Genomic DNA, 115343 nt, shown 5'->3' with positions numbered 1-115343 from the left:
GCCTCGCCGGATCAATGATGACATTGACTTCCCGCTTTGCCTGGCCTACAAGATCCACCTTGCCCACGCCGGGGATGCTCTCGATCCTTCTCTTGACCTTTTTCTCCGCCAGGATGGTCAATTCCCGGGAAGACAGGTTGGGAGATTGCAGGGCAAGAGACACCACGGGCATCGCGTTGAAATCGTATTTCTGGATGATCGGCTCTTCGATGCCTTTTGGAAACTGGCTGCGGATTTCACTGATTTTCGACCGGGTCTCCTGGGCTACCTCGTTGATCTTTTCCTCAAGGCGGAATTCGACCATCACCGTTGAAACGCCTTCGCGTGAAAACGAATAAACATGCTTGACGCCGGAAATGGTATTCACCGCCTCTTCAATGCGCTTGGAAACCTCCCGCTCGACGCTCTCGGGAGAGGCCCCCGGAAATTTTGTGACAATGGAAAGATATGGAATTTCGACATTCGGATACATTTCCACGGACAGCCACCGGTACGAGAAGATGCCCAAGGTCACCAGGACCAGCATGATCACCGTCGCAAAAACCGGCCGGCGAATGGACAGATCGGACAGGATCATGGCGTCCTCCCGGTCCTGCGGGTGACCGCCAGGCGATCGTTGTCTTTCACATTGAATCCGCCGCGCACGATGTACCATTCACCTGCCTTTAAGCCGCTTTGAATCTCCACGGCATCTCCGGAGCGCCCGCCCACCGTTACGGGCCTCAGCCGTGCGGTTTCTCCTTCCACGACCAATATTCCCAGTTTTCCTCCGGGCGCATCCTTCCTCCCGATCAGGGCGGAGTGCTGGACCTGAAGTACATTTTCGCGGATGCTGGTGATGATGTATCCCTTGACGAACAGGCCGCCTTTCAGGACCTGTGGCTCGTTTTTCACTTCGGCGATGATCTTGACGGAACGGTCCGATTCACTCACCGAGGGATTGATGAATTTGATTTTTCCGGTGAAGGTCCGGCCGGGAAAGGCGTCGGTCGTAAAATGTATTTGCTGTCCCGTCCGGAGACCGGCCATCTCGGTGGAGGGCACCGATGCGGTCAGATTGAGAATGCGGTTGTCCACCACGTGGAACAGAGTCTTGTCTGTTCCCGTTTCGCCGACAAGATCTCCGGGGCTGACTTTTCTTAAGGAAACGACCCCATCAATCGGAGACGTGATGAGGCATTTCGTGAAACGGATTTTTGCCTGCCGCAGATCTTCCCCCGCCGCTCGGGTCTGGGCCTTTGCCGCCTCCACGCGGGATACGGACGCCTCGGCCTCGGTTTCGCTGTCCTCGACCTGCTGCCTGGTGGCCAGCCCCGCTTCTTTAAGTTTCTGCATTCGCTCCATTTCCCGACGGGCGCGGTTGTCCGTGACCCGGGCCTGGAGTTCAGAGGCCCTGGCGGCGGCTGCGGCCGCTTCAGCCTTCCTGAGAACGGACTCCTGCTCGCGGTCGTCGATGCGGGCAAGCGGCGTGCCTTTTCCGACGCGGGTCCATTCGTTCACATAGACCTGACTAACTGCGCCCATGATCTCCGACTTGACCGCCACCTCATATTTCGGCGTCAGATTTCCCGTGACCCTGATTCCTTCCGTCCACCGGCCTGCCGCAGCCTGGAGAGCTTCCACGGCAACCGCGGGCCGCGGGGATGCGGGTTCCTTCTCTTCGGAGCAGGCGGTGATGAGAAGCAAAAGGATGAAGAGCCATCCCGAAAAAAACGGATTCCGGTCATCTTTTCTTTTTTTCATATTTCCTTCCTATCCCCCGGAAAAGAACTTCCAGGATACGCTTCAGTTGATGACGGTCAATGAGGGGCGGACGGTCGCAAATCTGTTCCTCGATCGCGATTTGCGCTGCGGCCATGAGGAGCCAGGCGATATCCTCCTCGCGGCCCGGTGCAAGTTCGCCCGAGCGGATACCCTTTCTGACAATTTTCCGGACATGTTCAAAGGAATGCAGATAATGGGCGTCGAAATCGAAAACAGGAGCACCCTGCGGTGGACCATAGTAAATCGCATGCAGAAGCCTGAGAGCATCCCTGTTTTGCACCGCAATGACAAACATTTTTTCGGCCAGTTGAAAGAGCTGTTCGCGAATGGGCTTATCTGCCGCGGGCGCGTTGTCGAAGATGGAATCCATGCTGGTCAGAAATCGCTGCATCAACTCCCGGTAAATCCCTTCCTTGTTCTCAAAATAGTAATACAGGACCGGCTTGGAGACCCCCGTTTCAGCCACAATCTCCCGAACGGTGGTCGAGGCATATCCCTTTTGGGTAAAGAGACGGAGAGCCGATTGCAGCAGCTTCTCTCTAATGTCCGGCGCAGCATCCACTGACGGTTGTTTTTTTTGTTCAGCCATTTTATCCTCCCGCGGTTCTTTGTATACCTACCGGTAGGTATACCAGGGGGAATTGTTTTGTCAAGAAAAAAATAACGGTTAATGTCTTCTCACATCCATCATCTCTCCGGGAAAGAAGGATGGATGCGTCGGGATTTCACAAAATGAAAGCGGAGCAGGCGCCATCAAAAAACCCGCCTTCTGAGCGGGTTTTTTGATGGCTACGGGATGAGGAGGATCGAATATTTTATTTAACTGATAGTAATAATTTATTATTCGTCTATTCGATTTTTCATGATACCCCCAAATATACCCCCAAAATTAGTATAACGTAGATAACTACCCTATTCTAATGCACACGATAAGTCAGTGCGAAATATGTACAAGCCATACATGTAAAAGGGTTTATGCGGAACTTTCATTAGTCTGATGTTTCAGCCAGTCCGAAACATTCTCTATCAGCGATCTTTTGAACTCCTCTGGTTCAAGTATTATGATATGCGGAATCCAGGATTTAAGGATATCGCGGATGGCCTCGTAATGTCCCACATGGAAAGTGACGACCAATGATCCGTCCGGCCTTTCCTCTTTGATCTCCTGGGTCGGGAACATCTTCCGACGCTTAAAATAATGGCTGACCTTTGAGTCAATCAGGACTTTGACTTCCAGGTTTGCCTTTCCGGAAAACCAGATATTGGCGCTACCCCTAAGGACAGCGTCCAAATTCTCCGGAATTGACTTGAACCCGGATTTTAACAGCTTTAAATCCCTGATCCTATCCAGGGCGTAACGCTTGAGGAGCCCTGTTGAGGGTTCATTGCCGATCAGGTACCAGAACCCGCCGTAATAGACGACCCGGTAAGGCTCCATCTGGACGGCATGTGACCCTTTATTGCCTCCATACTGAAAACCGACCTGCCTTTTCTCCCGAATGGCCTTCACCATCCGGTTAATGAAAGAAGTGTCCATGGGAATGGCGTCGTCGATCTTTACAAACACCGGCATGGTCGTCACACAGTCATAAAGATGGTCAAGAATGTCATCCGCGGCTTTCTGGAAAGGCTGTCCTAATTGTCCAACAATATTCTTCAGGGCCACCATCAGTGCCAGTTCAGTATCATCGAAAACTTCCAGGTTCTTGATCAGGTCCTTGCTTAACTTATACTGGCCTTTCTGGATTTCATGAACCGGAAAACCGGAATTCTTCAAAAGCAGCAAGTCGCGCTGGATCGTCCGGGGAGTCGTTCGGAAATAATCACTCAGCCAGGTGCTGGAAACTTTTTCCTTCTCCATGAAGATCCTGAGGATCTGCCCTAGCCGGATCATTTTCGACTGCAATTTCTTCTCATGGGCCATGGTTGCCTGTCCCTCCTTCGATATTCTATGAACATTTACCAGAGCAAATTGTGAAAAAAAGCCGTTGAGTCAAAATAATGCGACGCACGTCTGTCGTCATGTCATAGAACTATCAGATGAAAGCAACTAAAGTCAATGCCAAAGAGGAGGTATAAAAAATGGAAGAGATCATAAAAGTACACATGGAAGGGCTGAAGTTCGGGGATATTCAAATTCACAAACATGTGGCTCTCATTCCGATCATTAATATCAATGGTTCCGGACCGGACTACTGGACTATGAAAGAGGCGATGGAACGCAATCTTCTGACGGTTTCAGAGGTCAGTGAGGGTGGACACGTTCCCGAGCTGAAAGTTAGTAACATGGGGGACAAGCCCGTTTTGCTGCTGGATGGTGAAGAACTCTCAGGGGTCAAACAGAACCGGGTGCTCAATACCACCATCCTGCTTAGGGAAAAATCGGAAACAACCATCCCGGTGAGCTGTACTGAGCATGGCCGCTGGTCTTACGGTTCATCGCACTTTGAGGAATCAGGCTACATCATGTCGGCCAGGCTCAGAAGTGTCAAAAACGCATCCGTACATGAGAACCTGAAATCAGATCGCACTTTCCGTTCTGATCAGGGGGCCGTCTGGGATGGAATTGCATTTCAGGCAAGAGCCAATAAAGTGAATGCCCCTACCGGGGCCATGAGAGACACCTTGGAAGCGAAACAGGAAGACATGGATGAATTTCTCTCCCACTTTCCGATTATCCCCGGTCAGAATGGCCTTATCGTTATGGTGAACGGAAAAGTCATCGGCATGGATATAGTTTCCAGGACTGAGGCATTCGCAGCACTCCATCCGAAACTCATTCGGAGCTATGTCATGGATGCCCTGACCGAAAAGCCGGCAACGGGTAAGACCGCTTCACGGGAAAAGGCTGATGCTTTTCTCGCTGAAATCAAGCAATGCACTGAAAATAAATTCGATTCTATCGGCTATGGCCGAGACTACCGCTATGAAGGGAAGAAGATCGTCGGTTCCATGCTGCTTCATGACAGCACCGTGATCCACATGGCCTTCTTTCAGATCTCCGCAGCGGAAAAGGCCGGCCACATGTCATCAGTATCCCGGAGACGGGCATACCGGACCAACCAATAACAAGTGAGGGCAGAATAAATTTTAATGGACTTACTTGATCGTTATGAAGCGTTAAAACAAAAAGTCGTGGAGAGGAAGACTTCTTTTAACAGATTCCTCAATATCATGGAGAGTGAGACCACCTGGTTCACCTCTCCGGCGAGCACGAGGTTTCATCTGGCAGAGAAGCAGGGACTCCTGAAACATAGTATCGGCGTCACCGAAAACCTCCTGCGGTTCCGCGAATGTCTTGCCCCGGCAATAACAGAAGAAAGCTGTGTCATCGTTGGCCTGTTTCATGATGCGGGGAAACTGGGGATGCCCGGCAACCCACTATATTTGCCCAACGATAATGAATGGATGGTAAAAAACCGGGGGATACACTATAAGGTCAGTCCTGACGTGGTGGCGATGGGGCTGGCTGTTCGCAGTCTTTACCTTGTGGCACAACACATCCAGCTTACAGACGCTGAAGCGCAGGCCATTGCCTATCATGATGGACAATATATTGATGATAACAAGATCATCGCCCACAAAGAGGAACCTTTAACGGTTCTCCTTCACTGGGCGGACTACTGGACGGCGCATATTTATGAAGAGGGAAGAGATAAGGTATCTCCTCTCGCTACCGACAGTGTTAACTACTAAGCTATTTAATTTCATCGAGGCAACTATGCACACTTTTTCCAATTCGAAACTAAATACGTATGAGCATTGCCCGCTCAAGTACAAGTACCAGTATATCGGCAAAATCAAAGTTGAGGAAGCGAAGGAGGAATGATTATTCTTTATCATACACAATTGGACAGGAAGACTTAAGGTAAGTATAGCCTTACGCTAATAGTTGGGTTTGCTGTTGCATAGCCCGCTGCGCATTCATTAAAATTAAAGATTCTATCTACAACTTAAACAGGGAGAGATCGAGTGAATATATTTAGAACCATTGCATCCGGTAAACATGCGTTCCGTGAAGAATTTGTTTCAGCGTTTCTGGCATACCTTCTTTCTCCCAAGATGGATCATGGCCTGGGATTTACTGTACTGTCCAGATTATTATCTCATGTGGCGGAAAAATATCACGCGAAGCCATTAAATGAATTGGCTGCTAAATTTAAGAGCAGGTTGTGGGAAAACATCTTTGATGATGAGTATTCCCTGCCGGCAGTCGAGCTTGAATTTTCTTATCAGGGGGGATTCATAGACATTCTTATAAGAATTGATAATTGGTTTATTGTGATTGAGAACAAAATCATTCAGTCCTCAAAAAAAGATAATCAGATCAGGGAACAATATAAGGGGCTTCAGGAAGTCCTGGAAAATCGTAAAGATGTTGACGACTACAGGGTGTTGATTATTTACCTGGTGCCGGCAACTCAGTCTGAAGGCGGCTGGTCGGTCTCTCCTGGCTTCTATGATGAAATAGATAAAATTGATTTACGCGAACACGACTTCAAAGCCCTGGTGTCCTGGCAACCGTCAACATACGAGGATGCGGATGCCGTATCGATCGTTTCAATCATACGCGAAATCTTAAGAGATGAAGCAAGTGGCATGATTGCTCCCATAAATATGGAGGTGAGGCATGCCCTTTTGTCACTTGTTGATTTTGCCATCGGTGAATTCCAAGGTTACTACTATGAAAAAGCAACCGCTAAAAAAGATGGAGCCCCAAAACACAAGGTTGCTGATGTATTGAGCATGTCGGGCGATTATTACATAGGCGTGCAATACGGCAGAGGTGGTGTTGTGAGTGGCGGATGGAAAAATCATGATTTTCTGAACACGGAAGTGACTGTGTCAAAAGAAAGCAGGGGGTGGCAGTATTTACCAATCAACGATTTCATTGCGTTAACAAACTGGAGCATTGAACCGTATAATCATTCACTGGAAGAGCTTACCTGGTGTAATAGCCCTTTTGCAACTGAAAACCTTTACAGGGTAGCCAAATACGGAAATCCACAAATGTACATTGGGGTAAAGGGCGGATTAAAAGCGCTTAAAAACATGACATCTGAACAAATACGATCAAGAACAGTATGGCAATTAAGTTCAGAAAAAAAGAGCTCGGAGTGGATTACCTGTGAGGATTTCTGCATAGCTCTTGAAGAAAAAGGGATTTCATACGTGTGAGGTATCTGAATTAATCATCTTGCTGTCCATGGTTGTTATGTTGAATCAGCGAGTAATAGAGGAATATGGTTAAAACGAGTGTTTTGCATCCATTGCGGATTGATGAATTGAAGATCCCCGGGGGATCGGGTGTCATCGGAATGACGCTGTGTCCCGGCAAAAAAATTAACAGTGCATTGTCCGGGGTATGGAATCGTGATCTGGATATGGATCTGCAAGCGATTCAGGTGTGGGGTGCGCGGGCGCTGGTCAACCTGATGGAAGAACACGAATATGATCTGTTACGCATTCCGGATTATCCAAATAAAATCTGTTTTTATCCGATGGAATATTTTCATCTGCCGATAGTTGATGTGCATCCGCCCGATGAAAGGTTTATTACACTATGGGAAAGTGCTGGGCCGAAGTTGCGTCAAATCCTGATGGACGGCGGCAAGATTCTGATACATTGCCGCGGCGGTCTGGGAAGGACAGGCATGGTGGCGGCGCAGCTGCTGGTCGAGATGGGCATGCCTCAACAGGAGGCGATCCATACAGTGCGCAAAGCACGTAAAGGCACGATAGAAACAGTCAATCAGGAAAAGTATGTTTTGCAGTGCAGACCGGTCCATAACCGAATGAGTGTAGCCCATTTCTCGGGTTGTCTGCTGGGAGGCGCTGCAGGCGACGCGCTGGGTGCTGCCGTCGAATTTGATTCCATCCAGACGATCAGGGGGAAATACGGTCAAACCGGCATCAGTAATTTCGTGACCTGTTATGGGCGAAAAGGAGCGATTACGGATGATACCCAGATGACTCTCTTCACAGTGGAAGGATTCCTTCGTGCCCATTGCCGGGAAGTTCAGCACGGCATTTCTGCATCATATGATGATATGGTTCATCGTGCCTATCTGCGATGGCTGGCAACTCAAAACATAAAATCTGCGCATGAAAATTATGATGTGTCCCAAAACGGGTGGCTGTTGACGGTCAAAGAACTTCACGCCCGGCGAGCGCCGGGCAATACTTGTCTTTCTGCTTTGCGAAGCGACAAGATGGGCACAATCAAAGAGCCGATCAATGACAGTAAGGGTTGCGGCGGTGTTATGCGGGCTGCACCGGCGGGGCTGTTTGGTGCGGTGGATAGCCATTTCACCACACCGAAAGATAAGCTTAAAGCCATTTTCAAACTGGGTTGTGAAACTGCTGCGATCACACACGGTCATCCATCGGGATACCTTCCCGCCGGCTGTCTGGCAGGAATTATCGCTAACATCATTTCCCGGCAAAGTATCGAGGAAGCGATAAAACAGATTCTTCCAGTGCTCAGAAAATACAAGGGGCATGAAGAAACACAAAACAACATTCAACTGGCACTGGATTTATGGAAGAAGAAAAAACTCATGCCCTGCCCGGAAACAATTGAAATGATGGGCGGAGGCTGGGTGGGTGAAGAAGCCCTGGCCATTTCTCTTTATTGTGCACTTGCGGCGGAAGGGGATTTCGAAAAAGGTATTTGCCTTGCCGTCAATCATAGCGGGGATTCGGACAGCACCGGCTCGATTACCGGCAATATTCTGGGAGCGGCGCTCGGTCAGAATGCCATTCCATCGCAATGGCTTGAAGAATTGGAGCTGAAAAATGTCATTGAAGAAGTAGCGAGCGACTTGCTTGTGCTTTTTAAAGATAAGGATGAGTGGCGGAACAAGTACCCCGGATTTTAAAAGTTTTCCGTAAATGATAAGTTGGTTGAAAAGCGGGGTGAAAGCGAGGAGAAGATTTGAGCCGGAATCAAACAAAAATTCCGGATGCAATCGCCGCCGATCCGCGCCTTACAATCAATGGCTTGTAGGAAAAAGTTGGCATCGGCACGACAGCCGTGGAAAACAATTTGAAGAAACTAAAAAGCTTAAAGGTGCAATCGCGCGTGCTGGTATCGCGAGCAGCGGCACATGGCTGATTAATAGTCAAGATACATCCTGTCCCTCCTTCGATATTCTATGAACGTTTACCAGTGCAAATTGTGAAAAAAGCTGTTGAGTCAAAATAATGCGACACCCGTCTGTCGTTGTTCCGTTGAATTAACAGATACTGAAGAATACAGTCAAATTAAAACAGGACATAAGGAGGGAAACCATGCCGCGTTTGACAAATTTGGCTGACATCATGTTCCCGGTGGAAGAACATCCGGTTTTCGTCAGCATGTCCACGAAATCGGGCGAGCGCCGGCTGCCCGTCCCGGACAAGAAGGCGCTGGTGAATTCCGTAAGCGGCCGCGTGCTGGGTGTCGTGGGCCGGGGCTACCGGATGGTTCCAAACAGCAAGGCGCTGGACTGGGCATACCAGTGCTGCTGCCTGGCTTTTCCGGAAACCCAACCCGGTGAATGGCAGGTGACTGCCAGCGACGCGCCGCATACCGGCAGCTATTGCAATATTGACCTGATGCACAACACCACCGTGCTTGACTTTTCCCTGGTGTCCCCGCAAAGCCGTCCTGAAGCATTCGGCCCGTTTGTCCGTGTGACAAATAGCTATAACGGATTGCGGGCGCTGACGTTCGACATCGGTTTATATCGCAAGGTCTGCAAAAACGGCATGATCGTTCCCGACGCTATCATCCGTTTCAAGTATGCTCACCTGTTCAGGGACATTGGCAGGGAGATCACTTTTGAGATCGATCATGCGCGCCTTGAAAAGGTCAAAACAGTTTTTAATGACTATATGGATGTTCTGCGTGAATGTGCCTTGCCGCGCGCCTATTTCCTGCCGCTGCTCCAGGGTGTCCTGCATATCAACGAACCCAAGAACATTACGACAGACCGGAAAATCGCGGATGCATGGAAATCACTCTCCAGTTATCTGGAGGCCACGTGTTACCAATACATACAGGAGCTTGGAGAAAACGCCTATTCCGCGTTCAACGCGATCACCGATTTTGCATCACATCCTCCCGAAAACCGCTGCATTTACCGGGACCGCCACAGTTACCAGCAGCTTGCGGGCACATGGCTGAGCCGGTTTCACGATGAATGCGGTCAAAAGGATTTCAGCCTGTCCGATTACCTGGTCAAACTGGCCGGCGATGAGAAAAAAAATTGATATGTACTTGAAAAGAATTGAATTTAATCTGTATTTTTATGGTTTTATCTTGACAATAAAAATAAATTATGAAGAATTACTCAACACACATCTTTTGACCAGTGGGGGAATAGCATGAACGTACAGAAAATATACCATTCGTTAAGCGCGGATGATGACAACTCTGTACTTGGTATCATATGCGGTGAACTGGAAAATCAAGGGTATTCCGTCATCATAGATGGCATGCAAGTGACATTTGAATACTTCTTTAACGGCAAGTATACGGCAATTGAAGAGAAGATTGGACCATATCATATTGCATTGAATAAAAAACGGAGAAGCAGAACAGGCATTTTCCATTGAGTTTACAGACTACAATGAATTCATTATCAAACAATAACAACCAGCAATAAAATGGGAATCAGAACGGAGGATAATCCTGATGACTGATTACATAAAAAGAGCATTGGAATGCGATTACGAAAACTACATAGAGTTCCTGATCAAGACGGTTGATGACGAGATTTACAACAAGAAAATTCCTCTGCGGGAAGCTGCGGAAGCAATTGTCGAAGAAGCCTTTTTCCAGCTGAGGGCGCATAAAGAGGCGCTGGATAAACTGATGCTGGACGCCAATGCGAACCTTGATCCGCCCTGTAAGGATGATACGGAATTGGAAAATCATACATTTGATGCGGTTGTCGATGAGATTCATCGGGATGAGATATACATGTCGGGGAAAACGGGGACATTGCCAAATCAGAATAGGATATAAATTGTAATCGTTGAAATAAGTATGAAAGTTGGTGGCACCGTAAAATTAAAAACCGGTAAACACTGATAAGAAACAGGCCGGTTCATCATTATGGTGGAATTCGTTATGTCGCCTGATCTTTATTATACTAACAATGATGGCAGAGTTGATCAAATAGGTGAATGGGCCGGATGGTTTGACACGGCCGGTGAAGCTATTGGCTCTTCAATAGAGAACAACCGTTTTGTTCTTGGTCTGGCCTTACCGGTGAGACCGTTTGCCGCTCTTTTTCTTGCCCTTGGCATTATCAAGGGGCGAGAATCAAGCACTAATGTACAGAGTCCCGACAATTCAGAATATTTTGAATATCTCGAAAATTTGCCAACTTCAACAAACGTTACATTCTTGATGAAGGATAAAGAAAAATTGCGGCAACGGGTAGGAAACCTTTCGGGTATTTTTGCAGACAGTAGCGGCCGGAAAGCGATTAAAGTACGTTATGCAGATGATAGAAAAAAGAAATTGCAACTTACCAGGTGTTTCTATACTTATAATTGTCATGACATTTCGATACTCAGTCAGGATTCTATTATTGATATAAGTAACTATCGTAAAAAAGGCCAGTCTGTAATCAAAAGTCAGGATTTTCTTTCCGCATTTGTTCCTGACGTAAATGTTTCAATTCTGGCGCTCACCTCCCGCTTTGACTGTCTTTTGGTCAGTACCAAAAAAAGACTTTCCTTTGAGCTTGATTTTAATTTTAGCTTGAAAAAAACTAAAAGCAAAACGTTTTTGCAGGGAACATTAAAAGATATTATCAGACCACGGAATAATACTCTATACAGTGGGTCATACCGGTCATTAATCTGCCCTGTAAACATGAAAAAGCCGCCGGAGCCTGATGGCATACAACCATGGTGTATCATTTTCGATTCTGCGGATGGATATCTTAAATGGCATCAACTTTTTGAAAACTCACATCAGATAGTAATATTGGACCGTGCCGAAAAACGTTTTAAAGAGGCGGCGGCGCATATCAACCAGAGGTACTATAACAGGGCGGATTCACTGCCGGCTTTTATCAGGGGTTTTCTGCCAACTTTAACAGGCATCGAAACAATTTGTTTTAACGAGAATTAATCATGTTAAGAGATATCGACCGGATATATAAATACTGTTCAGCTTACAAAATCAAAGTGCATGAAGTATTTGATCAACAGACGTATCAATTTTCAATTGCTCTTAAGAAGTTTCAGGCAATGTTATATGCTTCCGACCAGATTGAAATATGGAAGAAATTTACGGGCAGCTTAAAACGGTATCGATATTTGATTAGCATATCACCACTGCCGCCTGACAATGCTGTATTTAACCCGTCATCAATATATGAAAATTTAAATAATTTTTTAAATCTACAGCAGTCAGGATCGGTCGACGACAGTCCGATTATTGTTGCCGCACATAATCTTCTTAATCTTTTTCAGAATCTAAGTTCAGAGAGTATTAATAAATTGTATGACAAATTTAGATCACTTACCGATAAAGGTTTATCTTCAGATATCACAATTACACTTCTGGAGCACAGTCTTGTTAAACCGGTAAAAGATTATTTTGACAAAGTACGACCCCATAATTCTTTTGAAGTTATTTCTATTCATGAACTCAAGAGAGTTAAAGCATTTAAAAATATTATTTTATTCGGAGCTCCGGCCTGGCTCGATAATAAGGGGTATTCATTTCTTTTTTCCGCACCGCGTTCTTCCGCACTAGATTTGATAAGCTATTCATGGGTTAATAACACAGTAAACAGGGGGTCGGCTTTTGACTGTGCTGATTCTGACAGGGGCATACTGAATGTAGAAGAGTCAAGAATTGAATTTGAGAGCGATAAACATACTGACAGGCAGGAGATAGAAGATGCCGATCTTTATCTACCGGTTCCTGACATTTCATACCTGAAAAAACATCTTATTCAGTCCACGGGAAGTTCAGGTGACGATGATATTGAAGAAATAGTAAATGCCCGTATTATCATTCTTGCGGGTAACAAGGCTGTATTTGTAGAGTCTGAAAAAGACTCCAAGAGTTTCACCATCAATCTTAATAACGAGGACTACAATACTAATATTAACGGTCAAGACGTCGAAGAGGCTGAAGAAGACGAGGATAACGACGAAAGCGGCAATATGCTCGGCCGGTACCTCAATGAAGATCTTCAGGAGGGCATGTTTCTGCTTTTGAGAACCGGCGGGGGAGGTGATTTAATTGTACCGGTCGCGGACAAAGTATTAGGAAGCCGCAAAACAGCATGCAGGGAAATGCAGAAACACTGGAAGGATCTGATGAAAAGCAAAATGCATAAGCATGGGATAGTAGAAGTTCAAAAAATGATTATCCGCGCCGGCGGTACAAAGGTACATGCGGCAACAATAAAGAACTGGGCCAATGAAAGAAACATACGCCCCGGTACGTCTCAAAACTTTAAAGCCCTTCTGCATATACTTGGACTTGGAAATGAATTTAATAAATACAATGAAAATGCAGAAATAATTCTTACCGCGCATAGGAAGGCGGGAAGATACATACGGCGTCTTCTTCTTGAACAGATAAAAAAGGCGGATATGAAAACTCTTATCGAAGAGGGCGTAATGCGTTTCAATCTCCTGGATATTGATACAAGCGCAAGTATGACTGCTTATCGCATAGAGCGTATTCTTGAAGAGATCCATGAAATACCTTATTACAAGCTTGGTCATCCTGTGGAGATCGGAGTTGAATCATGGCAATAATGTATCCGTCGACAATATCCGCGGGAAGCCCGCCCGGTGAAACGGAAATTTTCAGACGTTTAAAGAATGATCCTGAAACAGCAGACTGGATAGTATTACATTCACTGGATATTGCCAATCATATCAGCCAGGTAAGTGGCGAAGCCGATTTTGTGGTTATAATTCCGGGAAAGGGTGTTCTATGCCTTGAGGTTAAATCCCATTCAAAGATATCCAGGAAAGACGGCAGCTGGTATTACGGAAAAGATTCAACCCCAGAAACACGTGGTCCTTTTAAACAGGCATCCTCGGCAATGCATTCGATCAGGAACTACCTCATTCAGAAAAGACCTGATTTCAGCCGCATCGTTTTCTGGTCGGCAGTGGTTTTTCCTTATGCATCCGGTGTTGCAAATACAGGTGAATGGCACAGCTGGCAGCAGATTGACAAAGCGCGTTTTTGTGCGCAACCTTTAAGCAGGGTTCTGAATTCAGTTATTGATAATGCACGTAACTTTCTTGCTACCAAATGTGCCGGCTGGTTTTGCGGTGAATCAACCGAGCCATATGCAGAGCAATGTAAAATTATTGCTGAAATATTACGCCCTTCCTTTGAATATTTTGAGGCCCCGCGAAGCAGGGTGAAGCGACTGGAGGAGGAGTTAAAGATTTACACAGATGAACAAATAAGAGCCATTGACTATATGGAGCCCAATCCACGTGTTGTCTTCACGGGACCTGCCGGTACAGGGAAAACACTTCTTGCCCTGGAGGCTGCACGACGCGCATATAACGCCGGACGGAAAACTCTTTTCGTCTGTTTTAATAATCTTCTCGGCCGGTGGCTGAAAGAACAGACCTCCGTTTTTACCCCGAAGATTAAAACATCAACTCTTCATAGTATTATGCTCGAAACAGCCGGTCTCAAACATGAAGATTATGTTTCTTCATCTGATCATTTCTGGCATTCAGAACTTCCTGCAAAGGCAATTGATGTCCTATTGGAAAACCCAGGGTACACAGATTGTCAGTTTGAAGAAATTATTATTGACGAAGCGCAGGACATGTTGAAGAACCCCTACCTTGATTTTATGGATCTTCTTCTAAGGGGAGGTCTTGCGGCCGGACGCTGGCGTATTTTTGGTGACTTTGAAAAGCAGAACATCTTTAACTCGGGCCATATAACAATGGAAGCTTTTCTTGAAAAAAGAATACACCTTCCACCTGTGTGTGCTTTAAGAGAGAACTGTAGGAATACGCCGCGGGTTGCCGAATATGCCAAACAACTGGGCGGTCTTGAACCTTTTTACAGTAGAATACTCAGGCCGGATGACCGTATTGATCCTGAATTCCACTATTACAGGAACCTGACGGAGCAGAAGCAGAAAGTTATACAGTTCGTTACATGTCTGCTGCAGGAGGGATTCCAGTTAAAGGATATTATATTGCTTTCAACCAAAAAAGACTCCTGTGCACAATTACTGGCAGAAGATGTTGAATGGAAGCATCGTCTTTCTCCTGCAGATAAATCTGTGGCAGGCTGCGCGGGGTTTTGTACAGTTCACACTTTCAAGGGGCTTGAAGCTCCGGTAATTATATTAACCGATATTGAGCATCTTGATTCTCAAAACCGGCAGGATATTTTTTATATAGGTGTAACGAGGGCTCTGCAGCGTCTTGCAGTATTTGTATCGAATAGCGCAAAAAAGGATATAGACAAGATAATGCTATGAAAACGATAAAAAAGATAAAAAAGATAACCCCACAGATCAATACAGCACAGCCCGACACACCGAAGACTGACCACATTGCAAACCGTAACAGGATGGTGCTTGCTCTCAGACGTGAGATGATGGGACCCGCGCCCTTCGGCCGACCGGTCGACTGCAGCGGAGACAAAATCATCTGTGAAAATATAGAAAGTCTATATAACCCGAACGTACAGACGAAACCGTACAATGAAATATTGAAAGGTGAAAGCCCTCACAGGCGTTACGGGGTAGGTGTCCTTTATCCTGCCGGTAAACTTAATGTCGAGGATGAGGATCCTGATGAATCCGGAACTATGGCGGAGACACCCGGTGAAGAGGGAATAGCGAAAGAATGCCTTAAAAACCTGGAAAAAATTATCGACACAATAGGATCAGGCGGACCTGAAAAAGAAACGGAAGATTTTGATATCTCACTCGCAAATCTTGCAAGACCCTGCAGTATGGGTATCAGTTTCCTTGCCGAATTGAAGGATGATTGTTCTATTACAATAACAGCAAAGGGGGGACGGTACAGGCGCAGGGAAGCTGTGCATACTCGATCAGGTAAAACAGCCCTCTGGTGGTTGCGCAGTAACGTCAAAATCACCGCTTCGTTCAAGTCGGAATCAATCCTGAAAAAAAATGGTATTATACAACCCGATGTTATGCCCGTCGCAGTTAATTGCGATGGTCTCAATATCCGCATAGAACTTTTTTCCAGGCCTGCACCGTCGGATGGCGAGGGGAGTTCACATCTGCGACTGCTGACTGCATGCATTGTCAATAGAACCTGTATGAAACAGGGTGATTCTCTGGATGAAAACTGTCTCTTTCAATCCAGATTTATTGTTAAAGCGCTTGACTGTCATGGCGCCGATGTAATACATCCGTATCCGGAGCCGGAACTGCGTTCCGCCAACGAAGAGGAGCAGTCCCTGAGGCTCCTTTACCGTAAATCCCTGACATTTGCCACCGGACACGGCTGTGCTGCTGACTGGGATTCACAGGAAGGTGCAATACACGCATCCGCTGTCAAAGCCGTGCCGTTCCCCGTTTTTGAAACTGCCAGCATTACACCTCAGATTTTCAGAGAGGACGGATCAGAATTGCTTGTTTCCATGACGCCTCTTGCAGGCCTTGGCGAAAAAGATAACGGCATGTCATCTCTTGAGGAAGTGGTTGAACGTTACGGTTTATGGATTGTTAAAAAGGAAAAAGAGGTTCAGGGACTTCCTGCTGAATATACAAGTGCAGCACGCCTGCATCTTGAACAATGCAGGCGCTGTCACGAACGAATGCTCGACGGACTAAGCTATCTTAAAACAGATAAAGAGGCGGCAAAAGCTTTTCAGCTCGCAAATCATGCCATTTTGCTGCAACAGATCCGTTCATTCCGAGAAAGTCGCACTCCTGAATGGAATGAAGGGCAAAAAAGGATTCTTTTTAAAAATAAATTCATCAGTCCCGACCCGTGTAATCCCGAATACGGTCGGGGGACATGGCGTCCTTTTCAAATCGCTTTTATTCTGATGACGGTCAGGTCATGTAGTGACGATTCATCTCCTGATCCTTTCATTAAAGGATATGACAATAGAAATACGGTTGAGCTTATTTGGTTTCCTACAGGCGGTGGTAAAACAGAAGCCTATCTGGGATTGACAGCTTTTGCACTTTTCATGCGCCGCATGAAAAATAAAGAAGATACCGGCACACATGTTCTGATGCGTTATACCCTGCGTCTTCTTACCGCACAGCAGTTTCAACGTGCCGCAGGCCTGATATGTGCGATGGAAGCATTACGGCGTGACAATGAAGACCTGCTGGGGCCGCATGAATATTCGATCGGCATCTGGCTGGGAGGGGATACAACGCCGAACACCCGGCAGGAGGCAATACAGCAGTATAGAAAGCTCATCCAGGGATGGACAGATGCGGAATATAATTTTGTTCTTCTCCGCTGTCCATGGTGCGGTGCGCAAATAGGTTCTTTTGATATCAGACAGAATACCGGGCGAGGAAGAGGCAGCCGCGGCCGGAATCAGCAAAACACACAGCTGCTCGGGCTCGATCAGAGAAACAATACAATTGTACTGCACTGTGCCGATCCTGACTGCAGTTTCAGCAAAAAACTCCCTGTATATGTTATTGATGAAGATATTTATGAAAAACCTCCATCTCTCGTTATCGGTACTGTCGATAAATTTGCCATGCTTGCATGGAAGCCGGAAGCCTCTGCGTTATTCGGTATCGGGCCTGACGGTAAACGGATGACATCACCGCCCGGACTCATCATTCAGGATGAATTGCATCTTATAACAGGTCCTCTCGGTTCCATGGCCGGACTCTATGAAACAGTAATAGAACAACTCTGTATCGACCGCCGTAACCCCGCGCGGCCGGTCCGGCCGAAGATTATCAGTTCTACAGCAACCACCCGCAGATACAAAGAGCAGATAAAAGGACTTTATGCACGAAAGGATGCCGCGCTTTTCCCGCCGCCCGGACTCGATGCCGGTGATTCATTTTTCGGTACATATGCCAGAAAATCAGACGGCACGTTACATCGTGGAAGGTTATATGCAGGCATAAATGCTCCGGGACTCGGATCGGTGCTTACTACTAATGTCAGAGTATATTCATCGCTGCTTCAGGCCTGTGAACAGTTTGATGATGCCGGTAAAGATCCATGGATGACACTGCTTGTTTTTTTCAACAGTTTAAGAGAGCTGGGATCAAACTTGACGCTTTTTCAAGCCGATGTGCCTGAAAAAATATTCCGACTCAGCAATCAGACTCTAGCCGCGAAAAGGCGTTTTCTAAATAATATTAAAGAATTGACCGGCCGCATTTCAAGCAGCGAAATCCCTGGGGCGCTTCAGGAACTTGAGAAGGTGCCAGGAAAAGATCCGTACCCTGTCGACGTATGCCTTGCGTCAAATATAATAGAGGTAGGTATTGATGTTGACAGACTTTCTCTTATTTGTGTTGCCGGTCAGCCGAAAACGACCGCACAGTACATACAGGTTACGGGCCGCATTGGCAGAAAATGGCGGGAAAGGCCGGGTCTTGTTGTTACAATTTACAGTCCGGGAAAGCCCAGAGACCGGTCGCATTTTGAAAAGTTCCGGAGTTATCACGAACGGTTGTATGCACAGGTGGAGCCTTCCAGTGTCACTCCGTTTACATCACCCGCCTTGAAACGTGCATTACATGCTGTAATGGTAGCTTATGTCCGGCAGGCGGGCGGTATTCAGGAAAAAGAGAAGCCGAGTCCTTATCCCGCCGCATTGATAGAAAAAATTATTGAACTGATGAAGTTCAGAATTAGCATTGTTGACCCGCAGGAAAACATTAATCTTATTAACGCGATTAATGAAAGAATTGCCGAGTGGCAGGCCTGGAATTCAACTGAATGGAGCTCCGGCCCTGCAGCAGAAATGCCGTCTTTACTGAGATACGCCGGCATGTATTATCCCGACATGTGGGAACGTGTGTCATGGCCTACGCCCACGTCTATGCGTTCCGTTGACGCAGAATGTATGCCCGAGATAACCCAGTTGTATCTGGTAGACAATATAAATGAAATTAGGGAAACTCTGACAGATGAAACTTAATCCAATACGTCGCGGCCAGCTTATAACACCTTTCGGACCGGGAGCACTACATGTTTTGAGAAACGGCATTTCCGTTATAACAGCGGGGCTTGACCATTGGTTTGAAACCAATGACGGAACGAAAATACAGGATGTCGATACTGCTGAATTCAGAATTGACGAGTGGCGTCTGAGTCGTGAACTGAATGTTAATCATTTTATGGCACCGCCCGAGTTCAGAATTCCGTCCAAATCAGGGGATTTAAAAAATACGCTGCTGAAAATACCAGTTTTGAGATTTCCCGAATGGTATGTATGTCCTAAATGTGGACTTATGAAAAAAGATGTATTGCATTGCGCAGGTTATGTGAATTGCATGGATTGCAAACGAAGAATGATACAGGTGCGTTTTATCGCCATGTGCGATCAGGGACACGTGCAGGATTTCCCGTGGCTTGAATGGGTCCACAGGTCCGCTGAACCGGCATGTATCGGGCCGCTCAGATATACAGCAACGGGCGGCGGTTCTTTGAACGCAATCAAAATAAGCTGTCGTGCCTGCGGCGAAAAAAGAACACTGGAAAATGTTACCGCTGCGGATCCGACAGGACAGTCAACCTATTTGAGTTCAAATCTTCTTCGTGAGACGGGAAATGTTTATTTTTGTAAAGGAGTCACACCCTGGCTGGGTACTGAAAACGGAGGCGACTGCAACCGGCCTCTCCGGGCGGCTCTGCGCAGTGCTACGAATGTTTACTATTCGGATATCAAAAGCTCGATTTATTTACCCTTTGTATTGTTCTCTGAAAAAAATAATGCTACTGATATTTTGAAGACACCGCAGATAAAAACCTTTCTTAATATAAGAGCGGAAGACGAACCTGATGACCTTCTTAAGCCGCTACGGAAAAAGTATAAAGACCTGCTGCAGGATTTATCCGACGGTGAAATCGCAGAAGCAATTGAAATTATCCGCGGCCTGCGGATCGAGGGGACGGGTAAAAATAAACAGAAAATAATTGAAGGCGAGGACCGGTGGACATCATTCCGGCGGCTGGAATTCAGTGTGCTGTCCGCACCTCATAATGAAGATGATCTTTTAACCGTTCAAGCGGATACAACCGGGTTATCTACGGTACTCAAGAAATATATAGATAAGATTATGCTTGTTGAAAGACTTCGTGAAACAAGAGTACTGGCGGGATTCAGCCGGGTTATCCCTGAAAGCGGCCTGGCTCAGGATCAGAAAAAAGCTCTGCTTCGCAGAAATAAGCCAGAAGAAGGAAAAAACTGGCTTCCCGCCTGTAAGGTTTACGGGGAAGGTATTTTTATAACACTCCGTGAAGATGTTCTCAGACAATGGGAGTTTCTCGAATCTGTAAAAAACAGGTCTGAAATCCTCAACAGGCAGTACTTAAAGGTCTGCGCTGAACGGGGGTTTAACCCCAAAGCAATAACAGCTCGCTTTATCCTCATCCATACACTATCACATCTTTTAATCAACCGGTTAACCTTTGAATGCGGGTACAGTTCCGCATCGCTAAGGGAACGTCTGTATGTTTCGGATAATGCGGATGCGCCTATGGCGGGATTCCTGATTTATACCTCATCGGGAGACGCCGAAGGTACGATGGGCGGACTGGTCAGAATGGGGAAGACGGAAAATTTTGAGCCTCTTTTCAGACGCGCACTCGAAAATGCAACATGGTGTTCTGCAGACCCCGTTTGCGGTGAAACGGGTGATTACGGTGGACAGGGCCCCGACTCATGCAATCTGGCCGCCTGTCATAACTGCTGCCTTGTACCTGAAACCTCCTGCGAGGAATTTAACCGGTTTCTTGATCGCTGTCTTGTCGTACCTAAGGCTGCGGATAATAAGCATGGGTTTTTGATTATTAATTGAATGCAAATACAGGCTGTTTTATTGAACTGAAATATTTTATGGTTGATCATCTTTCCCCGGAAAAACGCTCATGGAATATGAGCAGAGTCAGATCCAAAGACACCGGTCCTGAAATGAAAGTCAGGAGACTGCTTTTTTCAATGGGATTTCGCTACAGGATTAATGTGAAGACCCTTCCGGGCAAACCGGATATTGTATTGAAGAAATGGAATACGGTAATATTTGTCCACGGCTGTTTCTGGCATCGTCACAAAGGATGCAAAGATACGACCACACCCAAAACAAAAACTGAATGGTGGCTGGAAAAATTCAAGAAGAATGTTACAAACGATCAAAAAAAACGCCAAGCCCTTGAAGAATTGGACTGGAAAGTGCTTGTGGTCTGGGAATGCGAAACGAACCAGAATGATGAATTATTAAAAGAAAGGCTCTATAGAAGGATAGTGAAAAATGTTTATTGATATTAACGAGGCGTTTAACACAATAGCACATCTTGATAATATAAAATTGAACCAAAAAACAAAAGAAAATGTATTCAAGAAAGCTGTTATCACACACTGGCTTCATGGTGAAATACCAAATGCCTGGGCTAATAAGGAAACACAGCGTCATTGGTGTGATTGTTTGGGCTTTGATAAAAAACCTATCGTGATTTATAGTGCAGTCCCATTTCCCCCAATTCCCGTAAATGTAACTCCTCAATTCAGGTTTATAGATTTATTTGCAGGGATTGGCGGCTTTAGAATTGCTCTTCAAGAACTTGGCGGCAAATGCGTTTTCAGCAGTGAATGGAATGCGGCAGCACAACAGACTTATTTTAGAAACTTTGGCGAATTCCCATTTGGTGACATAAGGGAATTTACATCCACAGAAGTCTCTGATCAACGGCTAAAAAAGTTGATTCCAGATCATGAAATCTTAGCCGCTGGATTCCCGTGTCAACCATTCAGTCATGCTGGTGTTTCAGCGCGTTCTTCTATCGGTAAAAGTCATGGTTTTGAATGTAAAACACAGGGAACACTTTTTTTTGATATATGCAGAATTGTTAAAGAGAAAGAACCAAAGGTTTTATTTTTAGAAAATGTTAAAAATCTTCAAAGCCATGATTCTGGAAGAACTTTTGATACAATCAAAGAATCAATTGATAAACTGGGATATGATTTTAGTTCTGATGTGATTGATGCTTCATGTGAAGTGCCTCAACATCGCGAACGCTGTTACATGGTTTGCTTTAGAAAGGAATTAAAGATTAAATTTGAATTTCCTAAATTCCCTGACAAGAAAAAAAAGCTGAAAGAGATATTGGAAGATAATGTATCTGAAAAATATACAATTTCCGATCGATTATGGAAAGGCCACATAGATAGATCGGCTAGAAATGTTGCCCGTGGAACTGGCTTCACAGCTTACGCAGTTGATTTAAATAGACCATCTAATACCCTTGTTGCCCGATATGGAAAAGATGGAAAAGAATGCTTAATTCCTCAAGATGGTAAAAACCCCCGCATGCTTACACCGCGCGAATGTGCACGCCTTCAGGGCTTTCACGAAAAGTTTATATTTCCTGACGCAAGAACGCCGGCATATCACCAGTTTGGTAATGCTGTTGTTGTCCCTGTAATAAGAAAAATTGCATATACGATTGTACAACAACTTAACAATAAGAAAGGTGAATGAAATGGGAATTAAAGAAAATGGGAAATTTCTTGACTACATAAAAAACAGTTCAGCGGTTAAGATCAGTGCAAATACTGAGCTTAACAAAGGGGTTTTTGTCACATTCACAAACAATGCAGGTAAAAAGTTTGACGTAAATCTTAAAGAAATAAATGAATTCATAAATGTTTTGAAAGACAAAAACCGTGAGATATCTCAGGCAATAGTCTCTCATCCTTTATACACGCAGACAAGGTCACCATGGAACTATCAAGAGAAACCCTATCGGAGTTTAGCTGACAAATTCTTTCCTTTAGTTAATTTCCCCACTATTAATCCGCTGATAGGGTCACAGACAAGCGGGGTGTATAACGCTATTAATGCCTATATATGTTTCATTCTCAATGAAAATCCCAATAATGATAATTTTAGTTTTGATTTGGAAAATCTTGAAAGTTTTCAAAAAATATTATTAAGCTATGGCACGAAATCATCAGAGATATTGCACGAAAAACAGAATAAACTAATTCTCCTCGGCCCTTTTGAAACAGCAAAATCAGCTGCATTAAGAAGTTTATTTTATTGCTATGAAAACTTTAAGGAGAAATTTGAAAACAACTTAATTATTGATGAATTTAAGGCCAAAATAAATAGCGCCGGTGTTTATTTATGGGCCAGTGAAAGAGGGTTAGAAGAAAAGAAACTGGATTCAAGAGTATTTTTGGATAAACCGTTTGAATTTAAAGGAATAAAATATTTTTTATCAGATCAATGGACCTATGATTCAGCTAACGGCAGATCTATCAAAGACATTAATGTGTTCCTCAAGGAATTTAATCTCGAGATTATCAAAACAGATGAAATTTATCATCTATTCAAGACAAATACTCATAATGCAATAAATGGTTCTCATCTGCCTAAACCCTTCCTTCTGCTGGCTGGAATATCGGGGACAGGCAAAACCCGATTTGTCCGCGAACAGGCAAAAGCATCAGCCGCCATTCATGCTATGGCTGCAGGTAGTAACTATTGTCTTGTACCCGTCCGCCCCGACTGGCATGAACCGTCAGATTTACTCGGTTACATTTCCCGGATCGGCTCTGACGGTCCTCGGTACGTGGCAACCGATCTTCTGAGATTCATTGTCAAGGCCTGGAAACACTCTGCAGCATCGGCAACCGGTGAAAATATTGTCTGCAAAGCTTCCGATGAAATATGCCCCTTCTGGCTATGCTTGGATGAGATGAATCTGGCGCCGGTCGAGCAGTATTTCGCCGATTATCTATCAGTTGTCGAAACACGAGTATGGAAGGCGGGTATCTATAAATGCGATCCTCTTCTCAAAGGAGATGTGATCAGAGAGCTGGAGTCGGCTGCACAGGATGAACTCTGGCGGAAACTTGACATTGGAGGGGACGATGAACAGTCTATCGGACTGAAAAAATATTTTTCGGTTGTAGGCATTCCACTACCTCCAAACCTGATAGTTGCCGGCACGGTAAACATGGATGAAACAACTCATGGATTTTCGCGTAAGGTGATTGACCGCGCCTTGACAATTGATTTTGGTGAATTCTACCCCAACCGTTATAATGAGTTTTTCATTCCCGAAACCTGTTCAAAAACACTGGGCTTCCCCCTTCTGTCGCAGATTGAACGGGACGATCTGATATCGGTGGCTATAGACCCTGACGGACAGAAAACAATTAACTTCCTAGAAACAGTCAACGGGATCCTCAGGGGAACTCCATTTGAACTCGCCTACCGTGCCCTGAACGAGGCTTTGCTCTCGGTGGTATGTTTCAATCCTTCTGATGACAAACTGCTTCAGGCGGTCTGGGACGACTTCCTTATGATGAAGGTGCTGCCAAGAATCGAAGGAGATGCGGAAAAACTTGATTATCAGGACAATTTCAGCCTGCTGACCCGTCTATCGGATATTCTGAAAGACAGTTTAACTGATATCTGTAATGTTGGACGGCCTGACCTTCTGTGTGTTTCAGCAACTGACGGCACGGTTGTACAGGCATCCTGCCGTTCCATAAAAAAACTGGAGTGGATGCAGAAACGTCTGGAAAAAAACGGTTTTACAACTTTCTGGCCATAGCCGGTGATGAGCCATGCCTGAAGTATTAAAGATAGAAACAGACGTCTGGGACCTGTCGGTTTGGACAAAAGACATTAAAAAGCCTTGTATTCTTCTGGCCAAAACTATGCGCTCCAGGGGGAAGCAGCTCCCCTGCAGTGCTGTCTACTTTTGTCCGCCACTGAAAATAAAAGATATTGCGCCAGGGCCGATAGTCGCAATCCCAGAACCGGCAACGGGGTTCACTATTCCTGCTCCTGTCTTTTTTGAAAACCGTCTGTATGAGTTTGATTTCCGGATAAAAGGCGATGTTGCTGCATTGGCCCCAAAAGTCGAACACTGGCGGAACGATGTTCAGGACGTTTTCCATCTAGCCGGTCAAAGTCTGCGCGGGAGTATCAACTTTGGCAATGACATCGGCTGGTTCCGCCTTGGCATCAGCTTCAATAACGGAACAACACGGATTAAACAGAATATGTCTTTTGAGGTTCTGCCGACCAAAATGGATATGGCCGGAGACTTCGATCAAATAAATAGAGATATTGACTCGGCTTATCCTCTCTGGCGCTTTTCATTTGCTGGAAAGACCGAGCAGGAACAGGGGGCATCGCGCAAAGCTTTTGAACATTTCCCCCTGCTCTGGCTTGCCCTCTTCAGAAGCCTGAGAACGGAACTCGAGGATGCGGTAAAACTGATCTGCCGTTCACCTCATGCCAGGTTGCTGCCGCAGGAAAGATATCTGCGTCCCGACTGTCTAAAAGGGCGGCTGACGCCGCGACTTGAAGAACGTGTGCGTGAACAGTGCCGCAACGGTGATCAAAATATTCGTCACAAGGTGGAGAGCCGCCGTCTGTCAGTAGATACGCCGGAAAACCGCTTCGTAAAAATGGTTCTGACCCGCTGTACGCGGAATTTGTCAAACTTTGTCAACAGAGCCCGTCAGCATGACCGCGCACCGGAGCAAAGCAGGTTAAGTCAGACATTTTATGATGAGTTGGACAGTTGGCAGAAGCCTTTAGAACAGCGTCTGTCTGAACCGCTGTTCCATGAATTGGGCAGTTTTGAAGGGATGGCGCAGGAGTCGCTGGTTCTTCATCAACGTACCGGCTATGCCAGGGTATACACTATCTGGCAGCAACTCAAATTATACCTTGAACTGTTCGGCCGTCATTCGTCTGTCTCAATGAAGTCTTTAGCAGACCTCTACGAAGTCTGGTGCCTGCTTGAAATCCGAAAGATGCTGATCGGTATTAAGGATCAAGCAGGAAAAGTGATCTACCCTGGGTTGGGTTTTGAAGAAAAGGAAATCCGCAAGGCGTCATTGAAAATGAAAGGTCTGGAAAAAGATCTGATTGACGGAATGGGTACGGCTTTCCGTTTTGAACGGCGCGATGGACTCAGAATCAGACTGGCCCATGAACCTCCTTTCAGGGTATCTGATAATTTCGATGTCCGTGGAATCTTTTCCTGGACAACACCTCAGAAGCCGGACATTCTGATGGAGGCCACCTTCCGCGGCGGCGAACGCATCCGATGGATTTTTGATGCAAAGTACAGGATATCGGCGGAAGAGAATGGTGACGACCAGATTCCCGATGATGCCATAAACCAGATGCACCGCTACCGCGACGCTTTAATCAACCTTGAAAAGGCAGACGACGGAATCAATGAAAAAAGCCGCCCGATTGTGGGTGCGTTCGTTCTGTATCCGGGATTCTTTAATAGTGAAGAAGGTCATAATCCTTATCAGAAGGGCATCGAAACAGTCGGGATCGGTGGATTTCCTTTGCTGCCTGGTCGCGAGAACCGTTGGCTGAAGGTATTTCTGAAGAATAAATTTGGTGACCTGTCGGATGAAAAGTCAACAGACAGAGCATTGGAACCTGACGAGCATCTTCTACATGATTCGGTGAGAATACCACCGTCCGGATTGTCACTAAGCCGATATGAAGACCTAACATTGGTCGCTTCCCTGGGTAATGTGGCTAAAAGAGATAAACAGTATATTGACAGGTACCTTAGTGGTAATGCCGGCTGGTATCATGTGCCTGTGAGTACAGCTGATAAGAGGATATCCCGTACAGTTATGAGGGAGTTGCGCTACTGTGCGATTGCCGTTCATCACCACGGGGAAACTGAGAGAAAGATCGAATACCTTTATGACGTTATCTCGGTTCATTTACTGCCGCGCTGCAAACTGAGCGTTGAACAGGCCGGCAGTGTAAAACCGGATAATAAAAGTGATTACTGGCTGCTGAAACTGGGTGCCGCGCGGAATTTGCAGACGCCGGTCAAAACAGGTGGAATCCGTAGTTTTCGTATCCGTCTTACCCTGGCCGAAGATCTTTTTGCTGCAAAAAAGTGGGAAGATATCTCGGAGCACTATCAGCACATCATCAGTGAAAAGCAATATTAACTAATCATTGAGAAACAGTGTTGTTTATTAAGGAACGTGTTTTCGCTTCCTGCTGAGATTCATATAGGAAAAATGTTCTGTATTCACTTCAAAGAATTGTTTTTAGCTGACATTCTCTCACTATGCTGATAATTGAAATTGTCATTTTTCCCCAAAGTGCCTATTCCGCTGATTTCGCCATGTGATTCCGAAAGAATCCTCCATACAGTTCCGAGGGATGTTGCCCCCCCTTGGGTCGGAACGAAGCGACGCTGGTTTTTAGTTGTTTTTCATAATTTATCCTTCGATCTCAAGTCGGCATATTTTTTCTGCAGAGATCCTCCTTTCAAATTTTTTTTGTGTGCATTGTGTAGCAAGTGGTCCAGGATAGCATCAGCTACCGTCGGGTCACTGATCTGTTTATACCTATGTTCTATGGGCAGCTGACGGGTAACAATAGTCGAACCATAACCGTGCCGTTCTTCGATAACCTCCAGAAGATCTCGTCATTCCAGATCGGTCACGGGAGCAAGTCCCAAGTCGTCAATCACAAGCATATGGGCCTTGGACAGTTGAGATATCGTTTTTCCGTAGCTACCGTCACCCTGGCCAGCGCCATTTGGTAAGAGAACTTCGGGGTGCAGATGTAAAGAATGCGATAACCTTCGCGACAGGCTTGTTTGCCAGGGTGCTGGAATAAGCGACCACATTATTCTTTCATCAGAAATTGTTGTGTTTGAAAATATGTTTTGACAAAATCTGAAATAGGCGTAAAATAATAATCAAGCGGTGAGTTAAGCGCCAAATTGCTCCGCTCTATAAATGTGCTAAAGCGACGGGCGGTGAGTTAATGGTAACTTGCAGACCGCCTACCAAACTGCTAAAGCGCCGGTTGAAGTAACCCTGCGCTGATCTTAGCACAGGGTTTTTTGTTTTTTAGGCATATAGGAGGATGGTAATCCAGTCGAACAATAAATAAACAAGCGGCGATTTATCCCAGTTACTTGCTCCGCTATAAAAATGTGCTTAAAGACCGGAAAAATGAATAATCCTATTCTTAGCCCGTGCCTCCAAAGCACGGGTTTTTTATATTGCGGGGAGTTTGTTGGAGAAATGGAGACTAGAAATGAAGGACGATTTCTTACAGTCGCACGAGCAGCATATGAACCAACGAATTGGTATTAGCAGTTCCTTTCGCATGGAAAGGAAAGAATTTACGGAAACTTTTATAACAATCGGATATTGGAAAGGAAAATCAAATGAGCAAATTGAAGACAAGGCACATTTACACATCGGAATCAGTTTCGGAAGGCCATCCGGACAAGGTATGCGACCAGATCTCTGACGCAATTCTGGATGCGTGCCTTGAGCAGGATCCGGTGGCGCATGTCGGATGCGAGACAGCTGTCGGTCCCAATCTTGTGGTCAACCTTGGAGAAATCACCTGCAACAAGTGGGACAAGATCAATACGCAGGCGATTGCTCGCAAGGTTGTGGAGGACATCGGTTACGATGATCCCTCCGAAGGATTCAGCCACGATACGTTCAACTACCTTTGTGCCATCCACGGCCAGTCGGAGGATATAAACAGGGGTGTTGACCGTGGGGCCGCTGAGGATCAGGGGGCGGGCGATCAAGGCATGATGTTTGGTTACGCATCAAATGCCACATTGCGGTTCATGCCCGCCCCGATCGTGTTTGCGCACAACCTGCTGGAAGAACTGACCCGTCTCCGCAGGGAGAAAGTTATCGGATACCTCCGACCCGACTCCAAGGCCCAGGTCAGCGTACTGCACGATAACGGGAAACCAGTCGAAATCACGACAGTCGTAATTTCCCATCAGACTCGCGATGTCCCGCCGGACAGGATTGAAAAGGATCTGAATGCGGTTGCGCATGAAGTGCTTGGCAAAACAGGATTGCTGACCAACCGGACTGAATTCTTTATCAACCCGACCGGTAAGTTTGTGATCGGCGGTCCCTCCGGTGATTCGGGTGTCACGGGCCGCAAGATCATCGTGGATTCGTATGGTGGCGTGGGATCGCATGGCGGAGGCGCTTTTTCCGGCAAAGACCCGTCAAAGGTGGATCGTTCCGCCGCTTATTACGCCCGTTATGCCGCCAAGAACATTGTTGCCGCGAAGCTGGCTGACAAATGCGAAATCCAGATCGCCTACGCGATAGGTGTTGCCAAACCTCTTAGCATCAATGTCAGCACCTTTGGCACGGGGATAATTGATGAGGATAAAATCGCCCGGATCCTGGCGTTTGGCAAAATCTTCGACTTCCGCCCGGCAATGATGATCAATGATCTGGGACTGACCGTGCCTAAAGGCTGGAACTACCGCAAGAGCTGCAACTACGGCCACTTCGGGCGTGAAGGCTTCCCCTGGGAAAAGACTGACCGTGTGGCTGCTCTGCGGGAAGCTGCAGGATTGAAGTAAGAAAGGGCAATGAAAACGATGGGACGACGATTCGGACCAAAACCGTATCTGATAATGTGCTGTTAAGGACGATAAACTCAAAAAGAGGTGTAACAATGAGAGCTATTTGCAACTTTAAAGACCAGGGATTTTTGAAACGGCTAGGCGTCTATGGTTTTGAACCACTGGAAAAAATCATCCTCGCCGCGCTCATCACTATGGACCCCCTGCTCCTCATCGGTAAAAGCGGGACAGGAAAAACATTCCTTCTGAACAGCATCAGCGAGGCGCTCGGACTGGTTCACCGCCATTACAATGCCAGCCTGATTTCCTTCGACGATCTGGTCGGGTTCCCGTACCCGGATGAAAACAAAACGTCCATCCGTTACATGGAGACCCCGGCCACCGTCTGGGGGGCGGAATCGGTGCTGGTGGACGAAATCAGCCGGTGCAAACCCGAGCACCAGAACCGGCTGTTCTCATTGGTGTACGAGCGCCGCATCCAGGGCATCCCTCTGGAGATCCTGCGTTACCGCTGGGCGGCGATGAACCCGTGCGGTATGGATGGCGATTCCGACGGCGATTATCTCGGGTCGGAACCCCTGGACCAGGCGCTGGCCGACCGCTTTGGCCTGATCGTCCAGGTGGCGGACTGGCAGGACCTAAACAAAGAAGACCAGCTTCTGGTTGCCAATCCCGCTGGGGACGGGGAACTTTCGGACGATGCCGGTGTCCTGAAGGGATGGCTGGAGTCAACACAGAAGCGATTTTTTCAGCTTGTCGAGGAGTGTCGGCCTGTCATCAAGGCCGCCGTGAAGGGTGAAACTCCCCATAACGGGATACCCATACGCCATCAGTGTATGCTGGAATATGTCATTGCGGCCATGAAGGGCCTTTTGAACGCCGGAATCCGCGTCTCCCCCCGGCGTGCCCGGATGATCAGCCGCAGCCTTATTGCCGGATATATTCTCGACGGCGAGCAGGCGAAGCAGGAGACCTACCGCCAGATTCTGGAATGTAGCATCCCTTTTGCGGCATGGGGGGCATCAGTGGATCAGAACAAAATACATGCGGTTCACCGCCTTGCCTGGGATGCGGCTTTTGACAAGGGTGACAAGGCGTGGATACACAAATTTCATCTGGAGACTGATCCGGCGAAGCAAATTGAAATGCTGTTCCGGAATGCTCCATCAAAGGATGCCGCCAGTATGGCAGTCTGTGAGATGCTGGCTTCGCAGAAACACGGTGATAAACCGGCTATTATGGCGCTTGCCCTTTATCCCGCGGCAGCCATGGGCAAAACGCCCATCGGTTCGGATGCCGTCAATGAACTCGGCAGGATAGCGCAGGAGATTCTGGAAGTGGATGGAACCGTCACCTGGCAGGTTCCCAACACGGCTTCCCCGGCGCATCATCCCGAGTACACCCGCTACGGGAAAGTCATTGCCGATCTGAAAGGTGCCCGCCAGGAACGGGCGCAGCAGTTCTTCTTCTGGTCAATTATCAAGGGGATCGTATACAAAGATCCGGTTAAAGTTGAGCAAGTGTTGAACGAGTGCATAAAAACCGTCAAGCGCGAGGCAAAACTTTGATTACAGAAGATTATCGCAATTGCGGCTTGACGCGGAATCCGGCGATTGTACCCTGGCTGTGCAACATGGGAAGCCCCATGACGCGGCGTGAGAGCGAGAGAATCATCGGGTCCCTTCTGGGAGAACACGGCCGAGGTGGCGGTGCCAAACTGTCCAATGTCATGACGGTCGGCCTTAAGTTTGAAGCCGGTTCTGATCCAGTCACGGCGACATACGAAATACTGCAACGCGCCGGATTATACAGCCCCGAAGATCTGCGGTGTTATACTTCCGTGCCGGAAGGGCCGATGATCTGCGTCCTGTCGGACAAGGTTATTCCGACGGCGCCTGACAAACGGCGGGAAAAAGACTTTCTATTCCTCACATCCGCATTGATACTGGGACTCTGCACGGCGACATTTTATGACCCCGCGCGCCCCGTGATATGGACACAGACGAGCCTCACACGAAAGATACGGCTATTTTCCCCGGGAGGATTCTATGCATCTGCGTGAAGAAAATTTCCGCGCCATTCTTTATGAACTGATTGACGAAAACCCGTTTGCCGTCAGGCCGCTCCTCAAAATTATGGACATCAACTTTACGGAGTCCGTTAAAACACTGGCCGTGACCTGTGAAGCACGCCCTGTTCTCAAGGTCAACCTGTCATTCGTGAATAAGCACTGCCGGACTGATCGCCATGTCAAAGCGCTCATCTGCCACGAATTCCTGCATGTGCTCCTGCACCACACCGAGCACCACAGACTGGTCACGCCGCTGCACAATCTCGCATTCGACGCCGTCATCAACGCCATCATCCACCGCACCATGGGCTGGGACTATAGTTCAATGATGTCCAGATACTATGCCAAGGGGAAATTTCCACTCTGCCTTTTGTGCCCGCCGGAAAAGAATGAGATAATAATAGATAATACACAGAAAAGTCTGTGGGATGGTTTGTACCAGGGCAGCCTCATTGCTGATGACATTCTCGATGTGGTGAAGGATCTTTCTAAAACCACAGAGAAATTTGGCGGCATTACTCTTGATGACATGCTGGGGAACCACTTCGGTTACCCTGTTGAAATTGATGAGATGATTAGTGAGGTGCTCAATGACTGCCTGCGCCAGATGAACGGCCACGGAATCTGGCGCAATCCGGGTTTAAGAGGAGTAGGCATGGAGGCGTACCCGGGCGGCTTAGTCGCTGAGGAGTGCGGGGAACTGCAAAACTGGATGTGCAAGACCATGACCGTGCTACGCACATGTCTGGTTCCCGACAAAAAAAACAGACTGCATGAAGATGTCCCGCTTGATTACCGGCTACCTCTTATGAACGAGCATGACAAACGGGCTTATCTCCGGGGGATGTGGTCCCCCTTTATCCCGGACGCAACCTGGGATACCAGTGTGAAAAAACCAATCGGCGCGGCGAATATTTATCTGGACGTCAGCGGTTCCATGAAATGCGAATTGCCACACCTGATTGCCCTGCTTGTTAGGCTCCGCGCATACATCTGGATGCCGTTCTGGGCATTCAGCGATATTGTTGCCAGGGCATTCATCAATAAGGGGCAACTGGTATCTGAAACAACGGGAGGAACATCCATAAACTGCGTGCTGGAGCACATCATCAGGACCAGGCCAAGGTCGGCGGTGATTGTGACCGACGGTTACATCGAACAGGTTGACATGAAACTGCTGTCCGGAGCCCGAGCCACTAAAATCCACGCCATTGTTTCGAGAAACGGGGATCCTTCAAAACTGTCAAGAGCTGGAATACCATACACTCAACTGGAGGGGCTGCCATTATGATCAGAGTATCGGAAATAGTTTTTCCGGGACACCCGGACAAAGTGTGCGACATTATCACAGACGCCATTGTCGCCGAGGCGTCACTCGTCGATCCAGATGCATATGTACAGGTAGAGGCGGGAATCTGGTGCGACACAATCTGGCTGAGTGGTTCGGTTGCCGCTTCCGTCCCACTTGAGCGGCAGATAGATGACATTGTTCGTGATGCATTGCGCAATATCGGACTGCGCGGTGGTAACACGGTCGCGGCAGATGATTACACCATCAGCTGCAACGTGGGGGTTACCTGCGAAGACCCCCGCGAGTGGACTAGGCACGTGAACGACCAGGCTGTAGTCATCGGCTGGGCAGGATACGACGCAAAGATCAGGTTCCTTCCGCCGGAGCATTTCCTGATCCATGCGCTTCGTGAAGGGATAGTGAAATCATTAAAAGAGGGTGACCTGAAGGGAAAAGGGCCGGACGGCAAATTGCTGGTACGTGTTCGTGAGGAAGGAAACCTCTGGCACCTGGAGCATATAATTGCGACGATGCAGCAGCGGAAATCAACTTCCTTTATAGATTTCTGCGGCACGCTGCATTCCGAAATCGATCGGATTTATATGCGGCTGCAGGAGGATGATCACCGCTGGGTGACACCTGTCGATGATATTGAAGTCATGATTAATCCCAACGGACCATTTATCGAGGGATGCAGCCTTGGGGACAATGGGCAGACCGGCAGGAAACTGGTTATGGATTTTTATGGTCCAAGAGTTCCGATCGGTGGAGGCGCCCTGAGCGGCAAACATCTGTCGCACATTGACCGGGTCGGTGCCTATGTCACCCGTCAGGCAGCTGTTGAGGCGGTGTGCAGCGGCGCAAGGGAGTGTAAAATCACGGCAGTCTATGCCCCCAATGTGGATGCCCCCCTGGAGGTTATCTACGAGATGGATGGACGTGGATCCCGTCTGCCGAATGACTGGTTTCAACATAAAAGCATCATGGCGCGTTTCGATGGCCTTGTAATACCACCGGAAATCGGAGAGGGAACACACTTCTGGAATACAGAGTATGTCTGGAACAGTAGATTATGAATACCGGGGACTACAGTGGTCAACAATATGTCTGCAAACTCCTTTCCGGTGTCGATAAAATTAAAAACAGATGTGTCGCAATGTGGGAAAGGACTGAAGATGAAAACAGGCGATCTGGATAAAATAATAGGAGGAGAAAATGAAAGACGAAGTTACGAAGGCGCGGGATAAATTTATGGTGGACGTGCAGAAGTTGGGCTTTCCTGTCAATATCCGGGGAGGAGGCGACGATACAGAGGCAACAGGATGGGGCTGACTGGCTTTCAACATGCTCTTCTTCCCCCCCCCCCCATCTTTATCCTCCTAGCTAAATCGTTACGTAATATGGAACGATATTATATTATAGTTTCATCAAACAAGAGAAATGCCTTTACACATTTCCCCTGATTAAAAAGGCATTAAATGAATTAATTTTATGCAGATGTTTATTTAATGCACATACAAGGAACTAATTATGACCTGTGAAAATTGTCTTAACCTAAAGGTAAAAATATTTACATACGAAGAATTGAAGAAGAAATGGAATGAAATCTATTCGCCTGATTCTATGACGGAAGGTTATGAAAAAAGACTCACGAGAGAGTCGTTTAAGCAAAATACACCTCTTGAAAAAACGCGGCTCAAATTTATTTATTGCTCCAAAGGTATGCTGAATCGGTTTTACATTATTCGCGGTCACTCAATTATAAAGACGAAACCAGGAATGCATGGTTGTCAATTTTATTTATAATGGAAGAAATATATGAAAAGTCGCAGAGATTTTTTAAAGAATATAGTTTTCACGGCTGGCATTGGTTTGGGAGTACCCAATTTAGCAGTAGCTGGTTACGAAAAGATAAATCCTGATAACGCCGGTAGTCTAAGACGGAATGATATACCGACAATGTCAATCTCAACCATAATTGAGATTCTTCATGTTGATCGATGTTATGATACTGGGGAAATATTCGTTGATTGCCTTGCAATGGATGGTTGTATGGACGTATTTGAATTAACATTTTTAACTGGTTTTACTGAAAAGGCATCTGAATATTTAGAGATTGGGTCACTTTATAAATTCTATGGAAAGTATATATCATTGTCTGCTGACATTGTGATGGTCTATCATGTTGAGCTGGAATCTTTTCAACCGACAGATTTATTCAAAGATGAAGCCGGTGTCAGAAAGCGTTTTGAAGAATACAAATCAAAAAAAGACAATATACTCCCCTTTTGAAGGTTCGATAATATATGAAAGAAATTGATTTCATTTTTAGCGATGATGTTGTGAAGCAGGTTGGCAGAACTATGAACTATGAAGACTGTGAGGTTGTCCGCATTTTCTGGCCTATATATTACCTCTATCGCATGTATCGTCTTCTCAGTTTAATATTGGATAAAAAGCATACTCCGGAGGAATACGACAAGATGGGAATGTTTCATCTCGAAATCGAAGCTGACCTGTCATCCTACCACCTTATCTATGCTATAATGTTCAATAAGATAAAAACGGCTGAGAGAATTCTAAACAAGACAGAAATTGAATTGGATCGTGATCTGTCCAAAACGGCAGTGGCATGGAGATTAGATAAGGGAAACTGGCGGCAAATATACAACTATACTTTCTTGAATGTGGCGGCAATATTAGGCAGAAAGGAAATATTTAAATTACTTATTGCTAAAGGGTGTGATCCGGGCAAGTTAGTCAGATTATCGGGAATGAATTCCGCACCCATTTCACTGTCGGTAAATGAGTGTTTAATTATGAATGAAATGTATCACTGGTATAAGACAGGAATGAAAAATAAACTAAAAGCACAACAAGTTAATGCTCTGATCGATGTCATCGCTCTTGCAAGCCAGAAGAACCCTATTATTGTTTCTGATGAACGACTGGCAGACCCAATAATAAGAGTCGCTCTGTATTGGTATGGTTTAAAGGAGATGGTGGAAGATCGTGAATTACTGAAGCGTCTAATTCCTCTGAACCCATTGGCCATGAAGGAAAATCTCGACATTGCATAAATACTTAATTTTCATATATGTAGAATGCGGCTACCTTCCTGACAGAAACAAATCATCAAGCGTTGCAAAGATGGAAGATTTCGAAAAGTTGATAAAAAAGCAATTTTCACTTTAAATAAACGCGGAGCCGCTATTGCCAGACCAGTGCTTAGTTACTTGACAAGCTCGATGTGGTGTTCTATTTGTAAAAAAGGTTTCACACTTTTACTTCACCTTTTAGATTTTGCGATCGTTGTGCGCGAATTTAAATATGTAAGCCAATTAATAATCAATTGCCGGAGATGGAAATATGAGAATCATTTTTGGTTATGATTTTGATTCAGGGTGTTATCCTGATGCACTTGAAGGCGAAAAGGCATCACTAGGGATTACAGTCGCTGGTCCGCTACAGTTGATCAATATTCTTGAAACTAGGTTGGGTTTAAGAGTAGAGCAAAAACATGGCGCTGTGCGCATTGCGCAGTATCTAAATGTCCTGCATCAGATTGATGACGGCAAATGCTTCTATTCCGCCTCCTTCAAGGCAGATGCCTGGTCAACGGCAAAGCAGCTGCTTGATCTGCGCGATGATCTCGTAATTGGCGGATGGAATGGCTATCCTTTCAAAGTCCCGGGCAAACGGCTTACCGACCTTACAACGGCAGAGGCAATTTTCGGAAAATCAGAACATTGTCGTGGCATTGGTGAACGATTGCAGAAGGTGTTTGATGAGCTTCGGCAAGGTCGGGCATGCGGTATTGCTGAGATCAACCACGCCGAAAATCTTGATGCACTGCCAGAATGGTGTCAGAACCTTTTTTTACAACTTCGGAACCGTGGTGTAGAGTTCAGGCCGATAAATCCGTTGTCTTCGAAGAGTACAACTGATTTATCGCTCTTGCAGCAGACAATGACTGTTGGGAGGCCCACAGATTCGGTATCCTTTAAAGGCGACGGAAGCATCTGCATGATAAAAGCCGCTACTGATTGGGAGTCAGCGGACGCACTTGCCTCATGGCTTGAAATGCAGGAAAAGTTATTTCCGGAAATTCTTCTTGTGGCCGGTGCAACGGGAGCGTTTCTCGATGACCGGCTTCATGAATATGGGCTCCCCGGCCTTGGCAGTCAATCTCGCTCACGTTGGCGGGCAGCTTTGCAGGTTCTTCCTCTTGTGCTTTCAAATTTGTGGTCACCTTTTGATCCAGCGCGGTTGCTTGAGCTTTTGACACTCCCTAAGTCTCCTGTTTCAAGATATTATGGCAATTATTTTATAAACGCATTGTGCGAGCATCCGGGGCTTGACGGTCCTGAATGGAAAAAGGCCTGGGAAAAAGCACGGGAAGTATTTCGCGATAATAAATATGGCACAAATAAAACAGAAGATGAATTTTGTGCGGATCTTCGATTCTGGCTCGGTGAAAAGCGCAGCCGCCCTGAAGAAGGGATGCCTGCACATTTCATACAGCAGGTATGCTCGCGTGTTACTGACTGGGCCATTAGCCGGGGCGGCAATGATGATGATAAGCTTTTGATTGAATCTGCTAGCCTTGCTAACGCCGTTGCGGACGCCATAAGTGTAACAGGCATGGATAAGATTCCGCGGCCGCAGCTTGAACGCATCCTTGATGCCGTGATTGGACAAGGACTGGAGCATCCCGAATCTTACACTCAGGCGGCATCATGGTCGTGCGTAAACATGCCTGGACAAATCTGGGGTGCTGCCGATACAGTTGTGTGGTGGAACTTTACAAACCCAGGTATTGCCTCGAAACATCAGTTCTGGACCAAAGATGAAATAAAATCATTAAATGCATCAGGTATCGTTCTGGAAAGCCCCGGTCGGAATCGTATGCGTGAGGCCTGCGGGTGGCAAAGACCGGTTCTGTTTGCAAGAAAACGACTCATTTTATTATTTAGTGAAACAACCGCTGTAAATAATGGCGGACTGCATCCGCTCTGGGATGAAATAAGGCACCTGCTTCGCATTGAGCAGACCGACGAGCAAAAGCTGATTGTCGATGCATCCTCTTTGTGGCAGGAGAACAAACCGCTTCTTGCAGGCGTGCAAGTAAAGCGGAAGCGGCAGGCGGTTGTCCATCTGCCACCTCCACGACGTGAATGGCCAATCATGAAAAAAGAACTTGTACTTCCCGACAGTCATTCGGTGAGCAGTATGGAAACACTTATTTCTTGCCCGTTGTCATGGGCTTTCTCGCATATCATAAAGCTTTCTGGCGGAAGTATTGCCTCCCTGCCTGATTTGAAACAGATCATCGGCACACTGTGCCATCGGATTGCAGCAAATATTTTTACAGAAAAGAAGAAGTGGGGTCCGGAAGCCGCCGCGCAAAGGTCTCTCATCCTCTTCGACGAATACGTACCGCAAATGGCCGCAATCCTTCTGCACCCTGGTTATGAACTGTATCTTCAACGATATCGAATAACAACGGAAAGAGCAGTTAAGTCTCTGGTAGAAATATTGAATGAGGCCATGCTTTCAGTCATGGAGACGGAAGCCTCCCGTGAAAAGAGGATGCCCGGCGTTGCTCAGCTCAAAGGTAAGCTCGACATGATTCTGCTGGACACTAAAGGCGATGCCCCTTTCATGGACCTTAAGTGGTCGGGCAGCTCAAAATACCGGCGTGGAGAAATGGAGCAGGGCTTATCACTGCAACTTGCTGCGTATTCGTGGCTGCTGTCGGGCGATAAGATCAATTATCCACCGGGTGGCTATTATATGCTTGCCCAGCAGGAACTGCTTTTTACCTCGTGTAAAACGATTCCCCCAGAGCATATTGCCAGTGATGTAAACCTTAAGGATGTATGGGATAATGTTTTCTCCGCTTTTAAGGAGCGGATAGCTCAGCTTCAAAACGGTCATGCTATTGCGGAAGGTATTGCCGAAGTGCCAGCCACAGAACCATCTGATATAAACGGCGCATTAGATTCCGAACAGAAAGAAATCGTTGCAGCAGCATTTCCTCTTGAGCCAAAATGCAACTTTTGTGCATTCGGCAATCTTTGTGGCAACGGGAGGCAATAATGGGAAAAAAAGAGCTGGAACTTATCAGTGCAAGTGCCGGTTCGGGCAAGACTTACACGTTGACCGATAGGCTCGCAGAAGCCATAGAAAATGATGGCGTGCGGCCTGAAGCAGTGCTTGCAACCACTTTCACCAATAAAGCAGCCGCGGAGCTCACGGAACGGGTGCGCCTGAAGTTACTTAATCAGGGGCTGTCCAATGATGCCCAACGAATTCTAGACGGGTATATCGGAACTGTTAACTCCGTGTGCGGAAGCATTCTGCGTGATTTTGCTTTTGAAGCTGGTCTGCCGCCCGTGCAGACCGTGATGCCCGATGGTGAAGATCAGGCAATCTATAACAGGGCATTGGCGGACGTTATCGAGCGCTATGCCCCGGATATTGAACCGGCAGCTCAGCGTCTTACTGTCCCGGAGTGGCAATCGATTGTCAAAAAAATAAGCGATTCAGCCCGCACCAACAATATTGCGCCTGCACAGCTTAGTGGCTTTGCCATCCGCTCCTGGAGGGACTATCAAAAACTTTTGCCTGGACCTGCCCGAAGTGAAAAAGTTCTAAACGAACGTCTGACTGATTCCATCAAAAAAGCCATAAAAACCATTGATCTGATATCAGATACGACGAAAAGGACGGCGGAAGCATTTTCAACGATTAAGCAGCTCATGCAGATAAAGAAATCGGCGAATGATTTTACCTGGCTGGACTGGGCCAGGCTGTCAAAACTCGCTCCCGGCAAAAACAGTCAGGCGCATTTTGAACCGGTTGTAAAAGCAGCAGCGGCAGTACTGGAACACCCCGGTCTTCACAGGGATATTGAATCATTCATCAAAGGTATCTTTGTCTGTGCTGCCGATGGCATGCAGGCATTTGCCGACTTCAAAGCGCGATACGGGCTTATAGACTTTGTAGATCAGGAACGGCTGTGTCTTGATGTGCTCAGCCGTAAAGATGTACAGGAAAACCTCCGGGCGCGTCTTGACCTTGTTCTGGTCGATGAGTTTCAGGACACAAGCCCACTTCAGCTTGCCTTGTTTCTTGAGTTGATGGCGCTCGCAGGCAGGTCCATCTGGGTCGGGGATCAGAAACAGGCTATTTACGGATTTCGGGGAACTGATCCCTCGCTCATGGATGCTGTCGTCGAGGGACTGGTTAGAGAACCTGCTGTCCTCAAAGATTCCTATCGATCAAGACCTGAGCTTGTGGCTTTTACAAATGCTGTATTTTCAAAAGCCTTCGAGCCTGTGGGCATTTCTCCAAAATGCGTCGTGCTAAATGCTAAACGGCCCGACAAAAAAATATTTAATGCGGCACTGCATGCGTGGCGGCTTGTGGGAAAAAATCATGACCTGAGGGCACAGGCTCTAGCTCGGGGTATTGCAGAATTGCTTGCCGACGGAGCGGCCTTTCAGGTTGAAGATCCAGAAACAAAGACGATACGAAATATCAGGGCAGGGGATATCGCGATTCTTTGCCGTGTAAATGACCGCTGTGCGATGGTTGCCGACAAGTTGGAAGAGTCCGGTGTCAGGGCAGCAATTCCCAGAAGCGGCCTTTTGGCTACGCCGGAGGGCATCTATGGGCTTGCATGCCTCAGTTATCTTGTGGACCCCTCCAACACCATAGCGGTGGCTGAAATTATCCATCTTACCAGGGATGCCTCAGATCCCCTTGGGTGGTTTGAATACTTTCAGAACAAAAGCATAGATAGTAAGCCATGGCAAGGACATCCGGCCATTGATGCACTTGATGAAGCACGCCAAAAGCTCTTTAGCCTCACACCCATCGAGGCCATCGAACTTGCCCTTCACGTTGGCAAGGCACATGAGCAGGCTCTAGGCTGGGGTGACTGTGCAACCCGGCTTGCAAACCTTGAGGCCTTGCGTGGTCTAGCCGCGACTTACGAGGGTCACTGTCTCGTGCAACAGAATGCTGCAACGCCGTCCGGCCTCGTGCTTTTTCTAAATGGGCTTAAAAACGGCGATGATGCCCAGGCTATTGGCAGGGATAAGAACGCCGTGCAGGTATTGACCTATCACAGGGCGAAGGGCCTTGAATGGCCTTTGGTGATTCTTTATGACCTTGACGCAGGTGAAAGAGCCAATCCGTTTGATGTTTATGTCATTCCCTCCGATAAGGAGTTTGATGTTAATAGCCCGCTTGCGGGTCGTTGGATACGCTACTGGCCATGGCCTTTTGACAAACAGAAAAAAGATGTCGGGCTTGATGAGAGGACGGATAATTCTTCCGAGAAGAAACAGCTAAAACAACGGGAACGCAATGAGTCCGTCAGACTATTGTATGTGGGGATGACCCGTGCTCGTGACTATCTTATCTTCGCGACAAACGAAAAAGGTGATGCCGGATGGCTTGATTCACTTATTGATAATACAGGCCAAACGGTCATTTCGCGAGGACAAAAGTTGTCATCGGAAGATAATAAAGGCAAAAAAGAAGATGTTAATTTAAGAGACGGTATTGAGACTGTGCAGGTCGGTACTGATAAATTTAAGTTCAAAATGCATTTTGCAAGGCCAACCGAAATTACTGCCAAAAAGACAAAGGCGACAGTATTTTTACCAGATTCCAAAGACGGGAAAAAGCAGCATCTGCCAGCCCGCATCATACCCAGCAGTCAGGATGCATTCTCCAAAACGTCTTTTTCTATCGTGGAAACCATAAAGGTTAGTGAACACATGATATTCAGCGGTAACGTCGACTGGCAGATTCTGGGCAATGCTTTTCATAGCTTTTTCGCTGCGGACAGTAGCGATATGCCACAAGATAAACGATTTGCAATCGCAGTACGTTTGCTTGCGGACTGGAAAGTGAAACTCCTCAAGCCACAGGATTTTCTATCGGCTTCAGACCGGCTGCAGGTATTCATTAAGGACCGCTATGGAGAGAAGATCAAGATGTATCATGAGTGGCCCGTAAATATCAGGATCGATAATCAGAAAGCTTCAGGCTGGATTGATCTTCTGCTTGATACCCCAAAGGGTTACGTCATTTTCGATCATAAAATTTTTCATGAAAGTATGGAACAGGTGAAGGATAAGGTGCAGAATTTTGCCTCGCAGCTCAATCTATATCGTCGGGCAGTACATGAAGCAACAAACCGTGATGTTTTTGAAATTGTACTGAATTTGCCGGTTCATGGTGTATTTCTCGTGATCCAATAATTTATTTATATATACTATCATAAGAGGATATTTGATAATTACTGTTGATCAATAGTTTGCAGAGCTTCTGTGAAAATTTTTCTGCATTCTTCTTTCATGAAATTCGTTCCTTGCAGCTTTGCTAAAATCTTTTTCCACGCATTTAGGATACTGTTTCGTGAAATATCGAAAGCAGAAGGAGAATGATATATCACCATAGATCGGTCACGCTCATCTCGCCAGAAATAAAGGCTGTACGATTTGTTCTGTTCATCTGTGTAGTTTTGCCAATCTGTCTCATTATCAAGATCATTATGGGGCAAGTTATTCCATTCGGTAAGTTTCAATGTTGGCTTTGGCCCCATGCTATTCGAGCTGGCCACTAACTCCCATATAATGCGTGGCGCAGAAAAAACACCTGTATGACCATCCATATCATCCAACTGTAAAAATGCCTGTAAACAAAAACGTTCTGCTCCTTCGGTCCTCAGATGCAGAATCCCTTTATCCAATAATACTACAGGCAATATGGTCAGGCCTCTTTTATCGGGATTTTCGTCATTGTAAATTGCATTCAATATCTGCTTAAATGAATCTTGAAACCATGATTGTATCTCTGAAATAAGCAATCCATAATTTTTGACATCTTCTTGATTAGCTTTCATAATCAATTCATCCTTGTTAGAGAGTAATTCGCAGAGATCTTTTCTCAAGGCCGGAAATATGGGAAATGACATTGAGGATTTGTAACCCCAATTATCTGGATCGTCTGAAGCATAATACAGGTGCTGAAAACGATCTCCTGCTTTTCCAATGCGCTCGACCAAGTTGCCAAGAAATTTGTTTGACGCTTTCTTTTCCCCAGCAAATGCCAGTACAACAAACCAAATTATCCCCTGTTCTTTCAAAAAATAGCCCCATTTGCGATCTCGGTTTTGTTTAGCAATCCAGTATTCCCAATTACCGTTTTCACCATGATAAATATCTCTGTTTTCAACGAATACGGGTGTGCGTAAAAGCCAGAAGGTTCCTATCTGTTCCAGAAGAACAGTTTGCTTGCGTATTTTTTCATTCTCCTCTGCAAAAGGGTTATCGATTATGATCTCTCGAAACAGAGTGTTCCACTGATTAGAAAAAATGAAATCTTTGCCAGGAGTATTATTGCAATCTGTTCCCAACAAATTGTCTCCGGGTAGAAATGGTTCAACAATTGTTTCTGGTGGGGTCATTTCATTTATAATATATTCGAGTTCTTTAATAATTATTTCTTTACGAGATTCTTTTTTTATAGATGCACGCAAAATATTGGCATGAATTAGACTGGTTGCGGTTCTCCGTGTCACTAGAGCCTGTATCGTTGGAATGTAGTTTATATCTCCATTAAATATCGACTTGATTCTGTCTTTGAGTTTTGTCAGCTTTTCACTTATCTCCATATTTATAGAGATTTCATTGACAGAAGAATTTGGCTCAGGATCCCCGGGCACATCATTCGGATAAAATCTAAAATCATGGTTATTACCAATTACCAATTGAGTTTCATTTGGCGAAGAAGAATCTGAAATGCCGATATCATCAATAGAAATAAATCCCATATCCTCTTCGCGTTTGCCCAAATCCATGCGGTAATCGCTTTTGATCTTTTCACGAATCACCCGTTCCACCTGGTATTTATCCAGCGTACCATCAAGAAAAGGAAACTCCACTTGCAGTCGTGGCGCGGCAGAATTATTCGGGGAGAATTGCTCAATCATTCGACTTATCTGGCTTCCAAATCGGTCTATCCGCCCAATTCTCTGTTCCAGGTCGCCCGAAGTCCATGCCACGCCGTAGTGGCATATTTTGTCACAAAACAGGTGAAGATCGACTCCTTCCTTTAATACGTCAGTGCAGACAAGAACGTTTGGGTGGGTTGGAAACTTAAATTGTGGCACTGTATTCTGTTCCTGCAGGCGACCTGATCTCCCCATCACCGGTGACATTCTGGCAAATGTTCCGTCCATTTTATTATAAATGTCCTGCCAGTTACCGGCGTCATCTCCGCGCAGGCATTTGTCCACAATAAGATCAAAGTGATAAAACCAAAGGTAGAATTTTTCCTTCCAGTTATTCACGTAAGTTTCCAGATCAGAACTGAGCTCTTCCCGTCGGTTTTCCCCTAAAAACCAGAGAAGCTTATCCGGCAATGATTTTTCATCTCCTTCAGGAATTACCGTCTTAAAAAAACGATGCAGCACAAAAAGATCGACAAGAAAATCAGTCTGCCGCATGGACTGAAGAAGACAGCGTTTTAAAGTGGCTAATTTCCAATCGTCATGTTTTCCGGAAAAAAGCCAGGCGTACGCAGCTGCATTACCAGAGTAATCTTTGCCAAGGATAAAAAAAGCAAACCGTTTCCAGTATTCCTCTGCTTTTTCCCAATCGTCATTGTCACTGCTGGCATCTTTTTTTGTCAACAGAAAGCCGCGCAAAGGGTTTTTTGATAGAACCCTGTAATTTAACAAACTTGACTGAAATGATGTCAGCATTCCGTTTTTTTTGTTTTTGTCCTTGTAGCGTTTGAGTGATTCAAAGTAGTCCAATTTCCCTGCCCGTTCAAGTATGGAACCATCATCTAGAATGTGGACGTCTATATCTTCGTTGGGATAATCTTCTTCATCTTCTAGACTATCAGCCGGGGAATTTGCCCAAAAGTTGTCTTTATCCCATAAGGGTTTGCATTCCATGTTTTCCTGATTTGCCAGGAAAAATTGCCGCCAGGACTCCAGTCTTTTATCTACTTCTTTCTGAAATAATGATAGAATCAATGCAGTTAATTCATCAACAGTATCTAAGCGCCTTACAAAGACCAGTGTTTTATGGTTGATTGCGTGCCTGAGATTTTCCCTGAAAAGTTTGTCTGCTGCATCATTCAATTTTGCATGAGGCAGACAATATTCAGCCCCTTTCATTTCACCTGGCTCTTTGCTGGAAAACATCGATTTTTGAAAGCTGTCGTTTAAATTATCAATGAAAGAGCGGTCAGGACTTTCTTGCTGTTTTTCATCATCTGAGCGCAGGGCAGACTTCTCGAACTCTTTTTCTTCACACTTATTGCCATCATGATTTTTATATATTCGTTTTATCGAAGAGGACAAAGATTCAAATGAGGAACATTCACCCTGGCGGAAACGGTTGTTTCCTCCCGAAAGAGCATTAACCAAGTGTTTCTGGACAATAGCCATTGTCAGGGACAAAAATGGATCTGATGATGCGGTTATCTTAAGTTTTTCGTATTTTCGGTATTGCGTTTTCGAGTACTTAATTGTTTTGTCGTAATTCTGATAGGTACGCGGGCGGCGAACCAGAAAATCTTTAAGCAAATCAACGACATCCTTTTTTTCGTGCTTTCTACGGTAAGAAACACGCGTACACCGATTAGTGCAGTTCGGACATTTATCCTGATAATTCCCTTTTTCACTACAGAGATAAGCATCCAGACTCTGAATATCATCAGGGCCCGTATGGAGGGGTGTTGCGCTAAGAAAAAGCCACTTCTTTACGTGGGCTTGAAATACATGACGTATATTGATATTTTGTCGATTTCCCAGATGCCGAAGATATTGTGCTTCATCAAAGATAACTAGATCAATATCGCGGGCCTTAAGTAACCGCCCTACGCGTATTGAGTATGCTTCGTTGAGGTCGCTGGTCATTTCCTGCCGCCACTCAGTCTTTTTTTGGTCCTGGTACTTAGTGAAAATATTATTTTCATCTTCTGAAGGCCCTGCAATGCCAATTTGGCGCAGGCAGTCTTTATAAACCTCGAAGATATCGTCCGTTGTTTTGGCTTTTTTTGACTCGCCAAACCAAATCGGCCGACTAAAGGAAGAGTATCGAAGCAGATGGATTCTATTTTCATTGAGCAGAAGAGAAGCTGCAAAGTCCCGAAGGCGTTCATGCAAGTCCAAAACTTGCACTGCTTTTCCATCTAAGGCATTTTTTAAACGATTATCGAATGGTTTATAGCAAGTGCGGATAAAAGCGTCCCATTCGCTGGCCCATTGATTCTGCAATGTCCTTCTAGGGCATACAATTACAACGTGTGAATTGGGATCGCTGAGAAACTGTGTTGCGATTACCCCCATGGCCTGACGGGTTTTGCCCATTCCCACTTCGTCCGCAAGATAAGCGTATCCCTTCGTATTCAATAGGTGCCATAATGCAGCTACGCCTTCACTTTGCAAGCACGACTGAGAACTTCCTTCTAGAGAGATTTCATCCCTTCCATCAAAATTGATATAGGAACGAATCTGCCGGGGATTCAAATAATCAGGAATGACCTTGGTGGTATGCATATGTACCTCTTTTCAGTTCATCGTGAAACCACTTAAAAAAGGATTCTGTTTTTTCTGTTAAAGTTTTTTGCCCGAAGAATTCACTAAACGTCGCCGAGTTTTCTAAACTGCATTCAACGTCTTTCCTTAATTCCTTTATTTCCTGCGTAAGATTATTTTTTAACAAAATACTATTATCGCAGATCCGTTGTGGAATTAACTTTTCCAGGTATTCCATTGTCTCCAGAAGTTCAGTCAACTGAACATAGCGGCCGATTCTTGCTTCGCCGGATTCCACAGGTTGCAGGGTAATTGCACGATAGAGCATTGGAATTCCTTGCAGCGCTGAAGGTGAAAACGGGTCAAGACCATCCATATTTTGCTTGGCTTTACCGGTATAGTATCGCCTTAGTTTATACATGGCTTGAAAAAAGATGAAATAATCATAGATAGGTTCAAGAGCATCCTCGCCGTCTCCTGTCCCGCCCTGCCTATTGGCTGCGCGTTGTTCCACCTCGCGCTCAGATAAATCAGGGTCCAGCCCCAGAAGAAAATCAAGGATGGAATTCAGACGGGGCCGGGGGTTATAGCCAAGATCGTCATCCTCCGCATTGTATTGAGTAACAAGCCCATCAAAGCGGATTATTTTGTCTTTATGTTTTGGCAGGTAATGTACATAAAAGTTACGGACACGTTTTTGCCCTTGAAAAGGGATTTCAACACTTTGACCCAATGTGTTATCAGGCGTCAGTTCCACTCTTTTCCCTGCCACCTCCATGGCAATAGAATCGATCTGATCTGATTTGTGAATTTTAAGGTAACAGAGTATTTTATTCTTTTTCCAGTCACAAGCCACTTCTGCATCAAATGGAGGTAGTTGTGGTGCTCCCTCTTCATTTTCGTTATCTTCCACTTGCGCTATCTGTTCCTGGTTCATAACCTGGAACAATCCTACCCAAGCGTTATTGCCAAATATGTGGTACCGGAGCATGGCCTCTACGTTATTCAACGATCCAAATTCTTGCAGCATTGCTGCAGAAGTAAAATTAGCCGATCCAATGCACAAGGCTGTTTCTTCATCATTTTCCAAAATAAGCGCCTTGGCGTGAGTATAACGATCAGCACCGTCATTAAAACGCATAAAGGAATACTCAATGACGGATTTATCTCCTTCGGTAAGAGTATTCAATGGGAAGCTGTACTTTCCGTCGTGCCGCAGGGACGGGACAAAGGAGCACTTTCTTATCGGCAGCATTTTGACAAGTATTGGAACCTCCGCCCAAAAAGGAGATACAACTGTAGCATGTCTCCAATTCGATTTTCCGGCAAGTTTGGATATAAGCGAGTCCTTCTGCTTTTCGGTATCCGGGTTCAATTCAGCGGGTAATGCCAGGTGGAGATCGGGAAGATCTTCTGTTCTACTCGGAATAGCGTTTTCTTTAAGTGATGCAATTAACGCTTCAATTATCTTACGTGTTTCTCCTTCCTCGTTTAGAGATGTTGAAGCATTCCCAGTGGCATTGGCAACGAGTTGTATGCTTTCATCTGCCTTCTTTTTCAGCCATTGCAATAGATAGCCCAATTCATCTCTATGCTTTTCCGCAACCGGTGTAACCCCAACCACTTCACGATTTATTGCCCATCCCGACAGAGAAATATTGCCACTGCCAACAGATAGATACAGGCCATGCACACCAGAAAGAAGTTTTCCTGACATGAGGATAATCTTGGGGTGAAAGCGACCTTTTTCAAGACCAACAGGCAATAATCCATAACGGAAATCGCCCTTAGGTTCTGGATGAGCAGAGCGATCACATGCCACCAGGGTCTTAACTTGTGTCAGGCTTGCATTGAGTTCTTTGCGGACAATACCGCCGCCTTTCAGTTCATCTACGGAATTGCCAACTAGCAAAGGAAGCACATTTGATTCAAAAAAAGATGAAGAAAAATTGAAGGTGGTAAACAAAACATAGTCTGGCTTGCTATCTATAAATTTAGGCAACATCTCTTCAAGAGCATTGCGCATCAGATTATTGGGGGGATCAACCATTGGAACCTCCAAATAGTTGGTGATAGATCGTGCCGGCAGTCGAAAAGTAGTAATCATTACTCCAGGGCACACCACTATCCATGTGTTCAATGATCGCTTTCTTGTCTCGGTCCGCAGTTTCAGTAACAACCAAGATTTCGCCTTCTTCCAACACCAAGGGAGTTCGTTCTCGATCTGTCATGCATTTTTTATGGTGGTTTAGAAGATTGATCAGAAAAACGGAGAATGTTGCATTATTGAGCAGCGATTGAGCCAAAGCAACTAATTCTCTCATCCTGTCATTTTTTTCATCTAATGTTAGAAAAGCCTCTGCTCTTTTCCTGAGGGTATTATTCTGACCCTGTGCTCTCTGACTCAGTGTGTTTTCGAGATCTTGTATTTCTTGTGCCACTGTATCTATTTTGCTACCCTGTGAAGCAGCCATATAATCAAAGCAATCCTGTAATAACAGGACAAATGGTTCGCATTTTTGTATATGTTGTAATGATGAACATAACGAATGAGCTGTGTTTGTTTCATTATTGATACTGTTGTAAAGTTGATCAATTCGCCATTTAATCCATCCATCTGATGGTTCTGGTTCAGTCAGATTAGTCAATAAGGCAGCACATTCCCTGGCAAATGATATGTAGGGATGATCTTTGAAAATCTGCTGACGAAGAATTTCATTGATTTCCTCGTCCTGGAAGAATCGTTTCAAAGCATTATTTATTTTATTGTCCAGCAAAATATTATGAGGGTACAAAGGATCGCCTTTTATTTTAAGCGATGGCTCAAGATGATTAATTAATATTTGGGACAGGTCTGCCGTCCATATTTTGTTAAAAACCTTACTAATATGTTCCGGAACTACCCAGTCTGAGCTGAGCAGGCCCGCACGTCGGCATGTTCCTCGGTAATATTGATAGAGACCATTTACTGCAGTGCGTCCATCATCGTATGTAACACGAAAATTATTAGCGTCAGCAGCTAAAGCTCGGATCCCGTAACATAACTGCGGAACGCTGTTTTTAGGTGACTTATATAAAAAGTATTCCAGCACTCCTTCCATCAGGCGAAAGAAGGAACGAAAACTCGGCTTTTTTTCTGCATTGAAAAAATCCTTCAGGGGACAATCTGCCAGCCAGTGAATAAGCAGTATTGACTTGATACCACTTACTTGAGTCACCGGTGATGCAAGATATGGAACGAGCTCTCGTCCGAAAGCACTCCATACGGGTTGTAGGCCAAGAGGATCTCGTCCCCGACCCGAACGTATAAGTTCTGAATCAGGGTTTGTAAAGTATGGTAATTTCATTATTACCTTTTGCTCTCTTCTTTTGTTTGTTCAGTGAATATTCTTGCTATTAATATAATCGGTTGGTATTTTAAAATTATGAAAATAGTATACTGTATTTAAGTTATAATAAAAAGAACATAGTAGCATATCTTTAACTTTTATATTCATCAAACGTATTGAATTAAGAATCCAAAATATGGATTGATAGCAAACAACTGAAATTGAGATCATTCAACTAACATACTCTCCAGAATCTTTACCATGGCCAGGGTGTCGAGTTTGCAATATTCCAGCAGGGATTTACGGATCTTCGCAATCTCCGCCGGATCATCAGTTTGATTCATTATTGCATAGGCATCCATGGCCATTCCGCCGTTTTGCACATCCAGATGATCGTAGCTGAAATCAGGCACCATTGCAGGCAGAACATATTTCAATGAATAAGAACCATGCTGCTGCCAGTTATATATAACATGCCGGCGGAAAGGATCGGCAAGATCCTGGATATTTCCTATGATCTGTTCAATCTTCTCATCATATTCCGGAAACCACTGCGCCAGATCTCTCAATCTCGCCGCCTCGAAACCGCTGTTATAAGCCAGGACACAGGCATTGTCCGGTATTTCATTCACCAGCCTTTCTGTCAGTTCTTTTCTGGGGTCTGTGCGGGGCATGGCTAAATACTCATCGTGCTTCAATTCACCCCATTTCTGATCCACGTGGTGTAATGAATACTGGAATGGAACCTGCTGATAAGGCCTTATGCCGTCATAAGGGGGGATTGCCTCAATAAAAGTTTCAAAATCGAGAAAATACATGGGATACCAGAGTGAATCGATAAATTCCTTTACGGCAGCATGATCATAGTAAACCTCCTGTTTCTTTGCCGCGTCAACTTGAATGAACTGATTGCTCGAAAGATATTCCTGTGGCACATCGAACATAGACAAAATACCCTTTTCGTAAAGAAAGAACCTGCTGTCCATCCGGCCCTTGATATCAAATATGGAATTTTCAGGGATATGGGACCAGCAATGACCGATGAAGTCACACGGATAGTTTTCATTGCAATGAGGACCGATGTCGATAACCGGTTCGTTTCCTTTCAGCATTGCTCTTTGTCTTTCGATTTCTTCAACGATGCCGGCCTGCTCCTCTTTTGCTATAGACGTGATATCTTTCTTCTGAAAGATTTTATCCACTTCGATTTCGCCCTGCCGGACATACTGATTATTGACGTGAACGATGAACAGCCTTGATATGGATAAACCAGTACCGGATATCACATAATATTGAACCGAGGCATCTTTAAGATGATAATCCTTCACGCCTGTTGAAGCCTTGACCTCATAGACATCCCATCCGTCATCGCCCATATGGAGGATATCGGCCTTAATGAAGACATCATTGTGAAAGAAAGTGGCTTCATAGATTGTCTTGCAGCCCCGGGCAATTAGTGAAGCGGTCATTTCAATCTGTTCCTCATGTGATAATCCTTCATACGGAACAATTACACCGCCGGGGAAAAGGTTCTGCGCCAGATCACCGATTTCATATCCAACCGAAAAACTTTTTTCCGTGTCCTCTGAGACCTCGTCTTTCAGCTCGGGCATGTATTTGTGAAGGTACAGGGATTTGTGGCAGCGAGCACCACGAACAAAAAGCGATTTACTGAGAAAGGAATTATCTTTTGTGCTCATTAGTCTTATCCTCCTTTTGATGCCATTCCTCATATTGCAATTTCAGCGCATTATATATATTTATTACTGAATGTCATCTTTAAGCCATTCAAAATACGCACTGCCTATCCTCGTTTTCCCGTCTTCATATCCTTCTATTGTGTAGGTGCCACCATTGAAATCGATTGATGTGTATATCTCTCCTTCCTTAAAATATTTTGAATCCCCATGAGGGCATGGGAATTCAACACAGCCACATCCGATATAAACCAATCTTCTGATGCATGGTCTTCTTTTGAATAGATCTTTGACAAATCCTTCGTCCACATGGGCTATTATTCTTTTTACAGTACGGGCTTGCAGTACCGGGCATTCACAAAGAGACTGCGCAAGAATTAAATTAAATTTTTTTTCTTTCGCGAAACCCTCGTAATGATTTTCAAATGACATAGGTCGCTCCTTTCAATTTAATTGACAAAAAGGCTTAAATACCAATTTGTCCGTTAACTGTTCATTCATCTTTTCTAAATATCAACATAAAAAGGATTGCACCCGGCACAGCGGTAATGCTCGTCATCTTTAATTTCAATGTCAAAATCTTCAATCTCAAATGATTCCAAAACTTTGTTTAAATCATCAGTATCTAAACAATGATCCGAATAAATACGAAACACCTTCCGTGCTGGAAAGAATACAATCCGGCCTCGCGGATAAGCGTCGTAAGCATGGGACTTTAATTTCTTCTCGATTTCTGTAGTGGGTTGCAGGGCTTGCCAAAAATCGAAGTGACTGCCATACTGGATTACTTCGCCATATGGCTCGCCATCTTTAAAGGGAACAGCATCCTTGATTACTTCGTTATCGATAAACCAGTAAATGCCAACCTGCTGATTGGGCATTTCGCCGGAAGGAATAAAAACAAGTTCCCCAGATTCATTTTCTTTATAATATCCACGCATGATTGTTATCGCCTCCTTGTCATGGCCTTAGAGGATAATCTGGTCGTCATAACCCTCAAAATGATTTTCAAGCGGCATCGGTCATTCCTTTATGGGTTTCCAAACAAAAGCGGAGTCAAGCGTTTGGGACGATAGCGGAAAATCACATCACTAACATCTTTAACACCCGGCCCATCGGAAACAGATTTGACCGTTGCCTGAATGATTGCCTGCCGCGCAATAAAATCGATTTCGGCAGCATGCATGGGATTGTTTTCCACCAATGACAACAGCTGATCACTGCTGATTTTACTTTTTGGCAGGTATTTCTCCCATTGTCGTATTTGTGTTTCTTCTGTCGGATATTCCATATTGAAATGAAGATTGAATTCAACCGGCAGTATCCCTTCGAGTGGCTGGATTGTAACCATGCAGAAAAGCCCCTGATATTCGCGAAGATGACAACGCATCTCCAGATGCATGATTCTGCGATCTTGATCATCAATGGTCGTTTGGTTGTCTTTCGTCCACTTGACAACGCCGGTATAATCGACAAACAGCAACAATGAAGTTTCCCCTGTGTTTTCCGCGAAGGCATAATTCATGGGTGAAATCTTTTTTTGCGTGACGGGGTCAAGAACCTTATCATCGTGACCATTTTTGAGATACAAGTTCATGTAATCGTATTTCTTGATTTTCAGATCACATTCATAAGCCAGCGCTTCAGCAGCTTTGATCCCTGTCTCAATATCACTTGACGTAATCAGCATGTTCAGCCCCAGGCTTTGTTCCATAATGACTCGATAAGCCTTTGCGACATTAACCAGTTCGTTTTTCTGCAGAGGGTTAATCTGCAAATCATTGATTTTGCATGCAGGCGTATAAGTTTGATATAAATCACTCATATCCACCATCTGATCTACCTGCAGTTCGGCGGCCTTTTCAATCATGTCCATGGTGACAAGCGAATATCCGTTATTACCGGACATCAGAGCGGTGGTGAGAGCTATAAAAATGCTGTTTTTAATGAGCCCGCCGGTAAAATGATAGCGCTGGGCAAGAAGGTTGAAATCAACATCAGACGATAGTTTTATAAAATCAGGCATCAATGCCTGCCACATCCTGTGACGAAGTTTTAACGACGGGATTTGAAAATGGATTTTCAGGGACAGACGGCGATCCATTGCCGGGTCGAGATCCACCGGCTTGTTTGTCGACAATATGACAACACAGTGGGCTTTTTCGATTTGAATTAATAATAAACTGGCCAAATAGGAGTCATTCTCGAAAAAATCGTCAGCTTCATCAAGAAAGACAATTCCGGAATTCATGGCAGCTTCTAGAAATAAGTCTTTCATGACATCTTCAGATGGGATGTAGATGTCCCTTCTCTTGAATTCGCTCATTCTGAGTGAATAGAGCGGCCGGTTGAAGTGGCAGGCCAGTGCCTGGGCCATCATGGTCTTACCTGTTCCAGAAGGACCGTAAAACAGCATTGCCAGCGCTGTTCCGTAACTATAAAATTCATCAAGGATATTTGCATCCTTGCTGTCCCTGAATGCAAGGTAATTGCTGATGTGTGAAACCAGTTCCTTTTTCGTTTCATCCGGGATGACAACCTGCTCAAGGCTAACGGTGCCGGTTTCACGCTGAATAATGCTGGCAGAACTCTTGTAAAGGTTTTGATCGTCGATCAGATAACGAACGAATCGTTCATAAAGGCACACTTTCTTTTCAAGAACATTTGAAGCATCATCATAGTAATTGTCCATATACAGAATACCCTGCTGTATAAGAGGGGAGTCCTGGCTGAAGATTTTGTGGCAATCAAGCTGTTCCCGATAATTATGACAAATAATGTTTACAATTGTACCTACCCTGAATTTATTGTTCTTTCTTGCCGTTTCACCGAAATTGCATAGGTCGAACAGTTGCACAAAGCGATTGCTTGTGGCCGATATCAGCAACAGCATTATTATTCTTCTGCTAAAACCTTCCAATTTATTTTCACGGCAGAACTTTAAAAAGAGAATATCCACGCCGGCCTGCTCGGCAGCAGCGGCTTTGGCACAGTTTCGTTCTTCTTCATTTTTAATCAATTCAGCAAGTATTTCCGGTGTTGCCTCTTCCTGTGTTAAACCGGCTATGGCCATGGCCCGCAAAAAATCGGAATTGTTGTGCTTGTTTGTCTCCAGTTGAGAAAGCAATATGCGAGCTAATATTAACATGTGTTCATGTTCCATTGCTTCCAGATAATCATGGTAATCAGAAAACGGTTCTTCGGTAATTATCTGCTCACGGCGGGCGGTCAGTGAAACCAGTTGCCCTGCCTGCGAAGTGGCCGTGTGGTTCGTATTCATGATTGATGTCTGCTCTCTCATAGTTATCTCTCCTTATGAGCGTTTGCGTGAATGTTCAACAATGTCGGCAAGTCCAAATTTCAATGTTTCTTCAGGGGTAAGCCAGGTATCAACATCCCTCAAAAGGTAACTCTCCAGTTCGGAACGGTCTTTGATTTTGGAATAAGTCAGGTAATGTTGAATAACACGCTCGTGGGTCATGTCCTCCTCTTTCCTGCCTGCGATCAGCTGGCTGTGATTGCCGATACTCATTGCGGCAAAGCGGTGTGAAAGGACGGAAGTGCGCGCTGTAATGACTCGATGACTTTGCTCTCCGGTCATGAAAATCAGCAGTCCCATGGATGCAATCATTCCAATGCCGGTGGTATAAACAGGAATCCGGGACCATTCCATCATGTCGATGATGGAGAATCCGGCAGAACATGACCCTCCGGGAGAGTTGATGATAAACTGTATCTGGCTGATATTTCCCTTAATGTTGTGCTCAATGATCTGTTTGCTGATAGCCTCCGAGCTTTCATTATTGATTTCTCCGGATAAATAGATGATTCCGTATTCACTCAGCCCTTTGTCGTCCCGTTTCGTTTCTTCTTTTGACATTGTCCTATGCCTCCTTTAATATTTGTTGCGCGATTACTTTGTACCCTATTGATGTTCCATATTACGGAACGAATCAAATAATAGTAATGGCGTATGCACTGTGTTGAAATAATTGGCCGGTTATGCTCTGCTCCGCATGAAGCCAAAGGTTTTCTTTCCCTCCTGCACCTTTTTAACGCGCGCTTCCTCACGCAGGGCATCAATCATCATGGTGTGTGAGATTCGTTCCGCTTCAAAGATCGCGAAACGGTCTCTCACGATGCGAAAATCCCCAGGTGTCAGATCATGGATTTGTTCCAGCATGTCTGTTTCCATACTGTTGAGAGGGGTTTCACTCAGGCCGGTAAGCAGTCTTTTATAAAAGATGACATTCCCTTCAGGCTTCAGGGGCCGGAAACCGACTTTATGGTTGAAACGGCGGATGGAAGCAGAGTCCAGATCTGCAAAGCGATTGCTCGTACAGATCAGGACACCCCTGAAACGCTCCATCTGCGTCAGAAATTCATTTGTTTGGCTGATCTCCCAGGATCGTACCGCGAACTCCCTGTTGAAAAGAAATGAATCCGCCTCGTCAATGACCAGGACGGCTTCCATAGCCTCCGCCTCGGAAAATACCCGGTTTATATTCTGCTCCGTCTCACCCAGATATTTGCTCATAATGTCGCTGACACGCCTGACCATTAACTCTCTATCCAGATGATTGGCAATATAGCGCGCCAGTTCACTCTTCCCGGCACCGGGCGGACCGTAAAAGAGCAGATTAAAGTTTCTGACAGCATGGTTATCGGGTTCTCGCAGGCAACGGTCAAAAGCTTCTATCTGCTCCATGATCGTGGGCAGATTTCCTTCAATATGGAGTCCGTCGATGGAATAATTATCATCTATCCTGTCTGCCGTCCTTGGTTTTACACCGTTGTTCTGGAGCGTCAAGTGAGCGTCGAGATTCATCTTCATAATATCTTGAAAGGCAGAGTGTCGTGCTGAAGATGTTTCCAGTGCTTTGGCGACGGCCATGTTGATGATGGCCGCGCTGACGGGATAACGGGCCACCAGTTTGTTGATTTCCTCATCCGGGAAGCGGTTTCTTACATGGTGACGTTTCAGCACTGATTCCCACAGAATGAACCGCTGGCGTCGGTTGAATTCACGAAAGTGGACGCTGAAGGCAAAGCGGCGCAAGACAGAAGATTCAATATCGTCGATATTGTTTGTGATCCAAATCATTCTGGTCCATGGTTCTTCCAGCAGTTGGTTCAGCCACCCCTTGTCCTGGGTTTCGCCACGGGAAAACCACGACTGGCGAGTATTAAGTAGATTATCCGCTTCATCGATCACTACTAGAGACCCGTCTCCGCTGTTGGTCATGTTCAGGCAGGCAAGAATCGCAGCGCGCCGTGTGCTGGCCGTATTGCGTTCCTCACGCATGATTTCGTATGCGGATACTCCGAGCTTCTGCGCCAATCCCAGCGCATAGCTTGTTTTTCCCGTTCCCGGAGGGCCATACAGAAGAATATGGTTGGGCGCTTTCCTTTTTGTTTTCAAAAGGTTGATAATATGCTCCGTGACAACCGGATCGACCAGATGACTTTCCAACGGAATTGTTTTCCCTGAAAAGCGGCTAAAATAGCTTTTTTTAAGCAACTCATTGAACGGCTTTTGAAAGAAGATTGCGAAATTATCGTTCAGGTTGAAGCGGCGCTGGTCAAGATCAAAAAACTCAATCCGTGCAAACGTACCTGTCAAAGCCTGGTTGAGTTCCGCGTCGGTCATTTGCAACACCATTTTCAGATAGCGCCGTCCGAAAATATCCTGGCAATGCAGATGGTCCACAAAATAAGTTTCGGCCTGCTGCCAGACCGTAACAATGTAAATGAACGCGGCGAGCGTCTTCTCTTCATCTGACAGACAGAACATTTTTACCAGAGTACAGAGCCTCTTTTCTGCTTCACTTTTCCCGGAATAGGCCAGTTTCTTGATTCGCTTTTCGAGAGCGGATCTACTGCTCGCAATAAATTCCTTATGTGTTTTTTTACCCGCTGTCCGAAGCATCCGGCAGATTGCATCCGATTCGTTATCAGGATCAAGAAGATTATCCTCTATATCCTCCTCCCTTCCTTCGCTTTTCTGAAGAGACATTATCTTCTTAAGCGTATTTTTTAGCCCGCTGATGTCAGGCCCTAAAACGTCCGCTAATATGCTGACCGTTTCAGCGTCTACAACCGAATATGTGGCAAGCAGTCGATCCAGGTAAATGGCGCAATTACATAGAATAAAGCGTTCATGTTTATCGAGATTGTAGTTAACCATTCCGGATTGATCGGAACGTCTCCCGTATCTTTTGTGAATCATCAATTCATCCTTTCCGATTATTTTGCACAAATCTCATTTTGGGGGCTTCGTGCTTTTGGATAAATCATAACAGTGGAACGTTCCATTTAGCGGTACGATTTATATTTTTCATGTTTACTTAAAGGGCACGATAAGATATTCTTTAAAAACGTTAGATTATCTGCAATCATAATCAAAGGAGTATCTATGCCCGCAAAACGTGATCTTTATAAAAGTTACGGCGAAAAGCTGATTGGCCTGTTTGTTCGTTTGCTTTTTTCGGGAGAGAGTCATTCGCTGACGGAACTTGCAAAGATGCTTGAATGCTCCAAACAGACGGTTTTGCGATTGATTGATAATATCCGCAAATCCTATGGGATCGATATTGAAGAAATAAAGAAGGGCAACAAAAACTTTTATCGAATTAAGAAAGCTACTGCTTCGCTTCGGAATATTCCATTGACCGAAGCGGAACTTCAGTCGCTGCAAATGTGCAAAGCTTTCACGCAACATCTTATTGGCAAAAAGCTCTATGAAGAGGCAACTCAAGCAATTTACAAGAGTAAGGCTGCGCTTGCCGATGGACGACAGATCGGCGGATGCCATTTTGCCGCGTTTAGACCAGGCACAATTGATTATACGCCGCAACATCAAATCATTCATACACTGATTGACGCTATGGAGAAGCAAAAGGTCTGCAAATTGACCTATCAGGGGATCGATGCTGCGCGCCCTAAAACATATCACATCAAGCCGCTAAAGCTCTTTTCACATCATGATGCGATGTATCTTCACGCGCAAAAAGCCAAAGAACCAGGCAAACCCTACCATACACCGGAATTTGATCCATTGCTGGCGGTGCATCGAATGAAATCAGTGGAGATGACGGATATTAGTTTTCAGCCTGATAAATTTGACTTCGAAAAAACATTCAACCAGCATTTCGGCATTATTAAAGATGAAGCCTTTGAAGTGGAAGTGGTCTTCACCGGTTGGGCATGCGCTTATGTGGCGGAGCGGGAATGGAGCCCGGATCAGGAAATTGTGATGAAGGGTAAAAATAAAATCATTTTAAAATTTACTGCATCTTCAGAGCCGGAGCTAATCTCCTGGATTCTTTCCTTTGGAGAACATGCAACTCTCATAAAGCCGAACAGGATCGTAAAAGAATTAAAATCGAAAATTGTTAAATTAGCAGATTGCTATAACAATCTTTAATATTTTAGTGAAAAAATTAGGATGAATATGACAATAATCAATTCAGCTGTATCAGAAAAAGATGATGACACATATAATCCTGAAATATCTATACGGGAACACAATCCGGCAGCACCGCCGACTGGTCGATTGATCGCCAAACGAGATGGGCACAGTATTACCCGACAGATTCCTAAACCGGTTGTCTTGATAGACACCCGTGAAAAATATCCTTTTGATTTTAGTCGATTTCCAAATTGGATTGCAGATGAAAAGAGGCAAACACTAAAGGCAGGTGATTACAGCATAGAAGGAATGGAGGCATTATTGGTTTTGGAACGAAAGACTTTAACCGATCTCATAACGACCTTAATCCAGCAGCGTGACCGCTTTTTAAAACAATGCGAAAAAATGACAAAGTATCGTTGGCGAGCCTTAATGATTGAAGCAAGCTACGAAGACATCAAGTCTCCCTATGATCAGGATGAATACAACACTTTAGCTCATCCAAATGCTGTTTCAGGCACATTAGATGCGTTGGAAGCTCGTTTCGGCATACCGGTGATCTATACCTCCCGTTACCGGCCATTGGCTGAAGAGAAAACTGCAAGCTGGCTATCGAAACATTTTACATACTGGTATTTGGAAGAAAATGGATTCGGTCGTGTTCTTCAAGAAGGAGATTTGTAAAAACGAGTGAGCACTTGAGCTCAACGAAATGAACATTAAAGTAAATGTCTTTGAGTGCATCGTTTCAGACAATTATTTTTTGCTTTGCAAAAAGGTAATAATAGTTGGAAGTGAAATGAGTGTCCAATTGATATAATGTTCGAAAAAATCCGGCATCACCTCCAGATCATGCCACATTTCCCATAATTACTAGCCTTTATCACTTTTCCAATGGGTTTATTTTTATAACTATATTTATAGGGATTAATTACCAAGGGGAGCGTGCTGCCAAATAGCGAGCTTTACGGGAACCGACGTTGATACCCATGAAATTTCATGACGCGTTACTTATTGCCCTTTGATTATCATTATTTTACTGCAAAAAAACTTTTACCTATTATCTCATCCTGCAAAAAGTTCTGTTTTCATTTCAATCAGACAACTCTTCCCTTTTCGAATCCGTTTCTTCTTTATTGTCCCATATAAAATAATGAAAATGAACATTCTTTGCTTTCCGGTATTAATTTCCTAATTCATATGTTCCTCTTATTATGGAGGCAGTGACTCTTTTGGGTTTGGGTAACTGCTGTATAGAGTAGTTTTCGTTTTAAGGCTGGAGAATCCGTGTTCAGCTAGAACAAGGGCTGGCTTTCGAATTCCGAATCTTTTGCCTTTTGGACCATATGAGGTCGCTGCTGATTGCGAAACACCCAAACAGCATCTGTAGATCGTATTATTTTTAATAATTCTTTTCATAATGTTAAATTTTCATATAATTTTTGATTACCGCCGATAACATTTGACAAATAATGCAAATAATGTTATAATGAACATTATAATGATAACAATGAATAAAGCGAAAGGAGTTGGCCATGTCACCTCAAACAGCAAGGGTTACATTCTTAACTACCACTGAGTTCAAAGCTTGGCTTAAGAAGGAGGCGAACAAATCAGGCGTCAGTATATCGGAGTTTATCCGTTTGCGCTGCAAAAGCGGGCCAAGCAACAGGGAGGAGATGCTTCTTGGAGCCCTGGCCAAAGAAGTGGAAAAAGCAGTAAAGAAAGCCACCAAGTCTTTGGATAAGGGTATAAAAGATACTGAAGCCGTTTTAAAAAAGATGCGGGAAGATGAGGCGAAAAGGGCAAAAAAGTAAAATCAGTCAAAGACTGGCCTTAACGCGCCGTGAAGATGTTCTGCTAGGCCAGCAAAGTCGATCGAGTCAATAAACTTTGGACATTACAAAAGAACCGAACGATCACGACAAGGGGCCTATGTACCTGGAGGTATATGTCGGACTGAGCGTGAAACAAAAACAATTGAAGCTTTTACAGGCCTGAATATCAATAAAGCCGATATTACCTTTCTAATGCAGCGCCAATTGTTTTGGGTCATTGTTAAGAATTTAGATAACGTCAATTCAACTATAACAAAATAAAATATAACTGCACGATTTTTCGCAATAAACCAACAAATCATATTCATTTTTCTGTGAAGAATGGAGGCTAAGCTATGAAAGGGATAATTAAGACGTATCTGCCGAGTAAAAATTATGGCTTTATTAAAGGCGATGACGGAAGAGACTATTATTTTCACGTGAATGAATTCGCGGATAAAAGTCAGATCAATAAGATATGTGAAGAAGCCATTGTTGCTTTTGATGAAAGAGCAACGCCGAAAGGCTACAAGGCATTGAAATGTTCTTTACTAAATCCTTCTGACATATTGACTTTCAAAGTTCCGGACTCCCTTATCACCTCAAAGGAAAGTATCATTAAGGGTTGGGAAATTATTCAATATGGTAACTGGATAGTACATGGTAGTTCCAGAAATTCCCCGCAAGAAGCCAAAAATGACGCAATTGATGGCGCGATCGCAATAGGGGCCAATGCGCTGGTAAACTTTGACTATTATAAGACAACTGGCTCTGAAGCTGGCACAGGACGTGGCACGCACTATTTTACTATTCACAATTTCCGTGGCCGTGCGGTTACCATAGCAAAACGAAATTCAAATGGGCAGTATAAAGTAGAAGATTTAGCAGGGCTGAATCAAAGGGCGGAATTACGCAAAGAAGCTTTTGTTATAAAAACAAACAGCAATAGGAGGATGAGAAAGATTATTAATCGCTCTATGTTCACCTTGTCCGTCTTATTTCTAATCTTTGCATTCCTGATGGGTAATGCCGTCTTGGTATTGCCAATTATTTTCGTCCTTCTTGGCGGAGCAATTATCATGAAGAAAGGTGGATACCTTGATGAATATGGATCCTGGCTAGAAAGAGATGATATGCCAGCATGACTGCGGGCATATCATTTAAATTGCGATCTTCCCATACTTAATGCCCTGCTGTCTAAACACAACTGAATATTTTTGCATAAAAAGCCGTATAAGCCATTTGGCTTATACGGCGAAGTGCTAACATGATCAGAGTGGTCGTAGCACCAACCGGCACCAAATCCACTTTTTCACGCCTGCGACCTTTGTCTCCACCTTTAGCCATTTAAACAGTTCCATAATCTGTCCCAAAATTCCGCCAAAAGCTGGCAGTGATCCGAGGTGATCCCAATACATCTTTGCTATATCCATCCTGTGGTGTCTTATATTTTCCCTTAGGATCGCCTTGATTTCGCGAAAAGATTGTTTTGACAGGAACGCGGTAAATTTACGACCTGCCTTGCCCTTAGCAATCTTTATCTCGATCATACTTCCCACGGTAAAGGTCAAGGGCACCTCGCAAAGGTTGATAAACTTATCCGCGTCGTGCCTTGCCTGCACGTTACCAGCAGTTCGTAAGATCACGCCTACATTATTCCAACGAATATAGGTAAAATTGGCCAGTCCCGCTTTCTTACAGCGGTATCTTTTATCTTTATTGTATTTGACTTCCGGGTACTTTTTAATGATTAGTTCATCAATCTGCTCTGCTTTTTTCATTTTCTTTTCTGGAATTTTAAATGATGAATACTCAAAGTATCCATGTCCAGAAAAATTTAGAATCAATGTGGTAAATTCAATCCAATTGCTAATTGCCATTTTTTACCTCCCGGTTATTTTTGGCAGCCTCCCGGCTCTCCCTCAATGAGGGCGGGAAGTTGCCAGACTCCCCTATTGCTGCAAGAAAACAGATCTCGGATATTGCCTTTCCCGTGCCCCTCTTGATCGGCGCCAACCGATCAGGCTTGTACTAAGACTGCCCTGCCTTGGTCCTCGAACGGTGATCAGCAATGCTTCTCCCGCCTCGCTCTCACTTACAGTGAGCCGTTCGGCGGTTACCCGTTTAAATAATCAAGAGTTAAGGAATGGTTAGGCGTTGCGTATCCACATTATGGTTAAGCGATAGAATCCAGAAGAATCGCCTTACTCTCCCCATTATGGGGATTTCTTGTCACGCATAATGCTTCGAAGCAGCTATGGCCTAGCGCCTTTACATTCCGTCCCGGATTGCACCCCCGCCTTAACGCTTTTGGGTGCTTGAAGGGTTGAGCTATTTTTTTGCAAGTCTTACGATATGCAAAATCCCCCTTCCGGCAGGGTTCTGGCATTACTGCCGGCCCCCTGTGTGGGTTCAAACCACGTCTCGATTACCATCACGGTCGCCCGAATTCGATCAGATAGTGAGTAGAAGCTCGCCTTCGCGAGCAGCCCTCGTTCCCACATGGCAGGCTGGTTTCCCAGCACCACGCGGTCTCCCCAGACAGCTATTTAACTAGTTGGCTTACCAGTCATTGACGCTGCTGGACCCTCCCTCTAAAAAACGGCAAATTCTTTAGGGGAAAGCGTGATCTTGTTTCTTGCTTCGGCTTTTGGATTATTTTGCTATTTCGACAGGTCGACAGATTCCTTGGCGACGGTGATGGCAGGGTGGTCGAGAGGATCCTCGTTTTTCCCACCTTTTTTATGTATTCGCAGCCCATGGGCCTAATTGTATGATCATTCTGCCCGCTTACTTTTGAGGTGTTCGCAGCAGGTTGCAGCTACCATTTTTCTAATTCTTAATTATCCTGAAATTACATTCGCCCGCAGGTACAGATATTCTGATTTACTTATCGACTTTTCACCTCTATCACCCAGATTCTTGTTAGAGGTTCGCGTTTAACTTTACCAGCCGAGATTTTTCACGGGGTTCTCGACTTTCTAATTAACTGTTCGTTGCCGACCCACTACCCTGTCAGTGGTGTTCAGCGGTCTACTGAAATTTATAATTTGTTTGTATTTTACCATACAAATAAAAACATTCAAGCATTATTTAAATAAAATCATATAATTACATTAATTACCAAGTTTTACTTTACGCTACTTTTATTTACTTTCAGTTACTTTAAGTCAAAGGCCGTTCAGTGCATTATTCGATTTATTTGACCAAGACCTTAAATGAAAAAAATAGTCACTTCTTTCGTTGCTTTTAAGGCTATTCGCAAATTGAGGTCGAAAACCAATTAGAAACCACGTGAAATCGACTCGTCAAATGCATATCAGCTAAGGTTGGAATGTGCGGTTGATGTGGTAGAGATTGAAAATGAATGATAAGCATGTTTAATTTGTATGATCATGATTCCTTTTGCCAGGAGATCCATGCCTTCATATCTTTCAAAAATATATTTTTAAGCTCTTCCGGTTGAATTATCTTGATATTGGGTAGCCAAACCTTAATAGTGTTTTTTATTTCGTCAAGGCTGCCTACTTTGAAGGAAACAATGATTGCGCCATCCGTCAGCTCCTGCTTGATCTCCTGATGCGGAAGCACCTTGCGGCGACGAAAGTAATGAGCGCAGGATTTATCAACTTCTACAACGACTTCAATATTTCTTTCCGCGGAAAACCAGATATTGCCGCTTTCCTTTAGCATCCGGTCAACCTGCGCTGGCACGCAGCGGAAATTTTTATTAAGAGGTTTGAAGTCCTTGATCTTATCTAATGCATACCGCTTAAATTGTTGATCGCGAAGATCCTTTCCCACTAGATACCAGAATCCGTCGAAGAAGCAGACTCGATAAGGTTCTACGCTAAATTCATGATGAGAGAAGCCCTCATATAGAAATGTCCCTTGCCTCTTTTCACGAATAGTTTTAACAATCTTATTGAACTGGCGTTTGTCTAAAATTACGGAATCATCAATTTTGATGAAAACCGGGGAGGTAGTCACATCCTCATACAGTTTATTAAAGATGTCACCCGCTGCCTGCTCAAATGGTTCGCCAAGTTGCCCGACGAGATTCTTGATGGCAATAACCATAGCAAGTTCCGTATCATCAAAAACATCAAAATTTTTTAATAGGGTCTTGTCGATTTGATAATTGCCGCGGAATGGTTCATTTAAAGGAAAATCGGCTTCCTTTAGCAGTATAAGATCTCTTTGAATGGTCCTTGGCGTTGTTTGAAAATGTTTGCTCAGCCAAGTTGTGGAAACCTTCTCTCGTTCCATAAATATCTTAAGAATCTGACCGAGGCGAATGAGGCGCTTTTTGGGGTTTTCTGTAGCCTTCATTGTTAATTCTCCTTTGACTATGATCCTACATATTTGGTTTATTATTATAAATCAACGGTGAAACGACAACCGTATGTCTTAAAAAATAATGCGACATACGGTTGTCGTTCTGCTATTGATGAAATCCATTAGTTATGTTTATTACAACCGCAACAGTTATGTTATGCGTTTTTCGAGACAAGGTAGGTATCAGAGTTATCTCATCTGTCATGTGGAATTGTTGAACTTATAAACTGTAAAGTTAATTAAATATTGTGAAAGGAGACTGCGACCATGAGTGTAAATAACCTACCAGAGTACCATGAGCTTTTCCAAGGTGGTGATGGCAACGTTACCCTTAAAGTTCGGTTTGCCAATCGGCAAGAAATAAAAGGGCGTTCATTTCCGCCGAAAAAGATTCATTGGCAAGATGTACAGCGTTTGTTTGATGGACCGAATAGAATGCCATACGAAAAGATGAATTTTGATGAGTGGCCATTCATTGTGAAAAAGATCGAGATTGAACCAGCCAAAGAACAGGTTACTCTGGTAATCACCGAATGAATATTATCATCCATCGTGGCGCTCAGGAAATCGGCGGGACTTGCATCCAACTCTCGACGGCAAATACTACGATCCTTCTTGATCTGGGGTTGCCACTAACTGCGAACAGCAGGAAACTTGATGTATCTTCATTTAAACCGGATGCTGTTCTGATCAGCCATCCTCATCAGGATCATTTCGGCCTTATTGATACCCTTGATCCGTCCATACCGGTGTATATAGGCGAGTTGGGAAAACACCTTATTGATGCAACGCGAATCCTTTTAAGTAATAAACTGCACGCTAACGAATTTCGTTATTTCAAAAGTTGGCAGCACTTTTCAGTGGGGGACTTTAAAATTACGCCATATCTTGTCGATCATTCCGCCGCCGATGCTTACGGTTTTCTGATCGAGGCAGAAGGGAAGAGAATATTCTATAGTGGCGATTTCCGGGCGCATGGTAGAAAATCAGTCCTTTTTGATAATATCATTAAAAAACCGCCCAAAGATATTGATCTGCTCTTTATGGAAGGAACCATGCTTGAGCGAAGTAATGACAAATTCCCCACAGAAGAAGCTGTCGAACAAAAAATATATGAAACCATTAAAGACCAGAAAAATATCACTTTTCTCATTTCATCTTCCCAGAACATTGATCGGATTGCGTCAGCTGTCCGGGCCTGCATACGGGCACATAAGACCATTGTAATTGACATATATACGGCTTGGGTCCTTGAACAACTCAAACTCGTATCTGACAATGTACCTAATATGGAATGGGAATTGGTTAAGGTTTACGCTTCTTATAGCCGTGACAATACACTCAAAAAACATCCCGAATTATTCGGCGATTTCCGCAAACGCCTCTACAAGTATCGTGTCCATAAAGAAGAGCTCCAAACCAATCCCCATGATTACTTATTTTTCGGCAAAATGTCTCATTTCAAGATTATTGATTTGTATAAGACAACAAAACCAGCGAACGTCATCTACTCGCAATGGCTCGGTTATCTTTCATATTCGAACAAGGATTATTATGGGGCTGAGGCCATAGCTGCCTATCGAAACGATCCACACGTCAACTTTGTCTATGCCCATACCAGTGGGCATGCGACGGTTGAAGATTTAAAAACATATGCAGCAGCACTGAAGCCGAAAATGTTGGTGCCGGTGCATACTGAACACGCAAATGCCTACTTTCAACAGTTCAAAAATGTGATGGTGCTCAAAGATGGTGAAATCGCAACTATTTAGCTTCAGTAAATTATATCATTAATTTTTAGCCAAGAGGGTTTACATGATAATTGAAAAATCAATATTGGAGACAAAGATGAAGAAGGCATATGCAACAATGCCACTTCCCTCAAAACACACAAAAACCCCCAATCTCAAATGGCCAAGGGATATAGAAGTAATTGAAGAAAGCGGAAAAATAACATTACGTATCAATGAAAATGCGATTCAAAGTAACATGCAATGCAATGTAAGTGCATTTGAGGGTTGGTTACTCGTCTTGAAAGAATTTGTATATAAAGGTTATAAGTTCTCCGTAGAATTTCCAAAAATAAATAAGACAAATAAGACAAATAAGACAACATGGCAGCATTACCAACGGTTTTTGTTTCGCCTTAGCTTCTTTGACTCACTATATGGCAAAGGGAGCCATGAACCGTGGTTCGAACTTAGTGATCCAATAAAAGAACGCCTAAATAGTGACTGTCTCTATACGAAATATCGAAATGAAGGCAGGCTTCAAAGCAACATTGGTAAAAATGGTCGTGGGAAAGGCAAGGATAATCCTACAAAAAACCTATCCGAGTTAAGCGAAACAGAAATTGAGTGGCGGCTGTGCAAAGGTGGGGCGGATAAGGACTGTCTTGTAAGTTCCTTTAATACTGGCGATATCTATCGCCAGTTTCCTGCTTGCGTGTTTCACGACGCAGTTCTTGACGATAATGCTCTTTTTCCAGGAAAAAAGGCCTGCGTGGACTTGGTAGCAGATTCAGGAGATGAAAAATCATTTTGGATATTTGAACTTAAAAAGAAAGGGAATACTCCGCTAGGCATTCTGTCAGAGCTGCTCTTTTATACAGCCATTGTGCGCGATATGATAGCAGGGCATGTTAGAACCCAAAAGCCATCAGATAAAGATTGTTATGATTCTACAAATCTGGTCAAAAATAAAGAAAGAATAAATGCCTGCTTTCTTGCTCCAGACTTTCACCCCCTTTTGATAGAGCCCATAATTAATCGACTTAACGTTGCTTTTGCTCAGTTGAAGAAAAGAGATAATTTGTGTTCGGTCGTTTTTCACAAAGCCATCCTTGATATAGACAAGAAAGGAAAGCTTTTCGTAAGCAGTTCTTTTACCCAATAATTTTGAAAACGGAGACAATATATTCATGAGTGAAATTGAATTCTGGATTGGTGTCGATCTGGACGGAACGCTGGCCGAATATCATGGCTGGATTGGAGTCCAGCATATTGGGAAACCGATCACGCCTATGGTTGAACGTGTTCAGCGCTGGATAGGCGAAGGGAAAAAGGTCAAAATCTTTACTGCACGAGCTTCTGAAGGTCCAGCGGCAATTGAATTCATTCACGCCTGGCTCGACAAACAAGGACTTCCCAGACTTGAAGTTACTAATGTTAAAGACTTCGGCATGACTGAACTTTGGGATGATCGCTGCATTTCCATAGGAACGAATACGGGTCAAATAAAAAATCACTCAGACTGATTGGATAAAAATATGGCAAACGCAAAAGCAGATTTTGTCCACCTTCATCTTCACACGGAATACAGTCTCCTTGACAGCACCATTCGTCTTACTGATCTTTTCGAAAAGGCAAAAAAATATAAGATGGCTGCTATAGCCATGACTGATCATGGCAATCTCTCTGGTGCAATCCAGTTTTATCAGCAGGCCCAAAAAACCGGGATCAAACCGATCATCGGCTGCGAAATCTGCGTCGCGCCCAGGAGTCGTTTTGATAAGCAGAAGTCCACCATCGTTGAATCCACACGTCCTTTAATTCTCCTTGCCAAAAACATACAGGGTTATAAAAACCTGCTGAAGCTGGTCTCAGCCGCTCATATCGAAGGCTTTTGTGGCCATCCGCGTGTGGACAAAGATTTGCTTAGGCAGTATTCTGAGGGACTCATTGCATCGAGCGCCTGCCTGTATGGCGAGATAGCTTCCAATATTGTTCGGGGAAACATGGATGAAGCGCGGATTGTCGCCTGTGAATATCGAAAAATATTCGGTGAAGACAATTTCTACCTGGAAATCATGAAACATGGCATTTCTGATCAGAAGATTGCCAACCAGGGCTTGATTGAACTGAGCGAGGAACTGTCCATTCCACTAGTCGCGACTAATGACTGTCATTATCTAAATGCCGAACATGCTGAAGCTTACAATGTTCTGGTGTGCATCCAGAAGGGAGAAACCATTGAATGCAATGACTGCATACCGATAACATCGGATCAATTTTATGTCAAATCACCAGCTGAAATGCAGAGTCTTTTTGCTACAATGCCGGAATCCATTGCCAATACAGTCAGCATTGCCGATAGGTGCAATCTAGAACTGGAATTTAATAAGTTTTATTTACCAAATTTCGTGCTGAAAAATACGGAGGAAACTTCGGAATGTTATCTGGAACGCAAAGCCGTGGAAGGGCTGGAAAAGCTTCTGCCCACTATTATGAAATACCAAAATGAGGGAGCGGCTGTTGTTCGGGAAAAATATAATAAACGCATGCATACAGAGTTGGAGATTATTAAAAAATTGGGGTTTTCAGGCTATTTTCTAATAGTGTCTGATTACGTCAATTATGCCAAACGCCATGATATACCGGTAGGACCGGGACGTGGTTCTGTTGCTGGAAGTCTTCTCGCTTATGCTCTCAGAATCACTGATATCGACCCTATTCGGTACAATTTATATTTTGAAGGATTTCTGAATCTCAATAATATCAGTATGCCGCATATAGATATTGATTTTTGTCAGGAAGGGGTGGAGAAATTAATCAAATATGTAACAACAAAATATGGCAGAAATAAGGTCTCCAAAATTGTAATGTTTGAAAAAATGACGGCCAAAGCGGTTATCCATGACGTAGGCAGAGTAATGAACATTCCTTATGGCGTTGTGGACAAGATTGTTAAGCTGGTACCGAATGTCTTTAATATCTCTCTTGCAGATACTTTAAAAATGGAGCCCAGATTTGCCGAGGAATGCAAGATGAATCCTCAAATTGACAAGCTACTGTCACTTTCACTAATTTTGGAAGGCCTTAACCGCCATTCATCTATTCACGAAACATGTGCTGTTATTTCAGAAACGCCTTTGGTTGAAACTGTCCCCCTGTTTGCACAGAACGACGATATTGTTTCTCAATTCACTATGAGAGATATTGAGGCAGTCGGACTGACGATGTTTAATTTCTTGGGGCTCAAGGCACTAACTGTAATTAAAAACACCTTGAATTTAATCAAAAAATCAAAAGGAATTGAAATTGACATTTATAACTTGCCACTCGATGATGCAGAAACATATGACCTGCTGATGAAAGGCGATACCGATGGTGTTTTTCAGTTTGAAAATCCCGGAATCAAGGCACTTCTGATCAAGTTTAAACCGGATCATTTTGAAGATTTGATGGCTTTAATTGCTGTATACCGTCCGGATCCAATGAAAATAATAACTGAATTTGTCAATCGTAAAAATGGCAAAATAAAAATCACTTATGAACTGCCACAGCTTGAACCCATTTTAAAAGAAACATATGGAATCATCCTTTATCAGGAACAGGTCATGCAAATTGCCAATGTTATAGGTGGCTATACAATGGCCGAAGCCAATACATTGCGCAAATTGCTGAGCAAGGGAAGAAGCGTAGAAATTGAAAAAGGTAAGCTTAAATTCCTAGCACGAGCTAAAGAACAACTGATAAACGAAAATCAAGCTAAAGCAGTCTGGAACAAGATGGAAACATTTGCCAAATATGGTTTCAATAAGTCTCATAGCACCTCCTATTCAATGATCTCTTATCAAACGGCATATCTAAAGACGCATTACCCCGTTGATTTTGAGGAGGCATTGATAAGCAATAGAAAGTGATTATAAGAAAAACTTCTTAGGTGAATTATGCCTGATAAATAACGGCCTAATATTTTCTTAAATGTAATTTCGTAAAAACCAAACTTACACATAACTTTCTGAAAGTCTTATGCAAGTATCATTGCGCTGCTGTAACAGATTTCTGATGCAAATCATGCTAAATTAATACAAGTTTGGTCTTGGCACATGGAAGCTGCCGTCTGGCCAAATCGAGAAGAAATATGGAAAATAATGATTTAGCTTCGTGACAAACGATTGAGATTATCAAGGAGAAAGCTGCATTATTATGATTAGTCAGTAGCCGCCGACCGCCCCTTTTCTTGCCGTCTTAATATAGTCTAAAGCGGTGGAAAGCGGATGTCATACATGCCGATCTGTACAAACAGTCTCGAATGATAACCAGTGCTTTCTTTTGAGCGATAATCGTTGATTCGGCGGGCTGTCCAATGTCGAGACTTATAGAAATGGTTGTCATAAAATTTAATTAGACACTGGCTGTCAAAAAAGTGCAGCCTTGATTATTGATTTCATCTTCAAAATAAATAGATTCGGCTATGCGCAGATTTTATATAGATTCATTCGACAAATATAACCAAGAAAAAGCGGCTATTCTGGCGGTTCAATCGTTTCCTCGATGCCCAACTTTTTGAGCGCGGCCTGTGCCTTCAGTGCGGTTTTGTAAGCTGCCAGCATGTCTTCTCGGTAGTTCGAAAATCTGTAGCGACTAGACTGTTCACTCAGTTCGCGCACCATACCTTTGTAACCTAGGCTACGAATGTCCCTATACTCCTCTATAACATTCTGGGCAACGCGGATTTTGTCTTTCTTGCGTCGTTCTCGCATATAATCGCGCATGTAATCAAGGTTCCTGGTTTGCCACAACGCCTTAGTCCCGGCGCGTCGTGCTTTGCGTTCTGTAGTAGTCAATGCTTTGCGCCCGGGACCAGGTGCCTGCATACGGGGCTTGCCATCCTTCTTGTATCCATACATTGCAGCACCGGACACCTTGTTGATAATCGTTCGCTTGCGTTCCAGTATCTCTGCCATGCGCTGGTCCAGAGTGCCGTCAGCAATGAGGTATGTGATCACCACCTGATCAACCTGACCTATTCGATGAATGCGGTCCTCAGCCTGGTCCAGTGCGCCGGGCGTCCAATCCAGTTCCACCACAAGTGCCCGCTTGGCGGCGGTCAGCGTGATTGCCGTTTGGGCGGCTTTGAGGCTGCAAATGATGAGCCTTGCCCCTGGGTCGTGCTGGAAGGTATGGATAGCTTTGCGTCGCTCACTGAGTGTCATGTCGCCCTTGATGGATAGCGGTTTTTGCCCATCCGCACCCAGCGCCGCAATCAGAGCGTCCTGCACCTCAATGTGATAGGCAAACACAACAAGTTTCTGTTTTTCGTCATTAACAATTTTGCGGATCACCTTAACTGCGGCCCGAACCTTACCTGTCCCGGCAAGCTGTCGCAGTGCGGTCAGCCGCCGGAGCGCGTCGGCGCGATCCGACTGGCTGGCAATATAGATATGATTAAGGTCGAAGAACTCGTCATCCTCATCGATTCCAAGGCACCTGGCCGCCATCTGCAACTGGGTACTTTCATCATCATTGTGTTTCTTCTTGTCAATCTTGATTACTGTCTTTAACCATTCCGAGAAATCATGCGTCGCTTTCTGGTATTCGTCGCGGTTGTGGATCTCGATCGGCAGAAAATCATGCTGCTTTGCTGGCAGATCCTTGAGCACCGCTGCTTTTTCGCGCCTGACAAACCGGCCCGTTGCGCGAATCCTATTGGCGAGTTCCCCGAGATTCTGCGCACCGGAGAAATCCCAGTACCCACCGAAATAAGCACGGCAGTGAACGGCCGCGCAGTATCGCTTGGCGAAGTACCAGAAGCCGCCGAGTTCCTGGAGCATCTCCGGTAGCAGCTTCAAGATGGTTAGCAGTTCACTTGGGCGGTTCATGACCGGTGTGCCGGTCGACGCGATGATCCTACCAATCTTGTTGTCCTTGCAAAAAGACGCGACAGCTTTGGTTCGCGCAGAATCGTGGCCCTTAAGATATTGGGCCTCATCCGCCACCAGAGTCGCGGGACGAGTGATCGCTAGGCGATCCGTCTCTTTGCCGAACATCTCATAGTTGAGAATGATGATGTGGGCCTGCTCTGGCGGCACTCCTTTATCCGCCTTCGCGATTTTGCCGCCGAGGACAGCAACCTTTCGCTGCGGCAGCCAGCTCGCCACTTCATCGCGCCAGTTCAGAAGTGCTGTGGCGGGGGCGACGACAATGGCAGGGTAGGCTTTAGTCGATTCCAAGGCGCCCAGGATCTCGATTGTCTTTCCGAGTCCTTGTTGATCAGCCAGGATGACTTGATGGTGTTTCGCAATAGATTGGATGCCGACCCACTGATGCGGCATCAGTTTGGCCGCAAAGTCGGGCGGCAAGGTCGAAACAAGCGAATCGCGGATCTCATCCGGAAGGGCCAAAGATTGCGTGCGGCTATAGTTCTCACTCTCTCGCTGGTGGAGAAGTTCGACCTGCTCTGACAGTAATTTGGCGCAACACTCGATCGCCCATGAGAGGTAGGAGTGCTCATCGAGCCCATTCAGCCAGAGCAATGCATTGCCAGCGTTCCAAGAGTTAAGGGGGATGGAAAAACTGGTGGTGTCGGGAAAGCGATAGCCAAAGGACACGTCGCTGCCGCTGGTACCGCTAGGATTGTCATCGTCAATCTCATTGATCATACCGCGCACTCGGCGGGCATTGACGCCGCTGATGATCAACTCATTGCCGTCAACCTTGACCTGCCGGACTCTCTGAAAATTATTCCATTCGGCTGTTTTGTTGAGCGTAAGACCGAATTCCTGGGCAAGAGATTCGACGTCGGCGGCGTTTTCAGAACAACAATCGGCTGACCAAATCTTTGATTCCTTGTCCCAGCGTGAGCCTATGAGGCTGCGCATAACATGGAGGACCTTCTCATTGTAGTCCGTTTTAACAAACAAGCGATTGCTTTCAACCCAGATCTCGCCTTTGATTAAGTCGCGCTTCTTGAGCCGTTCGGTTGCCTTTGGCCGACTGGACAGCAGGGTTTTTACTGCATTCAGATCAAGTTTAATGTTGCTAATCCATTGTTTTTGATACTTAACGACTAGGCCAGCCGCAGCCAGTAGCTGGCGTTCCGTCCAAGGTTCTTTTTCGACCAAAGCATGGCCCAGGATTGTGTCGCAGCCATTGAATCCAACGCCATCGGCGGTTTGAGCGTAGTCGCAACGACTGGCCAGATAATTCAATGCCCGGCGGATGTCATGAGAAAACGTATCTGATATCATGATGCATACTCCTCTTGTTTTCTGTCATTATCATTACATAATAGAAATACGACCAAGTCAAGTTAGATAATTGAATATATTGTTATATGTCCTTAACAAATAATGGACCAACCTGTTTTACGGCGGCCCACAAGCCGCTGGGCTGCGGGAATGAAGACATTGAGCATTGATCTAATATGGATATCTACATTCATTTTATTCTCCAACTTTTTTAATATTAGCAAGAAATCCTTCAGCAATCGATATTATCAAGTCTTTTGCTCCCTTTTGTGCTGCTGATAGATTTTTAACGATGATTCGGTGACCACCAAACTCATCTATTTCTACACTATACTGCAAAACATAATTCAGTAACTTCTTTTGAATTTCGTTTATAAAATGTTCCCAAATATTAAAAGAAAACTTAATACTTGCGTCATCTTCCATGCCGTACTTTGTCCGCAGTAACTCACTCATCACATCCCAGCATAAAATATTATTAGTATGGAGAAATGCATCGACCAAGTCTTCCTTGAAGGTCCAGAAGTCGATAATAAATCGGTAGGGCAGACCTCTTTTTTTTGATATGGCGTTGGCTTTCTCTATCGGGATATGGAGAGTTGTTTCGTAGAAAGGATCTTCCTTAAATACTATACCCAAGTCATCTATTATGTCATCGGGTAGTCTATTGAAGAATTCAATAGCAACTTCGTGTGCTCTTCCTGTTGTGTCCCATGTCGCTGAACTAAAAGTTATTGATCGAAAATTATTGACCGAAAAATAAGTTATTTTATCTGTCATATTTTATCCTTATTAGGTTGTTTTTAAATATTCATTTTTGAATGTTTTTTGCTTCTCATCAAAAGTGATCAGGCACTGCTCCATATATGATTTCACATCCTCCCATCGATATTTAACAGTCTTTTTCCCAACTTTGCAGTAATGAATACCCCGTCTTAAATGCCGATCATTTCGCAAGGTTGCAATAGCGATTCCTGTCATCGCCGCCACTTCTTTTTCGCTTAAGTAAATCTTTTCCAAAAGCTCACCCGTTTTTATCCCGGGGAGTTTTACTTTTGCCAATTTGTCTTGATTTGTTTTTTCCGTCATGTCACAAGACCTCCTAAAATGATTTACAATTACTATTATAAAAAAACCCGTGACCCTATTGTTTTAACAAGTGACCGCTGAACGCCGGAGTACTTTCGTCAAGTAGCAATTTGCTTGTGTCTGGCATTTAGGAAGGTTGATCATATTTCATTCCTTTGCAGTATTAGATTGATTGATCAGATCTCGAATATCTTCAACCTTCCAGACACTTATTCTTGCTGATAGTCGGTAAGGTCGAGGATAGATGCCCTTTTTAATTCCGGCATACCAAGTGGAGCGAGATACAGGAATTATAGCTGGCATTTCTTTCGTTCCCAGTATTGTATGCAACCTCAAATAACCTTCGGTAGGTAGATTTTTATGACTCACTAGTTGTTAAATCCTCCTTTGTTTTTTAATTTTGTGGGATGTTTATGGCCAACCAAAATCGCGTAAAGGAGTTTATTTAACTGTCGTTGAATAATCCAGACTAACCAATTATTGATAATTGATTTTCGGTAAGGAAGGAAAAATCTAATGTATTTTAATATTTATACTTGATGTCTTAATTTTCCAGATAAATATTTTTGTAATGAATCTTGTGTAATATCTTCATTGGTAATTCTTTTAATATATTTTTCCAGTATACGCTTTGCTAAATCTACTTTTCCCTTATCATCTCGTACGGATTTCCAAACAAAATTCATATCTGATGATTTTAATACCATACAATTGGCAGAAAATTTCTTAGCCTCGGCTTCGTATGTCGAATCTTTTACAGGATAAAATTTATCTAAAATCACCAGTATTTCAGGTATCGCTTTTTCTATAAGTTTTTTATGCTCAATCGTTAATACAAATTTCTTTTGCTTTTTATTTCCGGGACCATAATTCTTCTTATTTCTATCTATTTTAAGAAGTTCATTTGTAGCCTTTTCTATATTTATTGTAAGTTTCCTGTCCCTGTAATCATCAACCATTTGCATGTTTCTCAAAGTTGAAATAAATTTCTTATCTTTCAAACTTTCATCGGGCCATAACGATACTTGTGCTCGGGCATACAGCACTCTTCGTTCATCTACTTTCTTTAAATTATGACTTGATCTTTGCGCTTCCCATTCCTCTGCAATATCTATTAAACATCCTCTTATAAATTTTTCGCCTTTGGCTATTGTAAATAGCAATTTCTCTAATAATCTTTCTGACTCACGGATCTCTATAACTAATTTTTGCCGATTGCCATCTCGAAAATACTCTTCAACTTTCCAAACCTTATCATTCTTTTTTTCGTAGGATTCTACTCTTTGAATCCAATCTTCTAAACATCTTTTAAAAGCATCATAATTATCTTCAGTCACTGTATCTAAAAAAAAGAACGATTGCACAAGATCGAGTGTTTTTTCTTTCGTACTGAAATCTTTGAAAGCATAATTATTTCTTATAAAATGCCATGCTATTTCAATGGCATTGTTAATATCTTGCAAGTTAGGGTTTGATGAATATTCACATTCAATCACATCTTCTTCTTCGCATTTCAGGATTGCATCAGCTATAAACAATGGCACAATAATGTTATTGGTAATTACAACACTTATCCCAAAATAATTAGAGTCTGCAAAAGAGGCTCTTTTGCACTGATTAAAAATATCTTCTTCATTTATAATTATTTTTACATCTTTCTTCGCATTCCTTAGGAGTTCGTTTTGTACTTCAATTAGAAAATCATAAATTGGAAGGCACGACTCACTATAGCGATGTGCTTCAATGAGCTTGTACATTTCTAAAACTTTTTTTGGATCATTGTTCTCAACCATATAAATAAGCCCTTCATCAAAAAATTCTTTTTAATGGAATTACTTTGGTACCTGTTTTTGACCCAGATAGTTTGCAATAATGTATTTTTTTGGAACCTACAATGGTACTATAGATTCCAAAAACTGTAGTGCTCTGTTCACATTTCTACTTATTGCTCGGTTAGAAAATAAATTATCCATTTTTTTACTATCTCATCCGGCGTCATTTTACGCCATCGCTTTAGTTCTTCAGTAAACGTCATTTTGAACCTCCCTTCGGGAAGGCTATCACCTTTGCCCCGACCTTTAATCCATCTAGATAATCAGCCCATGTCTGCATCATCTTCCGGCGTTCAGGCAAGTGTTTCGTTCGATTATAGGCTCTGCCTAATACGTCAAGAACTCTATGCGCTAATTGCGCCTCAATAAGATCAACACGGACTTGCAAAACTTCATCTAATATCGTTCGCGCCATTGCCCGGAAGCCATGCGGTGTCATTTGTTCCGCAGTGTAGCCCATATTTCGGAGCGCGGCCAATATCGCATTATTGCTCATCGGTCTGCTCGATGTCCTTCCTGGAAAAACATAAACCCCGCCGCCTGTAAGTGGTTTTACTTCGTTCAGAATCTCAAGAGATTGCCTTGATAGAGGTACGATATGCGGCAACCGGAGTTTCATTTTGTGTGCTGGGATATTCCATTCGGCATTTTCAAAATCAAGTTCGCTCCACTCCATGTGGCGAAGCTCGCCCGGTCTGACAAATACAAGCGGCGATAGCCTGAGAGCACACCGCACGATAAACGAACCATGATAACCATCGATAGCCCGGAGAAGCTTGGCGACTTCCTTCGGCTCTGTGATGGCTGCCAGATGTCTTTTCTGTGCAGGTGGTATTGAACCTATTAGATCCTGCGCCAGATTGTGCCGGGCGCGTCCGGTGGCAGTGGCATATCTAAATATCATATTGCAGATACCTCTCAACCGGTGCGCCCCGTCTATCGCGCCTCGTGCTTCTGTGCGTCTTATTGCCGCCAATAACTCCGGCGCTGTAATATCCTTGATTGGCCGTTTGCCAATCCACGGGAAAAGATCAAGCTCCAGGCGCCGCATGTATTTTAGAGCGTGGCCTTCCGCCCATTTTGTTTTAAATTTGTTGTGCCATTCTCTGGCTATGACCTCGAAGGTTTCAGTTTCTTCAACCTTGGCCTGTTTCTGTGCCTTACGAACCGCGCCGGGATCAACGTTATTTGCAAGCAGCCTCCGTGCATCGTCGCGCCGTTGACGTGCATCGTAAAGGTTTACTTCGGGATATTTACCGAAGGCGAGTAATTTTTCTTTTTTCCCTTTGCCATCATTATCGAAGCGATACTTGAAGCGCCATAGCTTGCCGCCCGTTTCTGTGATGTACAGATAAAGACCTTCGCTGTCAGAAAGCTTATAAGATTTTTCTTTCGGCTTTGCGTTACGGACCTTCACTTCATTGAGTGGCATGTGATTACCTCGTTTTGGGGGTATCTTGTTTTTATGCTGGGGGTATTTTGGGTAATTGTACCCCCAAAAACGCCGGATGTTGATAAATCTTATAGCACGTAATTGGACAAAGAACAACAAAAAACCCGCTCTGGAAGCGGGTTTCGTGGACTTCTTTGGACTTTATTGGATGAGGTCTTGGTGGAGATGAGGAGGATCGAACTCCTGGCCTCGGCGTTGCGAACGCCGCGCTCTCCCAGCTGAGCTACATCCCCGACCGAAAAAACGTGGCGAGCATATAGATAGTTTGCGCAAGTGTCAAGAATTAGTTGGCGAAAGGACGAGCGCTGAAAAAACAAACCCCCCTCGCAAATCTTAATCTTGGCTTGACAAAACAGACCCGTTTTTTCTATACTCTCACCCGTGTCGGAGATCATCGGATTACCAGATATGCGATGGATTGACCGCTCGACAAAGAAATCTTGATAATAACCGTTTTTTTTAGATTAAAATAAAATACACGGGAGACAGCCATGGCAAAAATCGACGCTTTTTTCCAGTTGATGCATGAACAGGGTGCATCCGACCTCCATCTTGTTTCAGGCCAGCAGCCGGTCATCAGAATACGCGGAGACCTCGAACGCATCAAATACGATGTTCTCACCAATGAAAGTTTGAAGCTTCTTTTGTATGAAATCACGCCCGAAAATAAAATTAAGGTATTTGAAGAAACGGGGGATGTTGATTTTGCCTATGAAATACCCGGACTGGCCCGTTACCGCGCAAATTTTTTCCAGCAGAAATACGGGATCGCCGGCATCTTCCGTGAAATTCCCAGCACGATATTGACCTGTGAACAGCTGGCACTGCCCACGGTTTGTTCCAAACTGGCCCAGCTGCCGCGCGGTCTCATTCTGGTCACCGGACCGACCGGCTCCGGTAAATCGACAACGCTTGCGGCCATCATCGATGAAGCAAACCGGACCCGCAAAGACCATATTATCACGGTTGAAGATCCGATCGAATTTGTCCACCAGAGCCAGAGCTGCGTTGTCAACCACCGGGAAGTGGGTGTCCATACCAAAACATTCAGTTCGGCGCTGCGCGGCGCTTTGCGTGAAGATCCGGATATCATCCTGGTCGGCGAATTGCGCGATCTGGAGACGATCTCTCTGGCTGTTGAGGCGGCCTCCACCGGCCATCTGGTTTTCGGCACATTGCACACGACCAGCGCGCCCAAGACGGTGGACAGAATCATTGAAGTATTCCCCTCCAGTGAACAGATGCAGATCCGTTCCACTCTGGCCGATGGTTTGCGGGCAGTCATCGCTCAGGTTCTGTTTAAAAGAATTGATAAGAAAGGGCGCTGCGCCGCGATGGAAATTCTGATTGCTACTGCGGCGGTTCGCAACCTCATCCGCGAATCCAAAACTTTCCAGATTCCTTCCATGATGCAGACCGGTAAAAAATATGGCATGCAGCTCCTGGATGACGCCATTATGGATCTTGTCAATAAAGGGTGGATCAGTGGCGAAGAGGCTTACAACAAGGCCAACGATAAATCTAAATTCCGACAGCTCCTGAAAAGTCCGCCCACGGACTTTACCGAGGCATAAGACATATCGAGGTTTACTTATGAGAAAACAGGAAATTGATAATATCTTGATGAAAATGCTGGAGTCTCATCGCGGCATTTCCGATCTGAATCTGACGGTGGATAAACCTTTTCAGGTGGAAGCTTCAGGCCAGTTGACAGGTGTTGATCTGACGCCGCCCTTTACAAAATTAACGCCGTTTCAAACGGAAATTTTTGCCTTGAACCTGATTAATCAGGACCACCGTCTTCTCAATGATCTGCTGACCACAGGCTCCTGCGATTTATCCTATGAACTGCCCGGTGTTGCCCGGTTCCGCGTCAATATTTTCTCACAGCGCGGTCATTACTCGATTGTTTTAAGAAAACTGGAAACCACGATACCATCCTGCGCGGACTTGAAGCTGCCGGATGCCTATTACCGCGTCGCCGGCGAAAAAAACGGCATTGTGCTGGTAACCGGGTCCACGGGCAGTGGTAAATCCACATCGCTTGCCGCCGTGATTAACGAAATAAATGAGCAGAAATCAATCCATATTATTACACTGGAAGATCCTGTGGAATTTACGCACCGGCAGAGAAAGGCCACCATCAATCAGCGGGAGATGGGTAAGGACTTCGACAACTTTTCCAGCGGCCTGCGCGCCGCGCTCCGCCAGGCGCCCAAAGTCGTGCTGGTCGGTGAAATGCGCGACCGCGAATCCGTGGAAATCGCGCTTTCCGCCGCGGAAACCGGCCACCTTGTTTTGAGCACGCTTCACACGGTTGACGCCGGCTCTACCATCAATCGTATCCTGGGCATGTTTCCTTCGGAGGAAGAAAATCAAATCCGCATCCGTCTGGCGGATACCGTGCGTTGGATCATCTGCCAGCGCCTGTTGCCCAAGGAAGGCGGCGGACGTGTCGCTGCTTTTGAAGCCCTGGGATCCAATTTGCGGGTGAAAGATACGATTCTGCACGGGGAATCCGAAGGGAAATCATTTTACGATATTATGGAACAGAGCAAGGCCTTCGGGATGATGAGCTTTGACAGCTGCATCGTCGATCTTTATCAAAAGGGAATGATTTCCGAAGATACAGCCAAGGCTTACGCCTCCAATAAATCGAACGTCAACAGGGGTATTGACGCCATCAAGAACACCCGTGGCGAAAAAACAACGGATATCGGAAAACTGGAAGTGGACCAGGGGTACGGCAAGCCTCAGGTCAGTGTTCCGCCCTGGCAGAAAAAATAAAAATGCCTTGCCGGTAATTTAGTGCAAAGGAGATCAGTAATGTCTGCTGAAGCGACAATAGCGGCACCTGCGGGTGCAATGGATGATGCCGAAGGCCGTCCTTTTGGTTTCATGGCGCCGGAAGGCGATACGGCTATGGTTTGTGAACAGGACCCCGCCGCCCGGGAAAAAATAGTCAGCATGCTGAAAAGCAAGGGATACGCTGTTGTGGAAGCGAAGTCCTGCGGAGAGGCTATCAAATTCATGCGTTTTCAAATTTTCAACGTCATAGTCGTCAATGAAAATTTTGATACGCCGGCCGGCAATGTAAACAGCATTGTGTGGAATCTGGAAGGCCTGCCGATGGTTACCCGCAGGCAGACTTTTGTCGTGCTGATCAGCGCGGCTTTGAAAACATTGGATAATATGACGGCTTACAATAAAAGCGTCAATGTCATCATCAATAAAAGCCAGGTGGATAACATTGAGACTATCTTTAAAAAAGCCTTAGCGGAGCATGAAAGTTTTTATCATGTGTTTAATGGCATTTTACGCAAACAGCAAAAAGTTTAGCCGTTTTTCCTGACGGCGCCGGCTTGCCGCATGGTGTCTTATGCCGGTTATGTTTGCCCCAGGGCCTTACGTGCCGCTGCCAGATTCTGGCAGTAGGGAGGCAGGTTTTCGTAGTCAATGGCTTTTTGAAAAGCAGCGGCCGCCCGGCCGAATAGTTTTTCTTTCATGAAGGTATTGCCCATCCGGTTGTAGTAAGTGCCGGCGCTGCCCTGATCGAGTCTGGCGGCTGTTTCGTAGGCAAGCAGCGCTTCATCGGTCTTGCCCAGGCCAATCAGTTCATCTCCCAGGCAACAGTAATATAGCGGTTGAGACGGGTTGGCGGCAGTGCATTTTTCCAGCAGTCTTTTAGCCTCGGCGTGGCGTCCGTCTCTGGCAAACAAATCGGCTATCTTGAAATAATAACGGTCAACCTGCTCCGGATCAATTTTACCCGCCTGCAAATAAGCGGTTTCACTCTCCTCTGCGCGTCCGGCGGCAAAGAGAGCCTCGCCCAGGCGGCACCAGAAAGCAGGATTGTCTTCTTCCAGCGACGCGAGTTTTTTAAAAACGTCGCAGGCCTTATCGCTCCGGCCGGCCAGAAAATAGGCTGTTCCCAGTTCTTCCAGCAGCCCGACATCCTGCGTCTGAACGCTCACGGCTTTTTCGCAAAGAGCGACCAGTTTTTCATTTTGACGTTCCTGCTTGTAGATCCGCACCAGCTCATCATAGGCGAACCCGGTGAAGACTTTGCGTTGAAGTTCCCGATCCAGCAGCATTTCCCAGTAGGAAATGGCGCATGCTTTATCTCCGTTATCCCAGGACGCCCAGGCCAGACGAAGCAGCACGGATTCTTCCCGGGGATAAATTCCGTGAATGTTTTCGAGAAGGGCGATGGCTTCCCCGTACTTCCCCTGTTTCAACAGATCGTCGGCTGTGTCGAGCTTTTGAATAATTTTGTCGTCTTGAATCATAATGTCAAAAAAAAAGGGGGGAGAATCTTCTCCCCCCTTTTCATTAATGGCAACTGCAGGAACCGCAACCGTCACCTTCGGCCAGGTTGGCTGTCAATTTAAAACCTGCCCCCTGAGGCGTCGTAATGAAATCAATGTTGATCGGTTTAACCTGGTTGAATAGATCTTTTTCAATGATGAATTTCGTTCCTTTTTCATCAATCACTTCATCTTCATTCTTAGGCTCGTCCAGAGCCATACCCAAAGCGGGCCCGGATCACCCCATTGACATGGTTATGCGAATCGCCGCATCAGCATTTTTGTCCTTGAGAAAGTCCTTAATGACTTCCAAGGCCTTGTCTGTAACTGTCAGCATTTATACTCCTCCTTATTAACGATGTCTTTTCGACATCAAACTTTTCGCTAACTTATCCATAAATGGTTCATTGTCAATTACAATTTTGCCCAAGCCTGTTAAGCTGATGTATTCACTAAGTAAAGACAGAATTTGTTTCTGTTGACATTCATTGCTTACCTCAGCTATTATTTCTTCGTTCAAATATCCGACAAGGGAGACGCTTTATGATGAAAAGCCTGAAAGCCATTCTTGTTATCATGCTGCTTATGACATCCGGACCTGTTCTGGCCGAGAATTTTACGGTGAAGGGCGATATGGCATCCACGATCCATTACGAATTGCAGCATCAGATTACGGCCGGCGATTCCATGAGAAAATTAACTTTAAGCTTTGTCGCGCCTGAAAGCTTTGATTCTCCCACGTACAAACAGCAGATCACTAATTTTAAAGTCAAATTTACGCCGGAGGCCGAGGAAAGAACGGAAAACACCGACGCCCGCGGCAATAAGATCATCCAGGCTTCCTGGACCACGGTGCCGGGGATTGTTGACGCCGTCATATCTTTCGACGCTCAAACCAATACCGGCTTGAAAGCCATTGACTCGGAGGCGCCTTTTCCGCTCACCAAAGTGCCCGATCATCTCAAAGTTTACCTGCAGGCTTCCGAACAGGTGCAGACGAATGATCCGGCCATACGGGAGCTTTCACTCAAACTGACCAAAGATGTCAAAACACAGTTCGATGCCGTCCAGAGAGTGGTGAGCTGGGTGGTGGATCATGTCCGCTACGTTAATCCTCCCGTACAGTACGACGCGCTTTATTCCCTGCAATCCGGCAAGGGAAACTGCCAGAATTTTTCTCACCTGACCGCGGCGCTTCTGCGGAATGTCGGGGTTCCGGTGCGGATTGTCAACGGCGTCACCATGAATCAGCCGTTTAATGTGGCCTGGGAAAAGGGTACCCTGACGTTTAAAATGGGGCAGGGCAGGCATTCCTGGGTGGAGGTCTGGTTTCCCGATCTGGGCTGGATTCCCTATGATCCCCAGAATATGCAGTTTTTCATTTCCAACCGCTTTGTCCGCATCGAAGTAGGCGTCGATAATAACGAAACAAAAAATGACGGTCTGGTCCGCTGGGCACAGAGTGCCGGGGCGCGCACCAAACCCAAGCTGCAGGAAAACATTGGCGGCACATTCCTTTCCGATTCCACAAAAGTATCGGCTACGCGCCAGAACTACGGTCCGAAAAATCTTCTTCTGGGGCCCAATGTTCAGGCGCAGTTCAAGAAAATAGAAATGCCTCCTCCTCCGCCTCCTCCGATTGTGATTTCCGCCGACAAAAAGAAAGAGCTGCGCTACAATGTGCCTTATGTTTACGGCAACACGGAATTTCCCGAAAATATTGACTTCGCCTTTCCCCGTGTGACCAAAGACAAGGGAAAGGGTTCTTTTGAAATGTCCCGTAATTTTCTGGTGGAAACGGCGGAGTATGTCACCACTAACGCTACGCAGTATGCTCAGGTTGTTGAATTGGCAAAGCCGGTGACGCTTCATAAAGTAGGACTGGCTCTTCATAAATTCGGCGGCGAGGGCTGGCTCTGGGTGGATGTGTTCAAGGATGAAGGGGGCAAGCCCGGCGATCCTTTATTTACAACGCAGATGATCAACCTGGATGATATATCCGGCAAGCCCGGTTACCGCTGGGTGGACTTTGTCTTCGCCGATAAGGAGAAGCCGGTTTTAATGCCCGGCGCTTACTGGATCGCGCTGGGATTTTCAGGATCGCCGATCATGAACTGGTTTTATACTTACGGCAAGCCTGTCGGGCCTGTCTACGGCACACGTTACAAAGGCGTCTTTGCCGAGGACTGGAGCGGCGCGCTGAATTACGAGTTTAACTACAAAGTTGTGGGTATGACCGTGAAGTGACCAAAGTATTCCAAAGCGCGTCATGTCAGGATGACGTTATTGAACTCTGCAACCCGGCGCTTAACCTGAAGGTCACACGTAACCTGAAGGTCACAAGTGCCGGGTCACCGGGATGACTTTCAAATAGTTTTTCACCGATGGTTATTATGTCTCTTCGGTAAGGGTTTGTCTGGCTGCGGCCAGCGTGTCGTCAAAGTGTTGTTCCAGCTTTTCATTGGCGCCCCGCAGACCGTCAATCACATTCTGGGCCCATTGCAGGTAATCGATCCTCCGTTGCCTCGGCCATTGAGAAGGTGGAGCGAAAGCCATGTCACGGACATTGCATATTTTATCCGCCAGTTTTATTTGTTTGGCCCGCCAGGACAGATGCGGCGAGTGTGTAATCTGTCTTTGTTTTCTTTCCTGCTTGGGCAGGCTTTTATCATCGCTCACCTCCAGCACCAAAGCCAGAACATCGTCGCCGAAGCTCAGGCGAATTTCTTCAGGGGTTGTGTCCGTATCTTCAATCGTGTCGTGAAGGATGGCGGCAATGATCGTGCTCTCATCGTAAACCCCGCCGACCGTCCATAAAATATTGGCGACTTCGATCGGATGATTGATGTAGGGCGAGGCGGCAGTGTCTTTTCTTCTCTGATGGCGGTGTTTTCCGGCGGAAAAATTCAGGGCTTTCAAAAAAAAGGTCAAATCGTTTTTCAAGGATACCTCCTTTACGGAGTAATCATATCACAGTCCTGGTTTTCCACGCAAACAATTGTCTGCGGCCTGTTTGAGATTATTGTTGATATGTGTTAACTGTTTCAAGAATATGGCAGTGATCGGAATTTACAAGCAGGGTGGTATGATGGCGGCGGATGAGGCTGGTAAAAAAATAGCATTTGAAAAACCTGATCTTGCGTTTTTGCGCAAGAGTCATGCCGTCTTTGATATGCATTTTCATACGCGTTACACGGATGGACGCGATTCCGTACAGGCAATTGCCGCGCGGGCGCGTGCTCTGGGGATCGGCATTGCCATCACCGATCATAATGACATCCGGGGCGCTCTGGAAATGGATAACTACAAAGATGTGCCGTTTATTCCCGGGATAGAGATTACATCACGCGAGGGCACGCACATCCTGGTGTATTTTTACACGCGCCAGCATTTAAAGAAGTTTTATACCAAGTACATCAAACCTTTCCTCGGGCGGGACATTATGAGCTCCACCAGACTGAGCATGGAAGAAATTATCCATTGCGCCAGGCTCTTTCCTTCCGTGACGATTTTCCCGCATCCCTTCTGCGTGGCCTATACCGGCATTTGTAATATTAATTTCGATGAGTCCCGACTGGGTCGTCTTCTGGAATCCGTGGACGGGGTGGAAGTCATTAATGCCGAAAATATTCATCGCTGGAATTTACGGTGCGCGCGTTTGGGATTGCATCTGGAAAAAGCGATTACCGGGGGCAGTGACGGCCATTCGCTGTATCATATGGGTAAGGTCGTGACCTATGCGGCCTGCGAAAAATCAGGTCCCGCAATGCTTGATGCCGTAAAGAACGGCGGCGTCTGTGTGGTCGGCAAAGAAATCAACCTGTTTCGAAAGGTGGCTGCAAGTACAGCCAAACTGAATGTTCATGCCGGGGCCTATCCGGACCGCCTGGGAAAGAATATCCGTTACAGCTACCGGGTGATTCATGTGAAATCCGTCCTCATCAGACGGCAATTGCAGTTAAGTTTTTACCGCAGAAGAAGTAAAATGAATCCGTTTTTCTAGGAAGGTCTGACACCATAAGAGGTATGCCATGTTTGATAAACTGTTTGCCGGTTTTCCCACGTTAATCTTGTTTCTTTTGCTGGGGATCGTTACGCTCTTATTCGGTTATATCCTGAAACCTTTTTTCTTTGCGATCTTCTGGGCGGTTTTGCTGGCTGCGATTTTTGCTCCGTTGTATGGACGGCTGCATCGAAAATTAAAAAGCCCCAATCTCTCTGCCGGTCTCGCGCTCGGGGCTGTATTAATCACATTTATTTTACCGGTTGTGCTCCTTCTCACTTTGCTGGTTGGCGAATCTCTTGAAATATACACTTCGATCAATTCCAGCAGGGGTTCCTGGATGAATTCACTTACCGGCATGCTCAACGCTTTGAGTCAGCACCCGATTCTGGCCCGGTTCGACCTGGATCAGCAATTTATTACGGATAAATCCATTGAACTTTTAAAAGTTGCCACCAATTTCCTTGTCTCCAACCTGTCCGCCTTCACGGGAAATACGATTGTTTTTTTCGTCGAGTTTGCCGTGATGCTTTACTGCCTGTTTTACTTTCTACGCGACGGAGATGATTTTGTCGATGCCATCGCTCATTACATGCCGGTGGACAGGCGTCATCTGGATACCTTCATCTCCGAGTTCCTTGTGACGTCGAAGGCCACGCTGAAGTTTACCTTTGTCATTGGAGGTATTCAGGGATTGCTGGGCGGTCTGGTCTTTTATATCACGGGCATCGAAGGGGCGCTGGTCTGGGGTGTGCTGATGATCGGTCTTTCCATTGTGCCGGCCATCGGCAATGCGATTATCTGGGCGCCGGCAGGCATCATCATGTTGCTTCTGGGACACATCTGGCAGGGTATTGCCATTCTGGTGTTCGGAGCGATCGTGATCAGTTCCATAGATAATCTGCTCAGGCCCATTCTGCTGGGCAAAGATATTCAGATGCATTCATTGTTGATTTTTCTTTCCACGCTGGGAGGTATTGCGGTTTTCGGATTTTCCGGATTTGTTCTGGGGCCGGTGGTTGCCGCATTTTTTCTGGCCAGTTGGAAATTGCTGCTGGAACTTTCTCAGGAAGAACAAAAGCGGAAAACATCAGAGGATTAGGAGTAGCGCCCTCATGTGGCCTTCAGGCTGCCAGGATATTCAGGAACGGATCAGAAATCGCCAAAGGGCTTCCCTGTCTTTCTTCTGGGCGTAATCAATCCCGATTCTGGGCGTGGATAAAACAGACTCAGGCGCGACTGCTTGAAAATCTTCCACCCATAAGTGCATGCCTTTTGTCAGGTCCCAGCCATTAAAAGATCTGGTGATGTCCAGCGCCTGACACAATTTGGCGGGCCCGTTGGTCAGAAGCTTATCAGGTTGTTTGCGGCGCGTCCGCATTTCGGAAAGACCGGAAAGCGGTTCAATCGCCCGGATCAGAACGCCGCAGGGATTGCCTTCCTCTTCCGTCACCATGTTCAACAGGTAATGCAGGCCGTAAGTAAAATACACATAGGCATGGCCCGGTGGGCCAAACATAACTGCATTACGAAGGGTTTTCCCCCCGTATGTATGGCAGGCGCTGTCCTTTGTTCCCAGGTAGGCTTCGGTCTCGGTAATGATTCCGGACAGCTCCGCGCCGTTGATTCGCCGGGTCAGTTTTTTTCCCAGGAGGTCGCGTGCGACGGTGAGTGTCGGGCGATTATAAAATTTTCTATGGAGCGGCATTGTGAACATTTTCCTGAAAAATGTGCCGTAATTTCAACTTGACTTAGGTTAATCTTCGTTTTAATACTTCTGCACCATGAAGTATTATAATGTCAACTTCAGTGTGCGTAATATCATAACTTTTCTTGTGCGTATATCTGTTCGCAGTGCAAAATAAATTACACGTTAAAACAATGAATAAGGAGGTGAATGAATAGCTGTTCTCGTCGTAAATAATGAATGAATTCCTTCTTCTGGAGGGTTGTTCAGAATATTATTTTAGTGGTATGGATTGTGCTTTATCGCGGTCGGTTGCTGGTTGTTAACCATAGATTCTCTTGAAGCGTTTGTGTTGAGGAATATACATGAGTGAAATGAAAAACACGGTAGTTGTTTTCCCCGGACAGGGATCGCAAAGGCAGGGGATGGGGAAAGATTTTTACGACCAGATTCCCGTGTGCCGAATGACGTTTGAAGAAGCGTCAGACGCCCTCGGATTGGATGTTGCATCCATCTGTTTTAATGAAGATGCCAGACTTCATCTGACGGAATATACGCAGCCCTGCATTGTGACCACCGAAGTGGCCATGTTAAGGGGACTTGCGGAAAAATACGGATTTAAAGCCGATTATTTCGGCGGCCATTCCCTGGGAGAGTTTACCGCGCTTGTTGCGGCGGGCGTCATGCCTTTTGCCGATACAGTACAAATTGTTCGCGAGCGTGGAAAATTGATGCAGGAAGCCGTTCCGGTGGGCGTAGGCTCGATGGCGGCGGTGATATCCGAAGGAATAGACGTCGAGGCGTTGAAGAAAATGCTCTCGGATCTGCCGATCGATGTTGCTAATATCAATTCAGCCAATCAGGTGGTGATCAGCGGAGACGCCGGCGCATTGCCCGCAGCGGAAAATCGATGCAGGGAATTATTTGCAGCGCCCAAAACATACCGGTTTGTGCAACTCAATGTCAGTGCGCCTTTCCACAGCCGTTTTATGAAAAAGATTGAAGAGCCTTTTGCCGGGACTTTAAAAGCATTCAGTCATTCATTTAATGCGCAGAATGCTCCCAGGGTGACTTCCAATTATCAGGGGTCATTTCATGCCGATTCCGTCGACGCGGTGATCGGCAATCTGGTCAGTCAGCTTTCCAACGCCGTGCGTTGGCGCGAAAACATGCAGGCGCTGGCCTTCGGCGCAGCCCGGATTTATGAAATCGGTCCGGGACGCCCGTTGCGTGAATTCTTTAAAACCATCGGTGTTGCTTGCGAATCCATTATTAGTTTTGCGGGCGCCGAAAAGAGTTTTGCCAATCCCCAATAACATTAACCAGAAAAGAAAACGTACTTCACAAGGGAGGTTTTAGTTTTGGAAAATTCAGTTAAAGAAAAAAATAACCCGATTAAAATTCAGGACAATACGTTTCGCGATGGCCATCAATCCATCTATGCAACCAGAATGAAAACGGACGATATGATTCCCATTGCTGAAGAAATGGATAGTTGCGGTTTTCACGCGATGGAAGTCTGGGGCGGCGCCACTTTTGATACCATGCATCGTTTTTTACAGGAAGACCCGTGGATGCGGCCGAGAATTTTAAGAAAATATATTAAAAAGACACCTTTTACCATGCTGCTTCGCGGCCAGAATCTGGTGGGCTACCGCCATTACGCCGATGATGTTGTCAGGGCGTTTGTCGATAAGGCCTGCGAGATCGGCATCGATATTTTCCGTTGTTTCGACGCGTTGAATGATTATCGCAACATTGAAACCTGCGTAGAAAGCATTAAGGCCAACAAAAAACACTTTCAGGGCGTGCTCTGTTATTCGCTGACCGATGTCCGCCTGGGCGGCGACGTCTATAACCTTGGTTTTTATGTGTCCAAAGCCAAAGAACTGGAAAAAATGGGCGCGGACTCCGTTTGTATCAAAGACATGGCCGGGCTTCTCTCGCCTTATGATGCTTATGATTTGATTTCGGCGTTGAAGAAGGAAATCAAGGTGCCGGTGCAGTTGCATACCCACTATACCAGCGGCATGGCCTCCATGACCTATTTAAAAGCCATCGAAGCCGGTGTTGATATTGTCGATACGTGCCTGGCGCCTTTTGCGCTTCGGACCTCCATGCCCGCTGTTGAACCGCTGGTTGCCGCCCTTACCGGGACACAGCGCGCAAGCGGCCTCGACTTATACAAACTGATCACTTTAGGCGAACATCTGGAGAAAATTGCTCCCAACTATAAAGTTCATCTGGCCGATCATAAACTTTCCATCATCGATACGGAAGTGCTTGCCCATCAGATTCCCGGCGGCATGATTTCCAATCTGGCCAGCCAGCTCAAAGAAATGAAGGCGCTGCACCGCATGGGGGAAATTACGAAAGAAGTCGTGCAAACGCGCAAAGATATGGGCTATCCGCCGCTGGTGACGCCGGTATCGCAGATCATCGGCGCGCAAGCCGTTCTGAACGTTCTTTTCGGCCGCTATGTGCGGGTGTCCAATCAGTTGAAAGATCTGGTGCTGGGCTTGTATGGTAAAACGCCTGTGCCGATTGACGCGGAATTAACCAAAAAATTACTGAAGAATTACAAGCTGGGATCGGAGCCGATTACCGGCAGGCCCGCTGATCTTCTTCAACCGGAAATCGATGACGCAAAAAAGAAGCTTGGCGATCTGGGCCGCAGCGACGAAGATGTGCTGGCCTATATTCTATACCCCGCCACGATGGAAAAGTTTTTGAAGGCGAAATACGGGATTGCTTAAACAAATTACAGAGACGAAAGGCAGATTATGGATTTAAGTTTCAGTGAAAATCAATTGCTCTATCTGGATACCGTGCGCAAGCTGGTAAAAAATTCGATTACACCCCACATTCTGGAATTGGAAAAGGCGCACAAGTTTCCCTGGCAGATTATTGAAACAGCCTGGAAAATGGGCGTGATCAATTTGTGCATTCCGGAATCAGTCAAGGGATTTGATGTCGATGTGTTTTCCTCGGCGCTGATTATCAAGGAAATATCCTACGGCGATACGGGCATTTCTACATCCGCCATGTGCAACGATCTGGCCAATGTTGTGATCAGCCAGCACGGAACGGATGAGCAGAAGGAAAGATTTTTGCGTCCTTTTGTTGAAAAGCCGCTGCTGGCTTCATTTTGTTTGACTGAACCGGGTGCCGGTTCCGATAACTCCATGATGACCAGCTTCATCGCGAAGCGCGATGACGGTACTTACGTCTTAAATGGCTCCAAGTGTTTTATCACCAACGCATCTTATGCATCTCAATTTACCGTATTGTGCAAAGTCGGCAAACCCACCAGCAACTTTATGGCGTGTGTCGTCATCCCCGTTCCCCACGTGACCTCCGCCGAACTGCCTGATGTCGGAAGCGCTGTCAGGGAGATTGATCTGCCCACCGGGGGGAAAATCATCATCGGCAAACCGGAAGATAAGCTGGGGCAAAGGCTGTCCAACACGGCCAGTGTTACTTTTGAGGATGTCATCATCCAGCCTGATCAGATCATTGGAGATCGCCGCTTTGGGTTTAAATATATCGTGGATGTGCTTGATTTCGCGCGTCCGATGGTTGCGGCCATTGGACTGGGATTGGCCAAAAGAACGCTGGATGTGACGCTGGCCTATACCCGCGAACGTAAACAATTCGGCCAGCGCATCTGCGATTTGCCGGTGGCCCGGGACATGCTCACCACCATGTGGAAGAAAGTTGAACTGGCGGAGTTGTCCCTGATGAAAGCCTGCTGCAAAATTCAGGAAAAAGCAGACGACGCCGGTCTCTATGCGTCGCTGGCGAAAAACACCTGCGCGGAAGCGGCCGTGTTTTGCTCAACGGAAGGCCTGCACCTGCATGGCGGTTACGGTTTCACCGCGGAATACGAAATATCAAAACTGGCGCGCGACGCTCACATCGTTGATATTTATGAAGGCGTCCGCGAAGTACAGAACATGATCATCGGGCGGGAGATCGTTTAGGTTATGCTGTACCTACATGCCATGGGGCATTTTAATCCGGAGAACATCATCTCCAACAAGTTTCTGGAAGATTTGGACATCGGCACGTCGAACGACTGGATTCTCGAACGCGTCGGCATCGTCAATCGCCGCACGGTCCTGCCTCTGGATTACATTAAAGAGACTAAAAATGCCGATTTCCGGGCCGCCTTTGAAGCGGGGTGTTATAAAAATGCTCAGATGGCCGCGCAGGCCGCCAGGAAAGCGCTCGAACGTGCATCGCTTAAACCTGAAGATATCGGCATGGTGATCGCCGGCAGTTCCTCGCCGGACAACATCGCGCCTGCGGAGTCCTCCGCCGTCGCCGCAGAATTGGGCATTGAAGTGCCCTGCCTGGATATGAATTCGGCGTGCAGTTCTTTCGGGATGCAGATGAATTTTCTGTCCAAAATGCAGCCGGAAACTCTGCCGCCGTATGTGCTGGTGGTTGATTCGGAAACCCTGACCAAGTCGGTGGATTATTCCGATCGGGCAGTCGCGGTTTTGTTTGGCGACGGCAGCGCCGCCGCGATTGTATCCGCACAGGTTCCGTCACGCACCGTATTCTGCGATTGTAGTTACGGGTCGCGTCCATCGGCCTGTGAAAAAGTCGGTATAGACTGGAAATGGCGTTTTCATCAGGACGGCAATGCCGTTCAGGGGTTTGCCATCCGCAAGACAACCGAAGGTGTGAGACATCTGAAGAACGTTTATGCCGATGAGGCGAAGCGGTTTATATTTATCGGCCATCAGGCCAATCTTATCATGCTCACGACGGTTTGCGAGCGCGCAGGTATTTTGCCTGCGGATCACTGGTATGGCGTTGATCAATTCGGCAATACCGGTTGCTGCGGCGCGCCGTCTGTGCTTTCCGCGCACTGGGAGGATGTTCAGCCGGGCGACCGCATTGCGATGTCCATCGTCGGAGCCGGGCTGTCCTGGGCTCATTTGATGTTGAAAGTAGAGGATAACAATCATGGATAAACCAGTTGCATTGGTAACGGGGGGCGCCACCGGAATCGGCGCCGCATGCTGTCGTGCTTTGGCCGCAGACGGATTCCATGTCGGCATTCATTACCGTAGCAGCGAACAAAAAGCGCAGGCGCTGTTTGCTGAAATCAAAGACGGCTTTTTGATCCAGGCGGATTTGTCGAGTATCGAACAGATTGACGCGATGATCGGGAAAATAAAAGAAGCGGCTGGGCGCGTGGATGTTCTGGTCAACAATGCCGGGCAGTCCATCAACGCTGATATCTTATCGATGAAGGTGGAGCAGTTTGACGAACAGCGGGCGCTGACGCGAGGTGTCTGGTATCTGACCAAAAGGATTCTGCGGCAATTCATGATCCGGAGTTCAGCCGGCCGTGTCATCAATATCTCCAGTGTGGTCGGCCATACGGGCAATGCGGGACAGATTCCCTACACGATGGAAAAAGCGGCGCTTGACGCCTTTACCAGATCATTGGCCCAGGAAATGGCCGGACGCAATATCCTGGTCAACTCTGTTGCACCGGGTTTTATCGAAACGGACATGACCTTCGAACTGCCGGTGGAAGTGAAAGAAAAAATCATGGCGGGCATACCGCTTGGGCGCATCGGAAAACCTGAGGAAATCGCAGAAGTGGTTGCCTTCCTGGCCCGAAAAGGAAGCTACATCAATGGCTCGGTGATTCACGTCAACGGGGGCCTTTATGGAGGCTGATGACAGCATCAAGCAGGAAGTGCTTGCGCTGGTGCCGCAGCAAAAGCCGTTCCGTTTCATTGATGAGATCCTTCAACTGAATGAAGAGGAAATTGTCGGAGCCTACCGTTTTCGCGAAGACGAGTTTTTCTATCCGGGGCATTTTCCCGGCAGGCCGATCACGCCGGGCGTGATTCTGGTGGAGTCGATGGCACAGATCGGCGTGGTGGCTTACGGCATGTACCTGCTGGCCTGCCAGAGAAATGTGCGGCCCAGTGAAATGAAAGGTCCGCTGAGCCTTTTTTCACTGGCCGATGATGTTGAGTTCAAGGGCATCGTGTTGCCCGGTGAAAGAGTGATTGTGAAAGGAAAAAAAATATACATGCGTAAAGGGGCATTAAAAGTGGATGTCAGTATGGAAAGAGAAAATGGCGAAGTGGTTTGCACGGGAAAATTAGCCGGAATGGGAGTGGAAACATGAAAACAAGAGTTGTCGTGACAGGAATGGGCGTTGCGGCCCCTAACGCTCATGGCCTGGATAATTTTGAACAGGCGTTGCGCGAAGGCCGGTCGGGTATCCGTTTTCAGCCGTTGCTGGAAGAATTGAAGTTTGGTTGTCAGATCGCCGGTGTCCCGGAAAATTTTGATGCGATCCGTAAGAGCTATTTTGATCACGAAAAACTGCTGTCGATCAATGACAATATCGGTTATGCGTCCGTATCGGCTGTGGATGCCTGGAAGGACGCGGGTTTCAGCATGCCGGACAACAATGATGAAACCGTGGATTGGGACACAGGTGTTATTGCGGGGTCCGGTATCGGCGGGATGGACACGATTGCGCAAACCGTCGTGCCCATGGTTAATGAAGGCAGGGTCAGACGACTGGGCAGCCGTGTTGTGGAGCAGGTGATGAACAGCGGCACCAGCGCCCGCATCGGTGGTTTGATCGGCGCGGGGAATCAGGTGACATCCAATTCGTCGGCCTGCAGCACGGGTAACGAAGCCATTATCGACGCTCTCTGGAGAATAAGAACGGGCTTGGCCAAACGGATGATCGCGGGCGGTTCGGAAGGCGCCACGCCCTATATCTGGGGCGGCTTTGATGCCATGCGTGTCATTTGCCGGAAGTATAACGACAACCCGACCGCAGGGTCCCGTCCGTTATCCGCCACGGCCTGCGGTTTTGTTCCCGGTTCCGGCGGCGCCATGCTGGTTCTGGAGGACCTGGAAACCGCGCTGGCCAGGAAAGCGAGAATTTATGCCGAAGTCATCGGCGGCGCTGTGAACAGCGGCGGGCAGCGAATGGGCGGTTCCATGACCGCTCCCAATCCTGAAGGCGTGAAAAGATGCATCCGCATGGCCGTGGCCGACGCGGGGATTGATCCGCATCAGGTGGATGCTATTAACGGTCATTTGACGGCAACCTATGCTGATCCCATTGAAGTCAGGAACTGGGCGGAAGCACTGGAACGAACGCCCGATACCTTTCCGTATATTAATTCGACCAAGTCCTTGATCGGCCATTGCCTCGGCGCTGCCGGGGCTATTGAAAGCGTGGCGGCCGTGCTTCAGATTTACCGGGGTTTTATACATCCCTCGATCAACAGCGAAGACGTGCACCCGGATATCGCGCCGTTTGCGGCAAAAATTCCGCAGAAATGTCTGGAATTTCCTGAATTGAAATATCTGGCCAAGGCCGGTTTCGGCTTCGGAGATGTGAATAGTTGTATCATATTTAAAAAGTGGGAAGAAAAATAATAATAATAATATTAAAGGAGTTAAGAAAATGGATGACAAGAAGATTTTTGAAGAGATGGTTAATATTTTAAAGACATACACTAAGGACGTTACGCTCTTAGAGAAAGCAACGCTCGATACTCACATATTGAACGATTTGAAAGTCAATTCCGCGCGTCTGGTCGATGTGATTATCAAATGTGAAGACGTTTTCGGCATCAGCGTTGATGATGATGAGGCGGATAAGATCCGCACCATCGGCGATGCAGTCAGCATTGTAAAACAGAAACTCGGGTAAACAACTATGGATACGCGATCCAGATTTATGCTGCATTTGCAAAATTTTTTAGGGCGTTTGACTATTATCTTTGTGGCGCCTTTTTACTTTATCCTTGCGCATGCGATGCATTACCGGATCAGGAACCTGCGGGAACTCCGCCGTCAGTGCGCGGCGGCGTTTGCCGCACACAAGGGGCCCTGGATTATGTGCGCCAATCATTTAACCATGGTTGACTCTTTTATCCTGAGCTATGTCTCGTTCAGTCTGGCCGGACACATTATTCATTACAAGCGGCTGGCCTGGAATCTGCCGGAAAGAAGCAATTTTCAAAGCAATATCTTTCTGGCCGTCTTATGCTACCTGTCCAAATGCGTTCCCGTTGATCGCGGCGGTTCCCGCGAAAAGATGAAACGGGTTCTCGATCAATGCATTTATCTCTTACGCAACAGGCACACGATTATGATCTTTCCCGAAGGGGGAAGATCACGCACCGGCCGTGTCGATAAAGAAAATTTTTCCTACGGTGTCGGCCGGTTTATTCAGGATGTGGAGGACTGCAAAATCATGTGCATCTATCTGCGCGGCGACAAGCAGCACAAATACAGCCTGATCCCCGCTTGGGGTGATAAGTTTTACGCGCAGATGGAAGTGTTTCAACCCACGCCGGTGGTTCAGGAAGGGCTTCGCGCGCAACGGGAGTATGCGTCGCAGATTATTCAGAAGCTCGCGCAAATGGAGGAGACTTATTTTGCCGCACATCGGGAACGATATCGTGGATTTGACCAGTCAGCCGAACGGACAAAAAAGCACGGATTCGCGCTTTCTGAGGAAAATACTCACCGATACTGAAATTGAGCAGGTCCGAAGTTCCGGTGATCCGGATGCGGCGCTCTGGTCTTTCTGGGCATGCAAGGAAGCGGCTTATAAAGTGATTCAGAAACAGACCAGCGGCGCGGCCTTTGTGCCGCGCCGCTGGTCTGTTTGCTTTCAGGCGTCTGTCAATTCTCCCGTTGGCCTTCAAACGTTAAAAGAAGATTACCGGGACGGAGCGGTATTTGTTCCCGGTTTTGACGCTGTTTACGTTCGTCTGTTTCCATTTTTCTCATACCTTCATTGCATAGCGGTCGATGCTTTTTGCGTGATGGATAATATCATTGCTCATGTTGATCGGATGCCCGATCAGGAAACCTCTGGCGGCGCGGATCCATCATTGTTCGCCCGGGTAAGGCTGGTCCGTTCACTTGCCGCCGCTTTGCAACTGCCGGAAGAGGATATGCGAATCATCCGCGAGACCAAAGACGGCGGGCTTATGCCGCCGCGCCTTTATATTGCGGGCGTTCCATCCGGCATTGAAATCAGTATCAGTCATGACGGAGATTATATCGCGTATGCTTATATTGTCTGATTTATTGATGTTCTGATGGAAAAAGTTTTGGCATATTTTGTTGTCATGCTGCTTGTCTTATGCTAATAGTCTTTTATTATTAAGCTTTCCTATAATCAGCAGTTCAAGGGAGGGGATATGAATCATAAGGACGTTGTCGCATTAGTCACCGGAGGTTCGTCCGGTCTGGGAGAGGCCACCATGCTGGAATTGGTTGCCAGAGGAGCCAGAGTGGTCATTGTGGATGTTGATGATGCGAAAGGCCAAAGCGTTGCGGATGCCGCGGGAGATAATGTTGCCTTCGTGCATGGGGATGTGACCAGCGAAGAGGACATTCGAAAGGCCATTAAAACAGCTACGGATACTTTTGGAAAAATGAATGTGGCCGTCAATTGTGCAGGCATCCCTAATCCGGGGAAAATTCTGGGCAGGAAAGGGCCGCTGTCGATGGAATCCTTTTATAAAGTTGTCCAGATTAATCTCGGGGGAACGCTCAATGTTATCAGGCTGGCTGTGGAGGAGATGAACGGCAATACAGTCAATGATGAAGGGGAAAAAGGCGTGATTGTTAATACGGCGTCCATTGCGGCTTTTGAGGGACAAATCGGGCAGGCGGCTTATTGTGCGTCCAAAGGCGGCATTGTTGCCATGACCTTGCCGATAGCCCGTGAATGCGCCGATTATGGTATCCGGGTTGCAACGATCGCCCCCGGACTCTTTGCAACACCCCTGATGGATAGTTATCCCGACGAGGTAAAAAAAAGTCTGGCCAAAGACGTGCCCTTTCCTCAGCGATTGGGTAAACCCGCGGAATATGCGAAACTGGTTTTACATATCATCGAAAATACCATGCTGAATGGCTGCTGTCTCCGGATCGATGGCGCCTTGCGGATGCAGGCGAAATAAACAGGGCGATCTGATATCCGGCACAGGCTTAAATTGACTTGAAAAGCATCATCAATTCATGTAAGTACCCAAAAACGATCTGAATGACGCTGAAGGGATACTCCTTAATCTTATGATACCGGATTCGGCAGACACAGGGATACAAAACATCAAATCAATAGTATTCTCGCAAGTGTTTGACATGGTGGATATCGGTCTGGTGATCCTGGATCGTGACCTGCGCGTGAGACACTGGAACCGCTGGATGCAGCTGCACAGCACAGCGGCGGCCGAAGACGTCATTGGATCCTTTATTTATGATGTTTTTCCCAACTTGAAACGACCCCGGTTTTTAAATAACTGTAAGACGGTTTTCACTTTTGGTAATTTCTGTTTCTTTTCTCAAAGACTTCATCATTATCTGTTTCCGTTTAAGCCGATCAGTTCGTTTGATTCCGATTTCAAACATATGCAGCAAAGTTGCACCATGGGGCCGTTGCGTAATGAGAATGGAGACATTGAATATCTGTTCATTGCCGTGCACGATATGACGGAAGCGGTTAATTTTGAACAAAAGCTGCTGGCGCTCAACAGGATCGACTCTTTGACCGGCGTGAACAACCGCCGCAGTTTTGAAACGCACATCAAGGAAGAAATGGAGCGGCACGCCAGATACGGTCACCCTTTAAGCCTGATCATGCTGGACGTTGATCATTTCAAAAATGTCAATGACACATACGGCCACCAGTGCGGCGATTATGTTCTTAAAGCAATTACCACATTGATCAGCGAGACCACACGCAGCGGGGACATCCTGGCGCGCTACGGCGGCGAGGAATTCTGCTGCCTTTTACCGGAAACCCCGGTTTCAGCGGCCATGATCCTTGCTGAAAGGTTCCGGAAAACCGTCGCCGATCATCTTTTTGAATATCAGGGACAGGGGATTCGCGTTACAATTAGCCTGGGCGTATCCGCCATGGGGCCGGATGCAACAACGCCCGATATGCTGCTGAAAAAAGCTGACGATGGCTTGTATACGGCAAAAAACAGGGGACGCAACCAGATTGAAGTTGTCCACTGAAAGTATCGGTTATTAAAATAATCCTGTCTTTCGATTCAAGAGAGATGCATGTGCCGGAAATAAAATAGTCTATCTCTGCGTATAGGGACGATTCATGATAAAAAAGATATTGATCGTTGATGACTCACCTGTTTCCATTAAAATCATCAAAAGCTGCATTCCCAAGGACCGGGGCTATGAACTGTTCGACGCCGCCAATGGTCAGATCGGTGTGGAACTGTTCAAGCAAATCAAACCGGATATGACTTTCATGGATCTCACCATGCCGGTCATGAATGGTTTTGATGCCCTGCAGGAAATCATCAGGCTGGATCCCCGGGCGATGGTGGTGGTGGCCACTGCCGATGTTCAGGTTAAAGCCATCGCCAAAGCGCACGACCTCGGTGCTTATTCCGTTGTCAAAAAACCACCGACCAGGGAAAATATCACCGCTGTAATTTTAGAAGTTGAGAGTGTGCTGAAGGAACGGGACTAATTTATGGATTCAAGTATACAGGAATCATTGATCACTGAGGAAGAAACGGACATTCTGCAGGAAATCATGAATATCGCCTTCGGCCGTGCGGCGTCTGATCTTGCCGAATACATCGACATATTTGTTATTCTCAGTGTGCCTTATATCAAGCTTTTGCGCTCGTCGGATCTTCCGCCCTATATCAGTGCCGAGATCAAAGATTATGATAAGGTTTCACTGGTCGAACAGAATTTCTGGGGAAAGTTCAAGGGTAGTGCCTTTCTGGTATTTCCGGCGGACAGCGGCAAAAAGATTCTGTCTCTGCTCGACGGTTCGGATGAATACTTTGAATCGGACCCGATCAATGAACTGGAAAAAGAAACGTTTCGCGAAGTCGGCAACATTTTGATCGGCGCCTGCATCGGGAAAATTGCCGAATTGCTGGGTGATGTCATCACCTATTCCCCGCCCCGGGTGGTGGTGGAGAGAAGTCAGCGCGGCATTATATCGAATAGCCTCTTTGCCGAGGACGATCTGGCCATTGTATTAAGAACCGTCTTTGAATTTAATGAAAAAAACATCAGCGGTTATTTATTTATCGTTACCAGTGAAGAGTCTTTTGCCTGGCTGAAGACGGCGCTGCATAATTTTCTGGATCAGTACGAGTGCTGATTCCCTTTTATTTTCTGCGGCCGTCCACGCGACGGCCGTTTTTTCCTGTCGTGTTATTCCGTAATTTCTTTTCTCAACTGGATGGGCTTGATCTGTTTTTTACGCAAACGCAGATTAAGCATTTCCACCGCTACGGAAAACGCCATCGCAAAATAGATGTAGCCTTTCGGTACATGCACGTCGAAACCCTCAACAATCAGCGTGACGCCCACCAGGATCAGAAAAGACAAGGCCAGAATTTTGATGGTCGGGTGGCCATCCACAAAGTTGGCAATCGGTTTGGCGGCAAACAGCATGACGGCGACGGCCAGAATAATCGCGATGGCCATAATCGATATATGCTGGGCCAGCCCGACCGCCGTGATGACCGAATCCAGTGAAAAAACGATATCAAGAACGGCAATCTGCGCAAGAACCGCCGCCATCTTTGTCGTTTTTAATGCCGGCTTATTTTCTTCAATGCCTTCCAAACTGTTATGAATTTCATGAGTCGCTTTGGCCAGCAGGAATAATCCTCCTCCAATTAAAATGATATCCCGTCCGGAGATAGCCTGGCCAAAGATTGTAAACCAGGGCTGGATCAGATTGGATATCCAGACGATGGAAAATAAGAGTGCCAGACGGGTGCCCATTGCCAGCATGAGTCCTATGTTACGGGCAAGGTTTCTTTTTTCGGAAGGCAGACGCCCTACCAGAATTGAAATAAAAATGATGTTGTCGATCCCCAGAACAATCTCCAGGGCCGTCAGGGTTCCCAGAGCAACCCAGGCTTCAGGGCTGGTCAACCATGCAAACATAATCGTTCTCCTGAAAACTAATACTCGATGCCCGCGCGGTCTTTGATGCCCGCGGCATAGTGATGTTTGATTTCTTTAACTTCACTGACCGTGTCGGCGAGCTTCATGATTTCTTTGGCCGCGTAACGGCCGGTGAGAATCAGGTCAAGCGCCGGCGGTTTGTCTTTAATCAAATTAACTACATCTGCCAGAGGGATGAGTTTAAAATCGACCGCGACGTTAATTTCATCAAGGATAACCATATTGTATTTGCCCGAAGCAATTGCCTTTCTGGCCAGTTCAAAGCCCTGCCGGGCGAGTTCAATATCCACCGGGGCGGGTTTGTCGCGCATGACGAAGCTGTCCAGGCCCGTGCGGAGAATGGTCAGCCGCGGCAGATATTTTTCAGCCGCCACAAACTCGCCGTAGTCCCGTCCTTTCATAAATTGCAGGATGAAGACTTTATAGCCCTGGCCCACGGCGCGCAGGGCCTGCCCGAAAGCTGAAGTGGTTTTTCCCTTGCCGTTGCCGGTAATGACGATGACCAGACCACGGGCGGCCGGAGCGGGTGCGGATATTGTCTTCTTGGGATGGGCCGGTTTAGTTTTTTTCGCTTTTTGCTTCACGAGCGGTGTCATGGCATGTCTCCTGACTTGAGGAAGCGGCGGGCGATGGCTTCCGCCTCGGTATAAGGATCGGCTTCCCGGTTTTTAATTCTTTCAGCAATATTTTTCAATTCGCCGCCGGCGATCAGCTGATTCAGCACCGGTTCCAGTATGCAGGCTTTAAGCGCATCGGTGATTTCCATAAGCGCCTTGCGTTCCATTCGTTCGGAAAGTTGTCCGCTGATCAGCAGATGGGCGTGATGGTCCGATATCTTCTGCGCGAGTTCCGCCGTTTTTTCGGCAAAGCCCACGGGTTCATACAGATTGCCGATGCTCACAATCGGCGGCCGCCATGCAGAAGGCGGCAGCGGTGAGGCGTTGAGCAGCGAGGTAAGCTCCGTTTGCAGCTGTTTTGCGCCGGGACGGTCGGCTTTGTTGATGGCGAAGACATCCGCAATTTCCATGATGCCGGCTTTCATGGTCTGAATTTCATCGCCCATACCGGGCACCAGTACGACGATGACGCTGTGGGCATGGTGGATAATATCGAGTTCCTGCTGGCCGATGCCGACCGTTTCGACTATCACGATATCCTTACCCATGGCTTCCATCACATGGATAGCGTCGCCTGCGGCCTGTGAGAGACCGCCCAGAGCACCGCGTGTGGCGAGCGATCGGATGAACACGCCTTCATCTTCCGCGTGTCTGAGCATGCGGACGCGGTCGCCCAGGATGGCGCCGCCGGAAAAAGGGCTGGTCGGGTCAACCGCCAGAACACCCACCGTCCTTTTTTGCTTGCGGAATTCGCCGATGAGCGCGTCAGTCAGGGTGCTTTTGCCGGCGCCCGGTGCCCCGGTGATGCCGATGATCAGCGATTTGCCCGTGTGGACAAAAAGCTGCTTCAGCCGCGGCCGTGCCTGCGGCAGCTTATCTTCCAGATCACGGATCAGGCGGGAGGCGGAGCGGACGTCGCCCGCGCATATTTTTTTTGTGGTTTCCATCATTCGTTTTTTATCGGGGTTTCAGTCAGTCTCTGCTCTGGACATGCGTGCGAATCCAGTCCACAATGGAGTCCAGCGATGCGCCGGGAGTGAAAATGGCCTGGATGCCCGCGTCATACAACATCTGAAAGTCCTGCTCAGGAATAATGCCGCCGCCGATGACCGTAATGTCGGAGGCGTTCTTTTCGCGCAGCAGTTCCACCACTTTTGGAAACAAAATGCGATGCGCACCCGAGAGACAACTCAGGCCTACGAGATCGACGTCCTCCTGAATGGCCGCGAAGGCGACCTGTTCCGGGGTTTGATGGCATCCGGTATAGATGACTTCAAAACCGGCGTCGCGAAATGCGCGGGCCAGGATGCGCGCGCCGCGGTCGTGACCATCCAGTCCCGGTTTGGCCACCATCACTCGAATTTTTCTTGACGACATATCATTAATCTCCTCGATATAAATCTATCTCTTAATACAATCCCGGGTCCCGATACTCCCCGTAAACTTCACGGTAAACATCGCAGATTTCCTGCTGGGTGGCCAGATTCTTGACTGCCGAAATGCAATACGGCATCACGTTTGCTCCCGTTTTGCAGGCGGTACGGATGTCGTCAAGCGATTGTTTCACGGCGCGGTTGTCCCGTTTGCGGCGGACATCCTGAACCCGTTTGATCTGCTCCTCGCCCATTTTTTCATCGATCTCCACCAAGGGCACCGCATGCTGCGCTTCGGTAACATACTTGTTGACGCCAACCATGATCTTTTCTTTGGTTTCAACCTGTCGCTGGAATTGATAGGCGGCGTCCGCGATTTCCATCTGCGGGAAGCCTTTTTCAACAGCGGCAATCATACCGCCCATGGCGTCGATCTTTTCGATATATTCCCAGGCCTTTTCCTCGATTTCATTGGTGAGGGATTCCACAAAGTAGGAACCGGCCAGCGGATCAATGGTATTGGCCACGCCCGTTTCTTCGGCCAGAATCTGCTGGGTGCGCAACGCGATTTCCACCGCTTGTTCGGACGGCAGGCAGAATACTTCATCCAGAGAGTTGGTATGCAGCGACTGGGTTCCGCCCATGACGGCGGCCAGCGCTTCGACGGTTGTGCGGATGATATTGTTATAGGGCTGCTGCGCGGTCAATGAGCACCCGGCGGTTTGGGTGTGGAAGCGCATCCACAGCGAACGGGGGTTTTTTGCACCGAAACGGTCGCGCATCACTTTGGCCCAGATGCGGCGCGCGGCGCGGAGCTTGCAGATTTCCTCAAAAAAGTCGATGTGCGAATTGAAAAAGAAAGACAGACGCGGTGCGAAGTCATCCACATTCATTTTCTTGCGGCGGATGACATCTTCAACGTACTCGATGCCGTCGCGCAGGGTGAAAGCCAGTTCCTGAACAGCGGTTGCGCCCGCTTCCCGGATGTGATAGCCGCTGATGCTGATCGTGTTCCAGCGCGGAACGTATCTGGCGCCGAACTCCACGGTGTCCGAGATGAGCTTGATGGAGGGTTCCGGCGGGCACATGAACGTCTTTTGTGCAATAAATTCCTTGAGCATATCGTTTTGAATCGTCCCGCCGATTCTGGTAAGCGGCACCCCTTTGATTTCGGCTGCCGCGCAATACATGGCCCAGAGCACGGTGGCTGGCGGGTTGATGGTCATGGAGGTAGTTACCTGAGAAAGCGGAATGCCGTCAATCAATGCCAGAAAATCCTCCAGCGTGTCGATGGCCACCCCGCACTTGCCCACTTCACCCAGAGATCGGGGTGAGTCGCTGTCATAGCCCATGAGGGTGGGGAAATCGAAGGCGGTACTCAAACCCGTCTGGCCTTCACGCAAAAGCATGTGCCAGCGGGCGTTGGTATCCTGAGCGCTGCCCATGCCGGCAAACATGCGGAAAGTCCAGTGCCGTCCGCGGTAACCGGTAACCTGGTTGCCGCGCAAATAGGGGAATTCGCCCGGAACACTGATATCGCGGGCAAAATCCATGTCCTTTAAATCTTCCGGCGTATAAAGTCTTTTGATGTCCAGATCGGAAACGGTCGCAAAGCGCTCCTTCTGATCGGGATTGGTTTTTAATGATTTTTGAACATCGCCCTGCCATTTTTCGGTCAGTTGCCTTGATGTCTTTTGTGTTTCATCCGAGAAATACAATTTACTCCCCCTCTTGTTCCGAGTCGTGATGCACGCTGTTATTTTAATTGAATCACAGGACGGTTTGCGGCCCCGGGCCACCTTGTGTGACCTTCAGGTCATCAGGTGGCCAGGTCGTCGCGGCCGTATCCGTTAGCTGTAATATAGTCTTTTATAGGGAACCCGCCACGAGACGGCGAGCCAAAAAATTGGTCTGGATTAACTCGAATGTTCTGTTTTTGTCAAGAAATATTAAGGGTTGGGAGGGTGAGGGTATTAAATTAGAAAAGCACGCCGGCGTTATGACACACGGCGTGCTTTTCTCTGGTTTTAAATCAACGACTAAAGTGCTCTGACGTTTTCCGCTTCCAGGCCTTTTTTGCCCTGAACCACGTCGAAACTGACCGGCTGGCCCTCATTCAGCGTCTTGAAGCCGCTGGACTGAATGGCGCTGAAGTGCACGAAAATATCTCCGCCGCCCTCTTGCTCGATGAAGCCGAAGCCTTTGCGTTCGTTGAACCACTTTACTTTACCTTCTGACATAGTACTAATCCTCCTTTCTCAAAATTTCCTAAGTCGAATTATCACTGTGGCAGAAACAAAAAGGCCGCCAATTAAAAGTACCAAAGGCGGCCGACCTTGCGCTTTATCATGACACCATTCAACTTATTCCCTCGCTTTTTTCAGTATGACCCGCGAAGTTGAACGGACCCTAGAGTAATTGTATACAATAGTCAAGCGTTATTTTTAATCCCGCTCACGCGGGACGAGCATTAATTTACCGCATTTTGGAGCAATATCAAGACATTCATCTCATGCCCCTAAGGCTTGCCAAGGCGGTTGATGGAAATAGAAGCAACACCCCGTTACATTTCCGTGAGCAATGCGACGGGGCGTTGCCAAAGCTGTAAATTAAATATCCGTCAGGCCTATTTGTTGGAACGCACCGGAAGCGCCCGTGTGCCATAGGTTTGAATCTGTGGATACCAGCGCTGATTGCCTTGAACGAAATTGAAGTTGGCAGCCTGGGAATCGCGCGCTTCAGATGACCACGTTTCGATACAGGTTATTTTAATCAACTCCGTGGCGAGGTGAATACTGAAATTGCCGGCGCAGGGCGCATTCTGGGTTTGTTGTGCATCATACAAACTTGCCAACTCATCGTTTGTCGGCATCCGCCAGTCATTATAGTTGCCGGCGCTGTAATTCTCGCAATAGGATTTCGCGGCAGTCCAGCTGACGTCGCTGCCGTTGTCTTTTCCCGCCCACATCAGGTTTGTCTTTGTATCCAGAACTGTTCCGTTGCCGTGATGGACGATAAAACGATCCTTGCCTGCGCAAGCTACAATCATTGACACCATCACGGGAAGTAAGACGATAACAAAAATAGTTCTTAATAATCTTTTCATAACGGTCTCCTTTTATTACAGGTTGGACAAAGCGTTTTGATTTGATAATAATGCGCTTTTTCAGGAAGCAGTATAGGAAACGGGGTTTTGTATGTCAAGGAAATCTTGACTGGAAAATACGGGGTGCGGCGCCATTTTGCGCTGCCATCGGCAAAGTATTCGCTATCCCGGGTACAGGCCATGGTGGCTTATTTTATCCTGGCGATCCGTTGTCCGGTCAGCTGTTTATAAATCGACCGAACCGCCGCATTGACCGGGAATTCGGAAGCCTGCAAGAGGCCACCTCTTAATCCGTGCTGTTTAACCCGATATTCGATGTTAATTTTTCCATCAAATCATGTTATGGCTCTTATGAAGTATTGATGAAATGCTCCGCGGCTTTAATCAAATAATGCCTGCCGGGTTAAAAAGTATTAAAGGAGAAAGTAATGACAACCTCTGAAAACCGTTCCGCAAAATTTGCCGGGGCATCCCGTTATGTTCTGGATGATGAACTGGCTAAAATTGTTAATATTTCTATGGCATTGGAGATGCCCCTGTTGCTCAAAGGCGAGCCCGGCACCGGGAAAACCATGCTTGCCCATGCGATAGCCGAATCGTTGCGCATGCCGCTGATTATTTTGAATGTTAAATCCAGCATGAAACTGATCGATGCCCTTTATCAGTACGATACGCTAACAAGGCTTAATGACAGCCGTTTTTCCGATTCCGGGCGCGACGTGAGCAATATCGAAGAGTATATCAAAATGGGCAAAATCGGTCAGGCGTTTGCGGCTGAAAAAAAAGTGGTCTTGCTCATTGACGAAATCGATAAGGCCGACACTGATTTTCAGGATGACATGCTCGATATTCTTGATCAGATGCAGTTTGACATCATGGAAGTCGACCGTACCGTCAAGGCGAAAAACCGGCCCGTGATCATTATTACCTCCAATGCAAAGAAAGATCTGTCCGATCCGTTTCTGGGGCGCTGCAATTTCCATCATATTGCTTTTCCGGACCGCGATATGATGCGCAAGATCATCAGCGTGCATTTTCCCGATCTGAACAAGGATTTGACCGCCGCCTGCATGGATGCGTTTTATCGTCTGCGGGAAGTGCGTGGTGTCGAGAAGAAGCCCGCCACACGCGAGCTGATCAACTGGATGCGCGCCCTGCAGGCCGATCCGGATTTTCAGATTAAAAGTTTGAAATCGAACAGCGTTCCTTTTTTAGGTGTGTTGTTCAAAAAGAGCACGGATCTTTACCTGGCATCCCATCAGTAAGGTAAAACGCATGTTTGCTAATTTTTTCTATACGTTGCGCGACAAGGGTATTCCCGTGACGCCCACGTCTTTTCTGAGGCTTCAAAAAGCGCTGGGCATGGGGCTTATTTCGTCGCTTGATGATTTTTACAGTGTCACGCGTTCTCTGCTGGTGAAAAGCGAACGCTATTTCGACATTTACGATCAGGCGTTTGCCGTGGCGTTTCACGGGATGGCCGACGTGGAGCCGACGGATGCGGAACTTTCCGATATGGTTAAGGCGATGCTGTCTGAATGGCTCAAAGATCCGGAGGGAATGGCCGACGCGCTGGGGCTTTCCGAAGAACAGATCAAAAAGATGACGCCTGACGAACTGGTTGCCCATTTCCTGAAGCGTCTCAAGGAGCAGACCGAAGCCCATCACGGCGGCAATAAATGGATCGGCACACACGGCACATCGCCTACCGGTCATTCCGGCACACATCCGGGCGGTATGCGCGTGGGTGGTGAATCACGCAACAAGTCAGCCATCAAAGTCGCCATGGAGCGCCGTTACCGCGACTATTCGCAATCCGGTCCCATCAACGCCTCACAAATCGGAGAAGCACTCAAACGCCTCAAGCATCTTCAGCCGGCGGGACCCAAGGACATTGTGAATATTGACAAGACGATTTATCAGACCATGCGCAACGCCGGTGAAATAGAAATCATTTTCGACCGCAGATTGGCCGACCGCCTGAAAGTCAAACTGCTCATCGATAATGGCGGCTGGTCGATGGATCCCTATGTGGATATTGTCCAGGTGCTCTTTCATTACGCGCAGTTTCAGTTCAAAGAACTTGAAATTTATTTTTTCCACAATACGATTTATTCCAATGTCTGGCTCGATGCGCAACGTTACAAGAAACCGGTGCGGGTGGACGAATTTGCCCGCTCCGATCCTGAAACGCGGTTGATAATTGTTGGTGATGCTTCCATGGCGCCTTATGAACTGTCTGATCCCCGGGGGGCGATTTATGTCGGTCAGAATGAATCACGCTCGTCGGTGGAATATCTGAAGTTTTTGTCCAAGAACTTTCGTCATGCTGTCTGGCTCAATCCGCAATCCCAGGATCACTGGTTTTACACGTGGACAGTCAAGCAGATTGCCGGTATCTTTCCCATGTTTGAATTGTCTCTCGACGGACTGGAAAAAGCAGTGCATCACTTAATATCCCGCAATTAAATGAGGAGGTATAAGCCATGAAAAAGAGATTAGCTTTCATTATAACCATCACGCTTCTTATAACATGCGTGGCCGTGCTGGCCGCTTCCAATGTGCCCCCGCAGGTGGGTAGTACGCTGCCCGATATGAAGCTTTTGAAACCTTCCGATTCTGCGGAACTCAAATATCTGGGCCTTTCCGGGTCCGGAACATTTTCGCCGAATCAGGTTAAGGCGCAGGTGCTGATTATCCAGATTTTCAGCATGTATTGTCCTTACTGCCAGAAGGATGCACCCAATGTTAACCGGTTCTATGACCTAATGGAAAATAATCCCAAACTCAAGGGTAAAATAAAAATTATCGGTATTGGCGCCGGAAATTCCCAGTTTGAAGTGAATACTTTTAAAAAGAAGTATAAGGTGGAGTTTCCGCTGGTTCCTGATGCGGATTTTTCGATTCATAAAATCGTCGGCGAAGTCCGCACACCTTATTTTATCGCTGTGAAGTTAAATGGTTCAAAAAAACCGGAAGTAGTTTATTCCAGACTGGGCGCGCATGAAAATATCGAAGCGTTTCTGGCTGAAGTCATCAAACTGGGGAACGTCAAATAGGGGGCGGCTATGAACAAGCGATTTCTTGTCACGATATTTCTTGTTGTTTCTTTTGCATCAAATGCTTTTGCTCTGTCCGATGCCTATAAGGGCAATATCTATCAGGTCGGTAAGCTCAAACCGGTGGATAGTATTTTAAAGGTGAAAGTAGGACAGCTCGCGCCGGATTTCACGCTCAAAGCAGTCAGCGGAAGAGAAGTTTCTCTCAAAGATTATATCGGCAAAAAGAATGTTGTGCTTTCCTTTGTGCCTGCCGCCTGGACGCCGGTTTGTTCCGACCAGTGGCCCGGCTATAATATTGTTCAGGAATTGTTTGAAGAAAATAATGCCGTGCTGCTGGGGATTACTGTGGACAATATTCCAACATTATATTCCTGGACCAATCAGATGGGCAGGCTGTGGTTTGATGTCCTGTCCGATTTCTGGCCGCACGGTGCCGTTGCTTCACGGTATGGCATTTTGCGTTCCGACGGTACGGCGGAACGGGCAATTATCATCATCGATAAAAAAGGAATAATTCGCTATATTGATGTTCACGATATTAACGAACGTCCTCCGTTAGAAAGCATTATTCGCCAGCTTGAGAAATTGCAATAGCTGTTTCACAATTTAAGGACGGAGTCGGTTTAGCCGAACGCCGGTCCTGAAATATTTCTATATTTTTTCGCCGGTTTAATTTATACTCGACCATCTTGGATTCAAAAAATCTGTATTTTCCCTTGACAGAGGCAGCCAATTGCGATACGCATTTGTGACCGTAAGTCATAAGTGCGTATGGCTACGATAGATTATAAATGATTCCATTATTTTATAGAATTCAAATATAACATGTCTTCATCTTGACTTAAGAGGAGAATTTATTTTGAGCTCAGAAGAAAGAAGAAAGAAAGAGAAGGAAAATCGGAAGAACTCGATTCTGAAAGCAGCTCGTAAGCTGTTTTTTGAACGTGGTTTTAAATCCGTGACCGTTGATCTCATTGCCGCCAAAGCGGAAGTCAGCAAAGGCTCTATATATTTATATTTCGACAGCAAGGAAGAAATATATACCCAGATATTGATCTCGGCTAATATCGAGCGTCATCGAGAAGTAGAAAATTTTGCCAAACAGGAAGGAACCGCTTCGGAACTCCTTTTGATGTTTGCGCGTGATTACGTGAATTTTTTTCTTGATAACAATGAATTGTTCAGAATTCTTATGACATTCATGTTGCATTCGGAAAATATGAATCTGACTGAGGAGCAAAATACGCAGTTGATTCACACCACTAATGAAAATATCCGTACGGTTTCTGAAATTCTTCAGAAGGGTGTTCATTCAGGCGAGTTTGTTCCAAATATTGATATACGCCAAGTACAGAACGCTATCTGGGGATCGCTCAACGGCATTATCTCTCTTTATATTTACACGGGAGCGCCCGAAAAACGTGCTGAAAGAATCCATACGACTGTCAGAGACAGTCTCAATCTTTTTATAAAAGGAATGATAAAGGCTTAAGTTTTTTAACGGGAAGTTATTTCCCGTTCTGGTGGGTTAATTTCTGAAAGTCTTGATCTGCGGTATGTAGAAGTTTTTCCACGTCTTTTTCAAGTTTTTCAAAGCGATCGATGATTGCTCTTGCCTGCGCTGTAAGCTGCATGGATTTATCGTGCACGCCAATGTCCACGAGTTTCATACCCATTCGTTCTTCCGAGGCTTTTAATCTTCCCCAGGCGGCCCGGTAGGACATCTCCAGTTTTTTTGCTGCGGCGTTGAGGCTGCGCTGCTCATCGACGGCTTTTAGGATATCGTCTCGTCCCTTGCCGAAGACCACTTTTCCGTTTTTTTCAATCCAGACCTTGTACTTGATTTCCATCAGGAACCCCCTATCTGCTTGCCTATTTTTACTTATAGGGAAGATTGTGACAAAATGTCAATAAAATTCCTTTGGATAGTTTTTGCATGAGGACAATTTCATCTAATAACAGCTGGATGATTGAACTTCAGAGTATTTGTTCTATGCTTATTATAACATATTGACTTTTTTATGACTTTCGGTCAAATTATGCCAAGTCTGACATAGACCAAAATTGACATAGTTATCGGGAGGCTTTTTATGCAAATTACGAGGAGAGGTTTTTTAACCATGACCGGCGCCGCTTACAGCGGGGTTGCCCTGTCCAGTTTAGGGCTCAACCTGAATCCAACCAGGGCATACGCGGACGAGCTTAGCAAAATGGATCGTATTAAAATTGCCAAGCAGGTAACCACCATTTGTTGTTACTGTTCCGTTGGTTGTGGTCTGGTCTGTAGCGTGGATAAGGCTACAGGTAAAATTTTCAACATCGAAGGCGATGCCGATCATCCCATTAATGAGGGATCGCTTTGTGCCAAGGGTGCCGGTTTCTTCGATCTGACCGAAGCCAACAAGCATCGTCTGACCAAGGTGCTTTACCGAAAGCCTTATGGAACAGAATGGGAGGAAAAAGACTGGGATTTTGCGCTTTCCCGGATTGCCCGCTTGGTTAAGGACACACGTGACAAGGGTTTTGTTAAGCGAAATGACAAGGGTGAACTGGTTAATCGCTGTGAGTCAATCGGTCACTATGGCAGTTCCAATATTGATAATGAGGAATGCTGGCTGGTCACTGCGAAATGCCGTGCCCTGGGTATGGTCTATATAGATCATCAGGCCCGGGTCTGACACAGCCCATCTGTAGCGGCTCTGGGAGAGTCGTTTGGACGTGGTTCTATGACGAACCACTATTGCGATTTAAAAAATGCAGATGTCATCCTCATTATGGGCAGCAATGCTGCGGAGCATCATCCCATTGCCTTTAAATGGATTTTGAGAGCAAAAGAAAAAGGCGCAACGATCATTCACGTTGATCCCCGTTATACCAGAACATCCGCACGCTGCGATTTTCATGTGCCGCTTCGTTCCGGAACGGACATCGCTTTCCTGGGAGGCATGATACACTACATTATCGAGAATAATAAATACTTCAAAGATTATTTGCTGAATTACACCAATGCCTCCTTTATTGTGGGGGATGACTATTATTTTAAAGATGGTCTTTTCTCCGGTTATGACGCAAAAAAAAGAAAGTACGATAAGGCAACCTGGGTGCTGGAAAAAGACGGCAAAGGAATTCCCAAACGGGATATGACGCTGACTAATTCCCGTTCAGTCTTTCAAATGATGCGGAAGCATTATTCCCGCTACACACTGGATAAGGTATCGAGCATCACGGGTGTGTCGAAAGAAAATCTTCTCAAGGTTTATGAAATATACAGTTCCACCGGTGTTCCGGACAAGGCGGGAACGGAATGCTACGCTCTGGGCTGGACTCACCATACGACCGGCAGCCAGAACATCCGCACCATGTCCATCATCCAGCTTCTCTTGGGTAACATGGGGATCGCGGGCGGCGGCATCAATGCGCTGCGCGGCGAACCCAACGTTCAGGGTTCCACCGACCATGCGATTCTGTACAATGTTCTGCCCGGTTATCTGAAAACGCCCTCTGCTTCTCTCAATACGCTGAAGGCGTATCTACACAAATGCACGCCGGAGTCCAAGGACCCGCAATCGGCAAACTACTATCAGAATTATCCGAAGTTTTTTGTCAGCTTCCTGAAATCCTACTGGGAGGACAAGGCAACGAAGGAAAATGAATTCGGTTATCAATGGCTCCCCAAGATGGAAGACGGGAAGCACTATTCCACGATGCATTTGTTCGACAGGATGTATGCGGATAAGATCAAGGGATTCTTTGCCATTGGCGCGGATCCGGCCGTCAGCACTCCGAATTCCAATAAAGTCCGCAATGCGCTCCAAAATCTGGACTGGCTGGTCGGTGAAAACATTTTCAACAATGAGACCTACGAATTCTGGAGAGGCCCCGGCGTTGATCCAACCAAGAACAAGACGGAATGTTTCCTTCTGCCCGCCGCCGCGAGCATGGAAAAAGAAGGTTCGCAGAGTAACTCCGGCCGCTGGGTACAGTGGAAATACAAGGCCGCTGAGGCTCCCGGCGACGCTCTCCCCGTCGGCGAAATTGAGATTAAGATTATGGCGGCCGTCAAAAAACTGTATGAAAAGGAGGGCGGTCCTAACGCCGAAGCGATTGTCAATCTTAAATGGGATTATTTGGACAATAAAGGGCACATGGACGTGATGAAAGTGGCCAAACGGATCAACGGCGTTTTCCTGGAAGACACCGTTATCGAAGACAAGGCCAAGAAGACAAAGACGGAATTCAAGAAGGGGCAACTGGTGCCGGGATTTGGCAATCTTCAAGCCGACGGCAAGACGGCCTGCGGCAACTGGTGTATCTCCGGAAGCTACACCGCAGACGGTCTGAACAGAATGGCGTCTCGGGGCAAGGAAGATCCGACGGGCCTTGGCCTCTTCCCCAACTGGTCTTATGCCTGGCCGGTCAACCGCCGCATTATGTACAACCGCGCTTCCTGCGATGTGAACGGCAAGCCCTACAATCCCAAACGCAATATCCTGGAGTGGAAGGGCGATAAATGGGTGGGCGATGTGCCGGATGGACCCTGGCCGCCGCAGGCGGATAAGGAGAAAGGGAAATATCCTTTCATCATGAAGCAAGACGGCGTCGGTGCTTTGTTTGGACCCGGCATGGCTGAAGGTCCCTTCCCCGAGCATTACGAACCGCTGGAAGGGCCGCTCAGCAAGAATCCATTGTCCGGACAGCTGATGAATCCGGCTGCTGAAATCTTCAAAAGCGATATGGATAAAGCGGCTAATGCCAGTGAAATATTCCCGTATGTCTGCACAACCTATTCCTGCACGGAACATTGGTGCACCGGCGCTTTGACCCGCTGGCAGGCGTGGCTCCTGGAAATGCAGCCGGAACTCTACGTGGAAATCGGCGATCAACTCGCCAGGGAAAAAGGCATTAAAAACGGCGAGCGCATCAAGGTTTCCTCGATACGTGGCGAAGCTCCCTGTGTTGCCATGGTGACGAAGCGCTTTAAACCTTTTACCGTCGAAGGAAAGACGGTTCATCAGGTCGGTATGCCCTTCAATTATGGCTGGCTGTTTCCCAAGGACAGCGGAAGCGACAGCACGAATATGTTAACCCCAACCGTTGGCGATGCGAACACCTTCTGCCCCGAGTACAAGGCGTTCATGGTCAACGTGGAAAAGTTGTAGGAGGGAAGCGACTATGAATAAACAACCTGAACTCGTAAAATTGATTGATACCACCCTGTGCACCGCCTGCCGGGGTTGCCAGGTGGCCTGCAAGCAGTGGAATGAACTGCCCGGCTTCAGAACGAAACAGTTGGGCACCTATCAGAATCCTCCTGATTTGCAGTGGAATACCTGGACGTTGATTCGCTTCCAGGAATATGAGGATAAAAATAAAAATTTCACGTGGATCTTCCGCAAGGACGGCTGTATGCACTGCACCGACGCAGCCTGCGTAAAAGTATGCCCCAGCGGCTCTCTTTATTACACCGAGATGAAAACTGTCGGGATTCGTCATGAGAAATGCATCGGCTGCAAGGAATGCGTGGCGGCCTGTCCGTTCCATATTCCCAAGTATGATGAAAAGACCGACAAGGTTTACAAATGCGATCTTTGTTATAACCGCATCAAGGAAAGCCATGCTCCTGCCTGTGTGAAATCCTGCCCGACCGGCGCTCTGACCATCGGCGACAAGGACGCGATGATCAAAAAAGCTTATGCCCGGGTGAAACAGTTGGGCGGTGATGCCAATGTTTACGGCGACAAGTTTGTGGTCGGCACGCACGTGATTTACGTTCTGCAATTCAAACCGGATGTTTACGATGAGCTGCCGGTGAATCCGAAAGTACCTCTGTCCGTGATTGTCTGGAAAGACCTCTTAAAACCCTTGAGTCTGCTTGCCGCAGGCGGTGTTTTGGGCGGCGCATTCCTCCATTACATGATCCATGGGCCGAAGACGCCTCATGAAGATGTGAATGGACAGGATG

Annotated in this window: 96 protein-coding genes and 1 tRNA gene (1 of these 97 running past the window's edge); 62 read left to right on the top strand and 35 right to left on the bottom strand. The window is 46.3% G+C overall.

What is annotated here, in order from left to right:
* The 4 genes from CVU71_07345 to CVU71_07330 all read right to left on the bottom strand — a co-directional run.
* A protein-coding gene (locus CVU71_07345) for an AcrB/AcrD/AcrF family protein (GenBank protein PKN19315.1) crosses the window boundary here: on the bottom strand, positions 1–577 show its 5' portion. Its footprint begins 2525 nt before the window's first position; 577 of the gene's 3102 nt are visible here — the first part of the coding sequence; the start codon lies at positions 575–577; its stop codon lies off the left edge, out of view.
* Positions 574–1743, bottom strand: a complete 1170-nt coding sequence (locus CVU71_07340) for an efflux RND transporter periplasmic adaptor subunit (protein ID PKN19314.1) — start codon at positions 1741–1743, stop codon at positions 574–576. Before CVU71_07340 ends, CVU71_07345 begins: the two co-directional genes overlap by 4 nt.
* Complete coding sequence (locus CVU71_07335) at positions 1724–2353, bottom strand: TetR/AcrR family transcriptional regulator (GenBank protein PKN19313.1); 630 nt, start codon at positions 2351–2353, stop codon at positions 1724–1726. Before CVU71_07335 ends, CVU71_07340 begins: the two co-directional genes overlap by 20 nt.
* A 384-nt stretch (positions 2354–2737) precedes the next feature.
* Positions 2738–3688 carry a transcriptional regulator gene (locus CVU71_07330; protein ID PKN19312.1) on the bottom strand — a complete coding sequence of 317 codons (951 nt, stop codon included), beginning with the start codon at positions 3686–3688 and terminating at the stop codon, positions 2738–2740.
* A gap of 158 nt (positions 3689–3846) precedes the next feature.
* Between CVU71_07330 and CVU71_07325 the strand changes: the two genes are divergently transcribed.
* The 16 genes from CVU71_07325 to CVU71_07250 all read left to right on the top strand — a co-directional run bounded on the left by CVU71_07325 (position 3847) and on the right by CVU71_07250 (position 26929).
* Positions 3847–4833 (top strand): hypothetical protein, encoded by a 987-nt coding sequence (locus CVU71_07325; GenBank protein PKN19311.1) that lies wholly within the window; start codon positions 3847–3849, stop codon positions 4831–4833.
* A gap of 24 nt (positions 4834–4857) precedes the next feature.
* Positions 4858–5460 (top strand): phosphohydrolase, encoded by a 603-nt coding sequence (locus CVU71_07320; protein PKN19310.1) that lies wholly within the window; start codon positions 4858–4860, stop codon positions 5458–5460.
* A gap of 276 nt (positions 5461–5736) precedes the next feature.
* Positions 5737–6942, top strand: coding sequence for a hypothetical protein (locus CVU71_07315; protein PKN19309.1), 1206 nt, complete (start codon positions 5737–5739; stop codon positions 6940–6942).
* A gap of 65 nt (positions 6943–7007) precedes the next feature.
* A complete protein-coding gene (locus CVU71_07310) occupies positions 7008–8645 on the top strand; it encodes an ADP-ribosyl-(dinitrogen reductase) hydrolase (GenBank protein ID PKN19308.1) in 1638 nt (545 codons plus the stop codon).
* Positions 8646–9057: 412 nt separating this feature from the next.
* Positions 9058–10020 carry a hypothetical protein gene (locus tag CVU71_07305; protein PKN19307.1) on the top strand — a complete coding sequence of 321 codons (963 nt, stop codon included), beginning with the start codon at positions 9058–9060 and terminating at the stop codon, positions 10018–10020.
* A gap of 114 nt (positions 10021–10134) precedes the next feature.
* Entirely contained in the window at positions 10135–10365 is a 231-nt protein-coding gene (locus tag CVU71_07300) for a hypothetical protein (protein ID PKN19306.1), read from the top strand.
* A gap of 79 nt (positions 10366–10444) precedes the next feature.
* Entirely contained in the window at positions 10445–10777 is a 333-nt protein-coding gene (locus CVU71_07295; GenBank protein PKN19305.1) for a hypothetical protein, read from the top strand.
* A 90-nt stretch (positions 10778–10867) separates the two neighbouring features.
* Positions 10868–11896 (top strand): hypothetical protein, encoded by a 1029-nt coding sequence (locus tag CVU71_07290; protein ID PKN19304.1) that lies wholly within the window; start codon positions 10868–10870, stop codon positions 11894–11896.
* 2 nt (positions 11897–11898) lie between these two features.
* Positions 11899–13545 carry a hypothetical protein gene (locus CVU71_07285; GenBank protein PKN19303.1) on the top strand — a complete coding sequence of 549 codons (1647 nt, stop codon included), beginning with the start codon at positions 11899–11901 and terminating at the stop codon, positions 13543–13545.
* Positions 13536–15257 (top strand): hypothetical protein, encoded by a 1722-nt coding sequence (locus CVU71_07280; protein ID PKN19302.1) that lies wholly within the window; start codon positions 13536–13538, stop codon positions 15255–15257. Before CVU71_07285 ends, CVU71_07280 begins: the two co-directional genes overlap by 10 nt.
* Positions 15254–18889: a helicase gene (locus tag CVU71_07275; protein PKN19301.1), complete on the top strand. Its 3636-nt coding sequence runs from the start codon at positions 15254–15256 to the stop codon at positions 18887–18889. Before CVU71_07280 ends, CVU71_07275 begins: the two co-directional genes overlap by 4 nt.
* On the top strand, positions 18879–20771 hold the full coding sequence (locus CVU71_07270; protein PKN19300.1) for a hypothetical protein: 1893 nt from the start codon (positions 18879–18881) through the stop codon (positions 20769–20771). Before CVU71_07275 ends, CVU71_07270 begins: the two co-directional genes overlap by 11 nt.
* 38 nt (positions 20772–20809) lie before the next feature.
* Positions 20810–21232: a very short patch repair endonuclease gene (locus CVU71_07265; GenBank protein ID PKN19528.1), complete on the top strand. Its 423-nt coding sequence runs from the start codon at positions 20810–20812 to the stop codon at positions 21230–21232.
* The gene (locus CVU71_07260; GenBank protein ID PKN19299.1) at positions 21222–22448 is read left to right on the top strand and encodes a DNA (cytosine-5-)-methyltransferase; all 1227 of its coding nucleotides are present in this window, start codon (positions 21222–21224) and stop codon (positions 22446–22448) included. Before CVU71_07265 ends, CVU71_07260 begins: the two co-directional genes overlap by 11 nt.
* Positions 22449–23340: 892 nt before the next feature.
* The gene (locus CVU71_07255) at positions 23341–24534 is read left to right on the top strand and encodes a restriction endonuclease (protein PKN19527.1); all 1194 of its coding nucleotides are present in this window, start codon (positions 23341–23343) and stop codon (positions 24532–24534) included.
* Between the two features lie 13 nt (positions 24535–24547).
* A complete protein-coding gene (locus tag CVU71_07250) occupies positions 24548–26929 on the top strand; it encodes a hypothetical protein (protein ID PKN19298.1) in 2382 nt (793 codons plus the stop codon).
* 269 nt (positions 26930–27198) lie between these two features.
* Here the strand turns inward: CVU71_07250 and CVU71_07245 are convergent, their stop codons facing one another.
* Positions 27199–27405, bottom strand: a complete 207-nt coding sequence (locus CVU71_07245; GenBank protein PKN19297.1) for a hypothetical protein — start codon at positions 27403–27405, stop codon at positions 27199–27201.
* 762 nt (positions 27406–28167) lie between these two features.
* Here CVU71_07245 and CVU71_07240 point away from each other — a divergent pair.
* The 10 genes from CVU71_07240 (at position 28168) to CVU71_07195 (ending at position 41998) form a co-directional block, all read left to right on the top strand.
* Positions 28168–29352, top strand: coding sequence for a methionine adenosyltransferase (locus CVU71_07240; GenBank protein PKN19296.1), 1185 nt, complete (start codon positions 28168–28170; stop codon positions 29350–29352).
* A 95-nt stretch (positions 29353–29447) separates the two neighbouring features.
* A complete protein-coding gene (locus CVU71_07235; protein ID PKN19295.1) occupies positions 29448–30923 on the top strand; it encodes a hypothetical protein in 1476 nt (491 codons plus the stop codon).
* Positions 30920–31417: a hypothetical protein gene (locus CVU71_07230; protein ID PKN19294.1), complete on the top strand. Its 498-nt coding sequence runs from the start codon at positions 30920–30922 to the stop codon at positions 31415–31417. Before CVU71_07235 ends, CVU71_07230 begins: the two co-directional genes overlap by 4 nt.
* Positions 31404–32717: a hypothetical protein gene (locus tag CVU71_07225; protein ID PKN19293.1), complete on the top strand. Its 1314-nt coding sequence runs from the start codon at positions 31404–31406 to the stop codon at positions 32715–32717. Before CVU71_07230 ends, CVU71_07225 begins: the two co-directional genes overlap by 14 nt.
* A complete protein-coding gene (locus CVU71_07220) occupies positions 32714–33793 on the top strand; it encodes a hypothetical protein (GenBank protein ID PKN19292.1) in 1080 nt (359 codons plus the stop codon). The genes CVU71_07225 and CVU71_07220 overlap by 4 nt, the downstream gene beginning before the upstream one ends.
* Before the next feature lie 454 nt (positions 33794–34247).
* Positions 34248–34523: a hypothetical protein gene (locus CVU71_07215; GenBank protein ID PKN19291.1), complete on the top strand. Its 276-nt coding sequence runs from the start codon at positions 34248–34250 to the stop codon at positions 34521–34523.
* 12 nt (positions 34524–34535) lie between these two features.
* Positions 34536–35009 carry a hypothetical protein gene (locus tag CVU71_07210; protein ID PKN19290.1) on the top strand — a complete coding sequence of 158 codons (474 nt, stop codon included), beginning with the start codon at positions 34536–34538 and terminating at the stop codon, positions 35007–35009.
* Between the two features lie 14 nt (positions 35010–35023).
* Positions 35024–35797, top strand: coding sequence for a hypothetical protein (locus CVU71_07205; protein PKN19289.1), 774 nt, complete (start codon positions 35024–35026; stop codon positions 35795–35797).
* A gap of 289 nt (positions 35798–36086) precedes the next feature.
* Positions 36087–38819: a hypothetical protein gene (locus tag CVU71_07200; protein PKN19288.1), complete on the top strand. Its 2733-nt coding sequence runs from the start codon at positions 36087–36089 to the stop codon at positions 38817–38819.
* Positions 38771–41998, top strand: a complete 3228-nt coding sequence (locus tag CVU71_07195; protein PKN19287.1) for a DNA helicase UvrD — start codon at positions 38771–38773, stop codon at positions 41996–41998. The genes CVU71_07200 and CVU71_07195 overlap by 49 nt, the downstream gene beginning before the upstream one ends.
* A gap of 38 nt (positions 41999–42036) precedes the next feature.
* On the opposite strand, the gene CVU71_07190 is transcribed toward CVU71_07195, so the two are convergent.
* The 9 genes from CVU71_07190 to CVU71_07150 all read right to left on the bottom strand — a co-directional run bounded on the left by CVU71_07190 (position 42037) and on the right by CVU71_07150 (position 57548).
* The gene (locus CVU71_07190; GenBank protein ID PKN19286.1) at positions 42037–46314 is read right to left on the bottom strand and encodes a hypothetical protein; all 4278 of its coding nucleotides are present in this window, start codon (positions 46312–46314) and stop codon (positions 42037–42039) included.
* On the bottom strand, positions 46289–48343 hold the full coding sequence (locus tag CVU71_07185) for a hypothetical protein (protein ID PKN19285.1): 2055 nt from the start codon (positions 48341–48343) through the stop codon (positions 46289–46291). Before CVU71_07185 ends, CVU71_07190 begins: the two co-directional genes overlap by 26 nt.
* Entirely contained in the window at positions 48336–49640 is a 1305-nt protein-coding gene (locus CVU71_07180) for a hypothetical protein (protein PKN19284.1), read from the bottom strand. The genes CVU71_07185 and CVU71_07180 overlap by 8 nt, the downstream gene beginning before the upstream one ends.
* A gap of 209 nt (positions 49641–49849) precedes the next feature.
* Entirely contained in the window at positions 49850–51355 is a 1506-nt protein-coding gene (locus tag CVU71_07175; GenBank protein ID PKN19283.1) for a DUF2779 domain-containing protein, read from the bottom strand.
* Positions 51356–51385: 30 nt separating this feature from the next.
* Positions 51386–51751, bottom strand: coding sequence for a hypothetical protein (locus CVU71_07170; GenBank protein PKN19282.1), 366 nt, complete (start codon positions 51749–51751; stop codon positions 51386–51388).
* A 74-nt stretch (positions 51752–51825) separates the two neighbouring features.
* A complete protein-coding gene (locus CVU71_07165) occupies positions 51826–52260 on the bottom strand; it encodes a hypothetical protein (protein ID PKN19281.1) in 435 nt (144 codons plus the stop codon).
* A gap of 89 nt (positions 52261–52349) precedes the next feature.
* Positions 52350–54620 (bottom strand): hypothetical protein, encoded by a 2271-nt coding sequence (locus CVU71_07160; GenBank protein PKN19280.1) that lies wholly within the window; start codon positions 54618–54620, stop codon positions 52350–52352.
* A 12-nt stretch (positions 54621–54632) separates the two neighbouring features.
* The gene (locus CVU71_07155) at positions 54633–55199 is read right to left on the bottom strand and encodes a hypothetical protein (GenBank protein PKN19279.1); all 567 of its coding nucleotides are present in this window, start codon (positions 55197–55199) and stop codon (positions 54633–54635) included.
* Between the two features lie 120 nt (positions 55200–55319).
* Positions 55320–57548, bottom strand: a complete 2229-nt coding sequence (locus CVU71_07150) for a hypothetical protein (GenBank protein ID PKN19278.1) — start codon at positions 57546–57548, stop codon at positions 55320–55322.
* Between the two features lie 186 nt (positions 57549–57734).
* Here CVU71_07150 and CVU71_07145 point away from each other — a divergent pair, with 186 nt between their 5' ends.
* From CVU71_07145 to CVU71_07130, 4 genes are all read left to right on the top strand, one after another.
* Entirely contained in the window at positions 57735–58745 is a 1011-nt protein-coding gene (locus CVU71_07145; protein PKN19277.1) for a hypothetical protein, read from the top strand.
* Between the two features lie 84 nt (positions 58746–58829).
* Positions 58830–59414 carry a hypothetical protein gene (locus tag CVU71_07140; protein ID PKN19526.1) on the top strand — a complete coding sequence of 195 codons (585 nt, stop codon included), beginning with the start codon at positions 58830–58832 and terminating at the stop codon, positions 59412–59414.
* An 851-nt stretch (positions 59415–60265) separates the two neighbouring features.
* Complete coding sequence (locus CVU71_07135; GenBank protein PKN19276.1) at positions 60266–60547, top strand: hypothetical protein; 282 nt, start codon at positions 60266–60268, stop codon at positions 60545–60547.
* A gap of 356 nt (positions 60548–60903) precedes the next feature.
* Positions 60904–61692 (top strand): hypothetical protein, encoded by a 789-nt coding sequence (locus CVU71_07130; protein ID PKN19275.1) that lies wholly within the window; start codon positions 60904–60906, stop codon positions 61690–61692.
* 126 nt (positions 61693–61818) lie between these two features.
* Here the strand turns inward: CVU71_07130 and CVU71_07125 are convergent, their stop codons facing one another.
* Complete coding sequence (locus CVU71_07125; GenBank protein ID PKN19274.1) at positions 61819–62427, bottom strand: hypothetical protein; 609 nt, start codon at positions 62425–62427, stop codon at positions 61819–61821.
* Positions 62428–63940: 1513 nt separating this feature from the next.
* Positions 63941–64879, bottom strand: coding sequence for a transcriptional regulator (locus CVU71_07120; GenBank protein ID PKN19273.1), 939 nt, complete (start codon positions 64877–64879; stop codon positions 63941–63943).
* Positions 64880–65152: 273 nt separating this feature from the next.
* Between CVU71_07120 and CVU71_07115 the strand changes: the two genes are divergently transcribed.
* Genes CVU71_07115 through CVU71_07095 form a run of 5 tightly spaced genes read left to right on the top strand, consistent with a single transcriptional unit; the run spans position 65153 to position 70529 of the window.
* Positions 65153–65422 carry a hypothetical protein gene (locus CVU71_07115; protein PKN19272.1) on the top strand — a complete coding sequence of 90 codons (270 nt, stop codon included), beginning with the start codon at positions 65153–65155 and terminating at the stop codon, positions 65420–65422.
* Complete coding sequence (locus tag CVU71_07110; protein ID PKN19271.1) at positions 65419–66657, top strand: MBL fold metallo-hydrolase; 1239 nt, start codon at positions 65419–65421, stop codon at positions 66655–66657. Before CVU71_07115 ends, CVU71_07110 begins: the two co-directional genes overlap by 4 nt.
* 43 nt (positions 66658–66700) lie before the next feature.
* Positions 66701–67780: a hypothetical protein gene (locus CVU71_07105; GenBank protein ID PKN19270.1), complete on the top strand. Its 1080-nt coding sequence runs from the start codon at positions 66701–66703 to the stop codon at positions 67778–67780.
* 34 nt (positions 67781–67814) lie between these two features.
* Positions 67815–68141: a hypothetical protein gene (locus tag CVU71_07100; protein ID PKN19525.1), complete on the top strand. Its 327-nt coding sequence runs from the start codon at positions 67815–67817 to the stop codon at positions 68139–68141.
* A complete protein-coding gene (locus CVU71_07095) occupies positions 68142–70529 on the top strand; it encodes a DNA polymerase III subunit alpha (protein ID PKN19269.1) in 2388 nt (795 codons plus the stop codon).
* Positions 70530–71135: 606 nt separating this feature from the next.
* On the opposite strand, the gene CVU71_07090 is transcribed toward CVU71_07095, so the two are convergent.
* From CVU71_07090 to CVU71_07060, 7 genes are all read right to left on the bottom strand, one after another.
* Positions 71136–73859, bottom strand: coding sequence for a hypothetical protein (locus CVU71_07090; protein ID PKN19268.1), 2724 nt, complete (start codon positions 73857–73859; stop codon positions 71136–71138).
* Between the two features lie 195 nt (positions 73860–74054).
* Positions 74055–74639 (bottom strand): hypothetical protein, encoded by a 585-nt coding sequence (locus CVU71_07085; protein PKN19267.1) that lies wholly within the window; start codon positions 74637–74639, stop codon positions 74055–74057.
* A gap of 12 nt (positions 74640–74651) precedes the next feature.
* Complete coding sequence (locus tag CVU71_07080; protein PKN19266.1) at positions 74652–74948, bottom strand: hypothetical protein; 297 nt, start codon at positions 74946–74948, stop codon at positions 74652–74654.
* 147 nt (positions 74949–75095) lie between these two features.
* Positions 75096–75317 carry a transcriptional regulator gene (locus CVU71_07075; GenBank protein ID PKN19265.1) on the bottom strand — a complete coding sequence of 74 codons (222 nt, stop codon included), beginning with the start codon at positions 75315–75317 and terminating at the stop codon, positions 75096–75098.
* A 161-nt stretch (positions 75318–75478) separates the two neighbouring features.
* Positions 75479–76741, bottom strand: coding sequence for a hypothetical protein (locus CVU71_07070; protein ID PKN19264.1), 1263 nt, complete (start codon positions 76739–76741; stop codon positions 75479–75481).
* A gap of 238 nt (positions 76742–76979) precedes the next feature.
* Entirely contained in the window at positions 76980–78212 is a 1233-nt protein-coding gene (locus tag CVU71_07065; GenBank protein PKN19263.1) for an integrase, read from the bottom strand.
* A 178-nt stretch (positions 78213–78390) separates the two neighbouring features.
* Positions 78391–78466 (bottom strand) — tRNA-Ala (locus CVU71_07060).
* Between the two features lie 258 nt (positions 78467–78724).
* On the opposite strand from CVU71_07060, the gene CVU71_07055 reads away from it, so the two are divergent.
* From CVU71_07055 to CVU71_07045, 3 genes are read left to right on the top strand one after another with little or no spacing between them, the layout of a single operon-like run.
* The gene (locus CVU71_07055) at positions 78725–79807 is read left to right on the top strand and encodes a type IV pili twitching motility protein PilT (protein ID PKN19262.1); all 1083 of its coding nucleotides are present in this window, start codon (positions 78725–78727) and stop codon (positions 79805–79807) included.
* Between the two features lie 19 nt (positions 79808–79826).
* The gene (locus CVU71_07050) at positions 79827–81020 is read left to right on the top strand and encodes a twitching motility protein (GenBank protein ID PKN19261.1); all 1194 of its coding nucleotides are present in this window, start codon (positions 79827–79829) and stop codon (positions 81018–81020) included.
* Between the two features lie 39 nt (positions 81021–81059).
* A complete protein-coding gene (locus tag CVU71_07045; protein PKN19260.1) occupies positions 81060–81572 on the top strand; it encodes a hypothetical protein in 513 nt (170 codons plus the stop codon).
* Positions 81573–81619: 47 nt separating this feature from the next.
* Here CVU71_07045 and CVU71_07040 read toward each other — a convergent pair whose 3' ends face one another.
* A complete protein-coding gene (locus CVU71_07040; protein PKN19259.1) occupies positions 81620–82597 on the bottom strand; it encodes a hypothetical protein in 978 nt (325 codons plus the stop codon).
* Positions 82566–82760: a hypothetical protein gene (locus CVU71_07035; GenBank protein PKN19258.1), complete on the bottom strand. Its 195-nt coding sequence runs from the start codon at positions 82758–82760 to the stop codon at positions 82566–82568. Before CVU71_07035 ends, CVU71_07040 begins: the two co-directional genes overlap by 32 nt.
* Positions 82761–83083: 323 nt before the next feature.
* Between CVU71_07035 and CVU71_07030 the strand changes: the two genes are divergently transcribed.
* Complete coding sequence (locus CVU71_07030; protein PKN19257.1) at positions 83084–84787, top strand: hypothetical protein; 1704 nt, start codon at positions 83084–83086, stop codon at positions 84785–84787.
* A gap of 144 nt (positions 84788–84931) precedes the next feature.
* Here CVU71_07030 and CVU71_07025 read toward each other — a convergent pair whose 3' ends face one another.
* Positions 84932–85471, bottom strand: coding sequence for a phosphohydrolase (locus CVU71_07025; GenBank protein PKN19524.1), 540 nt, complete (start codon positions 85469–85471; stop codon positions 84932–84934).
* 121 nt (positions 85472–85592) lie between these two features.
* On the opposite strand from CVU71_07025, the gene CVU71_07020 reads away from it, so the two are divergent.
* Positions 85593–86543, top strand: a complete 951-nt coding sequence (locus CVU71_07020; protein ID PKN19256.1) for a hypothetical protein — start codon at positions 85593–85595, stop codon at positions 86541–86543.
* Positions 86544–86571: 28 nt separating this feature from the next.
* The gene (locus CVU71_07015; protein PKN19255.1) at positions 86572–87645 is read left to right on the top strand and encodes an AI-2E family transporter; all 1074 of its coding nucleotides are present in this window, start codon (positions 86572–86574) and stop codon (positions 87643–87645) included.
* 39 nt (positions 87646–87684) lie between these two features.
* On the opposite strand, the gene CVU71_07010 is transcribed toward CVU71_07015, so the two are convergent.
* Positions 87685–88251 carry a 3-methyladenine DNA glycosylase gene (locus CVU71_07010; protein PKN19254.1) on the bottom strand — a complete coding sequence of 189 codons (567 nt, stop codon included), beginning with the start codon at positions 88249–88251 and terminating at the stop codon, positions 87685–87687.
* 344 nt (positions 88252–88595) lie between these two features.
* On the opposite strand from CVU71_07010, the gene CVU71_07005 reads away from it, so the two are divergent.
* The 14 genes from CVU71_07005 (at position 88596) to CVU71_06940 (ending at position 100405) form a co-directional block, all read left to right on the top strand.
* Entirely contained in the window at positions 88596–89546 is a 951-nt protein-coding gene (locus CVU71_07005; protein PKN19253.1) for an ACP S-malonyltransferase, read from the top strand.
* A 45-nt stretch (positions 89547–89591) separates the two neighbouring features.
* Positions 89592–90986, top strand: coding sequence for a pyruvate carboxylase (locus CVU71_07000; GenBank protein PKN19252.1), 1395 nt, complete (start codon positions 89592–89594; stop codon positions 90984–90986).
* A gap of 27 nt (positions 90987–91013) precedes the next feature.
* Positions 91014–92213: a hypothetical protein gene (locus CVU71_06995; protein PKN19251.1), complete on the top strand. Its 1200-nt coding sequence runs from the start codon at positions 91014–91016 to the stop codon at positions 92211–92213.
* A 6-nt stretch (positions 92214–92219) separates the two neighbouring features.
* On the top strand, positions 92220–93215 hold the full coding sequence (locus CVU71_06990; GenBank protein PKN19523.1) for a ketoacyl-ACP synthase III: 996 nt from the start codon (positions 92220–92222) through the stop codon (positions 93213–93215).
* On the top strand, positions 93205–93933 hold the full coding sequence (locus CVU71_06985; protein PKN19250.1) for a beta-ketoacyl-ACP reductase: 729 nt from the start codon (positions 93205–93207) through the stop codon (positions 93931–93933). The genes CVU71_06990 and CVU71_06985 overlap by 11 nt, the downstream gene beginning before the upstream one ends.
* Positions 93923–94393, top strand: a complete 471-nt coding sequence (locus tag CVU71_06980) for a beta-hydroxyacyl-ACP dehydratase (GenBank protein ID PKN19249.1) — start codon at positions 93923–93925, stop codon at positions 94391–94393. Before CVU71_06985 ends, CVU71_06980 begins: the two co-directional genes overlap by 11 nt.
* Entirely contained in the window at positions 94390–95670 is a 1281-nt protein-coding gene (locus tag CVU71_06975) for a beta-ketoacyl-ACP synthase (GenBank protein PKN19248.1), read from the top strand. The genes CVU71_06980 and CVU71_06975 overlap by 4 nt, the downstream gene beginning before the upstream one ends.
* Positions 95671–95698: 28 nt before the next feature.
* On the top strand, positions 95699–95947 hold the full coding sequence (locus CVU71_06970; GenBank protein ID PKN19247.1) for an acyl carrier protein: 249 nt from the start codon (positions 95699–95701) through the stop codon (positions 95945–95947).
* A 6-nt stretch (positions 95948–95953) separates the two neighbouring features.
* The gene (locus CVU71_06965) at positions 95954–96778 is read left to right on the top strand and encodes a hypothetical protein (protein PKN19246.1); all 825 of its coding nucleotides are present in this window, start codon (positions 95954–95956) and stop codon (positions 96776–96778) included.
* Positions 96630–97334 carry a hypothetical protein gene (locus CVU71_06960; GenBank protein PKN19245.1) on the top strand — a complete coding sequence of 235 codons (705 nt, stop codon included), beginning with the start codon at positions 96630–96632 and terminating at the stop codon, positions 97332–97334. Before CVU71_06965 ends, CVU71_06960 begins: the two co-directional genes overlap by 149 nt.
* A gap of 117 nt (positions 97335–97451) precedes the next feature.
* Entirely contained in the window at positions 97452–98219 is a 768-nt protein-coding gene (locus CVU71_06955) for a 3-hydroxyacyl-CoA dehydrogenase (protein PKN19244.1), read from the top strand.
* Positions 98220–98367: 148 nt separating this feature from the next.
* Positions 98368–99279: a sensor domain-containing diguanylate cyclase gene (locus CVU71_06950; protein PKN19522.1), complete on the top strand. Its 912-nt coding sequence runs from the start codon at positions 98368–98370 to the stop codon at positions 99277–99279.
* A 94-nt stretch (positions 99280–99373) separates the two neighbouring features.
* Positions 99374–99754, top strand: coding sequence for a response regulator (locus CVU71_06945; GenBank protein ID PKN19243.1), 381 nt, complete (start codon positions 99374–99376; stop codon positions 99752–99754).
* A 3-nt stretch (positions 99755–99757) separates the two neighbouring features.
* Complete coding sequence (locus tag CVU71_06940; GenBank protein ID PKN19242.1) at positions 99758–100405, top strand: chemotaxis protein CheC; 648 nt, start codon at positions 99758–99760, stop codon at positions 100403–100405.
* A 53-nt stretch (positions 100406–100458) separates the two neighbouring features.
* Here the strand turns inward: CVU71_06940 and CVU71_06935 are convergent, their stop codons facing one another.
* The 7 genes from CVU71_06935 to CVU71_06905 form a co-directional block, all read right to left on the bottom strand.
* Positions 100459–101202, bottom strand: coding sequence for a hypothetical protein (locus CVU71_06935; protein ID PKN19241.1), 744 nt, complete (start codon positions 101200–101202; stop codon positions 100459–100461).
* A 17-nt stretch (positions 101203–101219) separates the two neighbouring features.
* Entirely contained in the window at positions 101220–101819 is a 600-nt protein-coding gene (locus CVU71_06930; GenBank protein PKN19240.1) for a cob(I)yrinic acid a,c-diamide adenosyltransferase, read from the bottom strand.
* Entirely contained in the window at positions 101816–102787 is a 972-nt protein-coding gene (locus tag CVU71_06925) for a methylmalonyl Co-A mutase-associated GTPase MeaB (GenBank protein PKN19521.1), read from the bottom strand. The genes CVU71_06930 and CVU71_06925 overlap by 4 nt, the downstream gene beginning before the upstream one ends.
* A gap of 25 nt (positions 102788–102812) precedes the next feature.
* Positions 102813–103217 (bottom strand): methylmalonyl-CoA mutase, encoded by a 405-nt coding sequence (locus tag CVU71_06920; GenBank protein ID PKN19239.1) that lies wholly within the window; start codon positions 103215–103217, stop codon positions 102813–102815.
* Positions 103218–103248: 31 nt separating this feature from the next.
* A complete protein-coding gene (locus CVU71_06915) occupies positions 103249–104931 on the bottom strand; it encodes a methylmalonyl-CoA mutase (GenBank protein ID PKN19238.1) in 1683 nt (560 codons plus the stop codon).
* 321 nt (positions 104932–105252) lie between these two features.
* Positions 105253–105453, bottom strand: a complete 201-nt coding sequence (locus CVU71_06910; GenBank protein PKN19237.1) for a cold-shock protein — start codon at positions 105451–105453, stop codon at positions 105253–105255.
* A gap of 386 nt (positions 105454–105839) precedes the next feature.
* A complete protein-coding gene (locus tag CVU71_06905) occupies positions 105840–106319 on the bottom strand; it encodes a hypothetical protein (GenBank protein PKN19236.1) in 480 nt (159 codons plus the stop codon).
* Between the two features lie 428 nt (positions 106320–106747).
* Here CVU71_06905 and CVU71_06900 point away from each other — a divergent pair, with 428 nt between their 5' ends.
* The 5 genes from CVU71_06900 to CVU71_06880 all read left to right on the top strand — a co-directional run bounded on the left by CVU71_06900 (position 106748) and on the right by CVU71_06880 (position 110873).
* Positions 106748–107584, top strand: coding sequence for a MoxR family ATPase (locus CVU71_06900; protein ID PKN19235.1), 837 nt, complete (start codon positions 106748–106750; stop codon positions 107582–107584).
* Between the two features lie 10 nt (positions 107585–107594).
* Positions 107595–108788 carry a hypothetical protein gene (locus tag CVU71_06895; protein PKN19234.1) on the top strand — a complete coding sequence of 398 codons (1194 nt, stop codon included), beginning with the start codon at positions 107595–107597 and terminating at the stop codon, positions 108786–108788.
* Between the two features lie 17 nt (positions 108789–108805).
* Positions 108806–109378, top strand: a complete 573-nt coding sequence (locus CVU71_06890) for a redoxin (protein ID PKN19233.1) — start codon at positions 108806–108808, stop codon at positions 109376–109378.
* A gap of 9 nt (positions 109379–109387) precedes the next feature.
* Positions 109388–109975, top strand: a complete 588-nt coding sequence (locus tag CVU71_06885) for a peroxiredoxin (protein ID PKN19232.1) — start codon at positions 109388–109390, stop codon at positions 109973–109975.
* Between the two features lie 265 nt (positions 109976–110240).
* Positions 110241–110873 (top strand): hypothetical protein, encoded by a 633-nt coding sequence (locus CVU71_06880; protein PKN19231.1) that lies wholly within the window; start codon positions 110241–110243, stop codon positions 110871–110873.
* 16 nt (positions 110874–110889) lie between these two features.
* Here the strand turns inward: CVU71_06880 and CVU71_06875 are convergent, their stop codons facing one another.
* Positions 110890–111231 (bottom strand): molybdenum-binding protein, encoded by a 342-nt coding sequence (locus CVU71_06875; protein ID PKN19230.1) that lies wholly within the window; start codon positions 111229–111231, stop codon positions 110890–110892.
* A 240-nt stretch (positions 111232–111471) separates the two neighbouring features.
* On the opposite strand from CVU71_06875, the gene fdnG reads away from it, so the two are divergent.
* Positions 111472–114540: a formate dehydrogenase-N subunit alpha gene (fdnG, locus tag CVU71_06870; protein ID PKN19229.1), complete on the top strand. Its 3069-nt coding sequence runs from the start codon at positions 111472–111474 to the stop codon at positions 114538–114540.
* 13 nt (positions 114541–114553) lie between these two features.
* Positions 114554–115343, top strand: a 790-nt coding sequence (locus tag CVU71_06865; protein PKN19228.1) for a formate dehydrogenase subunit beta, incomplete at its 3' end; no start/stop codon positions are given.

Source organism: Deltaproteobacteria bacterium HGW-Deltaproteobacteria-6 (assembly GCA_002840435.1).
Taxonomy (GTDB): Bacteria; Desulfobacterota; Syntrophia; order Syntrophales; family Smithellaceae; genus UBA8904.
Note: the sequence above shows the minus strand (reverse complement) of the source record. Positions and strands in the feature narration are given on the sequence as shown.

What these genes read in the sequence shown, in the direction of transcription:
- CVU71_07175 (PKN19283.1), bottom strand. Translation starts at nt 51,355, where the DNA reads ATGAGGAATGGCATCAAAAGGAGGATAAGACTAATGAGCACAAAAGAT.
- CVU71_06995 (PKN19251.1), top strand. Translation starts at nt 91,014, where the DNA reads ATGGATTTAAGTTTCAGTGAAAATCAATTGCTCTATCTGGATACCGTG.
- CVU71_07310 (PKN19308.1), top strand. Translation starts at nt 7,008, where the DNA reads ATGGTTAAAACGAGTGTTTTGCATCCATTGCGGATTGATGAATTGAAG.
- CVU71_06905 (PKN19236.1), bottom strand. Translation starts at nt 106,319, where the DNA reads ATGAAAAGATTATTAAGAACTATTTTTGTTATCGTCTTACTTCCCGTG.
- CVU71_06980 (PKN19249.1), top strand. Translation starts at nt 93,923, where the DNA reads ATGGAGGCTGATGACAGCATCAAGCAGGAAGTGCTTGCGCTGGTGCCG.
- CVU71_06925 (PKN19521.1), bottom strand. Translation starts at nt 102,787, where the DNA reads ATGGAAACCACAAAAAAAATATGCGCGGGCGACGTCCGCTCCGCCTCC.
- CVU71_07305 (PKN19307.1), top strand. Translation starts at nt 9,058, where the DNA reads ATGCCGCGTTTGACAAATTTGGCTGACATCATGTTCCCGGTGGAAGAA.
- CVU71_07055 (PKN19262.1), top strand. Translation starts at nt 78,725, where the DNA reads ATGGCAAAAATCGACGCTTTTTTCCAGTTGATGCATGAACAGGGTGCA.
- CVU71_07330 (PKN19312.1), bottom strand. Translation starts at nt 3,688, where the DNA reads ATGGCCCATGAGAAGAAATTGCAGTCGAAAATGATCCGGCTAGGGCAG.
- CVU71_07050 (PKN19261.1), top strand. Translation starts at nt 79,827, where the DNA reads ATGAGAAAACAGGAAATTGATAATATCTTGATGAAAATGCTGGAGTCT.
- CVU71_07165 (PKN19281.1), bottom strand. Translation starts at nt 52,260, where the DNA reads ATGCGTGGATATTATAAAGAAAATGAATCTGGGGAACTTGTTTTTATT.
- CVU71_07155 (PKN19279.1), bottom strand. Translation starts at nt 55,199, where the DNA reads ATGTCAAAAGAAGAAACGAAACGGGACGACAAAGGGCTGAGTGAATAC.
- CVU71_06895 (PKN19234.1), top strand. Translation starts at nt 107,595, where the DNA reads ATGTTTGCTAATTTTTTCTATACGTTGCGCGACAAGGGTATTCCCGTG.
- CVU71_06885 (PKN19232.1), top strand. Translation starts at nt 109,388, where the DNA reads ATGAACAAGCGATTTCTTGTCACGATATTTCTTGTTGTTTCTTTTGCA.
- CVU71_07010 (PKN19254.1), bottom strand. Translation starts at nt 88,251, where the DNA reads ATGCCGCTCCATAGAAAATTTTATAATCGCCCGACACTCACCGTCGCA.
- CVU71_07185 (PKN19285.1), bottom strand. Translation starts at nt 48,343, where the DNA reads ATGGTTGATCCCCCCAATAATCTGATGCGCAATGCTCTTGAAGAGATG.
- CVU71_07070 (PKN19264.1), bottom strand. Translation starts at nt 76,741, where the DNA reads ATGGTTGAGAACAATGATCCAAAAAAAGTTTTAGAAATGTACAAGCTC.
- CVU71_06965 (PKN19246.1), top strand. Translation starts at nt 95,954, where the DNA reads ATGGATACGCGATCCAGATTTATGCTGCATTTGCAAAATTTTTTAGGG.
- CVU71_07270 (PKN19300.1), top strand. Translation starts at nt 18,879, where the DNA reads ATGAAACTTAATCCAATACGTCGCGGCCAGCTTATAACACCTTTCGGA.
- CVU71_07150 (PKN19278.1), bottom strand. Translation starts at nt 57,548, where the DNA reads ATGATTCACAAAAGATACGGGAGACGTTCCGATCAATCCGGAATGGTT.
- CVU71_07035 (PKN19258.1), bottom strand. Translation starts at nt 82,760, where the DNA reads ATGGCTCTGGACGAGCCTAAGAATGAAGATGAAGTGATTGATGAAAAA.
- CVU71_07215 (PKN19291.1), top strand. Translation starts at nt 34,248, where the DNA reads ATGACCTGTGAAAATTGTCTTAACCTAAAGGTAAAAATATTTACATAC.
- CVU71_07125 (PKN19274.1), bottom strand. Translation starts at nt 62,427, where the DNA reads ATGGCAATTAGCAATTGGATTGAATTTACCACATTGATTCTAAATTTT.
- CVU71_07170 (PKN19282.1), bottom strand. Translation starts at nt 51,751, where the DNA reads ATGTCATTTGAAAATCATTACGAGGGTTTCGCGAAAGAAAAAAAATTT.
- CVU71_07260 (PKN19299.1), top strand. Translation starts at nt 21,222, where the DNA reads ATGTTTATTGATATTAACGAGGCGTTTAACACAATAGCACATCTTGAT.
- CVU71_07130 (PKN19275.1), top strand. Translation starts at nt 60,904, where the DNA reads ATGAAAGGGATAATTAAGACGTATCTGCCGAGTAAAAATTATGGCTTT.
- CVU71_07280 (PKN19302.1), top strand. Translation starts at nt 13,536, where the DNA reads ATGGCAATAATGTATCCGTCGACAATATCCGCGGGAAGCCCGCCCGGT.
- CVU71_06875 (PKN19230.1), bottom strand. Translation starts at nt 111,231, where the DNA reads ATGGAAATCAAGTACAAGGTCTGGATTGAAAAAAACGGAAAAGTGGTC.
- CVU71_07190 (PKN19286.1), bottom strand. Translation starts at nt 46,314, where the DNA reads ATGCATACCACCAAGGTCATTCCTGATTATTTGAATCCCCGGCAGATT.
- CVU71_07265 (PKN19528.1), top strand. Translation starts at nt 20,810, where the DNA reads ATGGTTGATCATCTTTCCCCGGAAAAACGCTCATGGAATATGAGCAGA.
- CVU71_06960 (PKN19245.1), top strand. Translation starts at nt 96,630, where the DNA reads ATGCGTCGCAGATTATTCAGAAGCTCGCGCAAATGGAGGAGACTTATT.
- CVU71_07135 (PKN19276.1), top strand. Translation starts at nt 60,266, where the DNA reads ATGTCACCTCAAACAGCAAGGGTTACATTCTTAACTACCACTGAGTTC.
- CVU71_07020 (PKN19256.1), top strand. Translation starts at nt 85,593, where the DNA reads ATGGCAGTGATCGGAATTTACAAGCAGGGTGGTATGATGGCGGCGGAT.
- CVU71_07225 (PKN19293.1), top strand. Translation starts at nt 31,404, where the DNA reads ATGCATCTGCGTGAAGAAAATTTCCGCGCCATTCTTTATGAACTGATT.
- CVU71_07325 (PKN19311.1), top strand. Translation starts at nt 3,847, where the DNA reads ATGGAAGAGATCATAAAAGTACACATGGAAGGGCTGAAGTTCGGGGAT.
- CVU71_07160 (PKN19280.1), bottom strand. Translation starts at nt 54,620, where the DNA reads ATGAGAGAGCAGACATCAATCATGAATACGAACCACACGGCCACTTCG.
- CVU71_07275 (PKN19301.1), top strand. Translation starts at nt 15,254, where the DNA reads ATGAAAACGATAAAAAAGATAAAAAAGATAACCCCACAGATCAATACA.
- CVU71_06975 (PKN19248.1), top strand. Translation starts at nt 94,390, where the DNA reads ATGAAAACAAGAGTTGTCGTGACAGGAATGGGCGTTGCGGCCCCTAAC.
- CVU71_07180 (PKN19284.1), bottom strand. Translation starts at nt 49,640, where the DNA reads ATGAAATTACCATACTTTACAAACCCTGATTCAGAACTTATACGTTCG.
- CVU71_07195 (PKN19287.1), top strand. Translation starts at nt 38,771, where the DNA reads ATGCAACTTTTGTGCATTCGGCAATCTTTGTGGCAACGGGAGGCAATA.
- CVU71_07320 (PKN19310.1), top strand. Translation starts at nt 4,858, where the DNA reads ATGGACTTACTTGATCGTTATGAAGCGTTAAAACAAAAAGTCGTGGAG.
- CVU71_07030 (PKN19257.1), top strand. Translation starts at nt 83,084, where the DNA reads ATGATGAAAAGCCTGAAAGCCATTCTTGTTATCATGCTGCTTATGACA.
- CVU71_07200 (PKN19288.1), top strand. Translation starts at nt 36,087, where the DNA reads ATGAGAATCATTTTTGGTTATGATTTTGATTCAGGGTGTTATCCTGAT.
- CVU71_06910 (PKN19237.1), bottom strand. Translation starts at nt 105,453, where the DNA reads ATGTCAGAAGGTAAAGTAAAGTGGTTCAACGAACGCAAAGGCTTCGGC.
- CVU71_07250 (PKN19298.1), top strand. Translation starts at nt 24,548, where the DNA reads ATGCCTGAAGTATTAAAGATAGAAACAGACGTCTGGGACCTGTCGGTT.
- CVU71_07015 (PKN19255.1), top strand. Translation starts at nt 86,572, where the DNA reads ATGTTTGATAAACTGTTTGCCGGTTTTCCCACGTTAATCTTGTTTCTT.
- CVU71_07300 (PKN19306.1), top strand. Translation starts at nt 10,135, where the DNA reads ATGAACGTACAGAAAATATACCATTCGTTAAGCGCGGATGATGACAAC.
- CVU71_07080 (PKN19266.1), bottom strand. Translation starts at nt 74,948, where the DNA reads ATGACGGAAAAAACAAATCAAGACAAATTGGCAAAAGTAAAACTCCCC.
- CVU71_07120 (PKN19273.1), bottom strand. Translation starts at nt 64,879, where the DNA reads ATGAAGGCTACAGAAAACCCCAAAAAGCGCCTCATTCGCCTCGGTCAG.
- CVU71_06940 (PKN19242.1), top strand. Translation starts at nt 99,758, where the DNA reads ATGGATTCAAGTATACAGGAATCATTGATCACTGAGGAAGAAACGGAC.
- CVU71_06900 (PKN19235.1), top strand. Translation starts at nt 106,748, where the DNA reads ATGACAACCTCTGAAAACCGTTCCGCAAAATTTGCCGGGGCATCCCGT.
- CVU71_07295 (PKN19305.1), top strand. Translation starts at nt 10,445, where the DNA reads ATGACTGATTACATAAAAAGAGCATTGGAATGCGATTACGAAAACTAC.
- CVU71_07290 (PKN19304.1), top strand. Translation starts at nt 10,868, where the DNA reads ATGGTGGAATTCGTTATGTCGCCTGATCTTTATTATACTAACAATGAT.
- CVU71_07145 (PKN19277.1), top strand. Translation starts at nt 57,735, where the DNA reads ATGCCCGCAAAACGTGATCTTTATAAAAGTTACGGCGAAAAGCTGATT.
- CVU71_07210 (PKN19290.1), top strand. Translation starts at nt 34,536, where the DNA reads ATGAAAAGTCGCAGAGATTTTTTAAAGAATATAGTTTTCACGGCTGGC.
- CVU71_06920 (PKN19239.1), bottom strand. Translation starts at nt 103,217, where the DNA reads ATGTCGTCAAGAAAAATTCGAGTGATGGTGGCCAAACCGGGACTGGAT.
- CVU71_07285 (PKN19303.1), top strand. Translation starts at nt 11,899, where the DNA reads ATGTTAAGAGATATCGACCGGATATATAAATACTGTTCAGCTTACAAA.
- CVU71_07110 (PKN19271.1), top strand. Translation starts at nt 65,419, where the DNA reads ATGAATATTATCATCCATCGTGGCGCTCAGGAAATCGGCGGGACTTGC.
- CVU71_06890 (PKN19233.1), top strand. Translation starts at nt 108,806, where the DNA reads ATGAAAAAGAGATTAGCTTTCATTATAACCATCACGCTTCTTATAACA.
- CVU71_07115 (PKN19272.1), top strand. Translation starts at nt 65,153, where the DNA reads ATGAGTGTAAATAACCTACCAGAGTACCATGAGCTTTTCCAAGGTGGT.
- CVU71_06970 (PKN19247.1), top strand. Translation starts at nt 95,699, where the DNA reads ATGGATGACAAGAAGATTTTTGAAGAGATGGTTAATATTTTAAAGACA.
- CVU71_07240 (PKN19296.1), top strand. Translation starts at nt 28,168, where the DNA reads ATGAGCAAATTGAAGACAAGGCACATTTACACATCGGAATCAGTTTCG.
- CVU71_07090 (PKN19268.1), bottom strand. Translation starts at nt 73,859, where the DNA reads ATGATATCAGATACGTTTTCTCATGACATCCGCCGGGCATTGAATTAT.
- CVU71_07220 (PKN19292.1), top strand. Translation starts at nt 32,714, where the DNA reads ATGATCAGAGTATCGGAAATAGTTTTTCCGGGACACCCGGACAAAGTG.
- CVU71_07205 (PKN19289.1), top strand. Translation starts at nt 35,024, where the DNA reads ATGAAAGAAATTGATTTCATTTTTAGCGATGATGTTGTGAAGCAGGTT.
- CVU71_06935 (PKN19241.1), bottom strand. Translation starts at nt 101,202, where the DNA reads ATGTTTGCATGGTTGACCAGCCCTGAAGCCTGGGTTGCTCTGGGAACC.
- CVU71_07105 (PKN19270.1), top strand. Translation starts at nt 66,701, where the DNA reads ATGATAATTGAAAAATCAATATTGGAGACAAAGATGAAGAAGGCATAT.
- CVU71_07340 (PKN19314.1), bottom strand. Translation starts at nt 1,743, where the DNA reads ATGAAAAAAAGAAAAGATGACCGGAATCCGTTTTTTTCGGGATGGCTC.
- CVU71_07065 (PKN19263.1), bottom strand. Translation starts at nt 78,212, where the DNA reads ATGCCACTCAATGAAGTGAAGGTCCGTAACGCAAAGCCGAAAGAAAAA.
- CVU71_06930 (PKN19240.1), bottom strand. Translation starts at nt 101,819, where the DNA reads ATGACACCGCTCGTGAAGCAAAAAGCGAAAAAAACTAAACCGGCCCAT.
- CVU71_07235 (PKN19295.1), top strand. Translation starts at nt 29,448, where the DNA reads ATGAGAGCTATTTGCAACTTTAAAGACCAGGGATTTTTGAAACGGCTA.
- CVU71_07045 (PKN19260.1), top strand. Translation starts at nt 81,060, where the DNA reads ATGTCTGCTGAAGCGACAATAGCGGCACCTGCGGGTGCAATGGATGAT.
- CVU71_07085 (PKN19267.1), bottom strand. Translation starts at nt 74,639, where the DNA reads ATGACAGATAAAATAACTTATTTTTCGGTCAATAATTTTCGATCAATA.
- CVU71_07335 (PKN19313.1), bottom strand. Translation starts at nt 2,353, where the DNA reads ATGGCTGAACAAAAAAAACAACCGTCAGTGGATGCTGCGCCGGACATT.
- CVU71_06955 (PKN19244.1), top strand. Translation starts at nt 97,452, where the DNA reads ATGAATCATAAGGACGTTGTCGCATTAGTCACCGGAGGTTCGTCCGGT.
- CVU71_07005 (PKN19253.1), top strand. Translation starts at nt 88,596, where the DNA reads ATGAGTGAAATGAAAAACACGGTAGTTGTTTTCCCCGGACAGGGATCG.
- CVU71_06945 (PKN19243.1), top strand. Translation starts at nt 99,374, where the DNA reads ATGATAAAAAAGATATTGATCGTTGATGACTCACCTGTTTCCATTAAA.